Source organism: Pseudoflavonifractor sp. BSD2780061688st1 E11, from assembly GCF_005844125.1.
GTDB lineage: Bacteria > Bacillota > Clostridia > Lachnospirales > Lachnospiraceae > Sellimonas > Sellimonas catena.
On record NZ_SPHM01000010.1, the window covers coordinates 1 to 98,162 of the forward strand.

At 46.3% G+C, this 98,162-nt stretch carries 101 protein-coding genes, 1 pseudogene and 1 riboswitch; of the genes and pseudogenes, 11 read left to right on the forward strand and 91 right to left on the reverse strand.

The genetic code is table 11. The features are described from left to right. Positions 1-134: 134 nt before the first annotated feature. The 23 genes from FGQ85_RS06170 to FGQ85_RS06280 all read right to left on the reverse strand — a co-directional run bounded on the left by FGQ85_RS06170 (position 135) and on the right by FGQ85_RS06280 (position 20,900). Positions 135-953, reverse strand: coding sequence for a hypothetical protein (locus tag FGQ85_RS06170; RefSeq protein WP_138372962.1), 819 nt, complete (start codon positions 951-953; stop codon positions 135-137). Between the two features lie 58 nt (positions 954-1,011). Then, positions 1,012-1,272 carry a Txe/YoeB family addiction module toxin gene (locus FGQ85_RS06175; protein ID WP_087167857.1) on the reverse strand — a complete coding sequence of 87 codons (261 nt, stop codon included), beginning with the start codon at positions 1,270-1,272 and terminating at the stop codon, positions 1,012-1,014. Next, a complete protein-coding gene (locus tag FGQ85_RS06180) occupies positions 1,262-1,531 on the reverse strand; it encodes a type II toxin-antitoxin system prevent-host-death family antitoxin (protein WP_138372963.1) in 270 nt (89 codons plus the stop codon). Before FGQ85_RS06180 ends, FGQ85_RS06175 begins: the two co-directional genes overlap by 11 nt. Positions 1,532-1,692: 161 nt before the next feature. Further along, entirely contained in the window at positions 1,693-2,994 is a 1,302-nt protein-coding gene (locus FGQ85_RS06185) for a putative ABC transporter permease (protein WP_138372964.1), read from the reverse strand. Positions 2,995-3,015: 21 nt separating this feature from the next. Further along, positions 3,016-3,873, reverse strand: coding sequence for a dTDP-4-dehydrorhamnose reductase (rfbD, locus tag FGQ85_RS06190; protein WP_138372965.1), 858 nt, complete (start codon positions 3,871-3,873; stop codon positions 3,016-3,018). Between the two features lie 18 nt (positions 3,874-3,891). Beyond that, positions 3,892-4,389, reverse strand: a complete 498-nt coding sequence (gene coaD / locus FGQ85_RS06195) for a pantetheine-phosphate adenylyltransferase (protein WP_087167854.1) — start codon at positions 4,387-4,389, stop codon at positions 3,892-3,894. Between the two features lie 40 nt (positions 4,390-4,429). Then, entirely contained in the window at positions 4,430-4,768 is a 339-nt protein-coding gene (locus FGQ85_RS06200) for a hypothetical protein (protein WP_087252348.1), read from the reverse strand. A 70-nt stretch (positions 4,769-4,838) separates the two neighbouring features. Continuing rightward, positions 4,839-6,125, reverse strand: a complete 1,287-nt coding sequence (gene hisIE / locus FGQ85_RS06205; RefSeq protein WP_138372966.1) for a bifunctional phosphoribosyl-AMP cyclohydrolase/phosphoribosyl-ATP diphosphatase HisIE — start codon at positions 6,123-6,125, stop codon at positions 4,839-4,841. Between the two features lie 20 nt (positions 6,126-6,145). Next, the gene (gene hisB / locus FGQ85_RS06210) at positions 6,146-6,736 is read right to left on the reverse strand and encodes an imidazoleglycerol-phosphate dehydratase HisB (protein WP_087167851.1); all 591 of its coding nucleotides are present in this window, start codon (positions 6,734-6,736) and stop codon (positions 6,146-6,148) included. A 2-nt stretch (positions 6,737-6,738) separates the two neighbouring features. Next, the gene (hisD, locus tag FGQ85_RS06215) at positions 6,739-8,040 is read right to left on the reverse strand and encodes a histidinol dehydrogenase (RefSeq protein WP_087167850.1); all 1,302 of its coding nucleotides are present in this window, start codon (positions 8,038-8,040) and stop codon (positions 6,739-6,741) included. Positions 8,041-8,054: 14 nt separating this feature from the next. Beyond that, positions 8,055-8,693, reverse strand: a complete 639-nt coding sequence (gene hisG, locus FGQ85_RS06220; protein ID WP_087167849.1) for an ATP phosphoribosyltransferase — start codon at positions 8,691-8,693, stop codon at positions 8,055-8,057. Further along, positions 8,690-9,955, reverse strand: a complete 1,266-nt coding sequence (gene hisZ, locus FGQ85_RS06225) for an ATP phosphoribosyltransferase regulatory subunit (RefSeq protein WP_087167848.1) — start codon at positions 9,953-9,955, stop codon at positions 8,690-8,692. The genes hisG and hisZ overlap by 4 nt, the downstream gene beginning before the upstream one ends. A gap of 87 nt (positions 9,956-10,042) precedes the next feature. Beyond that, positions 10,043-10,576 carry a Holliday junction resolvase RecU gene (locus FGQ85_RS06230; RefSeq protein WP_087167847.1) on the reverse strand — a complete coding sequence of 178 codons (534 nt, stop codon included), beginning with the start codon at positions 10,574-10,576 and terminating at the stop codon, positions 10,043-10,045. A gap of 20 nt (positions 10,577-10,596) precedes the next feature. Next, positions 10,597-11,580 carry an RluA family pseudouridine synthase gene (locus tag FGQ85_RS06235; RefSeq protein ID WP_138372967.1) on the reverse strand — a complete coding sequence of 328 codons (984 nt, stop codon included), beginning with the start codon at positions 11,578-11,580 and terminating at the stop codon, positions 10,597-10,599. Between the two features lie 9 nt (positions 11,581-11,589). Continuing rightward, a complete protein-coding gene (locus tag FGQ85_RS06240) occupies positions 11,590-12,165 on the reverse strand; it encodes a hypothetical protein (RefSeq protein WP_138372968.1) in 576 nt (191 codons plus the stop codon). A 12-nt stretch (positions 12,166-12,177) separates the two neighbouring features. Then, positions 12,178-12,957, reverse strand: a complete 780-nt coding sequence (locus FGQ85_RS06245; RefSeq protein ID WP_087167844.1) for an SDR family NAD(P)-dependent oxidoreductase — start codon at positions 12,955-12,957, stop codon at positions 12,178-12,180. 18 nt (positions 12,958-12,975) lie between these two features. Further along, positions 12,976-14,880 (reverse strand): YgiQ family radical SAM protein, encoded by a 1,905-nt coding sequence (locus FGQ85_RS06250; RefSeq protein WP_118636294.1) that lies wholly within the window; start codon positions 14,878-14,880, stop codon positions 12,976-12,978. Continuing rightward, entirely contained in the window at positions 14,870-15,559 is a 690-nt protein-coding gene (locus FGQ85_RS06255) for an HAD family phosphatase (protein WP_243128493.1), read from the reverse strand. Before FGQ85_RS06255 ends, FGQ85_RS06250 begins: the two co-directional genes overlap by 11 nt. Before the next feature lie 14 nt (positions 15,560-15,573). After that, a complete protein-coding gene (locus tag FGQ85_RS06260) occupies positions 15,574-16,293 on the reverse strand; it encodes a pseudouridine synthase (protein WP_171027901.1) in 720 nt (239 codons plus the stop codon). Then, positions 16,290-17,696, reverse strand: a complete 1,407-nt coding sequence (locus FGQ85_RS06265; protein WP_087252342.1) for an RsmB/NOP family class I SAM-dependent RNA methyltransferase — start codon at positions 17,694-17,696, stop codon at positions 16,290-16,292. The genes FGQ85_RS06260 and FGQ85_RS06265 overlap by 4 nt, the downstream gene beginning before the upstream one ends. A 58-nt stretch (positions 17,697-17,754) precedes the next feature. Further along, on the reverse strand, positions 17,755-18,597 hold the full coding sequence (locus tag FGQ85_RS06270; protein WP_243128494.1) for a M23 family metallopeptidase: 843 nt from the start codon (positions 18,595-18,597) through the stop codon (positions 17,755-17,757). Positions 18,598-18,725: 128 nt separating this feature from the next. Further along, positions 18,726-19,259, reverse strand: coding sequence for a nitroreductase family protein (locus FGQ85_RS06275; RefSeq protein ID WP_087252341.1), 534 nt, complete (start codon positions 19,257-19,259; stop codon positions 18,726-18,728). A gap of 201 nt (positions 19,260-19,460) precedes the next feature. Beyond that, the gene (locus tag FGQ85_RS06280) at positions 19,461-20,900 is read right to left on the reverse strand and encodes an aminoacyl-histidine dipeptidase (RefSeq protein ID WP_087252340.1); all 1,440 of its coding nucleotides are present in this window, start codon (positions 20,898-20,900) and stop codon (positions 19,461-19,463) included. A gap of 115 nt (positions 20,901-21,015) precedes the next feature. Between FGQ85_RS06280 and FGQ85_RS06285 the strand changes: the two genes are divergently transcribed. Then, entirely contained in the window at positions 21,016-21,945 is a 930-nt protein-coding gene (locus tag FGQ85_RS06285; RefSeq protein WP_243128495.1) for a transporter, read from the forward strand. A gap of 6 nt (positions 21,946-21,951) precedes the next feature. Here the strand turns inward: FGQ85_RS06285 and FGQ85_RS06290 are convergent, their stop codons facing one another. Together FGQ85_RS06290 and rsmD are read right to left on the reverse strand one after the other, a co-directional pair. After that, on the reverse strand, positions 21,952-22,533 hold the full coding sequence (locus FGQ85_RS06290; RefSeq protein WP_087167840.1) for an ATPase: 582 nt from the start codon (positions 22,531-22,533) through the stop codon (positions 21,952-21,954). A 73-nt stretch (positions 22,534-22,606) separates the two neighbouring features. Continuing rightward, positions 22,607-23,158, reverse strand: a complete 552-nt coding sequence (gene rsmD / locus FGQ85_RS06295; RefSeq protein ID WP_118636297.1) for a 16S rRNA (guanine(966)-N(2))-methyltransferase RsmD — start codon at positions 23,156-23,158, stop codon at positions 22,607-22,609. A gap of 151 nt (positions 23,159-23,309) precedes the next feature. On the opposite strand from rsmD, the gene yfcE reads away from it, so the two are divergent. Further along, entirely contained in the window at positions 23,310-23,852 is a 543-nt protein-coding gene (gene yfcE / locus FGQ85_RS06300; RefSeq protein ID WP_087252338.1) for a phosphodiesterase, read from the forward strand. Positions 23,853-23,918: 66 nt separating this feature from the next. Here the strand turns inward: yfcE and FGQ85_RS06305 are convergent, their stop codons facing one another. From FGQ85_RS06305 to FGQ85_RS06375, 15 genes are all read right to left on the reverse strand, one after another. Further along, complete coding sequence (locus FGQ85_RS06305; RefSeq protein WP_087167837.1) at positions 23,919-24,812, reverse strand: mechanosensitive ion channel domain-containing protein; 894 nt, start codon at positions 24,810-24,812, stop codon at positions 23,919-23,921. Further along, entirely contained in the window at positions 24,794-25,687 is an 894-nt protein-coding gene (gene pgeF, locus FGQ85_RS06310; protein ID WP_118636298.1) for a peptidoglycan editing factor PgeF, read from the reverse strand. The genes FGQ85_RS06305 and pgeF overlap by 19 nt, the downstream gene beginning before the upstream one ends. Before the next feature lie 13 nt (positions 25,688-25,700). Continuing rightward, on the reverse strand, positions 25,701-26,051 hold the full coding sequence (locus tag FGQ85_RS06315; protein ID WP_087167835.1) for a YraN family protein: 351 nt from the start codon (positions 26,049-26,051) through the stop codon (positions 25,701-25,703). Positions 26,052-26,064: 13 nt separating this feature from the next. Next, positions 26,065-26,823 carry a ribonuclease HII gene (locus FGQ85_RS06320; RefSeq protein WP_138372969.1) on the reverse strand — a complete coding sequence of 253 codons (759 nt, stop codon included), beginning with the start codon at positions 26,821-26,823 and terminating at the stop codon, positions 26,065-26,067. Continuing rightward, entirely contained in the window at positions 26,816-27,385 is a 570-nt protein-coding gene (lepB, locus tag FGQ85_RS06325) for a signal peptidase I (protein WP_138372970.1), read from the reverse strand. Before lepB (FGQ85_RS06325) ends, FGQ85_RS06320 begins: the two co-directional genes overlap by 8 nt. A gap of 12 nt (positions 27,386-27,397) precedes the next feature. Next, complete coding sequence (ylqF, locus tag FGQ85_RS06330; RefSeq protein WP_087167832.1) at positions 27,398-28,249, reverse strand: ribosome biogenesis GTPase YlqF; 852 nt, start codon at positions 28,247-28,249, stop codon at positions 27,398-27,400. Positions 28,250-28,265: 16 nt separating this feature from the next. Beyond that, on the reverse strand, positions 28,266-28,838 hold the full coding sequence (lepB, locus tag FGQ85_RS06335; protein WP_087252400.1) for a signal peptidase I: 573 nt from the start codon (positions 28,836-28,838) through the stop codon (positions 28,266-28,268). A gap of 69 nt (positions 28,839-28,907) precedes the next feature. Then, positions 28,908-29,255 carry a 50S ribosomal protein L19 gene (gene rplS, locus FGQ85_RS06340; protein WP_087167831.1) on the reverse strand — a complete coding sequence of 116 codons (348 nt, stop codon included), beginning with the start codon at positions 29,253-29,255 and terminating at the stop codon, positions 28,908-28,910. 102 nt (positions 29,256-29,357) lie between these two features. Then, positions 29,358-30,116: a tRNA (guanosine(37)-N1)-methyltransferase TrmD gene (gene trmD, locus FGQ85_RS06345; protein ID WP_118636301.1), complete on the reverse strand. Its 759-nt coding sequence runs from the start codon at positions 30,114-30,116 to the stop codon at positions 29,358-29,360. Positions 30,117-30,132: 16 nt separating this feature from the next. Then, positions 30,133-30,642, reverse strand: coding sequence for a ribosome maturation factor RimM (gene rimM / locus FGQ85_RS06350; RefSeq protein WP_138372971.1), 510 nt, complete (start codon positions 30,640-30,642; stop codon positions 30,133-30,135). Positions 30,643-30,735: 93 nt separating this feature from the next. Then, positions 30,736-30,963, reverse strand: a complete 228-nt coding sequence (locus tag FGQ85_RS06355) for a KH domain-containing protein (protein WP_087167829.1) — start codon at positions 30,961-30,963, stop codon at positions 30,736-30,738. Between the two features lie 24 nt (positions 30,964-30,987). Next, positions 30,988-31,233, reverse strand: a complete 246-nt coding sequence (gene rpsP / locus FGQ85_RS06360) for a 30S ribosomal protein S16 (protein WP_087167828.1) — start codon at positions 31,231-31,233, stop codon at positions 30,988-30,990. A gap of 39 nt (positions 31,234-31,272) precedes the next feature. Next, the gene (ffh, locus tag FGQ85_RS06365; RefSeq protein WP_138372972.1) at positions 31,273-32,637 is read right to left on the reverse strand and encodes a signal recognition particle protein; all 1,365 of its coding nucleotides are present in this window, start codon (positions 32,635-32,637) and stop codon (positions 31,273-31,275) included. Position 32,638: 1 nt separating this feature from the next. Continuing rightward, entirely contained in the window at positions 32,639-32,983 is a 345-nt protein-coding gene (gene ylxM / locus FGQ85_RS06370; RefSeq protein ID WP_138372973.1) for a YlxM family DNA-binding protein, read from the reverse strand. Positions 32,984-33,058: 75 nt separating this feature from the next. Further along, the gene (locus FGQ85_RS06375) at positions 33,059-33,979 is read right to left on the reverse strand and encodes a S8 family peptidase (RefSeq protein WP_138372974.1); all 921 of its coding nucleotides are present in this window, start codon (positions 33,977-33,979) and stop codon (positions 33,059-33,061) included. Between the two features lie 153 nt (positions 33,980-34,132). Here FGQ85_RS06375 and FGQ85_RS06380 point away from each other — a divergent pair, with 153 nt between their 5' ends. Beyond that, entirely contained in the window at positions 34,133-34,363 is a 231-nt protein-coding gene (locus FGQ85_RS06380; protein WP_087252332.1) for a chorion class high-cysteine HCB protein 13, read from the forward strand. Between the two features lie 54 nt (positions 34,364-34,417). Here the strand turns inward: FGQ85_RS06380 and FGQ85_RS06385 are convergent, their stop codons facing one another. The 3 genes from FGQ85_RS06385 to FGQ85_RS18315 all read right to left on the reverse strand — a co-directional run bounded on the left by FGQ85_RS06385 (position 34,418) and on the right by FGQ85_RS18315 (position 36,752). Beyond that, positions 34,418-35,359 (reverse strand): GTP-binding protein, encoded by a 942-nt coding sequence (locus tag FGQ85_RS06385; protein ID WP_087252331.1) that lies wholly within the window; start codon positions 35,357-35,359, stop codon positions 34,418-34,420. 15 nt (positions 35,360-35,374) lie between these two features. Then, positions 35,375-36,442 carry a GTP-binding protein gene (locus tag FGQ85_RS06390; protein ID WP_087252330.1) on the reverse strand — a complete coding sequence of 356 codons (1,068 nt, stop codon included), beginning with the start codon at positions 36,440-36,442 and terminating at the stop codon, positions 35,375-35,377. A gap of 151 nt (positions 36,443-36,593) precedes the next feature. Further along, positions 36,594-36,752: a hypothetical protein gene (locus FGQ85_RS18315; RefSeq protein ID WP_171027902.1), complete on the reverse strand. Its 159-nt coding sequence runs from the start codon at positions 36,750-36,752 to the stop codon at positions 36,594-36,596. A gap of 106 nt (positions 36,753-36,858) precedes the next feature. Between FGQ85_RS18315 and FGQ85_RS06395 the strand changes: the two genes are divergently transcribed. Together FGQ85_RS06395 and FGQ85_RS06400 are read left to right on the forward strand one after the other, a co-directional pair. Next, complete coding sequence (locus FGQ85_RS06395; RefSeq protein WP_087167821.1) at positions 36,859-37,401, forward strand: hypothetical protein; 543 nt, start codon at positions 36,859-36,861, stop codon at positions 37,399-37,401. Next, complete coding sequence (locus FGQ85_RS06400) at positions 37,337-37,606, forward strand: hypothetical protein (protein ID WP_171027903.1); 270 nt, start codon at positions 37,337-37,339, stop codon at positions 37,604-37,606. The genes FGQ85_RS06395 and FGQ85_RS06400 overlap by 65 nt, the downstream gene beginning before the upstream one ends. 13 nt (positions 37,607-37,619) lie before the next feature. Here FGQ85_RS06400 and FGQ85_RS06405 read toward each other — a convergent pair whose 3' ends face one another. Next, positions 37,620-38,099, reverse strand: a complete 480-nt coding sequence (locus FGQ85_RS06405) for an acyl-CoA thioesterase (protein ID WP_138372975.1) — start codon at positions 38,097-38,099, stop codon at positions 37,620-37,622. 80 nt (positions 38,100-38,179) lie between these two features. Between FGQ85_RS06405 and truA the strand changes: the two genes are divergently transcribed. Beyond that, positions 38,180-38,923, forward strand: a complete 744-nt coding sequence (truA, locus tag FGQ85_RS06410; protein ID WP_138372976.1) for a tRNA pseudouridine(38-40) synthase TruA — start codon at positions 38,180-38,182, stop codon at positions 38,921-38,923. A 432-nt stretch (positions 38,924-39,355) separates the two neighbouring features. On the opposite strand, the gene FGQ85_RS06415 is transcribed toward truA, so the two are convergent. After that, positions 39,356-40,246, reverse strand: coding sequence for a patatin family protein (locus tag FGQ85_RS06415; RefSeq protein WP_330677387.1), 891 nt, complete (start codon positions 40,244-40,246; stop codon positions 39,356-39,358). A 139-nt stretch (positions 40,247-40,385) separates the two neighbouring features. Here FGQ85_RS06415 and FGQ85_RS06420 point away from each other — a divergent pair, with 139 nt between their 5' ends. Both FGQ85_RS06420 and FGQ85_RS06425 read left to right on the forward strand, forming a co-directional pair. After that, on the forward strand, positions 40,386-41,630 hold the full coding sequence (locus FGQ85_RS06420) for an aminopeptidase P family protein (RefSeq protein WP_087167817.1): 1,245 nt from the start codon (positions 40,386-40,388) through the stop codon (positions 41,628-41,630). Between the two features lie 133 nt (positions 41,631-41,763). Further along, positions 41,764-43,404 (forward strand): ATP-binding cassette domain-containing protein, encoded by a 1,641-nt coding sequence (locus tag FGQ85_RS06425; protein ID WP_138372977.1) that lies wholly within the window; start codon positions 41,764-41,766, stop codon positions 43,402-43,404. Positions 43,405-43,474: 70 nt separating this feature from the next. Here FGQ85_RS06425 and FGQ85_RS06430 read toward each other — a convergent pair whose 3' ends face one another. Next, complete coding sequence (locus FGQ85_RS06430) at positions 43,475-44,107, reverse strand: histidine phosphatase family protein (RefSeq protein ID WP_138372978.1); 633 nt, start codon at positions 44,105-44,107, stop codon at positions 43,475-43,477. A gap of 143 nt (positions 44,108-44,250) precedes the next feature. On the opposite strand from FGQ85_RS06430, the gene FGQ85_RS06435 reads away from it, so the two are divergent. After that, the gene (locus tag FGQ85_RS06435) at positions 44,251-44,730 is read left to right on the forward strand and encodes an S-ribosylhomocysteine lyase (RefSeq protein ID WP_087252324.1); all 480 of its coding nucleotides are present in this window, start codon (positions 44,251-44,253) and stop codon (positions 44,728-44,730) included. 34 nt (positions 44,731-44,764) lie between these two features. On the opposite strand, the gene FGQ85_RS06440 is transcribed toward FGQ85_RS06435, so the two are convergent. From FGQ85_RS06440 to FGQ85_RS06455, 4 genes are read right to left on the reverse strand one after another with little or no spacing between them, the layout of a single operon-like run. Next, complete coding sequence (locus FGQ85_RS06440) at positions 44,765-45,313, reverse strand: DUF5662 family protein (RefSeq protein ID WP_138372979.1); 549 nt, start codon at positions 45,311-45,313, stop codon at positions 44,765-44,767. 22 nt (positions 45,314-45,335) lie between these two features. After that, positions 45,336-46,010, reverse strand: coding sequence for a TraX family protein (locus FGQ85_RS06445; protein ID WP_138372980.1), 675 nt, complete (start codon positions 46,008-46,010; stop codon positions 45,336-45,338). Further along, positions 45,982-47,712 (reverse strand): alpha-amylase family glycosyl hydrolase, encoded by a 1,731-nt coding sequence (locus tag FGQ85_RS06450; protein ID WP_138372981.1) that lies wholly within the window; start codon positions 47,710-47,712, stop codon positions 45,982-45,984. Before FGQ85_RS06450 ends, FGQ85_RS06445 begins: the two co-directional genes overlap by 29 nt. 27 nt (positions 47,713-47,739) lie before the next feature. Further along, positions 47,740-48,738, reverse strand: coding sequence for a substrate-binding domain-containing protein (locus FGQ85_RS06455; RefSeq protein WP_138372982.1), 999 nt, complete (start codon positions 48,736-48,738; stop codon positions 47,740-47,742). 156 nt (positions 48,739-48,894) lie between these two features. Between FGQ85_RS06455 and FGQ85_RS06460 the strand changes: the two genes are divergently transcribed. After that, positions 48,895-49,191 carry a DUF1292 domain-containing protein gene (locus tag FGQ85_RS06460; RefSeq protein WP_087167809.1) on the forward strand — a complete coding sequence of 99 codons (297 nt, stop codon included), beginning with the start codon at positions 48,895-48,897 and terminating at the stop codon, positions 49,189-49,191. Here the strand turns inward: FGQ85_RS06460 and FGQ85_RS06465 are convergent. From FGQ85_RS06465 to FGQ85_RS06550, 18 genes are all read right to left on the reverse strand, one after another. Further along, positions 49,163-51,031: an ATP-dependent helicase gene (locus tag FGQ85_RS06465; protein ID WP_138372983.1), complete on the reverse strand. Its 1,869-nt coding sequence runs from the start codon at positions 51,029-51,031 to the stop codon at positions 49,163-49,165. The genes FGQ85_RS06460 and FGQ85_RS06465 overlap by 29 nt on opposite strands. A 3-nt stretch (positions 51,032-51,034) precedes the next feature. Then, on the reverse strand, positions 51,035-52,492 hold the full coding sequence (gltX, locus tag FGQ85_RS06470; RefSeq protein ID WP_087252318.1) for a glutamate--tRNA ligase: 1,458 nt from the start codon (positions 52,490-52,492) through the stop codon (positions 51,035-51,037). A gap of 20 nt (positions 52,493-52,512) precedes the next feature. Continuing rightward, positions 52,513-52,839 carry a DUF3784 domain-containing protein gene (locus FGQ85_RS06475; protein WP_158099210.1) on the reverse strand — a complete coding sequence of 109 codons (327 nt, stop codon included), beginning with the start codon at positions 52,837-52,839 and terminating at the stop codon, positions 52,513-52,515. Next, positions 52,833-53,324: a threonine/serine exporter family protein gene (locus FGQ85_RS06480; RefSeq protein WP_087252317.1), complete on the reverse strand. Its 492-nt coding sequence runs from the start codon at positions 53,322-53,324 to the stop codon at positions 52,833-52,835. The genes FGQ85_RS06475 and FGQ85_RS06480 overlap by 7 nt, the downstream gene beginning before the upstream one ends. After that, entirely contained in the window at positions 53,321-54,094 is a 774-nt protein-coding gene (locus tag FGQ85_RS06485; RefSeq protein ID WP_087252316.1) for a threonine/serine exporter family protein, read from the reverse strand. The genes FGQ85_RS06480 and FGQ85_RS06485 overlap by 4 nt, the downstream gene beginning before the upstream one ends. Before the next feature lie 139 nt (positions 54,095-54,233). Next, complete coding sequence (gene grdD, locus FGQ85_RS06490) at positions 54,234-55,388, reverse strand: glycine/sarcosine/betaine reductase complex component C subunit alpha (RefSeq protein ID WP_138372984.1); 1,155 nt, start codon at positions 55,386-55,388, stop codon at positions 54,234-54,236. Between the two features lie 13 nt (positions 55,389-55,401). Next, complete coding sequence (gene grdC / locus FGQ85_RS06495) at positions 55,402-56,934, reverse strand: glycine/sarcosine/betaine reductase complex component C subunit beta (RefSeq protein WP_087167802.1); 1,533 nt, start codon at positions 56,932-56,934, stop codon at positions 55,402-55,404. Between the two features lie 114 nt (positions 56,935-57,048). Then, entirely contained in the window at positions 57,049-57,522 is a 474-nt protein-coding gene (gene grdA, locus FGQ85_RS06500; RefSeq protein WP_082136429.1) for a glycine/sarcosine/betaine reductase complex selenoprotein A, read from the reverse strand. 108 nt (positions 57,523-57,630) lie between these two features. Then, positions 57,631-57,957, reverse strand: coding sequence for a thioredoxin family protein (locus tag FGQ85_RS06505; RefSeq protein ID WP_087167800.1), 327 nt, complete (start codon positions 57,955-57,957; stop codon positions 57,631-57,633). Positions 57,958-57,981: 24 nt separating this feature from the next. After that, entirely contained in the window at positions 57,982-58,926 is a 945-nt protein-coding gene (gene trxB, locus FGQ85_RS06510; RefSeq protein WP_087252314.1) for a thioredoxin-disulfide reductase, read from the reverse strand. Positions 58,927-59,038: 112 nt separating this feature from the next. Further along, entirely contained in the window at positions 59,039-60,346 is a 1,308-nt protein-coding gene (gene grdB / locus FGQ85_RS06515) for a glycine reductase complex selenoprotein B (protein WP_087167798.1), read from the reverse strand. Between the two features lie 18 nt (positions 60,347-60,364). Further along, entirely contained in the window at positions 60,365-61,645 is a 1,281-nt protein-coding gene (locus FGQ85_RS06520; RefSeq protein ID WP_087252313.1) for a glycine/sarcosine/betaine reductase component B subunit, read from the reverse strand. Positions 61,646-61,715: 70 nt separating this feature from the next. Beyond that, a complete protein-coding gene (locus tag FGQ85_RS06525) occupies positions 61,716-62,099 on the reverse strand; it encodes a GrdX family protein (protein WP_087167796.1) in 384 nt (127 codons plus the stop codon). A 112-nt stretch (positions 62,100-62,211) separates the two neighbouring features. Continuing rightward, positions 62,212-62,311: riboswitch (glycine riboswitch) on the reverse strand. A gap of 153 nt (positions 62,312-62,464) precedes the next feature. After that, on the reverse strand, positions 62,465-63,877 hold the full coding sequence (locus FGQ85_RS06530; protein ID WP_087252312.1) for a sodium:alanine symporter family protein: 1,413 nt from the start codon (positions 63,875-63,877) through the stop codon (positions 62,465-62,467). A gap of 268 nt (positions 63,878-64,145) precedes the next feature. Next, positions 64,146-65,576, reverse strand: a complete 1,431-nt coding sequence (gene purB, locus FGQ85_RS06535; protein WP_087252311.1) for an adenylosuccinate lyase — start codon at positions 65,574-65,576, stop codon at positions 64,146-64,148. A 92-nt stretch (positions 65,577-65,668) separates the two neighbouring features. After that, complete coding sequence (locus tag FGQ85_RS06540) at positions 65,669-66,433, reverse strand: hypothetical protein (RefSeq protein WP_087252310.1); 765 nt, start codon at positions 66,431-66,433, stop codon at positions 65,669-65,671. Then, a complete protein-coding gene (locus FGQ85_RS06545; protein ID WP_087252309.1) occupies positions 66,408-67,703 on the reverse strand; it encodes a DUF5716 family protein in 1,296 nt (431 codons plus the stop codon). The genes FGQ85_RS06540 and FGQ85_RS06545 overlap by 26 nt, the downstream gene beginning before the upstream one ends. Before the next feature lie 15 nt (positions 67,704-67,718). After that, positions 67,719-71,018, reverse strand: a complete 3,300-nt coding sequence (locus FGQ85_RS06550; protein ID WP_171027904.1) for a DUF5717 family protein — start codon at positions 71,016-71,018, stop codon at positions 67,719-67,721. Positions 71,019-71,162: 144 nt separating this feature from the next. Between FGQ85_RS06550 and FGQ85_RS06555 the strand changes: the two genes are divergently transcribed. Continuing rightward, a complete protein-coding gene (locus FGQ85_RS06555) occupies positions 71,163-72,266 on the forward strand; it encodes a threonine-phosphate decarboxylase (protein WP_138372985.1) in 1,104 nt (367 codons plus the stop codon). Between the two features lie 108 nt (positions 72,267-72,374). On the opposite strand, the gene FGQ85_RS06560 is transcribed toward FGQ85_RS06555, so the two are convergent. The 23 genes and pseudogenes from FGQ85_RS06560 to FGQ85_RS06670 all read right to left on the reverse strand — a co-directional run. Then, positions 72,375-72,728, reverse strand: a complete 354-nt coding sequence (locus tag FGQ85_RS06560) for a cupin domain-containing protein (RefSeq protein ID WP_243272985.1) — start codon at positions 72,726-72,728, stop codon at positions 72,375-72,377. Between the two features lie 84 nt (positions 72,729-72,812). Further along, on the reverse strand, positions 72,813-74,792 hold the full coding sequence (locus tag FGQ85_RS06565) for an FtsX-like permease family protein (RefSeq protein WP_138372986.1): 1,980 nt from the start codon (positions 74,790-74,792) through the stop codon (positions 72,813-72,815). Then, positions 74,785-75,552, reverse strand: a complete 768-nt coding sequence (locus FGQ85_RS06570; RefSeq protein WP_087167789.1) for an ABC transporter ATP-binding protein — start codon at positions 75,550-75,552, stop codon at positions 74,785-74,787. Before FGQ85_RS06570 ends, FGQ85_RS06565 begins: the two co-directional genes overlap by 8 nt. A gap of 133 nt (positions 75,553-75,685) precedes the next feature. Continuing rightward, positions 75,686-76,693, reverse strand: coding sequence for a sensor histidine kinase (locus tag FGQ85_RS06575; RefSeq protein WP_138372987.1), 1,008 nt, complete (start codon positions 76,691-76,693; stop codon positions 75,686-75,688). Positions 76,694-76,700: 7 nt separating this feature from the next. After that, on the reverse strand, positions 76,701-77,375 hold the full coding sequence (locus FGQ85_RS06580) for a response regulator transcription factor (protein WP_087167787.1): 675 nt from the start codon (positions 77,373-77,375) through the stop codon (positions 76,701-76,703). Between the two features lie 87 nt (positions 77,376-77,462). After that, positions 77,463-80,663 carry a carbamoyl-phosphate synthase large subunit gene (gene carB, locus FGQ85_RS06585; protein ID WP_118636322.1) on the reverse strand — a complete coding sequence of 1,067 codons (3,201 nt, stop codon included), beginning with the start codon at positions 80,661-80,663 and terminating at the stop codon, positions 77,463-77,465. After that, positions 80,663-81,733 carry a carbamoyl phosphate synthase small subunit gene (locus FGQ85_RS06590; protein ID WP_118636323.1) on the reverse strand — a complete coding sequence of 357 codons (1,071 nt, stop codon included), beginning with the start codon at positions 81,731-81,733 and terminating at the stop codon, positions 80,663-80,665. Before FGQ85_RS06590 ends, carB begins: the two co-directional genes overlap by 1 nt. Before the next feature lie 161 nt (positions 81,734-81,894). Beyond that, positions 81,895-83,106, reverse strand: coding sequence for a transglutaminase domain-containing protein (locus FGQ85_RS06595; RefSeq protein WP_158099209.1), 1,212 nt, complete (start codon positions 83,104-83,106; stop codon positions 81,895-81,897). Between the two features lie 74 nt (positions 83,107-83,180). Then, on the reverse strand, positions 83,181-84,443 hold the full coding sequence (locus FGQ85_RS06600; protein WP_087252398.1) for a peptidoglycan-binding protein: 1,263 nt from the start codon (positions 84,441-84,443) through the stop codon (positions 83,181-83,183). Positions 84,444-84,676: 233 nt separating this feature from the next. After that, positions 84,677-85,711: an RIP metalloprotease RseP gene (gene rseP / locus FGQ85_RS06605; RefSeq protein ID WP_138372988.1), complete on the reverse strand. Its 1,035-nt coding sequence runs from the start codon at positions 85,709-85,711 to the stop codon at positions 84,677-84,679. Positions 85,712-85,719: 8 nt separating this feature from the next. Next, positions 85,720-86,862 (reverse strand): 1-deoxy-D-xylulose-5-phosphate reductoisomerase, encoded by a 1,143-nt coding sequence (locus FGQ85_RS06610; protein ID WP_138372989.1) that lies wholly within the window; start codon positions 86,860-86,862, stop codon positions 85,720-85,722. 21 nt (positions 86,863-86,883) lie between these two features. After that, the gene (locus tag FGQ85_RS06615) at positions 86,884-87,723 is read right to left on the reverse strand and encodes a phosphatidate cytidylyltransferase (RefSeq protein WP_118636325.1); all 840 of its coding nucleotides are present in this window, start codon (positions 87,721-87,723) and stop codon (positions 86,884-86,886) included. Beyond that, complete coding sequence (locus tag FGQ85_RS06620) at positions 87,716-88,435, reverse strand: isoprenyl transferase (protein WP_118636326.1); 720 nt, start codon at positions 88,433-88,435, stop codon at positions 87,716-87,718. Before FGQ85_RS06620 ends, FGQ85_RS06615 begins: the two co-directional genes overlap by 8 nt. A 73-nt stretch (positions 88,436-88,508) precedes the next feature. Then, a complete protein-coding gene (frr, locus tag FGQ85_RS06625; protein ID WP_138372990.1) occupies positions 88,509-89,060 on the reverse strand; it encodes a ribosome recycling factor in 552 nt (183 codons plus the stop codon). 24 nt (positions 89,061-89,084) lie between these two features. After that, positions 89,085-89,780, reverse strand: a complete 696-nt coding sequence (pyrH, locus tag FGQ85_RS06630; protein ID WP_087167778.1) for a UMP kinase — start codon at positions 89,778-89,780, stop codon at positions 89,085-89,087. Between the two features lie 127 nt (positions 89,781-89,907). Continuing rightward, the gene (locus tag FGQ85_RS06635; RefSeq protein ID WP_242958927.1) at positions 89,908-91,071 is read right to left on the reverse strand and encodes a DHHW family protein; all 1,164 of its coding nucleotides are present in this window, start codon (positions 91,069-91,071) and stop codon (positions 89,908-89,910) included. Positions 91,072-91,086: 15 nt separating this feature from the next. After that, positions 91,087-92,478 carry an MBOAT family O-acyltransferase gene (locus tag FGQ85_RS06640; protein ID WP_138372991.1) on the reverse strand — a complete coding sequence of 464 codons (1,392 nt, stop codon included), beginning with the start codon at positions 92,476-92,478 and terminating at the stop codon, positions 91,087-91,089. Positions 92,479-92,496: 18 nt separating this feature from the next. Continuing rightward, the gene (locus tag FGQ85_RS06645; RefSeq protein ID WP_087167776.1) at positions 92,497-92,991 is read right to left on the reverse strand and encodes a DUF4358 domain-containing protein; all 495 of its coding nucleotides are present in this window, start codon (positions 92,989-92,991) and stop codon (positions 92,497-92,499) included. Between the two features lie 2 nt (positions 92,992-92,993). Further along, complete coding sequence (locus tag FGQ85_RS06650) at positions 92,994-93,794, reverse strand: GDSL-type esterase/lipase family protein (RefSeq protein WP_087167775.1); 801 nt, start codon at positions 93,792-93,794, stop codon at positions 92,994-92,996. Positions 93,795-93,855: 61 nt separating this feature from the next. Then, positions 93,856-94,941, reverse strand: coding sequence for a flagellin lysine-N-methylase (fliB, locus tag FGQ85_RS06655; RefSeq protein WP_087167774.1), 1,086 nt, complete (start codon positions 94,939-94,941; stop codon positions 93,856-93,858). Positions 94,942-95,107: 166 nt separating this feature from the next. Continuing rightward, complete coding sequence (pckA, locus tag FGQ85_RS06660; protein WP_138372992.1) at positions 95,108-96,712, reverse strand: phosphoenolpyruvate carboxykinase (ATP); 1,605 nt, start codon at positions 96,710-96,712, stop codon at positions 95,108-95,110. A gap of 256 nt (positions 96,713-96,968) precedes the next feature. Next, entirely contained in the window at positions 96,969-97,442 is a 474-nt protein-coding gene (locus FGQ85_RS06665; protein ID WP_138372993.1) for a low molecular weight protein-tyrosine-phosphatase, read from the reverse strand. Positions 97,443-97,771: 329 nt separating this feature from the next. Next, positions 97,772-98,162: pseudogene (locus FGQ85_RS06670) on the reverse strand (DUF4263 domain-containing protein); the annotation flags it as partial.

Here is a 98,162-nt window from a genome sequence, read left to right on the forward strand (position 1 = left end):
TAAAGCAGATAGCTTATTAAAGTGCGCCTAAAATATCCGGTTATCCACTTTTCATTCCAAAACTCCTTCCCTGTACGGATTTTCCTTGTTTTGCTTCAAGTTTACGAAGGAGTTTCGCAATTACCTATTACCAATTATTCATTTTGTTCTGTTGCTTCTTTTTCCTGCAGCAGTTCATCCTCTTCGTAGGCCTTATGATCCCGTGGATCCAGCAGATATTTCATGAACTCGCGGTCAGTATATTCCGTTTCCAGAAATTCGCTGAAGCATGGGTAAATCAGGTCGTGGAATCCTTTTTCGAAAAGGTAATCTTCCAGATTTCCTTTGTAATCAACGTCCTCTTCCCGCTTCTGACGCCACGTATCTGCTGTTTCAGACAATTCCTGTAATGTGATACCATGAGTAAACATCCACCACATCTGAAACTTTGCATATGCTTTCTTCCGAAAAACTTCCCGCTCGGACGGCTCCTCCTCACGTGTTTCGTAATGTTTTAAAATCTCCCGATTCCGTGCTGTATCCAGGTAATAACGCTCGAAGCCTTTTCCGAGATTGAGATCACGGATCATGACAACTCCGTCCATCTCCGCAAAGCGGACAGCATCTTCCAAAGACATGTCTGCATCAGCGGATGTATTAATGAATTTTGCTCCATACTGATCCGTATCTATTACGTAATGTGTCGGTCTCGCCCAGAAAGCTTCCATCAGTATCTGTACTTTCTCCGCGATGATTTCTGCTCTTCTGTCTGTATTTCCATATTTAGATCCGACTCTGTTGCGGACCCGAACATAGGCGTATCCGAGAAGTGCCTCCTTGTTTGGAGCCAGTGTCCCGATGATTTTTTTCAGTGCTCTGTTGGCACAGACTCTTTCCCCTTTCGTAATTTCGTCCTGAATCTGTAACAGTCCCTGTTTGACAAATTCATATGTATTTCTGGTAAATCTTTGCATGTTGCTTCCCCCTGTTTATCTAAATGTATTCCTTCTATAACGAAAATATGAAGTGAAATCAATCATCGTGAAAACGACAGGAAAGAATGTAGATATTGTCATCGTCCATGCAATATACCAGCCTGTCTTTATCATTGATCCGGCGGCTCCAGCAACCTTCCATCCTGCCTGTCAGGGGCTCAGGTTTACCGATTCCGGTAGTTCCGTTTTCACAGATATCCGCAATAAGCAGATTGATCTTTTTCAGTGTTTCCCGGTCGTTTTGCTTCTGAAAAAGATAGTCTTTCCATCCATTTTCCGTAAAATGCTTATTCTTCATCTTCTGCCATTCCGATCAGATTATGGATCTGTTCGTTTCCCCTTTTCAACTGTCCGGCCGATTCCAGCAGCCATCTGTAGTTGGATTCCTTCGCAGTCAGATGCATGTTTTCCAGCATATTATTGTACATTTCCTCGGAAATCATTACAACATTCCGGTTTTTCTTTCGGGTGATGATAAGTGTCTCGTAATCATCAGTCACTCTGTCCATACATTCTTTCAGATTGTTCCGCAATTCTGTGTAGTTTATTGCAAGCACACTTTTCACTGTCCTTTCAAGTACAAAATATTGTACTTGTATTATAGTATATGTACATCATGTCGTCAACACAGGAAAAGAATTCCTGAAATCAGTTTTCCAGAGTATAAAAAGGCCGAAGATCACTCTTCGGCCCCTGATTTTTTCGGTTGTATGCCGGCTCACCATGCGGATTTGGCATTCGGATAAATCTTCTCCATTCTGGCATCGTCAAATCTGGTATCAATCAGTTTTTCAACGGCATTGTCCGGTGTATCACCTTGTGCTCTCTGGTCGTATCTTACAAGAGCAGCGGCTGATACAACCATATTCGCTGCCATAAACAGGATAAGACACCATGTAACAATATATCCTGTGAGTTTTGGTATCTTTTCGATCCAGTCGGATATGCGTGGATACAGTACCTTGATCCATATTACTGCAGCGATTCCCCAGAAGAAACAGTAAAGCAGGTTAATTCGCCCGCCCAGATTAAAAGGAATGCCACTGTAATCCCAGAATACTTTTCCGAAAAACAATTCGGCGAAAACACTGCACAGGTACTCATAAGCGCCGCCCAGGAACGTGCCGACCATAAAAAGATACCGGTCCGGCTTCTCTCTGTCCTTATGTAAAAGAATTGTTGCCGCAACAATCGCCATTCCCCAGATGATACTGAACGGCCCCCATACAAGGCTGCTCCGGCTCATCCATACTCCTGCTGTAATCCGGCAGAAAATGGTCTCAACCAGATCCCCGAGGAGCGAACCGATAACGAACAGCCAGAACAGTTTGTAAAATCCGCATCCCTCGGCAAACCGTCCTTCTTTCTCAGCTTCTTCTCTTGCCACCTGGATCAGAGGATAAGCTTTTTCCATTCTTCGCTCTACATGGCCGACAATCAGCGCCGTGAATTTTCCCGTAACAACTGCCACTTTCCGGTTCCAGCGGACTGCGGCTTTTGTCGGCCTGCCAATGCGCAGCGCCGCCGCCGATGACACAGACATATCAACAATAATTCCGGCAAAGGCGATACCGACCAGTATATTCCCAAACGGCCCGGGGATAAGATGAAACAGCCTGGTGAAATCTTCATCTCCGAATTTGACTGCCAGTACACCAAGAACTCCCCAGAGAACGCTGTACTGCAGACAGATATATCCGTCAAAATTCCATTTTTTATCGGAATAGTCCCACCATTTGCGCTGATTCATCCGTTCCAGAATTTTACCGGCAAACCACTCGATCGTCGTAGCAATTATCATGCATCCGAGAAACAGGAAAAACGGCTGATTTTCCAGATCTTCCAGAGAAATAATCATGATCAATGCTGCTGTTCCGTATATAAAACAAAACGGTCCTGAAGAAAATCCCCGGTTTACAAATTTCTTTTTCCGTATGGTTCCGACAATTGTCTCTATGAACCATCCCAGAAAGGAATAGATCAGTACCAGCCATATAAGCTCCGAAAATGTATAATGCATAATTACTCCTGCTGTCTTATTTTATCTTTTGTATTCCTGCTCTATATATTCTTCCAGTGCATCAATCCATGTCGGCATCTTATGTATGCCGAGTACCGTAATCAGAAAATTGTCAAGTACTGTAAAAGTCGGTCTTGCAGAACAGTATTCAGCTTTTCTGGTCGGTACAGGGATTACCCTGACATCTTTTTCCGCAATCCTTACAATCTCTTTTGCGAATTCGTACCGGTTGCAGACACCGCTGCATGTCACATGGTAGGTCCCGTATTCTTCTGTATTGATCAGTATCAGCATAAATGCCGCCAGTGCATTGGCACTGGTCGGTGAACCGTACTGATCATCGGAGATATAGAGTTCTGTCTTTGTTTCAATTGCTTTTAAAATCTGATTGACAAAATTTGCATCACTTCCGCGCCCAAAGACCCAGTTGCTCCGGATAATGAAATGGTCATGCGCAAATTCCTTGACATAATTTTCTCCTGCAAGTTTGCTTCTTCCATAAACTGTCATCGGATCCGTCTCATCAAATTCATGGTACGGCACCTGACGGATCCCGTTAAACACGTCATCCGTTGACAGCAGGAGAATTCTGGCCTGAACTTTAGATGCTGCAATCGCAAGATTTCTTGCACCGATCGCATTAACTTTATAGGCGTATTCCGGCGATTCTTCACATGTCCCGACGTTTGTGACCGCAGCGCAGTCAAAAATCACATCCGGCCTTTTTTCCTTTGCAAAGTCGATAACCTGATTTAAATTTGTCACATCGACCTCTTCGATATCTGTGTTGATAATCTCAGCGTCCGGCTGATACTGCTTTGCCATATCATTAAGCGCGCATCCAAGCTGTCCGGCCGCTCCTGCAATCCATATTTTCATCTTCTTCACCTGATTTCTCTACTGTTGTGTATTTCCTGCTTCCGGATATTTCGCTTTTAATGCTCTGGAAACAACCTTAGGAACATATCTGTCTGTATCGGAGCCATAATATGCAAACTCTTTTACCAGTGTAGAACTTAAAAAGGCATATTCCAGACTTGTCGTAAAGAACATGGTATCAATCTCATTGTCCACACTGTGGTTGATCTGTGCCAACTGCATTTCATATTCAAAATCCGTAACGGCCCGAAGTCCACGGATAATCAGTCTTGCATGGTTCTGCTTTGCAAACTCAACGGTCAGCCCTTCAAATGCCTTTACTGTTACATTCGGGAAATCTTTTGTCACTTCCTGAAGAAGCTGCAGACGCTCCTCCATGGTAAAAAGCGGTGTCTTTTTCTGGTTGACAAGGACGCCGATAATGAGTTCATCTACGACTTTTGCCGCCCTTGTGATGATATCCAGATGTCCGAATGTAACCGGGTCAAAACTGCCTGGATATACTGCTTTAATCATCTGTATTCCTCATTTCATGAAAATTTCTTCAATAACTATACTACAAAATACCGGTCAGGTCAAACTGTTTCACGGATGGAAGGGAAAACGGCGCCTGTATCTGACGGAGAATCTCTGTCCTTTGTGGAACAGACGAAGGAAGCTTCTCATAATCCAGAGAAAGGAAGCCTGCAAACAGCAGAATACTGATGACAATCCGGACTCCTAATGTTCCGGTCTGACGCGTTTCCTGTTCCGGATAGATACTTCCGTAAGCCGCGCGGTATCTCGGGTGGACTGCCGGTGCATGAAGGGAGGACTCCGCCGGATTCTCCTCCCTTGCCCGCATCTGCTCCAGTGCCTCTTTTCTCTTTCTTTCCCGGCTGTCATTCAAAACCATACACCTCCGCATTGCCGTCTAAAAAAGACAGGATATATAATCATAATATACCCTGTCTTTCCAAAGTATGCTAGTGTCTGTCAGATAATTCCTGAATAATGTCGTTCCAGTCAAGTCCCCGCTCTACCATCAGCACCATGGCATGATAAAGGAAGTCGGAGAGCTCGTATTTCAACTCCTCTGTGTTCGGATTCTTGGCTGCAATAATGACCTCTGCCGCCTCTTCTCCCACCTTCTTCAGAATTTTATCAATTCCTTTATCAAAGAGATAATTGGTGTATGATCCTTCTTTTGGATTCTTCTTCCGGTCCAGGATCGTGCCATATACGGTTTCAAAAATCTGAAGCGGGTTGGTTTCATCATAATCCGTGCCTGCGATAGTCTGGAAAAAGCAAGTCGGATTTCCGGTATGGCAGGCTGCTCCGATCTGCTCCACTTTTGCAAGAAGCGTATCCTTGTCACAGTCGATGGTCAGGGATTTGACATACTGGAAATGTCCGGATGTCTCTCCTTTTGTCCAGAGACACTGTCTGCTCCGGCTGTAATATGTCATTTTTCCGGTTTTCACCGTCCGGTCAAATGCTTCTTCATTCATATAGGCAAGCATCAGCACTTCGCCTGTTCTGTAATTCTGCGCGATAACCGGAATCAGGCCATCGGAATTCAGCTTGAAATCCGAAAAATCAAGCACGCTCTCAAAAGAGGTCATCTGGATGCCGCACTCCTGACATTCGGTCTTAAAGAGATGAAAATCCATATCCATGCGGCTGACAAATTTTCCGGAAATGCCTCTTGCCCCCGGACTTTTCAGAATCCGGAAAATCTCAGATTCTTCCATCGTATCGGTCAGGACCACATATGGAATTTCTGTCAGTGTCATCACAGAGTTCAGATCCAGTCTGTGCATGAAAATGATCTCGCTGCTGTATTTTTCAATCAGATGCTGCTGTTTGAAAAGGGTATCGAAATCATTCAGAGAAACGGCTATCTTCTCTTTTCCGAATCTCTTGGACGCTTCCTCCAGCATTTTTACAGAGCTTGCTTTGGAGAAATTCAGAACGACCCGTTTCGCTCCGGTGTAAAGTATCTTTTTCACATCTTCCAGACGTTTGATATTTCCTCCTGCTACAACAGGGATCCCGGCTGATTTTGTGATTTTTTTCAGCAGGTCGATGGACTCCTCATGATCCTCATCCGAATCAGAAAGGTCGAATACAAGAAGCTCGTCTGCTCCCTTATCGCTGTAATGCTTTGCAAGAGCAACCGCGTCTTCCGAGAGAACATCCATATCATCGAACCATCTGACTGCTTTTCCCTGCCATAAAAACAAGCAGGGAACAATTCTTTTATAACTCATCTGTTTTCAGTTCCTTTCTTCTATAAGCTACCTTTTGTAGACCATACTTCCGTCATACCAGGCTCAAAGGAAACGGCCATGTGAAGAGCCTTTCCAAAACTTTTAAAAAGCGCCTCCGCCATATGATGATTGTTTCCTTCATCTACGATTTTCAGATGCAGATTCATCATGGCGCTGTAGGATACTGCATAGAAAAACTCCCGGATCATCTCCGTATCCATTTCTCCGATCTTTTCCACGGTAAACTCTGCCTGATATTTCAGAAACGGACGACCGGAAAGATCGATTGCCGCAAGGGAGAGTGTTTCATCCATTGGAAGGAGAAAGAATCCAAACCTCCGGATCCCTTTTTTATCGCCGACTGCTTCTGCGATCGCCCGTCCAAGAACAATCCCGGTATCCTCGATGGTGTGATGCGTATCTACGTTCAGATCGCCTTCTACCTGCACTTCCAGGTCAAAGAGTCCGTGCCTTGCAAACCCTTCCAGCATATGGTCAAAAAATCCGATTCCGGTCCGGATCTTTGTCTTTCCGGTCCCGTCCAGATTCAGGCGGACGGAAATATCCGTCTCTTTCGTCTTTCTGTGTTGTTCTGAAATTCGCTCCGGCATCGCTATTCCCCCTCTTTTTCAAACCGTACTTTGATCGAATTGGCATGAGCGGTCAGCTGCTCTGCCTGCGCAAAATATTCGATGTCCTCGTGAATTTTCTCAAGCGCATCTCTGGAGTAGGAAATAATGCTGGACTTCTTGATAAAATCGTCGACAGAAAGCGGAGAGAAAAACTTCGCTGTTCCATTTGTCGGCAGAATGTGGTTCGGTCCTGCAAAGTAGTCCCCAAGCGGTTCGCTTGCATACTCTCCAAGGAAGATAGCTCCTGCATTTCGGATCTTTGTCATCACATCGAACGGATTTTTCGTCAGAATTTCCAGATGTTCGCTTGCAATTTCATTGGCTGTCTCGATGGCTTCCTCCATCGTTTGGGCAACAAGGATATATCCGTAATTATCCAGTGATTTCTGTATAATCTCCGCACGGGAAAGTTCCTTTAAGAATCCATCCACTTCGTCGGATACCTTCTCTGCCAGTTCGGCGCTTGTTGTTACCAGAATCGCAGAAGCAAGTTCGTCGTGCTCTGCCTGGGAAAGAAGATCCGCCGCAACATATCTTGGATTTGCGGTTTCATCTGCGATAACCAGAATTTCCGAAGGTCCCGCTACCGAGTCAATGCTGACATATCCGTAAACTGCTTTTTTTGCAAGGGCAACATAGATATTACCCGGTCCTACAATCTTGTCCGTCTTCGGGATACTCTCTGTCCCGTAGGCAAGGGCAGCAATGGCCTGAGCCCCGCCGACTTTATAGATCGCGTCCACTCCTGCTTCTTTTGCCGCAACCAGCGTATGCGGACTGACTTTTCCGTCCCTTCCCGGAGGCGTCACCATGATGATCTCGTCCACTCCGGCAATCCTTGCAGGGATCACATTCATCAGTACGGAAGACGGATAGACCGCCTTTCCTCCCGGCACGTAAACGCCCACACGTTTCAGTGGGGTAACTTTCTGTCCGAGAAGCGTGCCGTCCGGCTTGCTGTCAAACCAGCTGTACTGCTTTTGCTTTTCGTGGTAGCTTCTGATATTTTCCAGCGCTTTTCTGATTACACCGATCAGCTTTTCGTCTGTTTTTTCATATGCCTCTGCAATCTCCTCTTCGGATACCCGAACCGTTTCTTTTGTAAGATGGGCGTGGTCAAACTGTTCGGTATAGGCAAAGAGCGCCTCATCACCTTTTTCTTTTACCTGCTTCAGAATCGCGGCAACCCGCTCTTCGTATTCTCCATAACTGTCCGGACTTCTCTTTAACAGATCCTGTAAAAGGTTCTGTTTTGTCTCTTCTGTCAATTTCTGGATTCTCATCTTCTATCCCGCCTTTACTTTAAAATTTCCCTCAGTCCGGTGATCAGTTCCCGGATTCTGTCATTTTCCATTCTCATGCTGACCGGATTGACGATCATTCTTGCGGAAAGCGGGCAGACTTCCTCCAGAACTTTCAGTCCGTTTTCTTTCAATGTCGTTCCAGTCTCAACGATATCTACAATTACTTCGGAAAGCCCGACGATCGGAGCAAGTTCAATGGAACCGTTCAGTTTGATGATCTCCACCGTCTGGTGCTTCTGGTCGAAGAAATAATTTTTTGCGATATTCGGATATTTTGTGGCTGCCCGGATAATCTCCCGGTGTCCCAGAAGCTCCTTTGCGCTTTCCGGTCCGCAGACACACATCCGGCAGGCGCCGAATTTCAGGTCGAGTACTTCGTGGACTTTCCGGTCCTCTTCCAGAATAATATCCTTTCCGACCACACCGATATCCGCGGCTCCGTACTCTACATAAGTCGGAACATCCGGCCCTTTTGCAAGGAAAAACCGGAGTTTCAGCTCTTCGTTTACAAAAATCAGTTTGCGCGAGGACTTGTCTTTCATTTCCTCACAGGTAATGCCAACCTGCTCCAGAAGCTCCAGCGTCTGTTTTGCAAGGCGCCCTTTACAGAGGGCAAAGGTCAAATATCTCATGACTGTTCCTCCTCCTTCTTCTGTCCGATTGTTTTTCGTTCCCCGGTTTTCAGGTTAATCATCTCGATCTCTCCGTTTTCCGGAAGATAGAGGAGATTCTCCGCCTGATTTTTCTTACCGTACTGGATGTAATAATCCAGGGATTCTTTGGCCTTTTTGCAGAACAGTTCCGTACTGTTCTGGCGTGCCCGGAATTCTTTCGCAAGGCTGATCGCCTGTCTGCGCTGGGAATCCGCATAGACAATGATAGCAGCATTCTCTTCGTAGGAAATCTGCACATGCTGTCTTGCAAGGGCATTCATCAGTTCATCGATAATAACGGCAAATCCGATGGAAGGCGCACGCTTTCCGAATTTTTCCATCAGATGATTGTACCGGCCTCCTTTGACAACCGCGTCTCCGGTGCCGAATGTATATGCTCTGAAAATCACGCCTGTATAATAGCCGTATGCACCGCTCATGCTCAGGTCAAATGTGATATATTTCTGTACGGTATATGCTTTCAGAATTTCATATGTATCTTTCAGACGTTTGATGGCGCGTTTTGCAAGCTCGTTCGGCGCAATCGCCATCGCCTTATCAAGAACTTCCGGTCCTCCTACCAGTTCCGGCAGATGGCCGAACAGCTCTTTCATCTCCGGTTTGACATTTGCCTCGTCCAGGAGCTCCGTCACACCGTAATAATTCCGGTTTGAGATCAGCTGCCGCAGGTGTTCCTCATATTCCGGCGGAAGTTTGGCTTCCTTCATGAGACTGTACAGGAATCCGACATTCCCTACGCTGATCTGGAAATTCTCAAGACCGGACTGTCTTAAACAGTCCACAACCATTGCCAGCATTTCCGCATCCACATCCTTGGAATCTACCCCGATATACTCGGCGCCAAGCTGTGTATTCTCCCGCAGGCGTCCCTGATAGCGGGAATGGTTGATAAACGTGTTTCCTATATAGCAAAGCCGAAGCGGCTTTTCTTCGATTTCATACAGAGCCGAAGCAGCTCTGGCAACAGAAGGCGTAATATCCGGCCGAAGCGCAAGGATATTTCCCTCCCGGTCAAAAAATTTATATAATTCCTTCACAGAAATCGTTCCGATCTCTTTTCGGAATACGTCAAAATATTCGAAGGTCGGCGTCTGTATATCATGATAGCCATAAAGATGCAGGACGTGATGCAGCTTATCCTGCAGTGCCAGCTTTTTCCGGCACTCTACTTTGTAAATGTCCCGTACCCCTTCCGGTGTGTGTAAAATTTTCTGTTTCATGTCTTATCCACTCTTTCTCTTTTTCTTTTTGTTCACTTTATCATGCTACCATGTTAAATTGAAATTGCAACGAATATTATAAAAATCTTATTCTCTTTTGTCAAGATCTTTCTGTATCTCATCCAGATAAGGAACCATGCACCCGCTTTTCAATGTGAAGAAAAATTCGGGATCCAGTTCTTCATACCGGATACTTTTTCTTCCGCCTTTCTCCATCCGTTCCCAGAACCGCTTCAGTTCCTGAAAACGCATGTAGTAAAGCTCTGTCCTTCCCGTGTAGAGGATCAGCAGAAAGGCGATCCCTCCCTGACGCTCAAATTCCTCCATAAATTCTACCTGATGCCGGTGTACATTCTGAAGCGGGAAGGTGTCCGCCGCGCACTCTTTGGCATCGAAGCAGACCGGAATCCCCTGCACGGCGCCGATATAATCGACGGTACTTCTCTGGTCGAAATACGCCAGGGTAATGTGCCGGTGTTCTTTGTCGATCCGGACCGGAGTGATCGGCGTTGGAATCTTCTGAATCAGAGCAAGGCCTTTGTTGCGGTATTGTTCATTTGTGTGATTGATATAGTCCTCCAGGGCAGAACCCCGCAGTCCTCTCGATGTCCATGTGGCCATGTTGCTGCTCCTTTTTCACTCTAAATATATACTTTTTGAATCATCTCAAACTGTTTCGGAAGCTCCGCCCGGACGATCAGGCCGGACAGCTTTTTCAGTTCTGCCGTTTCTTCCGGGAACTCCATCCGGTATGCATGAAGAAGCTGGTGTGTCAGTCCGAACTCCTTTTTCAGACGGTCGTTTTCTCTCCGGTTTCCGTATTTGTAATCTCCGATAATCGGATATCCGAGGGAAGCAAGGTGGGCCCGGATCTGATGGGTCCGTCCGGTAATCAGGTGCACCTCCAGAAGGGTGTGCTTCGCCCCTGTCTGAATTGGAACATATTCGGTCTCGATCGGGACGCTGCCCTCGGAAGGCTTGGAACTGATCGATACTTTGTTATGCTGCTCGTCCTTGGTCAGGAAACCGCAGGCCCGGACAGGCTCTCTCATCTGTCCGTACACGATGGTCCGATAATACTTCCGAACAGAACGGTCTTTCAACATCCCGCTCAACACCTGAAGGCCCCGCAGGCTTTTCCCGGCTGTCACAATGCCGCTTGTATTCCGGTCCAGGCGGTTACAGATGGACGGGCGGAAACGCCGAAGCTCTTCCGGTGTGATCTCCCCCTTTTCCAGCAGGTAGGCTGTCAGATACTCAACCAGAGAGATGTCGCCGGGCGATGCTTTCTGCGAGAGGAGTCCGCACGGCTTGTTGACAAACAGTACATCCTCATCTTCATAAAGTACCTGAAGCTTTCCGGCCAGTGCTTTTTGATCCCTGACAGCCGGCCCCTGGGACTTGCTTTCGGAAAATTTTTCGATCGTCTCATCGGAGAGAAACATCTGGATAAGGTCTCCCTCGGTAAGATGCTCGCTCCCCGTCATCTTTTTCTTATTCAGGGTGATGTTTTTTTTCCGCATCATTTTATAGATAAAGCTTTTTGGTGCCTTGGACAGGTATTTGGACAAAAACTTGTCCGCTCTTTGCCCGGCATCATTCTTTTCAATTCTGATTGTCTGCATTGGATTCTCCTATACCGCAGCCGTCAGGATCAGCCGGCGCATTTCACGCACCGCTCTGTCCGGCTGCCCTTCTGATTTCTGCTTTGTTTCTCCAAAACTTTCGGCCCGCTTCAGAAAGGAATCGTAGTCAGTAAAAATTTTGACTGTTACTTTGTCGTAATGATTCTCTTTCAGTATCCGGGCGAGATATGCCTCCACCTCTGCCGGAGGAACCTTGGTTCTGGAAACATACCCGCAGATCAGGTGTCTGGAAATCAGGAGCACATCTACAGGCATTACTTTCTCCGAGCTGGTAAGCACCATGTCATAAGCGGAAAGAATTCCGGCAGCCGCTGCTTCCACCTCCCTGACTTTCTCTTCCTCAAAAGACCGGTATGGCAGCAGCATAATCATTCCGACAGCGGATCTGGCGGCCGGAAGGCATCCCAGAATCGCCACGATGGTAAGCAGATTGTTTCTCGTGTGTGTTGTCAGATATCCGGTCAGAAAGACGGCAATGCTGATCCCAAAAAGAAGGATGGTGATCAGGATCCGCTTTTTCTTCTGGTCCTTGATATAACCTGGCATCCCTTTTGTAATTTTCATAAATGATCCCCTTTATTTCATCCATTTGTCCATGGCGTAAAAGATGACATTCTCCGGCATCAGTTTACCGGCGATCCTTGCCCCTTTCATCAATGTTCCATGAACAGAAACAGGCTTTTTCATTTTTGCATCCAGCAGTGCGGTCCGGACTACATCCTGCGCCGAAACCATCGTTGCCTGTTTGGCCTTGCTGTTATTGGTTCCAGACACCTCAAAGAATTCCGTATCCACAGGTCCCGGGCAGACCGCTGTCACAATGATTCCGTCTTTTTTCAGCTCTTCGGCGAGTCCTCTGGAGAAGCTGGTGACATACGCCTTTGTTGCCGCGTAAACTGTAAATCCAGGCTGCGGGCAAAAGCTTGCCCCGCTTGATATATTTAAAATCCTGCTTCCCTTTTTCATGTACGGGAGGATCATCAGCGTCATTTTCGTGAGCGCGCGGCAGTTGACGTCGATCATCCGAAGCTGGGCCTGCGGATCGTGCCCGGCAATCTCTTTTGCCTCTCCGATTTTTCCAAATCCGGCGGCATTTACAAGCATCCTGACATCCGGATTCTGATTCTCGAGGCGGTTTAAGATTTGCTTATAGATCAGATCTTTTTCCAGATCGCCTGCAAAAATCCGGACATAGATCCCGGTTTTCTCCTCCACGGTCTTTTTGACCTGTTCCAGCCTTTCCGCTCTTCTGGCCGTGATCCATATCTCATCAAGCTGCCTGTAAAATGCGGGGATCCGGGTTACAAACTCTCTCCCGATCCCGGAAGATGCTCCTGTCACAACTGCAATCCTCATATACATTCCTCCCTGCTGCTATTTTTTCTTTTTCTTATGTGTATTTCTGATGGTTTTCTTTTTCCTCGGTGCGGCAGCCTCCTTTGACTGCTGCCGTTTTTTTGCAAAATACCGGTCCTCTTTTGTCTGCCTCGGACGGATCAGACAATGCTTTCCGAACCCAATCAGATCTTCCCGCCCTACTTTTTTGAGAGCTTCCATGACCAGCTCATAGTTTTTCGGATTCCGGTACTGAATCAGCGCCCTCTGCATCGCCTTTTCATGCGGGGACTTCGGTACATAAACCGGCTTCATTGTCCTTGGATCGACTCCCGTGTAGTACATACAGGTGGAGATGGTGGACGGTGTCGGATAAAAGTCCTGCACCTGTTCCGGCATATAACCAAGATCCCGCAGATATTCCGCAAGAGCCACCGCCTCTTTTAAGGTGGAGCCCGGGTGAGACGACATCAGGTATGGCACCAGATACTGTTTCTTTCCAAGCTGTTCGTTGATCTTTTTATATTTTTCAGTAAATGCGCGGTACACGGAATTCTCCGGTTTTCCCATCATCTGAAGAACCGGGTCCGCAATATGTTCCGGCGCTACTTTGAGCTGCCCGCTTACGTGATATTCGCAAAGCTCCCGCATAAAGGTATCATCCGGATCTGCCATGACATAATCAAACCGGATACCGGAACGGATAAAGACCTTCTTGACCTTCGGTATTTCCCGGAGGCTTCGCAGGAGCTTCAGGTAGTCTTTATGATCCACATTCAGATTTTTGCATGGTTTCGGGAACAGGCACTGTCTGTGCTTACATGCTCCGTGAGTCAGCTGCTTGTCACAGGCCGGATGCCGGAAGTTGGCAGTCGGTCCGCCTACATCGTGAATATATCCTTTGAAATCCGGCTCCTCCGTCAGAAGTTTCGCCTCCTCAATAAGGGACTCATGACTTCTTGTCTGAATGATTCTGCCCTGATGGAATGTCAGTGCGCAGAAACTGCAGGCACCAAAACATCCCCGGTTGCTGATCAGACTGAATTTCACTTCTGAGATGGCCGGAATTCCTCCGTCCTTTTCGTACATCGGATGATAGGTCCGCATGTAAGGAAGCGCGTACACATCGTCCATCTCGGTCTGGGACAACGGCTTTGCAGGCGGATTCTGTACGACATAGACGTGCTCCGAATACGGCTCAATCAGCCGCTTTGCCGTAAACGGATCCGTATTACAGTACTGGGTATAGAAACTCTCGGCATAACGAAGCCTGTCTTTCTGAAGCTCGGAATAGGCCGGCAGCTCCACGGCGTCATATATCGCTTCCCGGTCTTTGACCTTGCAGACTGTCCCGTCAATATAAGTCAGGTCTTCCACCCGGATTCCGGCGTTCAATGCATCTGCGATTTCCACAATGGAGCGTTCTCCCATTCCGTAGGAAATCAGATCCGCTCCGGAATCCAGAAGCACGGAGCGTTTCAGCCGGTCAGACCAGTAATCGTAATGGGCCAGTCTTCTGAGACTTGCCTCGATTCCGCCGAGAATCACCGGCGTCTTTTTGTACGTCTGGCGGATCAGATTTCCGTAGACGACACAGGCGTAATCAGGACGTTTCCCCATGACGCCGCCCGGCGTATAGGCGTCCTGGCTTCTGCGCTTCTTGGAAACGCTGTAATGGTTGACCATGGAATCCATATTTCCGGCCGATACAAGAAATGCAAGTCTTGGCTCCCCGAAAACGGTAATGCTGTTCTTGTCCTTCCAGTCCGGCTGTGCAATGATCCCGACTCTGTATCCATGAGCCTCCAGAAGTCTTGTAATGATGGCGTGTCCAAAGGACGGATGGTCTACATAGGCGTCTCCGCTGATGTAGACAAAATCAACCTGATCCCATCCCCGCTCTTCCATCTCTCTTCGGGAGACCGGTAAAAACTTATTTTCCATCTGTGTTCCTCTCTTTGATGCGATCCATTACATCGTGAAAATCATGGATGTAATAGTCGGCAAGTTTTTTCTTTTCCTGATCCAGTGGACGGGAAAACTCATCGTAGACGGCGCACACCTGCATGCCCGCGCGTTTTCCTGCCAGAATCCCCATCGGTACGTCCTCGAACACAAGACAGTGCTCCGGCCGGACCTGCATGTCCTCAGCCACCTTGAGGTAAATATCCGGAGACGGCTTTCCAACGTTTACCTCCCCGGAAGTCCGCATGGCCGTAAAATAGGTATCGATCTGAAGCGCTTTCAGTGCTGCTTCAGCAAGAATCCTTCCGTTACTCGTCGCAATTCCGAACAGGATTCCGTTTTCCTTCCCATACCGTAGGAATTCCTCCACTCCCGGTTTCAACGTGACCTCCTCGGTATACCTCTGGTAGGCAAGGCGGGTCCATTCGCCCATGATTTCCTCCGTTGAAAGCGCCATGTCAAATGTATCCCGGAAATACTGTGCAGTCTCATGATAGGACTTTCCCTCAATGGCCCTGTGAAAATCATCCGGAAGCTCCAGATGATATTTTTTTACATAATATGCATCAATGTCCGGCCAGATCCACATGGAGTCAATCAGAGTCCCGTCCATGTCAAAGATCACTGCTTTCGTTTTTTCAGTCATATCTGTTCTCATTTAGCCTCCTTTGTTCAGGCCTGTTTTAACGCATCAATCTCTTCTTCTGTCAGCCGGCGCGATGCTCCTTTTGGGAGCGCCGGATCCAGATTCAGTGTCCCCATCCGGATTCGTTTCAGATAGACAACGTGCTTTCCAACCGCCTCAAACATCCGTTTGATCTGGTGATAGCGTCCTTCCTGTATTGTGATGGAAATTTCGGAACAATTCTGTTCCGGATCGGTCTTTAAAATTTCCAGCACTGCCGGAAGCGTCAGAGTATCGTCTCCGATATCCACTCCCTGTGCAAACGCGGCTGCGTCCTCTTCCGTGACAATACCGGAAATCACAGCCTCGTATGTCTTGTCCACATGCTTTTTCGGTGACAGGAGACGATGGGCCAGCTCTCCGTCGTTTGTCAGAAGCAGAAGCCCCTCTGTGTCCTTGTCAAGGCGTCCCACCGGGAAGAGATCGTTTCGTGCCGGATTCTCCAGCAGCTCCAGTACGGTCCGCTCTTTGGAATCCTCTGTCGCAGATACGACACCGGCCGGTTTGTGGAGCATATAATAAACATAAGGCTCATACCGGTACGAAATGCCAAGGCACCGGATCCTGGCGGTTTTTTCCTCTACTTTGACCTCCGGCTTTTTGATGATCTCTCCATCCACGCTGACCTGTCCTTTGCGGATCAGCTTTTTGACTTCCTGCCGGCTGCCTGCTCCCATCTCTGTTAAAATCCGATCTAACCGCATCATGATGACATCCATCTCCATCCTGGAAGATATTTGTTCTTCAACGTGCCCTGGGAAAGCTTTCCGAATCCAAGCGGATATCCGTCCACGCAGACGAGATACCATCCCTTTTCTTTCGGCCCGGTCAGATCATCGGTGAGAATCGTCTCACCTTTCAGATATTTGATCACACGCTCATCTGAAAGCGGAAAATCGAGAATATTCTCATATTCCTCTTTTTTCAGGTTCATGGCAAGCGCCTGACTTGGCTCAAATCTTCCTTTTTTCAGTTCTCCAATGAGAAGACCGCTTCGCAAAAAGCGGATGCCGGTAAGATCCGGAAGGCCTTCCGGCATATAGTAAACCCGGTCTTTACGGATATCAAACCGGCCGGCATCAAACGGACGGTGCACAAGCTGCAAAAAATTTCTCAGATCTTCCGGCAGTTTCTCGTAGGAAGCACTTCTTCCTTTCGCCGGGTGAATCCTGGATGTCTGTGTTTCGGAACCTTCCCCGTTCCCCTTTTTCAGAAGGGCAAGGTAATGTCCCTCGCCTTTCATGTGATGTGGGAAAATCCGGACGGTTTTACGAAACTCTTCCTGACGGATGGAAGCATATTCCGGGCGGCCTTCCCGGAATCCTTCATATGGGCGGATCTCCTGAAGTTCAAACTCCGGATACTGTTCCAGAAGCCGGGAGACGCTTCCCTCATTTTCCAGCGGGTCAAACGTACAGGTGGAATACAGAAGCATTCCGCCCGGCTTCAACATTGCTGCGGCCTGGGTCAGAATGCTTCTTTGAAGTTTTGAGAAAAACTCAGGGCCGTGTTCCTCCCATGCCTTCATCATCTTTTTATCTTTCCGGAACATTCCTTCGCCGGAGCACGGAGCATCGATCAGAATTTTATCAAAATATTCCGGGAAGTAGTCCATCAGCTTTCCCGGCTCCTCGCTCAGAACAAGCATATTTCCGATTCCGAACAGTTCGAGATTCTTTAAAAGTCCCTTGGCCCGGGAGTTGCTGATATCATTGGCGATCAGAACGCCCTCTCCCTGAAGCTTCGCTCCAAGTTCCGTCGCCTTTCCGCCGGGAGCGGCACAGACGTCCAGCACCCTCTCCCCCGGTGTAATATCCAGGCGGTTGGCCGGTGTCATGGCACTTGGCTCCTGCAGATAATAAAGACCTGCGTAATAATACGGGTGTCTGGCCGGGCTTTCTTTTTCTCCGTCATAATAAAATCCGTTTTCGATCCACGGAACCGGGGTAATGGAAAACGGACAGATCTTTTGGAATTCTTCCACGCTGATTTTGGAAGTATTGACACGGAGGCCATAGTAGCGCGGCTCCTCATAGCAGGCCGTATATGCATCAAATTCTTCACCCAGAAGGGTTTTCATTTTCTCTTCAAATGCTTTTGGTAACTCCATATTTTCTCCTTTCGCATACAGAGTCAGTATACCATACCTGCAGCAAATTCTCCATGCTTCAGTCACTTTTTCTACAGAAAAGTTTGGAGTCTTCCGCATATCGGAGAATCCAGTATGGATTGATACTGATTTCTTCGTCCGGCTCTTCCAGATAAATCCCAAGATGCAGGTGTACCGGGAATTTACCCGTTGTCCCCTCGTCTCCGTATCCGCTGTCACCCATATATCCGATCAGATCTCCTGCCTCTATCTCGTCCCCGATTTCCACATCCGCGTAAGAATCCAGATGAGCGTAATAGAAATAGCCTCCATGAGGTGCCGTGATCCCGATCCGCCATCCTCCTTTCGGAAGCCATCCTTTACTTGTGACCGTTCCATCCGTCATGCTGACAATCGGGAAAATCCCTCTTTTATTTTCGGATGCCATCAGATCCGTCCCCTCGTGTCCCCTCTTTCCTCCGTAAGTCCGCTCATACATCCAGGAATCTTCGTAGGTGACGGTAAGATCCGGCTCCTCTTTCCAGAACATAACCGGAAAATACCGGACATCCGCCCAGATCTTTTCGCAGGCTGCCATATAGGCGGAATAAGACGGGCTGGCCTGCCACTGTTTTTCGATCTTCTGAAAATTCTGCTTTGTCAGTGAAGGAAAAGAAATATCCGAGTGGAAGTTCTGTTCCAGAAGAAACAGTCCGGCCGCCCGTCCCGGTTCTTTGGAAGTTCTCATATACAAGACCATCTCCTCTGTCAGCTCATGACTGCGGAAAAACTCTTCCGAAACAACGCTTTTGCCAAGGGAAAAATAGGATGCGTCATTTTGAAGTTTGGGAATGGCAGCTCCTTCCAGAATCAGAAGAAGAACCAGTATCAGAAACTGCATATATCCTCTGCGTCTCTGCATATGTGCCAGCTTCCCCCTTTTTGACTAGTAGTATGAAATGTCCGGCCGGGATATGACAAGAAGTTTCCTGTTAAACAAAAACTGCCGGTTCATCAGGGAATCCGGCAGTTTTGTTTTCAGATTTGAATTTAATAAAATTTCGCGGTTTCATCGACGCTTTTTCTCTTCGGCATTTCCGGATCTACATCCGCATATCCGACTCCGATCACGCTGACAACGATCTCTTCTTCCGGAATCTCAAATACCTCTTTCAGTTTCCCGGCATCCCGGATTCCCATTACAAGGGTTCCCAGACCAAGTTCGGTCGCTTTCAGAAGCAGATTCATATTCTGCATGCCGCAGTCGTAGCATCCCCAGCCGTCTTCCAGTTCATTGGAGGCAGTACCATCCACATTGTATCCGGAACGGCCCTTAACGATGGTGGAAACGATCAGAACCGGGGCATCTTTTGTATTATTGCGGTTAAACTCCGGCAGCGCTTCTCTTACCTTTTTCAGTGCCTCTTCAGACTGTGCGACATAATATCTCGTAACCTGAGAATTCTTCCAGGACGGAGCAAGAATAGCCGCCTGGATCATCTGGCGGATTTTCTCAGGCTCCACCGGTTTTGCCTGATATTTCCGGATACTTCTTCTTGTTTCCAATGCATTCTGTAATTCCATAATATCCTCCTTTTCAGAATAAAGAGTTCCGCTTGCGGAACTCTCGCGCCGAGCGCGGTCGCTTTAGCGACTAATTTCTGCTTTGCGCGAGTGCGCATCCCGCGGAGCGTTTTTTGTTTAACAGGGAACGGAGTTTCCTGTTAAACAAAGAGTTCCGCGCCGGCAGCATTCCTGTCACCGGCGCGGCGTCCACATTCTGTTTTATTTCAGTTTTGCGAGAACCACTTTGATCATTTCCCATACACGCGCGGTTGACTCGATATCCAGACGCTCATTGACAGAGTGTACATCCGGGATATCCGGTCCGAAGGAAACACAGTCCAGTGTCGGCTTTTTCGCAGACAGAAGGCCACATTCCAGTCCGGCATGTACAGTAGAAATCACGGCATCCTTACCTGTGACTTCCTTGTATGCTTCCGCCATCAGAGGACGTATTTTTGATTCTTTCTGATACATCCATGCAGGATATTCTCCACTCTCTTCATGAGTGCCTCCAAGCATTTCAGCCCATGTCCGGAAAATGGATTTTAATTCCTGCATCTGGGAGTTCACGCTGCTTCTCAGATAGTACATCAGGGAGATGGCTGTCTCATCAGTTTTTACAATACCAAGATTCAGGGAAGTCTCTACCACACCTGGAAGATCTCTGCTGAGTCCCTGTACACCGTACGGTGTGCAGACCATTGCAAAAATCACTTTCTTTGTGACTTCTTTTGTGAGTGCCTGTACCGTCTCTTCCGTGACGGTAACCGGAACCTGAAGATCCGGTTCATCAGAGGAAAACTCTGCCTTTAATGTAGCTTCCATGTCAGATACAATCTCCTGAGCCTTCTTCGGATCTGCCACTGCAATTACTGCTTCTGCCGTACCGGCAATGACATTATCTTTGGAACCTCCACTTACGGATACAAGAGCAATCTCAGTACCCTGATCGAGATGATTCAGGATTCTTCCCATGATTTTATTTGCGTTTCCACGCTGCTCGTGGATCTGGGATCCGGAATGTCCTCCCCGGAGTCCTCTTACTTTGATTCTCATCACAGAACCGCTCTTTTCTTCCCTCTCTGCAGGAATCTTCAAAGTCTCAAGAACACCTCCTGCACAGCCTGCAAGAATAATGCCTTCCTCTTCTCCGTCGATGTTGAGGAAAATATTTCCCTTGATCTGTGACATGTCAAGGGCATTGGCTCCGCCCATTCCGATCTCTTCGTCTGTTGTCACAATAACTTCCAGCGGCGGATGCGGAATATCATCGCTGTCGAGAAGCGCAAATGCGTAGGCAATGGCAATTCCGTCGTCACCGCCAAGTGTTGTTCCTTTCGCTTTTACATATCCGTCTTCTACATAAAGCTCCAGAGGATCATTCTCAAAATCGTGATCTGAGCCCTCCACTTTCTCGCAGACCATATCCATATGTCCCTGCAGAATGACCGGCTCCGAATTTTCATATCCAGGTGTTCCCGGCTTTTTGATAATGACGTTCCCCGCGTCGTCCTGTATGTATTCCAGATTCCGTTTTTTTGCAAAGTCCACACACCAGTTGCTGATTTTCTCATCGTAAAATGTTCCTCGCGGAACAGAGGAAAGCTCCTCAAAAATCTGAAATACTTTTTTTGGTTCTAATTGTTCCAGTACTGCCATTGTTATCTCCCTTTCTCTCGTTTTTTACCAAATCTGAACTTATTATAGCATAGTGCTTCTAAAATCACCATATTTTTCATACAATTTATTGACTATTTTTACCAAAGGAACAATTTTGAAACGTTATTTTTTTGTCATTTTCACGATTTTCCTATTTGTCATCATGCTGTTGTTTCCGAGAGATGTATTTCAGGGGGCCAGGAACGGGCTGCTGCTCTGGTTTGAGACGGTACTTCCGACTCTGCTTCCTTTTCTGATTATTGTCAATATCATGCTGAGGACCAGTCTGATCCGGCACATTTCACGCCTTGTCTATCCGGTCCTCGGACCTTTATTTTCTGTCAGTCCGGGCGGCTGCTTTGCGGTGCTTACCGGATTTTTATGCGGTTATCCCATGGGTGCGAAGGTCACGGCGGATCTGGTGCGGGACCGGAGGATTTCATCCCGCGAGGGGGCATATCTGCTCTCTTTCTGCAATAATACCAGCCCTGGTTTTATGGCCGGGTTTGTAGTATGCCAGACGATCGGGGACCCTTCTCTTGTCTTTGGATCCATGATAATTTTTCTTCTTGTTCCCGTGGTACTGAGCTTCGCCTTTTGCAGGATCTATCTGAAAAAAGAAACCCATCCGGCACCGACAGTTTTTCACGGAGACAACGGACGTTTTTCCATGGATGTACTTGATCTGTCAATTATGGACAGCTTTGAAACGATAACCAAAATCGGGGGATATATTATTGTATTTTCCGTATTTCTGGAACTTGCGTGCAAGCTCCCCTTCGCCGGTACTCTTCCAGGCAGGCTGCTGCTTTCTTTTCTGGAGATCACAAATGGAGTGGTAATGCTGGAAACACTCCCTCTTCCCTTTTCGTTACGCTATGCCTGTATCATGGGACTTTGTGCCTTCGGAGGATTTTGTGCCGGTGCACAGACAAACGGCATGCTGAATGGAAGTGGTCTGAAAATCACTCCGTACATTGCAGAAAAACTGGCTGCCGGTGCGGCAGCCAGTCTCATGGCGTATCTCTATATTCAAATACTGTAGCAGCTATTATTCCTCATCCATAGCCTGAGCGAACTCTGCTTCTGTCTCATCCTGAATCCGGAGTTCCTCGCGGTCATTGCGTACCATGTCGTAAGATTCCTGAAGGGAATTGACAAGGCTGTCATACTTGGATGTATAATTATCCAGCGCATGTCCGATCATATTTTCTACTTTTGCCATCAGATCATCTGCATATCCCATGGCACCCATGCGGAGCTGGTTTGCATCCTCAGTCGCGCTGTCAATAATCTGCTGTGCCTGTTCCGTAGCAGCCGCTACGATCTCGTTTGCCTGTGCATATGCCTGCTGCATGATTTCATGATCACTTACAAGCTCGTCTGTCTTTGCTTTTGCTTCCTGAATCATCGTATCTGCCTTTGTCTGGGCATCTGCAAGGATTGCGTCTTTATTATCGATGATCTTCTGATAACGCTTGATCTCTTCCGGCGTCTTCATTCTGAGTTCTCTCAACAACTCGTCGATCTGATCTTTGTTCACAATAATCTTTGTCGTGGATAATGGCTGGAACTTACAATTATCTATGTATTCCTCAATTTCATCAATAATCTGCTCAATTCGGCTGCTCATAGTTACACTCTCCTTCTTACTTCGACAAATCCTGTCATTTACTTTGTTATTCTATCACGTTCCACGAAAGAACTCAACGTCTTTCGACAAAAATATGCCTGTTTGTTTTATATTTTTTTTCTTTTATAATCTCGTATCCCATCTCGTCAAGAAAGCTAAAATCCGTGTCCAGAGACGCCTCCAGAATGATCAGGGTATCCTCGCTGACAAGTGAAGAAGATCTCAGATAATCAAATACTTCAAACTCTGCTCCCGCATGATACGGCGGATCCATGAAAATGAAATCGAACGGCGCTTCTCCTTCCATTTTTCTCAGTGCGCTGATGACATCCGTTTTCATCAGGACCGCCCGATCCTCCAGTCTGGTATGTTTCAGATTGTCACGGATGCAGGCTGCCGCCTTTTGGTTTTTTTCTACAAAATACGCGGTCCGCGCGCCGCGGCTTAATGCTTCAATCCCGATGGCTCCGCTGCCGCTGAACAGATCAAGAAACCGGCAGTCGGCAAGTTCCGGGGAAATCATATTAAACAGTGTCTCCTTGATCCGGTCTGTTGTCGGCCTTGTGTCAAGCCCTTCTATCGTTTTTAGCTGCAATCGTTTTGCACTTCCTGCTATTACACGCATGTTTTTATTCCTTTCTTCCACCTGAAAAGGCAGTATGATTCTGCCACTTATTATATCGGATGGATCCTTTTTCTGTCAAATCACGATCGGGCAGAGCTTGAGTATTTTTTTAGACTGTGATACACTTTTGGAGAAAAGGAGGAATACTGCTATGAAATATTTTATTGCATCCGATATCCACGGATCTGCTTTTTACTGCAAGAAAATGCTGGAAGCATTTAAAAACGAATCCGCCGACCGTCTGGTTCTTCTTGGAGATATCCTCTATCACGGCCCGCGCAATGATCTTCCTGCGGAATATGATCCGAAGAAGGTGATTGAACTGCTCAATCCTCTTGCATCACGTGTTTTCTGTGTGCGTGGAAACTGTGACAGCGAAGTCGATCAGATGGTTCTCAACTTTCCTATTCTTGCAGACTACTGTCTGATTTCCGAAAAGGACCGGATGGTTTTTGTTACACATGGTCATCAGTATAATCTGCAGACACCACCGCTTCTTCAGGAAGGAGATATCCTGCTTCACGGACATACTCATGTGCCTGCATGTACAAAAACAGAGACCTTTACTTATCTGAATCCGGGATCTGTCTCTCTTCCAAAAGAGAACAGCCGGCATAGCTATATGATTCTTGAAAATGGTACCTTTCACTGGAAAACTCTGGAAGGAGAGGAATATCAGATCTATTCCATGTAAGAAAAACGGCAGAGGCATCCGTCATGATTTTCACGCGATGCTCTCTGCCGCCTTTTTATGATTCTGTCATTCTTTCATGACAATTTCCATCTTTTGTCCGGCAAAGCGGATTCCCGCTTCGTCAAGTGCAAGTTTCGTCTTTTCCATGATACTCGCCCGTATATCCCAGTATACATCGGATTTCAGCCATAGTCTTACGCAAAGTCTCACGTAACTTTCTGCCAGATCATCCACAAAAACCGTATGCTCTTTATCCTTGATTACTTCCGGCTCCTGCTCCATTACATGCCGGATAATCTTCTGAGCAGACTGCAGATCCTCATCGTATCCGATTCTGACATAAAAATCCAGCCGTCGAAGATCCATCGCTGTTACATTGGTCAGACTGTTGTTTGATAAACTTCCGTTTGGTATAACGATCGTCTTGTTGTCAACAGTGGAAAGCTTTGTATAGAAAATCTGAATCTCTTTAACAGTTCCTTCCAGATTATCCGTATGCTCAATAATATAGTCTCCTACTGTAAATGGTCTCAGAAGAAGAATCAGCACTCCTCCGGCGAAGTTTGACAAGCTTCCCTGTAACGCAAGACCGATTGCCACACCTCCGGAAGCAAGAAGCGCTGCTACCGAAGAAGTATCCACTCCAAAACGCACAACAATTGTTAAAATCAGTATTGCATACAGCCCCGTCTTAAGACAGGAATCCACAAACTGCTCTACCCCTTTGTCTGCATTGGACCGTTCGATGGAAGCGCGGACGAGTTTCCGTACCCAGTTGATCAAAACCCTTCCGATCGCAAAAAAGATCAGCGCAAAGATCACACCGATTCCGAATTCAATGACCTTTGGCAGATTTTCATTCAGGAAATTGACAGCAAAGTTTGTCTGTGTCTCAACTTCCTGCTGAATATTTTCGGTTACCCTCTCTGTTACATTTTCTGTCAGAAGTGTGTAATACATGGTGGTTGATTTCCCTCCTGTGTTTCTTTCAGGGCAAGAAAGGCGGCAAGACTCCCCCGTCTGCCGCCGGACGCCCTGTGTGAATATAATAGCTCCGGATTACAGTTCGTACAGATATTCGTCACCGCAATGTGTTCCGTCAAAATGCCGGCCTCGGCAAAGACCGCTTCATTTGCTTTCCAGAGGTTAAGCTGATATTTCCCGTCCGGTTTTTCGTAGAACAGTGTTTCCCAAAGCCTGGGAGAAAAAGACTCCCGGAACGCATCAATGACATCTCCGCTCACTTCATAGCATGACTGGCAGATGGACGGGCCGATACATGCCAGAGTATCCTCCGGGCGGCTTCCATAGACTTCCTGCATCTTCTTCACCGTTTCCAGGCCGATTTTTGCCACAGTCCCGCGCCACCCGGAATGGGACAGACCAATCACTTTCCTGACCGGATCCAGAAAAAACAGCGGAACACAGTCTGCATAAAATGTCACAAGGCAGAGTCCCGGCACATCGGTGACAAGGCCGTCAACATTATCGTAATCTACCGGACAGACAATTCCTTTTCCACGATCCTCCTCTGTGACAATACGGACATTGGACGTATGTGTCTGTCTGGAAAAGACCATGTCAGAAGTCCGGACGCCGATTGCAGCGCCGAACCGTTCAAAATTCTCCCGGACAGATGCATCTTCATCTCCCCTTGTGAAACTCAGGTTCATGCTCTCATAGATTCCGGTACTCACTCCGCCCATGCGGGTGGAGAATCCATGATGTACCAGACCGCTCTGCTCAAGAAGCGGAAACGACAGATACGGAACGTCTCCTGCTCCGGTGCGGCACACAATATCATTCTGATTGTTTGTTGTTTTCCATGTTTTCATAATCTGTTACCTGTTATTCCTGAAATTCAAATGCATGTTCAAAGTGCGTGATTTCCTCTCCAAGGACGGCAATCACATCAAAGCGGACCGGACTCTCCAAAAGCCCATGGGTTGTAAGATAGTAAAGTGCAGCCCTGCAGATCCGCCGCTGCTTTCTCTGGTCAACCGCTTCCTCCGGCCGTCCAAGGGACGTGCTGCTCCGGTATTTGACCTCTGCGAAAACGACACAGTCCCCTTCCTTCGCAATCAGATCAATCTCCCCGGCACGGCAGCGGAAATTCCGTTCCAGAATCTGAAAGCCTTTTCTCTCCAGAAAGGCTGCCGCAAGATGTTCCGCAGCATTTCCTTTGTCTTTCTGATTCATCCGGCATCCTCCGTTACACAAAGTGTGTGATAAATGTGCTTCTGTGAATCGGGGACGGTCCATATGTTTTCAGTGCCTCGATGTGGTCTTTGGATCCATACCCTTTATTGGACGCGAATCCATATTCCGGAAGTACCTTGTCGTATTCCACCATCAGCCGGTCTCTTGTCACTTTTGCAATAACACTGGCACAGGCGATGGAAATGCTTTTCGCATCTCCTTTGATGATCGGGACCTGTGGAATCAGGACATCCGGAATCGTGACCGCATCATTGAGCAGCAGATCCGGCCGGACCGTCAGCTTACTCACTGCTTCCCTCATTGCCTCATAAGTCGCCTGCAGAATATTGATTTCGTCAATTCTCTGCGGTCCCGCCATCCCGATTCCTACTGCAATCGCTTTTTCCATGATCTCGCCATAAAGCTCTTCCCGCTTTTTGGCCGAAAGTTTTTTTGAATCATTGATATAGAGAATTTGGCAGTCCTTTGGCAGGATCACTGCCGCCGCTACGACCGGGCCGGCAAGCGGTCCTCTCCCCACTTCGTCAATCCCGCAGATATAATCATAGGACTCATATTTCTTTTCGTACCGGCACATTTCCTCCAGACGTATCAGCTCCTGCTTTCTGGCCTCCTCCTGCTTCCGAAAAGAGTGAAGCAGTTTCTGAACGCCGGAACGGGAATCACCTTCGTATTCCGAATAAAGCGCATTCCAGCTCTCCACAGAGGTTCGCCCGAACTCTTCTTTTATTTCTTTGATTGTTTTACTCATGTACAACAAACCCCATTTCATCAAACGGATAAATCCGGATCCAGGCTCTTCCGATCAGATCCTCCCTTTTCAGTACTCCGACACTGGCGTCCCGGCTGTCCGAGCTGTGGTTCCGGTTATCGCCCAGGACAAAATATTCATCGTCGCCAAGCTGAATCGGCTCCGCGGCAATTCCGGCATCCTCCATCGACTCTGCCCCGTAGTCTTCTCCGAGCAGTTTCCCGTCAATATAGACTTCCCCGTCTTTCACCTGGACCGTCTCTCCCGGCAGGCCGATAATCCGTTTGATATAATATGTATTCTCTTCATATTTGTACGGAAAAACGATGATTTCATAACGTTTCGGATCACGGAAACGGTACGACAGCTTATCTACAATCAGGTTGTTTCCGTCATGAAGTGTCGGCTCCATGGACCGGCCGTCTACTACAGTGCGTACTCCGACAAATGTGATAATCAGCCAGGAAAGCAGCAGGACAATGCCAATATAGATGATCCAGTCCAGCACTTCCCTCGCAGCTGATTTCCTTTTCCCCTTTTCTTCTTTATCCTCTTGTTTCATCTTTGTCTCCCCTTATTCGTAATCCTCCGGAATTTCCAGCGTCAGCCTTCCAAGCTTTCCGCTTCGGAAATCATCCATAAATAATACAGCCGCTTTCTCTAAGTCAAGCTCTCCTCCCTTTGTCAGGCAGTGTTTCTTTTCTGCGATCAAACGCAGTGTTTCGTACGGATCCCGGCTTTCCTCTATCCCATAATGTTCTTCCGTCAGATTCGGGTATCTGCCCTGCAAACGCCGGATCAGCTCTGCAGCAAGCTCTTCTGTATTTAAAATCTCATCTTTGATTGATCCAATGAAAGCCAGCTTCATCCCGACTTCCTGATCCTCAAACTTCGGCCAGAGAATTCCAGGTGTGTCCAGAAGCTCCACCTGCTTATTCAGACGGATCCACTGTTTCCCCTTTGTCACACCCGGCTTGTTTCCGGTCTTGGTGCAGGCCTTTCCAGCCAGGGAATTGATAAAGGTCGACTTTCCTACATTCGGAATTCCGACTACCATGGCACGGACCGGTCTGTTCAAAATACCGCGTCTTCTGTCACGTTCGATTTTCTCCCTGCAGGCTTCCTGAATCACCCCGTTGATGGATTTGATCCCTGCTCCGCTTCTGGAATTCACCTTCACAACGGAAAAGCCCTTATCTTTGAAATACTTCTCCCATTTTTCGTTGCATCCTTCCGATGCCAGATCTGACTTGTTCAGAAGGATCAGTCTTGCTTTCTGTTTTCCAAGTTCATCGATGTCCGGGTTCCGGCTGCTGACCGGAACTCTCGCATCCACAAGTTCGATAATCAGGTCAATCAGTTTGATATTTTCCTGCATCATTCTTTTCGCTTTGGTCATATGACCCGGGTACCATTGAAAATGCATAGGTGCCTCCTTTTATCTATATAAATCCAAAATTTCCTTTTGTCGAAAGAACAAACCATGCTTTGCCTTCGATCTCGGAACGTTTTACATTCCCGATATCTGCCATTCTGCTGTCTTCACTGTTCCTGCGGTTATCGCCCAGAACAAAATACTCATCTCCGTCCAGAGTTATCTCCTCCGAAGCGGTTCCGGCATCCTCAATGGCAGTTGTTTCGTACTTTTCTTCCAGCTTCTCGCCGTCAATATAGATTTCCCCGTCCTTGATCTGAACAGTCTCTCCGGGAAGTCCGATAATCCGCTTGATATAGGATCGGGCGTTTTCATTGCCGTTTGGCTTGAATACAATAATATCGCCGCGTTTTGGCTTGCTTGCGTCATAAATCATTCGGTTTACCAGAACGATATCCCCGTCCAGCACTGCCGGACGCATGGAATCTCCTGAATTTTTTACCTGTCTTCCAAAATAAAACACAATGACAAGTGCCAGCAGGCATACAAGAATAATTTTAAATGCCCAGATTCCGACAGTACGGATCAGGTCATAATCAATCTGCTTTTTTTCTTTTCCAAACTGTATTCTTTTCTTCATGTAACATACCTGTTTATTTAACACAAAAGGGGCAATCATACATGAATGTACCTTGCCCCTTCCCATGTCCTATTTAACTAATTCTTTGACCTTTGCTCTCTTACCTACACGGCCTCTTAAGTAGTTAAGTTTTGCTCTTCTGACTTTACCTCTTCTTACTACCTCTACCCTTTCTACGTTTGGAGAGTGCAGCGGCCATGTCTTCTCAACGCCCACACCGTTGGAAAATTTTCTTACTGTGAAAGTTTCTCTTGTGCTTCCGCCCTGTTTCTTTAATACAGTTCCTTCAAACACCTGGATTCTTTCACGGTTTCCTTCTTTGATTTTACCGTAAACTTTTACAGTGTCTCCCACGTTAAACTGTGGTACGTTTTCTTTGAGCTGTTCTGCTTCAATCTTTCTGATGATTTCGTTCATTGTGTGACCTCCTTGATTCTTTTGACGTTCTTAATACTTGATATACCGTATCAGAGGACCATCTCTTTCTTCTCACAACAGTCCTAGTGTATCATATAGTCTTTAGGATTGCAAGCTGTTTTTTCTATATTCTTCGAGGAATTTCTGCTCTTTTTCCGTAAGTTCTGCTTTTTCAAGCAGATCCGGCCTGTTTTCAGCAGTCCGGATAATTGACTGTTCCCTTCTCCACTTTTCAATGTTCGCATGATGACCGGAAAGAAGTATCGGCGGCACCTGTTTTCCGTGCCACGTCTCCGGCCTGGAATACTGCGGGTATTCCAGAAGGTGATCCTGAAAACTCTCAAACTCTGCCGAAACATCATTGTGAAGGACTCCAGGTACCAGCCTTGATATTGCGTCTATCATGACCATAGCCGCGAGTTCTCCTCCTGTCAGGACATAGTCTCCGATGGAGACATAATCTGTCACAATCTCTTCCAGTACTCTCTCATCAATCCCTTCATAGTGGCCGCAAAGCAGGATCAATTCATCCTCTTTCGCGAATTCTTCCGCCATTTCCTGGTTAAAGGTCCTGCCCTGTGGAGACAGGTAGACAAGCCTCGGTCTTTTTCCTTCCTTTGATGCCTTTGTCTTCTGACAGACGGCCTCATAGCACTGAAAAACCGGCTCTGCCTGCATCAGCATTCCTGCTCCGCCTCCATATGGATAATCATCCACGCTCTGATGCTTGTTAAATGCGTAATCCCGGATATTGACCGCGTCAATGGATAACAGACCTTTTGCCTCGGCACGCCCGATGATACTGGTCTTCAATCCCTGTTCTACCATATCCGGAAACAATGTCATAATGTGAAAATTCATCTTTGTTTCCTTCCTGTTACTGGATCAGTCCCTTCATCAGATGAACCTTCATCTGCCTCTTTTCCGGATCCACATCCAAAATACATTCGCGGATGGCCGGAATCAGAACTTCTCCCTGCTTTTCTGTCTGAATGATGTAAACATCATTTGCGCCTGTTTCCATGACATCGCTCAGGCGTCCGAAACAGGAACCGTCCTCCGTCACTACATCCATGCCGATCAGGTCGGCAATGTAGTATTCGTTTTCATCAAGCGGCACGGCGTCTTCTCTTGCAACGAGAAGCGGGCGGCCTTTATAGCGCTCGATATCATTTATATTATCGATTCCTCTGAACTTCAGAATGACCATCTGTTTAAAATAACGGACATTCTCAATCTCCAGCGTCATCTGTTCTTTTCCTGTATCCAGTATGACTTCTTTCAGCTCCTGAAAGCGTGTCTTCTCATCCGTGGTAGGAAAGACCTTTACTTCACCTCTGATTCCGTGTGTGCTTGAAATCACTCCCACCTGCAGAAACTGTTCCATACGCTTCTCCTTCTCTATAAAAATGAAGAACAGTCCCGCACATGCCCGGCATGGCAGCCTGTTCTTGCTTTTGCAGTCCGCAGACATCACTGCTTAAGTGATATCTACGACTACCTTTTTGTCTTCTTTTGCGGCGGCAGCCTTTACAACAGAACGAATTGCTTTCGCAATACGGCCCTGTTTGCCGATCACCTTACCCATATCGCCTTCTGCCACATGAACTTCGATGACCGTAGTCCTGCCTTCCACCTTTTCCGTAACTACTACCTGATCCGGTTCATCAACCAGAGCTTTCGCAATTACTTCTACTAATTCTTTCATATGCAGGCACCTCCGACGTCTGGACTATTTTTCGATACCAGCTGCTTTAAAAATCTTGCTTACAACTTCTGTCGGCTGTGCTCCGTTGTTTAACCATTTCTTTGCTGCTTCTTCGTCTACCTTGAAAACGCTCGGATCTTTTGTCGGATCGTAAGTACCGATTTCCTCGATGAACTTACCGTCTCTTGGGGAACGGGAATCAGCTACGATGATTCTATAGAAAGGAGCTTTTTTCTGTCCCATTCTTCTTAATCTGATTTTTACTGCCATTTGTTTCACCTCCACTATACTGTTTCTCTTTTATTTATGTTAAAAAGGTAATTTGAATTTTCCCTTTTTACCACCTTTGCCGCCCATCATTCCAGGCATCTGCTTCATCATCTTTTTCATCTGTTCAAACTGCTTGCACAGCTTGTTCACTTCCGAGATGTCCACTCCGGCGCCTTTTGCAATCCGGTGCTTTCTGGAAGGTGTCAGGATGTCCGGATTTCTCCGCTCCTTGACTGTCATCGAGTAGATGATTGCCTCCATCCGCTCCATCTTCCTTTGTGCATCGTCGGAATCAATGTCAGGCATCTTGCCTTTCTTTCCCATCATGCCGCCGATTCCCGGAAGCATGCCGAGGATATTCCCAAGGCCTCCCATGTTTCTCATCTGCTTCATGGACTCCAGATAATCCTCAAAGTCAAACTGGGCCTTACGAAGTTTCTGGGACATCTCTTTTGCTTTGTCCTCGTCGATGTCAGCCTCCGCTTTTTCAATCAGGGTAAGGATATCACCCATGCCAAGGATTCTGGACGCCATCCGGTCCGGATAAAACTGTTCCAGATCGGAGAGCTTCTCGCCCATACCAACGTACAGGATCGGACATCCTGTCACGGCCTTGATGGAAAGTGCGGCACCGCCTCTTGTATCACCGTCAAGCTTTGTGACAATGACACCGTCTATTCCAATCTTATCGTTGAATTCCTTTGCAACATTGACCGCGTCCTGACCAGTCATGGCATCCACCACAAGGATCGTCTGGTGTACGGTCACTGCCTCTTTAATTTCCTGAAGTTCTTCCATCATGTCTTCATCAATATGAAGGCGTCCGGCTGTATCCAGGATTACAATGTTGTTTCCGTTCTTCGCCGCATGCTCCATGGCCGCTTTGGCGATATTTGCAGGTTTATGTTTCTCTCCCATGGAAAATACTTCTACACCCTGCTTCTCCCCGTTAATCTGAAGCTGCTGGATCGCCGCCGGACGGTAAACGTCACAGGCAACCAGAAGCGGTTTCTTGCCTTTGAGCTTGAATTTCCCTGCAAGCTTTGCGGTAGTGGTCGTCTTACCGGCTCCCTGTAACCCTGCCATCATGATGACGGTCGTTGCTTTCCCAGGTTCCAGCTTGATCTCCGTAGTCTCAGACCCCATCAAAGAGACAAGCTCTTCGTTTACGATCTTGATTACCATCTGTCCAGGATTCAGTCCATTCATAACATCCTGTCCGACCGCGCGTTCCTGCACGTTTTTGATAAAGCTCTTTACAACTTTGAAGTTTACATCGGCTTCCAGGAGAGCCATCTTGACTTCTCTGAGGGCCGCCTTTACATCCTCTTCTGTCAGCCGTCCCTTGCTTCGCAGATTCCGGAATACATTCTGAAGTTTCTCTGTTAAGCTGTCAAATGCCATTCTATAACTCCTCTATGATTTCATCTGAAATCTGCCGGATCTCGCGGATCAGAGTCTCTTTCTCCTTTTCCTGCCAGGTGTCCAGCAGACGGTCAATCTGATGTACCTTCTCTTTTACTGTAAGAAACTTCCGGATCAGGTGGAGCTTCTCCTCATACCCCTCCAGCGCCTTTTCGCACCGACGGATCGTATCGTGGACCCCCTGCCTGCTGATGCCTCTCTCTTCGGCAATCTCACCGAGGGAAAGATCCTCCAGCATAAACTGTTCATATATTTCTTTCTGGTTTGCTGTCAGCAGTTCGCCGTAAAAATCATACAGCAGAGCACGCATTACGATTTCATCCATGTTTCTCACCTGTGACATCATACTATAAATAAAATGCGGTGTCAAGAGGAAATGCTTGACACCATAAAAAATTTTTTACAGCTTTGGATTGAGCAGTTTTTCGATGTTTAACAGCCCTCTTCCCTGAATGTTTGCATCCTTTCCCATGTCATCCGCGCTCATCAGAAGACGAAGCTTGACTTCCACATTTTTCATATCCGGATATTTGCTCAAAAGAAGCGCCGCTGCCCCGGATACAATGGGAGCGGACATGGAGGTGCCGCTTTTTACCGAATACATCTTCTGATTCTTTTTCTGTCCGAATCCGTTGCAGGAACGGATATAGGATCCGGGGGCCACCAGATCCGGCTTGCAGACGCACTCGAATGTCGGTCCTCTGCCGGAGTAATTCGTCCCGACTTTTCCAAACCGGTCTTTTTGCTCTCCGTCATCGGACGCTCCGACTGTGATCACTTTTTTGCTGACACCGGGAATCGTTACGGTTCCACTCCTGGGGCCGAAATTTCCGGCCGCCGTAACAACTACAAGGCCCTCATCCCACATCCGGTCCACCCAGCGCAGAAGCTCCGCCTCTTCCTCGTCTCCACGGTGGGGAAGGGTTCCGATCGAAATGTTCACGATCCGGATCTCCCATTTTTCCCGGTTTTTCAGAATCGCCCGGATGCCTTCTATCAGATGCCGGATCTTTCCTTCCCCTTTCTGATCCAGCACCTTAACGGCTACAATCCGGGAAGCCGGAGCGATGCCTGCATACACTCCGGACGACATTTTCCCTGATCCTGCAATGATGCCTGCCACATGAGTGCCATGAGAATTATCGTCATACATCCGCCTTTTTCCATGCAGCATATCACCAAATGCGACAATCCGTCCCTCCAGGTCCGGGTGCGGTGAGATACCGGTATCCAGCACCGCCGTCGTGATCCCGTGCCCGTCGATATGACCAAAGAGTGTATCGTCACAAAAATAATGAACGTGTTCCTTAACCCGTCTCACGCAAAAAACTCCTTTTCTTTCATCCTATTCAAGAAAAAACCTCTGTGTGAGCGCCTTATATTTTCTCTTTGGAAATATTTTGAAATCAAGGAAACACTTACAAGCCCTGCTACATAGTATAACATTGTAAATAACAAATATGGAGGCAAAAATATGAGTGACTTAAGTGCAACAAACTGTGGATGCGGATGCGAATCTTCTTCTGGTTTCGGAGGTAATTCCTGCCTGTGGATCATCCTTCTTCTGTGCTGCTGCGGCGGATGCGGAGGAAACGGAAGAAGCGGTTTTGGCGGCGGATGTGACAACTGCCTGTGGATTATCCTTCTGCTCTGCTGCTGCGGCGGATTTGGCGGAAACGGATATAATGACAACGGCTGCTGCTAGTGCCTGCTGACAAAAAGGGGAGGCGGGGTAAAACATCCCGCCTCCTCTTTTCTTCTAATCAAATGTTACCACATCATTGGCCGGTTTCTTTGCCGGAAGAACCTCTTCCAGGTAAAGAACCGGTCCTTTTTCTTTGTACTGCTTCATATATTCATACCGGAACGAAACCGTTACAAATACCCAGTCTCTGTTCTGATAGGGAATCTCCTCTTTACATTTACAAAGATACCCAAGAAATGTAATATCCTCCTCGCAGCAGGTCATCACAAAACGGCCCGGCACAAAAAAACCGCCTCCCAGTTTCTTGTTTTTATATACCTGTGCAAGAAACCTGAGCTTTTTGTTTTTGTAATGCTCCGGGTGCTCCATGGCGTCCAGATACCAGATGCCGTAATCGATCTCATCAATCTCGATCACCGGCGCATTCAGATCAAACGGCAGATCCTCCTCTGTATTCTCAACCGGCTCTCCGTCCTCATTTTCAAAAACGATCTGTGCTCTCGGATTCATCACCTTGATGCTTCTGCGGATCCTGGCTTTATCCGTATCGTCCTCTGTCCGGTTGACAATAACCAGATCAGAATAAAGAAGCGGAGCCAGAAACATATTTCTCATATTCAAAAGATACATCTCTGCCGTGCCTGCATCCACAGTAGAGAGTACTGCTCCAATCTCCCATCCCGGCGGAAGCTTCATCTCCAGCATCCGGTTCAGATCCCATGTGCCGTTGAACTCGATCATGACATGATCCGGGCGGTAGTTCAGTTCCAGTCCCTCAAGAAAGAATTCATTAAGTTTTTCCTCCTCGTCTACCACGTATTTGATGATTCCGTTTTTCTTAAGCCACGCTTCGTCGTACTCCTCGTCCCCCTCTTCACAGACAATCAGAAGTGTCTGATTGTAGTCAAGAAAGTCCGGGCTGTGCAGCGCTTCATTAATTAAAGTTGTCTTCCCGCTTTCCAGAAATCCTGTAAAAAGTTCTACTACTGTTTCCATCTGGCACTCTCCTGTCTATACATGCAGTGTCTGCTGAATGTTATCAGTATGGATATCGGTTCCGATCACACAGATCTTTCCGGTATAATCCGCTTTGGTGTCACGGATCTCATATTCTCCCGGCACATAGTCAAACTCCATCCAGCTTCCGTCAGTTCCCTCGACGATTCCCTTTGCTCTTAAAATGGTACCGTATGTTTCTTCATCTGCAAGAGAATCCAGGAACTGTTCAATCTCGGAACGGTCGTATTTCTCTACGGTCTCTGTTCCCCAGCTTGTAAACACATCGTCTGCATGATGATGCCCTTCATGATCGTGGTGGTGATGTTCATGACAGCCGCAATCTTCATGATCATGGTGATGCTCATGTCCATGTCCTTCATGGTCATGATGATGTTCATGACAGCCGCAATCTTCGTGATCATGGTGGCAGCATCCGTCATGATCATGGTGAAGGCATGCTTCATTGAGAAGATCCGTCGGCTTGGAAGTCTGCTCTACCGCATTACGGATCACTTCCCCGTCAAGCTGATCCCATGGTGTTGTGATGATGGCAGCATCCGGGTTTTCTTCCCTGATCAGAGCGACAGCCTCTTTGAGTTTTGAGTCTGTCATGGACTGGGTCCTGCTCAGCACGATCGTTGCGGCATGTTCAATCTGATTGCTGTAAAATTCACCGAAGTTCTTCAGATAGATCTTTACTTTCTTTCCGTCTGCTACTGTGATACAGCTGTTCAGTTCGATTCCGCAGTGTTCCTCTACATTTCTGACCGCTCCTGCCACGTCAGACAGCTTGCCCACACCGGACGGCTCAATGATGATACGGTCCGGATGATACTGATCTACGACTTTTTTCAGCGCTTCGCTGAAATCTCCCACGAGGGTGCAACAGATGCAGCCTGAATTCATCTCGGTAATCTCGATCCCGGCATCTTTCAGAAATCCGCCGTCGATTCCGATTTCTCCGAATTCATTTTCTATCAGTACGATCTTTTCCCCCTGAAATACATCCGTCACCAGACGTTTGATAAAGGTGGTCTTTCCGGCTCCGAGGAAGCCGGAGATAATATCTACTTTTGTCATAATGCATCCTTCTTTCTTTTTTCATCGTCTTTTATCATAGCAGTTTTTTGTCTTTTTTAAAAGACTTCTGTTGTAAAAAAGAGCAGGACCGGCTGCTCCGGTCCTGAAAATTTCTGCAGTTGAAACAGACGTTATCCATTGCATCTCCGGTCTATTTCCTGTTCTGACGTCTTACTGCTTTTTCCTCATCTTCTTTATTAACGTGAACGGCGAGAGTCTCTTTATCGTATTCGGAACATTTTTGCTGCAGCATGCATTCTTCATCCAGTTCATAAACCGTATTCCCGTCCAGAATCAGTTTTCTTGGCATGTCTCATTCTCCTTTTCCTTTTTCTTCCAGTATATGATGCCCGCATATTTTCGGTTTTATTCACATATATATTTACAACGCCGGATCAGATAGGAGATGCAAACATATGAAGAACAAAACTCCATTTCCCATGACACCTTTCGATATGCTGGTAGTACCCGAACATCTTCATATTATGAAGCTGTTCCTCCCCTATCTGCCTTCCGGCACTCAGAAAATTCTGGCTGTTTGGATCAAATATATGGAGCTTCATAATACACTTGCTTATTTCCGGAACTTCCCTCATTTTGGCCTGGGGGAATGTCTCTCGCCAAAACAGGCGGGCGCAATGGAAATTTTCGAAGAGCTCCGCCCGTATATGAAGGAAGACGAGGCCGAACAGATCGATATGGCTCTTTCCGCCATGAGCATGATGGAAATGATGAATGCTGCCGGTCCCGCAGAAGAACATCCCGGCCCGGCAGATCTGCTCCGGTCTATGATGCCTTCCGGCACGGACGACATGTTCGATCTCTACAGTCAAATGTTTGAAAAAGGAGGCGAAGCTGAAGATGAATCCGAAGGACAGCCAGTGGGCGGAATGGATGAAGAATCCTGCGATCCGGAACCTGGATCCGCTGAAACAGGAACTGATACGGACAGCATTTGAAAGGACACAGGGAAAAACAGGCCGGAATCTGGCGCCTGTCATGATGTCTTTGATCACTCAGGCAAATCAAAAAGGAATCCGATTTTCCGAGGATGAAATGACTTTGATTCTCCAGTTTTTAAAGGAAGGGAAAAGCAAGGAAGAACAGGCCCGAATCGACCAGATGGTCGCCTTTGTCAATGCTGCATGGAAAAAGAGGAACTGAATACAGTTCCTCTTTAAAATCCTTCTTCTTTTCTCATCAGGCGGTTTTCTCTTCTTTTCAGAGCCCCTTCCCATTCGGCCTTTTCTGTCTCAGACTCGACTATCAGACGGGGAACTTCTTTTGGACGGTCATTTTCATCCAGCGCCACTACCGTAAAATAAGCACGGTTGATCGGCCGGCGCATGCCGGTCGGATCCTCCACATAGGTATCTACCCTGATTTCCATGGATGTGTGTCCTGTATAAGTCATTTTCGCCCGGATCACAACCATATCATTTTGATAAGCCCCGCGGATGAACCGGAGATTATCTACTGAAGCTGTTGTAATATTGCTCATGCAATGACGCTTTGCTACAATACCGGCTGCCTCGTCAATCCACTGCATCAAAACGCCCCCAAACAGACGGCCGGCTGAATTCAGATGGGTAGGCCGCACCAGATGGACCGTCTCCACAATGGAATCCTCGACTCTCTTTGGTATGATTTCACTCATAATTTTAACCTCTTTTTGACTTTCTTTTTTCCTTTTTTTATTATATCATGGTACTACAAAAGAAAAAAGGAGTAAAATCTATGCGAAATATCAGACTGACAATAGAATACGACGGCTCCAGATACCACGGCTGGCAGAGACTCGGAGCCGGTGAGGATACTTCCAGTACCATTTCCGGAAAACTTTCTGAAGTAATTTTCCGGATGACCGGTCAGAAATCAGAGCTTTTCTGTGCTTCCAGGACAGAGACCGGAGTCCACGCCTACGCACAGACGGTCAATTTCCATACAGGCTGCAGCCTCAGTGCCAGGGAAATCAGGCATTATCTTAACCGCTACCTCCCTTCCGACATTGCTGTTCTGGAAGTAGAGGATATGCCGGAGCGTTTCCACGCTTCCTTAAATGCAAAGAAACGCACCTATATCTACCGGATCTCCACTGCAGAAGTACCGGATGTATTCGAACGGAAGTATGTATATCATCTGTTTAAGAAACCGGATATTCAGAAGATGCGTGAAGCATCCGGACTTCTGGTTGGACGCCACGATTTTCAGCACTTCTCTTCCTCTAAAAAGAAAAAAGGCGGAGTCAAGGAAATCTTCTCCATTGACATATACGGAAGCGGGGATGAACTGGAATTCACTATCACTGCCAATGACTTCCTTCATAATATGGCACGGATCATCATCTCCACACTCCTGGATATCGGACAGGGAATGCGTCCGGTTGACGATATCGGACGGATCTTTGACGGCAAAGAAGCCGCATCTGATCCGATCGATCCAAAGGGCCTGTTCTTCCAGGAGGCAGAATATCCACAATAGTACAGACAAAAGGCCAGAAAGGACAGGGCACGACTGAACCTTTTCTTTCCGGCCTTTTTTAATACAACAGTTTGCTGCAGAAAGGGCATCTGTTTCGAAACAGCGGAAGCAGAAAAAGCCCCCTGCCACAGTTTTTGCAGGTACTGACTTCCCACAGAAACGGTGATATTATAAAACAATTCATAAACATTAATATCGTGGAGTCATATGCAAGATGCACGTCCATTTTGTTGAATATCGATGTAATCAGAACATCCACGACCGTGCAGCCTGAACAGATCCGCCAGGTATACAATCCCCATTTTCTGCGCTTTATCTGAAAAAGACAGATAAAAATCAAAGAACCGATATAAATGCTGTATCTTAAAATCACGTATAGATTTAAAAAATAAGACCAGCTGCCACTTCAGCTGATCTCATTTGCTTTTCGTTTTATTTATTTAAATATTCCAGCAGTCTTTCATACTCTTCTTTCATCTGCACATAGCCGTGCTCATAGAACGATGTAAGACGATCGTAATTCTTTTCCATTCTTCCTATCGTTTTTATCTTCGGACGGAGGACAAAAATTTCTCCTTTCCGTTCCAACTGCTCAATCTGCTCCATCTGCTTATTGTAAACATAAGGACGTCTCAGGATCGTCCGGACCAGATTCGGATATTTCTTATATGCAGCGCGATAGATTCTGGTTTCTCCAAGGGACGGTTTCTTCTTCCGATAGCCCTCGTTTCTTGTCAGAATGACAATAATCTTTTTCCTTCCCTTTTTTAAAGCTCTTTCGATCGGCACGGAATCTGCAAGTCCTCCATCCAAATACGGAACTCCGTCAATCCGGACAATCGGAGCTGCCAGCGGCATACTGCTGGAAGCCCGGCAGATTTTTAGAAGCCGTTCTTTTTCTTTTCTCTCATCGAGATACTCTGCTTTCCCGGTCTCGCAGTTTGTCACTACCTGATCACATTTCATCTCCGACTGGAAGTACGTGTCAAAGTCAAATGGAATCAGCTCTTTTGGATACCGGTCAAAAATGAGATCCATATCCATCATGCTTTTTTCCTTGACCATCTTGCGCAGGCCCAGATAAAAGTCATATTCTTTTTCCTTGTGTATCATGCACTTTTTCGTGCGTCCGATCTGCCTGGACACATAATCGATTGCGTTGCAGGCCCCTGCGGATACTCCGATCACGTCGGTTGTGTAAAAATCTTTTTCCATAAGAAAGTCAAGCACTCCGGAGGTAAATACTCCTCTTGTCGCGCCTCCTTCCAGAACAAGAACCGCAGGAATCAGTTTGTTATTCTGGCTATTCTGTCTTTCGTCCATTTTTCTCCTCCTGCTTTCAAATTTTGCCTTTGTCTTTTATAGTATCAGCTTCTTTTCATGAAGTAAACAATGAATTTGATCTTTTTCTTTCTTCCTGTGTTATACTGGTTTCAACGAATGAACAAGGAGGAACTTATTTATGATCAGCAAAGAATTTCATGCTTCCAGACGGGCGCTCTACGCTTCTGTTCTGAATGAGAATTCTGTCGGATTTGTCTTTTCCGGCACAGAAAAGGAATGGAAAGGGGATGAAATGTATCCTTTTACACCCTATGCCAATTTTTATTATCTGACAGGATTTTCCTATCCGGATGCTGTCCTGATGGTTGTCAAGAGAAACGGCGTTATCCGGGAGACATTGTTTATCGATCACCCGGATGAAAAGGCTGCCCGCTGGACCGGCGTCTCTTACACAAAGGAAAGCGTCAAGGAAGAAACCGGCATCGAACAGGTGGAGTATCTGGAGCGTTTTGAAAAATCTATTCCGCTGTTTGGCGAGCCGGGCCTGATTCATCAGGTTTATATCGACATTCCCGGATGGGAGCGTCCGTTTGTTAAAAATGAGGCCCGCAGCTTTGCCTGCCGCATCCATAACTTTGATCCTACTCTTCCGGTTTATAACACCTTTCAGGATCTGGCGCGGTTCCGCCAGGTAAAAACAAAGGAAGAAATCGCACTGCACCGCAAAGCCTGTGAGATTACGGAAATCGGCGTAAAAAACATGCTCTCCCATTTGAAACCGGACATGTATGAATACGAAAGCGAAGCGTACTTTGATTTTTCCCTGAAGTCCCACAATGCTGCGCACGCGTTTCCAACCATTGCTGCTTCCGGTCCGAATGCCTGTTGCATGCATTACAGTGACAACGACCGTCTGATGAAAGATGGAGACATGATTTTATATGACCTTGGTGCCAAATGGGGCGGATATGACGCGGATGTCAGTCGGACCTATCCGATAAACGGACATTTTACCGAGGAGCAGAAAACCCTTTACAACATCGTTTTAAAAGGGCTGGATGCTGCCATTGCTGCGACGAAACCGGGCCAGCCGAAAAACGAGCTGCAGGAATTAAGCAAACAGGTGATGGCGGAAGAACTGATCCGGATTGGCATGATCGAAAAGCCGGAAGAAATCATTCGCTACTATTTTCATGGATCCGGCCATTATATTGGTCTTTATACGCATGATGTAGGGGACGATAACGCCCTTCTGGAAGAGGACATGGTCTTCACCCTGGAACCGGGGCTCTACTTCGATGAGCTTGGGATCGGCATCCGAATTGAAGACACTCTTGTTGTGACAAAGGACGGCTGCGAAGTACTCAGCGGAGGAATCCCGAAAACAGTTGAGGAAATCGAAGCATTCATGCAGAAGTCATAAGCCGGCACAACTCGTTCATTTACCGGATTCTGCCGGGGAAATCCCTTGCCAAGTGGATATGGATTGTGATAAGATAGGCGATGGTTATTATGACGCAGACAATCTGAATTCACGTAAAGGAGAACGAAACGCTATGATCAGTACAAATAATGTCACACTTCGCGTTGGGAAAAAAGCGCTGTTTGAAGACGTAACGATCAAATTCACCGAAGGCAACTGTTATGGACTGATTGGCGCCAACGGGGCCGGAAAATCTACTTTTCTGAAGATTCTTTCCGGACAGCTGGAGCCGACGAACGGGGAAGTGATCATTACACCGGGAGAGCGTCTTTCTTTCCTTCAGCAGGATCATTTTAAATATGATGAATACATGGTTTTGGACACCGTAATTATGGGAAATGCGCGGTTATACGAAATCATGAAAGAAAAAGAGGCGCTCTATGCCAAAGAAGACTTTACCGATGAAGACGGCATGAAAGCAAGTGAGCTCGAAGGAGAATTTGCTACCATGAACGGATGGGAGGCAGAATCTGACGCAGCCAGTCTGTTAAATGGTCTTGGCATTGAAACGGATCTTCATTATCAGTATATGAAAAATCTGACCGGTGCACAGAAGGTGAAGGTTCTGCTTGCACAGGCACTGTTCGGAAATCCGGATATCCTTCTTCTGGACGAGCCGACCAACCATCTGGATCTGGATGCCATCGCATGGCTGGAGGAATTTTTGATCAGCTTTGAAAATACGGTCATTGTGGTGTCCCACGACCGTTATTTCCTGAATAAGGTCTGCACTCAGATCGCAGATATCGATTATGGAAAAATCCAGCTCTATGCAGGAAACTATGATTTCTGGTATGAGTCCAGCCAGCTTTTGATCCGGCAGATGAAAGAAGCAAACAAGAAGAAGGAAGAAAAGATCAAAGAGCTCAAAGAGTTTATCTCCCGTTTCAGCGCCAATGCTTCCAAATCCAAGCAGGCGACTTCCAGAAAGAAGGCTCTGGAAAAGATTCAGCTCGATGAAATCCGTCCTTCCAGCAGAAAATACCCGTACATCGACTTCCGTCCAAACCGTGAAATCGGTAATGAAGTTCTGACAGTGGAAAATCTGACCAAGACTATTGACGGAGTGAAAGTTCTGGATCATTTAAGCTTCACCATCAATCACGATGACAAAGTCGCTTTTGTCGGAAGTAACGAGCTTGCAAAGACAACCCTCTTCCGCATTCTCGCAGGAGAGCTTGAGCCGGATGAAGGTACCTACAAATGGGGGATCACAACTTCTCAGGCCTATTTCCCAAAGGACAGCGGAAAAGAATTTGACAGTAACTATACGATCACAGAATGGCTGACACAGTATTCTGAAGAGAAGGACGTGACTTATGTCCGTGGCTTCCTTGGCCGTATGCTCTTTGGAGGAGACGATGGAATGAAGCGTGTCAATGTTCTCTCAGGCGGGGAAAAGGTACGCTGCCTCCTTTCCAAGATGATGATTTCGGGAGCCAATGTTCTGATTTTTGATGAGCCGACCAACCATCTGGATATGGAATCCATCACTGCGCTTAACAATGGTATGATCAAATTCCCGGGAGTGATTCTTTTCTCTTCCCGCGACCATCAGATTGTACAGACAACAGCAAACCGGATTATGGAAATCATGCCGAACGGCCAGATGATTGACAAGATCACAACCTATGATGAATATCTGGAAAGCGATGAGATGGCCAGAAAACGCCAGACTTATACTACTACAGCTGAAGAAGAGGAAGATGACTAAAATACCAGACGTGTATCTTCCATAAAAAATCCCCGTCCTGCGGCCAGATACGCAAGACGGGGATTTTAAGTTACCATGGTTTGACTTCTTCTGTATAGTAGGTTTTTCCTTCTTCTACAATCCGGTATTCTTCCGGTGTCACGTCCACGATTGTCACCGCACAGTTCTTGTGAACTCCCGTTCCCCAGAAATCTTTGACATCTGCTCCCTTCATATGACATAAAAGAGCACAGAGTGCTGCGCCGTGGGTCGCAATCAAAATCGTCTGCCCTGCACGTGCAGGATCCTGACGAAGCTCCTCCAGAAAATCCCCCGTTCTTTTCAGGACATCCTCAAAGGATTCTCCTCCTTTTGGTGGACGGTACTTTTCCGGAGCATGGAAAAACTGGAAAAACTCCGGATCCGGAATTTCAGATGCCTCTTCTTTACAGATCAGCCCTTCGTAAATGCCAAATCCCATCTCCTCGATTCTCTTCTCATCGAGAATTGGAACATTACGGTCTCCGAGAACAAGCTCTGCCGTCCTTCTGGCACGCTTCAGAGGACTGGTATAAGCCACATCAAAAGGGACGGTGCTTAATGCCTCTCCTGTTTCTTCCGCCAGATGCTCTCCAAAGGCATTCAATGGAATATCCGACTTTCCCTGCAGTTTTTTCACTTTATTCCAGTCCGTCTCACCATGACGAATCAAATATAAACGCATAAGTAACCCTCCTGATTCTTTATCAAATCTCAGTGTCCTAACACTCTTTTCCTATTTTAACACAACCTGAGATTCATTTCAGTATTCCCTTGCCCTTTTTAACAAATCAGTCTATACTTACTAAGTGAAAGGAGAGGAACAACATGGAAAAAATTGCAAGTTTTACTATAAATCATCTGACCCTTCTTCCAGGTGTCTATGTGTCACGAAAGGATACTGTGGGGGATTCTGTTATTACGACATTCGATCTTCGAATGACCCGGCCGAACTATGAACCGGTAATGAATACCGCAGAGGTTCACACGATCGAGCATCTGGGGGCAACATTTCTGAGAAACCATGAGGGATTCGGGGTAAAAACCATTTATTTTGGACCTATGGGATGCCGTACCGGATTTTATCTGGTGCTTGCAGGCGACTATGAATCCCGGGACATTCTTCCGCTTTTAAATGATATGTTTGATTTTATTGCCGGATTTGAAGGAGAAGTTCCGGGAGCTTCCGCCAGGGACTGCGGGAACTATCTGGATATGAACCTTCCGATGGCCCGCTATCTTGCAGCAAAATATAAAAAAGAAGTGCTGGATCATATTACAGAGGAGCGTCTTGTTTATCCGGACTAATCTGAAAATTTCAAAGAGAGAGTACAGTCTGAGTCTACAGACTGTGCTCTCTCTTTCTTTTTTTGATTACCCGTTTCAGATAAGAAAAAGTCTTCTCCTCTCCCTCTTCCGCCAGCATACGCAAAAGCTTTTCCAGTACTTTCTTTGTATGTGGATGAAGAAACCGGGCTGAACAGCCCTTCTCATAATATTCCAGCGGACAGCGATCCGTATATGACTCTTTTTTATATGTTTTGGATGCCGCAATCCGGTCCAGAAACATCTCAAAAATGTACCTGTCCGGCATCCTCATGCCGCAGATCCCGTCTTCCGGACGAAGTCCATAATCCATCCAGTACTCATAATGATGCTTGTTGCGTCCCTTATGATGCAGCCAGGCAGTTGAGCAGCCTTTGTCCTCCCGTTCGGCATTATTCGGGCTTCTGTTGCCTTGAAAATAACGACAGCCGACAAGAAACTCGCACGGCGAATATTTCGACAAGTCATGCAACAGTCCCTGCCTGTACAGTCCCACCCGAAAACAATATTTCATCACCAGAAATTTATGTCGGTTGATTGTACAAAAATGTCCCCAGACGTTCATTGTGTTTCCTTTCTCTTTGTTGTTACTGTTCGATCCACCACCGGATTCCCGCCAGAAGCGCAAGATGCAGCGGATAAAACAGATAAAAGATTTTTTTCATATCCCTTCCTTTTTCTCCGCTGTAAAGATGGAGAGGAATCAAGGACAAAACCGCAAACATCTGTCTTCCTCCCATCAGTAAAACATTGACGGCTGCAAGAGATATATCGCGCTTTAGATTTTCATTGTAAAAGCAGTAACAGAATAAAATCATCAAAAGTCCCATGGAACTATAGTCTGTCGCAAAAAATTCTGCTGCCAGAAAAACCATAAGTACAGAAAAACACCTGAATACCATGTTTTCAAAATACAGCCAGAAATAAAGCATCAGAACTCCTAGCGCAAACGTAAAAAGAACATTCTGTCTTCCAGGATAAACAGGTGTTCCGAAAAAAGCAAGATCGTAAAATGGCTCCGAGACAACAGCGAAAGCAAACAGCCTGAGACCGTAACTGACGATGTTCCTCGTGTACATGAATCCGACTGCCGTCGTGAAAGCAAAGATCGGAAACGAAATCCTCCCGATCACATCCAGAATCCACAGGTCCGGAAAAAAGATCAGTCCGACGTGATCGATCAACATTGTAATCAGTCCGGTCCACTTCAACTGACACGCAGAAATCTCCGGCCTATTTTTTACAAGTATCTTCTGATTCATATGCCTCCCCTGTAAATACCGCTATGGATCTCGCCTCAATCACTGCCTTGCGCTCCTGACAGACTTCACCATTGCTTTCTAAAAATCCTTCCTGGACTGTTGTGGTAAAAATCTTCCTCCAGTGTTTTCCTTTTGGCAGAGACGGCAATGCAAATGTATGATCTTCCCAGTGCATATTGTAGGCAATATAAAGATCTTTCTCCCTCTTGGTCGCGCCACTGTAAAAGACTCCAAGTTGTCTGCTTGCAATCTCATTTGGAACCTGCCATGCATTCTCTCCGTGATAAGACACATCCGGCACTCCACAGTGGGTCAGATCGATTCCCTGACATTCTTCTGCCGGGTGAAGGATCCTGTGCTCTTTCCGGAAACGGATCAGCGCTTTGACATAATCTGTCAGCCACTGCTCTTTCTCCGCCTTTTTCCAGTTTACCCAAGCAGTATCATTGTCCTGACAATACACATTATTGTTTCCATTCTGAGAATTTGCGAACTCGTCTCCTGCCAGAATACACGGCGTCCCCTGAGCCATCAGAAGCAGGAAAAATGCATTGCGCATCTGCTGCTCTCTGAGTTTTACAACCGCTTTTTTTCGTGTCGGACCTTCTACCCCGCAGTTCCAGCTGTAATTGTAGTCCGGTCCATCATGATTATTCTCGCCATTTAATTCATTATGCTTTCCATCATAGGAGACAAGATCACAAAGCGTAAATCCAGTGTGATCCGTAATATAATGATACTGATGGTCATTTTGACAGAGATGCTTCAAATGCCAGATGACACTCTCGATCATACCTTCGTCTCCCTTCAGGAAACGCCGCATAACTGTTTGAAACTCGTCATTTTTCACAATCAGCTTCAGATTCTTCAGATAATCATCACTCTGAATCACTTCCAGCGGAACCGTATATGGATTTACGACAAAACCGTCTGCATGAAACTCCTGCCGGTAATATCTCAGGCATTCAATCATCTTTTGTTTCGGCATGGCATCGTAAAACGGCAGGTGAAGGATTACCTCAATCCCTGCCTGATGGCATGCCTTGACCATCTCTTTTAATTCCCGGACCGGATTGGAGCTGGCGTAACGGCTCTTCGGAGCAAAACAGTAGGCCTCGCCATATCCCCAGTAATTCCTTGCAAGTCTGATGTGATCTTTAAACTCATAGACCGGCATGCACTGAATCTGATTGATGCCAAGCTCTTTCAGATACGGAATTTTTTCAATAATGCCTCCAAAAGTTCCTCTGTTTTTTACTTTAGAGCCCTGACTTTTTGTATATCCGCGCACATGAAGGCTGTAGGCGATGATATCCTCATCCGGAAGATCCAGCGGGCGGTCATTGTCCCAGTCAAAATCCGGTGCACAGAGAAGCGCCCTCACATATTCGGTCTCCAGACCGTTTTCGTCCTGTCCGGTATACTTTCTGATCCCATGGGCATACGGGTCTACATAGGGCTCGTCATCAATAAAGTACAGATACTCATCTCCATCCTTAAGACCGCTCTGGATACCGGATGAACGGATATCTCCATAAAGAATATCTTCTTCCATGCTGATCTCCCGATATGGCTCTGTCTTTTTCCCCCGGTAGATACAAAGCCTGCAGTTCTTTCCTTTCGGAACCGCTACAGAAAAGGAAATCCCCTCCTCTGTCCATAATACTCCTGCCGGCACAGGTCGTTTTTCTCCATGTGTCATAACTTTTAATCCTTTCCGGCGGCAGTGCTACTGCCAGCCATCGACTCCGTACATTTCAACATTGCTTCTATCAATGTAAAGTACTTCCTCTAATGTCTCTTCTTCATATCTTTCCCCGTTCATAATCTGAAATGCCACTGTCACTGCAGATTTGCCAATATTGATCGGCGACTGTGCAGCAATTCCGACAACCAGACTGTCATCCTTAGCAAGTTCCTGCTTTAACTCCGGCGAACCGTCTACACTGTAGATCATCATGTCTGTTCTGCCTGCTTCCTCGATGGCGTCCAGCGCACCAAGAGCAATCTGGTCATTTCCGCACATGACCGCTGTAATATGCTCCTGCTCTTGCAGGATGGATGCCATTTGTTTCTTCGCCTCTTCACGTTCACCATATGTCTCGGCTCTCGCCACAACTTCAAAGCCTTCTCCGGCAATTGTCTCCTCAAATCCGTTAATCCTGTCAATAATTGAATTCTGTGTTATGCACTCCAGGATCACAACCTGTCCGCCATCCGGAGCAGCCTCGATCAGCTTTTCGCCGCAGATAACCCCCGCGCTCGTATTGTCAGAACCGATATAGGCATCGACATCCTCCCGGTTCTGTACCTGTGTATCGAGATTAATGATCTTAATATCTGATTCCTTTAACTCTGTTACTGCAGGCTGAATCTTCTCCCAGTCTACCGGACATAAAAAAATCGCTTCAATTCCGTCCGAAATCATCTCACGTATCTGCTGGATCTGTGTTGTGGAATCTCCCTTCGGATCTTTGGATATCAAAGTGCTGCCCGCCTCTTCAACGGCCTCCCTGATAGATGCCTCCAGCGTGTCATAATAGGGATTGTCCATGTTAATACAGGAAAAACCTAATTTATATGATTTGGTTTCAACTTCTTCTTCCTCCTCTGCCGGGACCGGATTGTCTTCCGGAGTACCGCCTGCCGGTTTGGCGCAGGCCACAAGTCCCAGACTGAAAACAAGCAATAGTGCAACAATACCTGCTGCCCATCTTTTGAACTTCATATTCTTTCCTCCCGATGTTGTACTAATCAGTTTTATTGTAACTTTTCCCCGTAGGGAATGTCAATAGTTTAAAATTTCATTCATTTTTTGTTTCCCCTTGCTTTTTATGAACGGGTCTGATACAGTAAATTTATCAACACAAAGGAGAGAAAGAGTATGGAAGATCAAAATTTAACTGTCACTCTTACGCTTGATAATGACGAGGAGCTGGAATGCGATGTGCTGACTATCTTTTCTGCCGGTACACATGAATATATTGCCCTGCTTCCTCTGGATGAAAATGGGGACGCAAATGAAAACGGGGATGTATTTCTTTACCGCTACGAAGAGATTGACGGCGAGCCGAATCTTTCCAACATCGAGGATGATGATGAGTATGAAGCGGCCGCTGATGCATTTGATGAGTGGCTTGATGAGCAGGAATTTAACGAGCTTCTTGACGAGGACGAGTAAATAGTTCCTGGACAAAACGGGATGGATAAACTTCCTTCCCGTTTTTTTCTTTGACATAACAGATGGAAAGTTCTTCCTTTGCGCGCGTCATGGCAACATAAAACAGCCTTCTCTCCTCTTCGATTTCCTCTTCCACAATGGCTTTCCTGTGGGGAATACTGCCTTCCTGCGCTTCAATGATATAAACACAGCGGTATTCCAGGCCTTTGGCTCCGTGCATCGTCAGCAAAGCTGTTTTCCCCTTTGTAAATTTTTCTTCCTTTTCCATCTGACGGATCCGGTCTGTATAAACCTGTGTGAATTCAATCCACTCTTTCATGGTATCCATCTTTTTCATGCTCTGGGCAAGTTCATCTACAATCTCGGTAAGCTCTGCCTCCTCAATCTGCATCTTCTGCGAATACTCTTTCAGATACTCCTGATATCCGGTCTTTTTCAGAAGAAACTGAAATGCCGCATATGGCGCCATCCTGGAAACTGCCTCCATATCTTCTTCGAAAGCATCAATTCTGTCCAGCATCCACTCTTTATCACAGTAAAATAATTTCAGATCCTCAAAATCTGTCCGCTCTTTCTCCAGAGCACTCCGGCTGATGTAACGGTTCGGGCGGTTGATTACCCGCAGAAAATCACTGCGGTTTCTTTCCCCCATGGCAATCCGAAAATATGCCTTCATATCTTCCGCAATAAAATGCTCAAAGAGATGGAATGCTTTTTCTTTCATAAAAAAAGGAATCCCCCGGTTCATAAAGGCGGACATTACCATAGAAGCGTCCTGTACGGTCCGGAAAATGACTGAGATCTCTTCCGGCGGCACTCCTTCTTCCAGTTTCTTTTTTACAGCGGCTGCGACATACTCAGCTTCCTGCTCCATGTCTTTTAATTCCTGTACATGAACCGGCTTTCCCCGGTCATGGACCGCTTCAAGATCTTTGGAAAAGCGGAACTTGTTTTTCCGGATCACTTTTCCGGAAGCCTGTACAATAAACGCGCTGCTCCGGTAGTTCACGGATAGCCGGACAAGCGATGCCTGAGGAAAATCCTCCATAAACTGTTTCATGATGCCCGGTGTGGCCCCGCGAAACCCGTAAATCGCCTGATCATCATCTCCTACCACAAAAAGGTTCGCCCTCTTCCCCGCAAGTAATTTGATAATCTCGTACTGTATTTTGCTGCTGTCCTGAAACTCATCGATCAAAATGTAAGGATATCGTTCCTGCCATTTCTTCAGGATCTGAGGCTGACGACAGAATAACTGATAACACAGCAGAAGCATATCATCAAAATCGATCCGGCCGGCCTCTTTTTTCCGCTTCTCGTAGGCATGGTAGATCTGCCGGTCTTCCGGATCATCCGTAATTCCGGAAAATCCCCCGTTATTTTTTACCTTCCCGATCATAAGAAGGACATCTTTGTCTTTCGGGCGTTTCCGGTTTTCTCTTTCCACATCCCTGACCGCTGCTTCTGCCATGGCCTTCTGTTCTTCTTCCGTCAAAATCTGATCCGGAGCAAGATGATAAATCTGACGGAGCATTCCATAATAAATGCCGTGGAATGTCCCGAAGGTCACCGGACAATGTTTCAGTCCCATCCTGGCAAGGAAACGCTCTTTCATTTCCTTTACCGCATACTTGGTGAAGGTAATAACAAGTATCTCCTCAGGCCGGATCCTGAAATGGCGGATCATCCATTCCAGACGTCCCGTAATCACAGCCGTCTTTCCGGAACCCGGTCCTGCAAGGACCATACATGGTCCTTCACGGTGGCAGACCGCCTCCCTCTGTGCCTCATTAAAATCGGAAAGCGGGGGTCTTTCTCCCCCGCTGTGCTTTTTTTCCATACTCTATTTCTCCAGTAATTCGATTGCTTTACGGATCCTGTCAAGAGATTCTTCCTTTCCGAGAACCTCCATAATCTCAGTTGCCCCGCCCGGTGTATTCTGTTTTCCGGAAACCGCTGTTCTAACCGGCCACATTACATAGCCGTTCTTGCATCCTTTCTCTGCAACATATCCTTTTAATGTTTCAAAAAGTGCATCGTTGGAATAATCATCCTGCTTTTCCAGAACCGGAAGAAGCTCTTTTAACACTTCAAGAGATGTCTCCTCATTTGTCTTCATCTTCTTGTGAATGTACATGGACGTGTCATACTCCGGAAGTTCCTCGAAGAAATCAATCTGCTCCATGATATCCGGGAAAATTTCAATTCTGGTTTTGACAAGAGCAGCGATTTTCTTCAGATCGTAGTCTTTTGTGATAACCTTCCTGATATAAGGCTCCGCCATATCATAGAAGGTATCGAAATCCATCATCTTCATATATTCGCTGTTCATCCATTTCAGCTTCTGTACGTCAAATACGGCCGGAGATTTGCTCATATGGTGGTAGTCAAATGCCTTTACAAGCTCTTCCAGACTGAAGATCTCCTGATTGTCCTGCGGGCACCATCCAAGAAGTGCAACATAGTTTACGACTGCCTCTGAGATAAAGCCCTGTTCGATCAGATCCTCATAGGAAGAATGACCGCAGCGTTTGCTCAGTTTTTTATGGTTCTCATCCGTAATCAAAGGACAGTGCACATAAACCGGCGGCTCCCATCCAAATGCCTCGTAAAGTCGGTTGTATTTTGGCGCGGAGGAAAGGTACTCGTTTCCTCTTACCACATGTGTGATATTCATCAGATGGTCATCGACCACGTTTGCAAAATTGTAGGTCGGGTATCCATCGGACTTGATCAGAATCATATCATCCAGCTCAGCATTGTTAACTGTGATATCCCCGTAAATCTCATCATGAAAGGTTGTCGTTCCTTCTGTCGGCATATTGATCCGGATAACATACGGTTTGCCTGCCGCAAGGTTCGCTTCGATCTCTTCTTTGCTCAAAGACAGACAGTGTTTATCATAAACACGAATCTCTGTCCCGCTTTCCGAGACAGTAGACTTCAGACTGTCCAGACGCTCCTTGTCACAGAAGCAATAATAGGCGTCTCCCTGCTCAATCAGCTGCTTTGCATATTTCAGGTAGAGACCGCTTTTATTTCTTTCACTCTGCACATACGGCCCATATCCGCCATCCTTGTCCGGTCCTTCATCGTGAATCAGGCCCGTCTTTTCAAGCGTCCGGTAAATAATTTCCAGAGCGCCGTCCATAAAACGCTCCTGGTCTGTATCTTCAATACGAAGCATGAAATCTCCGCCTTCGTGTTTTGCAATCAGGTAGGCATACAACGCCGTACGAAGATTGCCGACATGCATTCTCCCTGTCGGACTTGGTGCAAATCTGGTTCTTACTTTACTCATAGTTTTCTCTCCTGCTTTCCTTATTTGTCTTTTTTGTCCTTTCCGGTAATATTGATCATATCAATAATCGCAATGCTGACAACAAACAGCAGCATCATACCGTAAACAGCATATCCCTGAAGCTTTTCCGAGTCTGAAAAATATACGATGATGAAAAAAATAATCATGACAATATCGACGCCTGCCATAGGAATGCCAAGTTTACGTCCAACCTTCTTCGGATCAAGTGTTTTTTTCACTTTATCCGGAAGGGTACGGTAGCCCGGAACCATATTCAAAGCTTTTCCGTTGATCAGCGCGATGCTGATAATTGTCATAAATCCAATTACGATCAGACTTCCTACCATTTTTCCTCTTCCTTCCTTTCCTCTTTTTGTATATAGCGGAGGGAATCCTGCTTCCATTCTCCTTTTCGTACCACTTTAAACAGCGTATCCATCAAAAAGATTGCCAACGCTATGGCACCCGCAATCTCAAGTGTCTGAGTCAGGTAGAAACTCGCCATAGAACGGTCATTTTGAAGAACGTAATTCATAATCTGATAAATACCGTTTCCCGGAACAGTCGGCAGAATTCCGCCAATCAAAAATATCGTAACCGGGGCCTTTAATGCCCTTGCAAAAATATGGGAAATCAAACCGGCAGCCAGAGCGGACCAGAAAGACGATATCACCGCGTTCCATCCCGCCTCCATACAGATCATATAGATAAATCCTGCGGCTGCTCCGGAAATCCCTGCCCAGATCAAATATTTTTTCGGTGAATTAATCAGCATGGAAAAGGAAAATACCGCAATAAAAAACCCGATTGTCTTGATTCCGATTTCAATCATAAGTTTCCTCCCATGATTCCATTTCCAAATACCGCAAATGCAACTCCGACCCCGAGCGCGATCGCCGCCGCCTTTAGAAATGCTTCCAGAATTCTCGCGCATCCTGATATATAGTCACCCTGCAGTGTGTCACGCACAGCATTGGTAATTGCAACCCCCGGAACAAGCGGCATGATAGATCCGATTACGACAGTATCGAGATTAATTGCTCCTCCAAGAATAGATTTCACAATAACGGCCATCAGACCTACGCAAAAAGACGTTCCGATATCAAGAATCAAACCGTCAATTCCCGCCGTTTCTGCTCCCGCCATCACCCCTGAAAGAGCAAGGCCGACAATCACTGTTGCCAGCACATCATAGAGCGAACCGCCAAGTGAAATCGTAAATCCAACCGCCACCGCAAGCGGAATAAAAAAAGCAAGTGCACTTGGATATGGAACGGATTCTACTCTTTTCAGCTGGTCATAGGCTTCCTGAAGTTCAATTCCTCCGCCGCAGTATCGTCTGGAGATCTGGTTCACCTGCTCAATCACACTTAAGTTTGTTCCTCTTTTTTCAATCCCCTGAATCAGAGTAACAGGGGCAACATTTTCACCGCTGATGCATGCTGTGATTCCCGTCAGGACGACAAGAATCTCCACCACCTCCAGATGGGAAGTCTTTAAAATGTGGTGCATCGTGTCCTCAACCCGGTAGGTTTCTGCACCACTTTCCAGCATCATTTTTCCGGCAAGCATTGCTGTATCCATTAAGAGTTTGTAGTCCATTTAGATGTCCTTTTCCTGTTATCATAGTTCCATGAGACATCATACTATTTCTTCCGGGAAAAATCAAGCCACACAGGAAAACCAGCCCGAAAAAACTTTTCCGGGCTGGTTTTGTATAGGATTTATTATAGTATATCGGCTAGTTAATGTATCCTGCTTTTTTCAGCTCTTCTTCAGCTTTTGCAAGATTTGCCTCAGATACACGGATGATCGGGCCTGTACATCCCATTCCGCTTTCAGCGTAAACTTCGATCTTCCACAGTGCGCGCACTGCATCTTCAAGATCCATAACCTCAATTCCGGCAATCTGAGCTGTCACGATTTCCTTCGGCGGCTCTTTTACTTCCTCTTCTGCTGCAGCCGGTTTTGCAGCTGTCTTATATGCAGCAAGTACTTCTGTATATCCGCATTTCTTTACAGCATTGAACTCAGCTTTTGCAACATCAAATACCTTGTTACGTACAAGTTCTGCAGCGTAGCAGATTGCATTTGCGATTACCGGAGCACCGGAAGCACGGGAAACGATCATAACGAGTTCATCGTATCCTTCTCCGATTCCCGGTCCGTATCCATATCCTGTTGCCTCGAAGCTTCCGCCTGTGTTGAAAGAGGAAAGCATCTTTACAAGAATGTTTCCTGTCAGGGAATCTGTAACAAGGATATCCGGGGATGCCTGAAGGACGTCATTTCCTCTCATTACACATCCGCCGTCTGCACGTCCGGATTCAGCAAAAGCGATATCATATCCTTTGCTCTGAAGTTCCTTCAGTGCTTTTTCTGTCTGGCGTGCGCCGTCAACATTCAGAATGCCGACTGTCGGCTTTGCGATTCCGCAGGCCTTTGCAGCGATTATACCGTAAACAGCGTTTTTAATCATACCTTCAATACGGTCGGTACTGGAAGTTCCTGTCGTATTGGCGATAAACATTTCTTTTCCTTTAGCAGGTGTTACAACACGTCCGACAGTAGATACGCCGATCGGGAACGGGAAATGCATTGTTACAGCACCGTCGATCTCCTTGTTTTTCAGCATATCTTCCATCTTTTTATGACCTTCTTCATCGTCAGCCACTTTGATTGTTGTTACGCCTTCTGCTTCCAGAGTTCCGATGTAATATACATCTACGCCCTGCTTTGCTGCCATCACCGCTGCCTGCATGGAATTTTCTTCACCGTGTTCGCTGCCCATTCCTGTCAGAGCAATTTTCGGGCGTTTGCCGTACTGGCCGCTCTCCAGTCCCTGTGCCATTTCCATAAAGGTAGAGGCAATTACTTTTTCAATACTACTTGCCATTTTCTACACCTCACTATTCTGCCATCAGAGTTTCAGCGAATTCTTTCATAGCTTTTGCGATCAGGCCTTTTACTTCTTCTTCAGATACAGCAGATTCTGCGCTGTTTCCTTCATTTGCCTGGATTACAAAAGATACACCATCGAACAGGTTTGTCATACGTCCAAGGAAGAGACTTCCTTTTCCGATGATCATTGCTTTCTTGATCTTTCCTTCCAGAATATCTTCACGTGCAAATCCGATGTACGGAACACCTGACGGAATATGTCCCTGCGTCGGAGCCCATCCTGTCAGACCATGCTGTGCGATGAAGTCCGGAAGAGCTTTTCTGTCGATATCGCCGCGTTTTACAGCAAGCGCACCGATCATCTTGTAGTTTGCAAGCGGAACATCACCTGCTCCAGCCGGTTTTGTGATATCCGGATTCTGCATTTCCGGTGAGAATTTGTCAATATCTGTTACTTTCCAGCCTACTCTGTCAAGCGGATCTGTTACAAGACTTCCGATAACAGCCTGAGGTGCGGAACCGGTTCCTACTGTATGACGTCCAAGAACATCCAGATTGATTTCCGGGTTTACACCATCGTTTTCTGTAACGACAACCGCAAATCCTCCAAGGCAGTCTTCCAGGATCGGAAGGCCTTTTTTCACGTGGTCTTTACCGTTCATACCAAGTTTTGCAGTACATCCACCTGCTGTAACAACAACAGTTTTATATGCTCCGGATTTTACGAGAGCAGCTGCCTCAATCAGAGCATGGGATGGTCCTGCACAGAATCCACGGGAGTCAGATCCTGTTGCGGATACAAGTCCTGCTACTTCTGCAGCAGCTTTCGCGAAGTTACCGCCGCCTCTCTGGTTCATATCACCACATGCTTCCTCAGCACAGTCGATAACGTACTCAACGTCTTCTTTGTTGATTCCAGCATTGCGGATTGCATATAACAGAGCAAGTACGCTGGAGGCTTTGCTCATCAGGTTTTCATGCATTACATGAGCAGAAAGGTTTACATCGATATCGTGAGCTGTTCTTACACATCCAACAAGTTCATTGTTGTGGTACAGTCCTTCTGCATGCTCATTTTCGATATAGTGTTTGATTTCGTCCAGCTCATAACCTTCTTCAATCTTGGAGATGATATCCTCTGTGATGATCGGGTCAGCAGCCAGAGCATCTTTATGAGCGCTTACGAAGTTCTTGTCAAGTTTTACAACTTCGAACATATCGCAAGCCTGTACTAAAAGAAGGAACTCTTCTTCCGGCATGATTTCACCGAATTTTCCGTATCTTTCTGCTCCTTCTTTTGTTTTGTCATAGTAAGGGAATTCAACCTGGGAAAGTTCTTCCGGTGTAGCGTTTCCAATGTAAACCTGGTTTGGCCAGTAGTTTACACATTCTTCATAAGAGCGTAAATGACCTCTTAATTCTTTTAAATATTCTGATTCCGGATTGACAACTCTTTCTGTTGTCTGTGTTGTTCCGTTATATACTACCATTTCAGGAGTATGTGCCAATACATAGCTGGCTCCTTTAATTACACTGTTCATTGTTAGTGTCCACCTTTCTTTACGTTATAAAAAGGAATTATGTTGTAGAAAAAGCGGTGAGGTAAGTATTTACCCCACCGCTCCTGAATCCGAAATCCGGTATTTCAGATTTTCCTATAAATACTTACAGTATTCGTCACGGATTGCAGACATTTCGTCTACGATGTCGTCAACATCAAGAACCATTTCCATCATGCCGACCTGCTCATCGTATACCGCTTCATCAAACTCTTCTTTCAGTTCTGGTTCACAAACGTGATATGTCGTGAGTCCAAGCTGGACCCCTGTCAATGGACCTGCGAATGTCGGGTCACCAGCAGTAACTGTTTCAGCTGCAAGACCAGCAGCTTCACCTTCAGCAGCACCAAGTACTACTACCAGGTTTTCTGGTCCGAATTCATCTGCGAATTCTTTAACCCTCTTCTGATTCTCAAGATCCATTGCGCCTGCGCTCGTTCAGACGAAACATTCTGTTGAAGAAAAAACAATTTCTCCACCGGCTGTCTTTACGCATTCTGCGATAGCCGGTCCCGGAACACCATCACGGTCACCAATAATAATGACTTTTTTACCTTCTAAAATTGCCATGATGTTTTTCCTCCTTCCCTTCATTTTAATAATTGGTTGATAAATATTTATTCAGGGCACCGCTTTATGCCCTCGTAAAGCCCGAAAGGGCAATTACGCAAAAGAAATTTACGCCATAGCGTAGTATTTTTTAACCATCTCTTCTACTGCTTCCGGAGTAGCGTCATCTTTTACTAACTCTTCCACTTTTTCACCATCTTTATAGATAGCAATAACCGGAAGTCCAAGGATCTTCTGGCCGATTGCAAGACGGCGTGCTTTTGTTGTATTTAAAGATGTAAATTTGATTTTGTCGCCATATTTGTCAGCATATGCATGAACATGCGGCATTAAAGCCTGGCAAGGTACGCATCCATCTCCGAAGAAATCTACGAGAACGTATCCTTCTGCCTGCAGAACTTCTGGTTCAAATGTTTTCTTATCTACTTCTAACATTGTTAAACTCCTCCTTAATACTTCTTATTCGTTTTCGTTGATATATTTTTCAGCCTGTGTAGCAGCAATTGCTCCATCTGCAGCAGCTGTTACTACCTGACGAAGGCTCTTGATACGAACATCACCTGCCACAAATACGCCAGGAATGTTTGTATGCATGTTTTCATCGGATTTGATATATCCTCTTTCATCCATGTCGATCACGCCTTCGAAAATTTTGGAATTAGGGATTGTTCCGATAAATCCGAATACACCGAACATTCCGTCATCTTCGTCTGCTTCGATTGTAGTAAGTTCGCCAGTCTTAACGTTCTTAACTGTCATGGAAGAAAGAATACCGTCACCGTTTACTTCTTCTACAACGGTATCCCATAAGAAATGGAGTTTGTCATTCTTAAACGCCTTTTCCTGAATGGACTTCGCTGCACGAAGTTCATCACGTCTGTGGATGATTGTAACTTTTCTTGCGAATTTTGTAAGATACATCGCTTCTTCAACAGCAGAATCTCCGCCGCCTACTACGAAAACTTCAAAATCTTCAAAGAAGTTGGCATCACATGTTGCGCAGTAAGAAATACCTTTTCCCATAAATTCTTTTTCGTTTTTGCATCCAATCGGACGTGCAAAAGCGCCGGTTGCAATGATCACTGTTTTTCCAAGATATTCTGCCTTGGCACTCTTCAGCTTTTTCACATCGCCATCCAGTTCAACAGCATTGATTACGTCTGTCACACGCTCTGCGCCAAACTTCTCAGCCTGTTCTGTCATTCTTGCGATCAGAGAAGGGCCGCTTTCTCCCTCCACGATCTGTCCCGGATAGTTTTCAATTTCATCCGTGATAGCAATCTGTCCGCCGTCTTTTCCTTTTTCAATGATCAGAGTGGATAAGCGGCTTCTTCCGGCATAAAGGCCTGCTGCTAATCCGGCCGGTCCTGCTCCCAGGATGATTACGTCATAAATTTTGCTCATAACGTTTACTCCTTCTTTCCTATAATGTCTTTATCCTTACGTCCGGAAGGCTGCAGGCCTGTCCGGACGCTGAATTCCACATGACGCCAATCAAGAGGGCGTTTTCAGACTCTTATTTATCGAAAATCGTCTGATCTTCAACTTCTGTAGTAAGAGCATTTAATGCTTTTTCTACGATTTCTTTACGAAGTTTGTATTCTTCGTCTTTATCAAGTGCCGGGTTGCCAAGCGGATGAGGAATGGCAATAGCCGGAACGATTCTGTTTGCACCAACTGTCATGGAGATTGGTGTAACTGTGCAGACATGAACAACCGGAAGTCCGGCAGCTTCGATGCCTTTAACAAGCGTTGCACCGCAACGCGTACAGGTACCTCATGTAGAGGTGAGGATAACTGCGTCAACTCCGTCAGCTTTCATCTTCGGAGCGAACTCTTCAGCGAATGCTTTTGCAGAAGCAACGGCTGTTCCGTTACCAACTGTTGTATAGAATTTATCATACAGTTTTCCAATCTTACCTTCTTTTTCCATTTCACGGAGAACATCCACCGGAAGTACACGGTCCGGATCTTCGTTTGCGTATACCGGGTCGTATCCGCCATGTGCTGTCTCGAATGTTTCTTCTGTCAGATCATCTACGCCTGCAATGCTGTATTCACCGTATTTGGAAGCATTGGAGCTTTCAATATGATCCGGATTTCCCTTCGGTACAATACCACCGGATGTAACCAGTGCAATTGTTGCTTTGGAAAGATCTTTTACAGCCGGATTCGGAGCAACTCTGTCGAATGTCGGCATCGGATACTCTGTTTCAAACGGTTTGCCGGCGATCTTCTTAAGAAGCATTTCAACGGCACGTTTGGATCCGCGTTTTTCTTCGAAGAAGTTTACACGAACACCGTTCGGCATATAACCTTCCTGACAGGAAGCACCGATCTTCTCATGTTTTGCAAGTTTAAGAGCAAGCGGAGCCATGCTTCCGACTGCTTTTCTCATTCCTGCAGCAGAGTTCTTTGTAGCTACTGTGTAAACTTTGTTTTTGAACATATCAGCACCAGGGTTTTCTGTGTACATACCTGTCACTGCCGGAATACCAAGTTCTTCCTGTACAGCGTCACAGATTGTACCGCAGGCAACACCGTAACGTCCGGCATTGAATGCAGGACCTGCTACGAATACATCCGGGTTGTATTTTTTAACGATTTCAATAATTTCTGCTTTTGCTTTGTCAAGGTTTTCGTTGAAGTAAGAGTCACCGCAGATGATAGTAGCAACGATTTCTGCTTCTTCTCCGAATGCCTGTTTAAATGCCATACCTGGTCCGACAACTTCGCCCTCGCGAACTTCTACCGGGTAATCAGCTTTTTCTTCTCCACCAATATTAGCGAAGAACTGATTGATATAATGAACTACTTTTAACATCTTTTTCTTCCTCCTTCACTATCTGGCGCTTAAGTAACCAAATCCTGTTTCGTTTGTTGCACCTGTAATTGCCTGGATTTCAACTTCGATTGTTCCGTCTTCACGTAAGCTGTGTTCGTTACCGCCGGCAATAGTGTTGACATAATCCAGAGTTCCGATTACTTTGTCAAGTTTCGGAAGTACGACTACCTGGTTTGCGTTACCGCCTGTTACAACTGCATCTGCTGCAACGTCAGCGTCAGCAAGTGACTGGGATTTTCCATCGCGTCCAGCATATTCGTCTGTGATGATGACAGTCTTAACGCCTTCTGCTTCAATTTTCTTACAGTTCATGATAAGGTCTGTATCCGGGTTACCGAATCCTTCCTGAGATACGATAACTGCATCCAGATCAAGAAGACGGCAAAGTTTTGCTGTCCAGTCAGAAGAACGCTGTTTGTCAGCAAGGTATACGTTTTCGTTTGTCAGGATCTGGCATACGAAGTTGATTGTCTTGCCGTGTTCTTCAAAGAGGTCATGTACAACCGGGTTGTTTTCGTGTACGTATGTAGGGTTCTTGTCACATGCAGATACACAGTTACCGGAAACGATTGCACCGTCCATTACTTCTGTCGGGTTGATGATTGTGGAAAGTGTTTTCTTTGCGTCAACGCCGTATACATATGTATCATGCAGAAGTCCCTGGCTCTGAAGCATCTGTACATATGCTACTCTCGGAAGTCCCGGAAGTTTTTCCATTCCTTCTTTGATTCCATATGTTTCATATACTTTTGTTTCATCCGGTGTGAGTTCTCTTGCGAGTTCACCGAGATATACAGCAACACGGAAACCTGCGAAACGTACCGCTGCTTCATATTCATGCTGTTTGATTCCGTCAACCGGCTCACATACAACTACAAAGTTGTTCAGTTTGGAGAATGGTGTGTAGTCAGCTCCCGGGCCTGTCATATCGATGATACCTTCCTGGAATCCGACAATCTTACCTGCTGTTACGACAGCCATTCCCTTTAATGCGTATGTTTTTCCTTCGCCGACTGTGTCAACTTTGGAAATAACTCCCGGGAAAACTCCTCCGCGTCCTTCAACCTTTACACGAGGTTCGATAACGTCTTTTACCGGTGTGATTCTTACGCTTTCTCCCGGTCTTGCGATGTCAAATTTTACGCTTTTGATGTGCTCGTCCTCAAGGACAACTTCTTTTACAGCTTCTTCGGATACATAAAGAACACCGTCTTCAATTTTAGACTCAGTGCCAAACTGGATGTCCTTGATAAAAATGTGTCCAACTTCTAATCTCACTGTAATTCCCTCCTTCTAAATAATGAAATCTATGCCCCAAAGTACCCCAGTACTTTATAGCCTTTTTCTTTTACCAGGCATCTGCCGACGGAAGTGCACTGGATATTAATGTGTAATCAATCAGCCTGAAATCTTCATAAACCTGCGGTGCATATTTATCCGATTTGAACTGAAACTTGCTGACGGAGGCAATGGCCCGTTCGATAATTTCAATTCCCATCAGGTCTGTCTCGCCGCTCTTTCGGGAAACCATTACTGATTTGTAAGGTGTTTCATTCGGCTTAACACTTCCGGAAAGCGGATGCGTTAAGAGCTTGTACCCTTTACATACTTCTTCTTTTACTTTTTTCAAAACATCTTCATATGAGCAGTCATAAAACTCCACATCATGATCCTGCCCGAGCTTTTCACGAACGAGCGGGTTGTTTGTTATAATTCTATAATCCTTCTTCATGGCTCCACCTATTAAAAAAGGACGGCTGACTTCCGCCGAAGCAGAATACAAGGCCGCCCTTCTGTCTTATGTATGTCATCCTGATATATTTGTCATACACGATTCAGAATGTGGTCCTTTCCCTGATCCTTTTGCCTGAAAGTTTCACCTTTGGTCTGTAAGGTTTGCATCTTCGGCGGTTCATTTGCGAACTCTCTCGCAGGAAAAATCATCCCACTATTCAATTGTCATATGCGCAGAATATGTCTTTCACAATTCTGTTTAGAGTATACCACATCGATTTATAGATTTCCAGCTTTTTATTCGATTTGCACATAGTTTTTTTCTATAAACCATTTCTCTTGTTCATGTTGATACGCTCTTTGTTATTTTTTCTTCTTTCTCTGAAGCTCAGGATGCTTCGGCAGGAAGTTTTTAAAGTAATCGTCGTGGGTCTTCTTGATCATACCGCTCAATGCAAAGAGGGCGATAATGTTAGGAACAACCATCATACTGTTGAAGCAGTCTGCCATATTCCATACAAGGTCAACCTGTGCAAGAGAACCAAGTACTACGCATACACAAACGAGAACCGAATAAACCGGAACTGCTTTTGGTCCGAAGAGATACTTGATATTCGCTTCTCCGAAGAAGTACCATCCGATAATGGTAGAGGAAGCGAAGAAGAACATACAGATCGCAATAAAGATCTCTCCGCCTTTTCCATAAAGAGTCGAATACGCAAACTGGCTGAGTGCTGCTGCGGAATATCCGCCTTCAACCACTTCATAGGACTTCGGAAGCGCCTGAGTTGTTACAATAACGAGAGCTGTCATTGTAAGAACGATAAACGTATCAATGAATACACCTGTCATTGCCACAAATCCCTGCTCTACCGGATGATCTACCTTTGCAACCGCATGTGCATGAGGTGTGGAACCCATACCGGCTTCGTTGGAGAACAGTCCTCGTGCAACACCTTTTGTAATCGCCTTGGAAACTGTAGCACCGATCGCACCGCCTGTGATAGCATCAGGTGCAAATGCGCCTACAATAATCTGCTCAAATGCCAGAGGAATATTTCTCCAGTTATAGATAATAATAATCAGAGAACCGACAATGTAAAGTGCCGCCATAAGCGGAACCATAAGCTCGGTAACTTTTGCAATACGTTTCATTCCGCCTGTGAAAATGAACAATGCAATAACTGCTACAACTACACCTGTGATCCACTGCGGAATACCAAATGCCGTGTGGAAAGAAGATGCGATAGAGTTAGACTGAACTGCATTACCCATGAAACCAAGTGCGAAAATCAGAAGTACCGCAAAAATCGCTGCAAGTACTCTGCCGAATGTACCTTTGAATGCTGCGCGAATGTAGTAAACAGGTCCTCCTGTTATAATTCCGTCGCTGCCGACTTTCTTGTACTTCTGTGCCATAATTGCCTCGCAGTAGATCGTCGCCATGCCAAGGAATGCTGCCACCCACATCCAGAATACAGCACCTGGACCGCCGATCGCAATCGCTGTCGCAGCTCCTGCAATATTACCAGTTCCTACCTGAGCAGCAATCGCTGTCGCCAGCGCCTGGAAAGAACTCATTCCGTCTTTTCCCGCTTCTCCTTTTTTGGAAAACAATCCGCCGAATGTACGTCTCAGGCCTTCCGTGAAGCCACGGACCTGAATGAAACCGGTACGGATGGAAAACCAGATACCTCCTCCTACAAGTGCTACGATCAGGATATAGTTCGACAGATAGTCTTGAATAGTTAGTACGATGTTGTTCAATGTTTCCATAACAACCCCTCCTTTGCCCTATAGATGTTTTGAATATTTTTTCCTGATGTATCTATCATACCATTTTTAAGCTTAGTTTACAATAATTTAATGAATTTTATATATTTTTTGTTTATTTTATCCAGTTTTTATTTTATCTTTCTGCTTCAACGCAAAAAAAGAAGGCGGAATCCCACTGTTTCAGGGGGTTCCAGCCTCCTTAAAATATGCATCTTAATTATAGTTTCTTTACTTTTTATGCACATTGCCAAATTTTTGTCATTTTGTTCTATACATTTATTTCCGCTTTTATTCCAAGCTCATCTTTATGCTGATCCAGTACCGGACGTACCACATTCGCAAGGAACGCCTCCACCTGCTCTTTCGCGCGTCCTGTATAGCGGACCGGATCCATTGTCTTTTGAAGCTCTTCCAGCGTCAGGTTGAATGCAGGATCTGCCGCAATCAGTTCCAGAAGGTTATTGTCAAGACCTTTCTCTTTCACATTCTTTCCTGCTTCCATGGAAAGTTCGCGGATTCTCTCGTGCAGTTCCTGACGGTCCCCGCCTGCCTTTACCGCATCCATCATGATGTTTTCTGTTGCCATGAACGGAAGTTCTGACATCAGACGCTTCTCGATGACTTTCGGATAAACGACCAGTCCGTCTACCACATTCAGGCAGAGATCCAGAATACCGTCAATGGCAAGGAATCCTTCCGGAATGGAAAGACGCTTATTTGCCGAATCATCCAGTGTTCTCTCAAACCACTGGGTAGCCGAAGTAATGGCCGGGTTCAGCGCGTCGATCATCACGTATCTGGAAAGTGATGCGATTCTTTCACTTCTCATCGGGTTTCTCTTATATGCCATAGCCGAGGAGCCGATCTGATTTTTCTCAAACGGCTCTTCCACTTCCTTCAGATGCTGAAGAAGCCGGATATCGTTTGACATTTTATGTGCACTGGCAGCAATACCTGCAAGAATGTTCAGCACTCTTGTATCCACTTTTCTGGAATAAGTCTGTCCGGAAACCGGATAGCAGGCCGAGAAGCCCATTTTCTTCGCGATCATCGGATCAATTTTGTCGATCGTCTCCTGGTCTCCGTCAAAAAGTTCCAGAAAGCTTGCCTGTGTTCCGGTCGTTCCCTTGGAACCTAAAAGCTTTAATGTTCCGCTTACATACTCCAGATCTTCCAGATCCATCAAAAATTCCTGGAGCCAGAGCGTTGCCCTCTTGCCTACCGTCGTCGGCTGCGCCGGCTGAAAATGAGTAAACGCAAGGGTCGGCTGCGCTTTATACTGATCCGCGAAGCCGGCAAGCTCATTGATTACATTGACCAGTTTCTTTCTGACCAGTTTCAATGCCTCTGCCATCACGATAATATCTGTATTATCTCCAACATAACAGGAAGTCGCTCCGAGATGGATGATTCCCTTCGCCTTCGGACACTGCTGACCATAAGCGTAGACATGGGACATAACGTCATGACGCACAAGCTTTTCCCTTTCTCTTGCAACATCGTAATTGATGTCATCCGCATGTGCCTTAAGCTCTTCGATCTGCTCGTCCGTAATAGGAAGTCCCAGTTCCTTTTCCGTTTCCGCCAAAGCGATCCAAAGTTTTCTCCACGTTCTGAATTTCATATCCGGAGAAAAAATATACTGCATTTCTTTACTTGCATACCGTTCTGATAATGGACTCTGATATCTGTCGTTCACTTTTCCATGCTCCTTTTCTTAGTTTCGGCCTGTCGGCCTTTTTGCATTCCTACTATACTACAGAACAAAGAGAAACGCAATATAATACGTTTCTATAGATAGCGGCGGTACTGATGCTTCCATTTCTCCAGGATCTCCGGCGCCGCTTCTTCTTTCATCCCGCTCTCCTTTTCTTCAATCATCTGCTCTACCCGGTCCGCCGTCCGGGAATAAGACGGATTTTCCTCGAGAAGTTTCCGGTATTCATCCTCCTGCATATATCTGGAGCAGGCATAGATATAGGCCGTCAGCATTGTCTCATCCTGACAGATCTCATATGCCTGTCTGTACATGGACGCTGCCTGCTCATAGAGAAGTTCCCTTCCGTAAGCTGCTCCAAGACATCCGTACACCTTGCCGTAAAACCGTTCTCCCGCGGATTCATCTCTCTCATCCTGCAGAATGGACAGATAGACAAGAATCGCAGATTCATATTCACCGCTTTCCAGCAGATTGTCCGCCTTATATTTTCTGCGTTCAATCTCTTTCTGATCCTTCAGTCTGTCCAGTACATTCCGGATATGTTCCATCTCCGGTTCCGAGTAAATTCTGGCATGCTCCAGAATGCGGAGCACGAACTGTTCAATGGTCCCCTTTTTCTGGATCAGATCTAGAAGTTCTCCTGCCAGTTCCCGCATATCCAGTTCCGAATACAGCCACTCGCAGATTTTTTCATTCATGATCGTATAATCAATCAGATAGAGATTATTGCAGAGATAGTAGCACAGTTCTTCTATTGTATAGATCTTTCTGTGAATGCGTGTAATCTTGTACGGTTGTGATGCTTTTTTGTTATGACAAAGAATTAAACTGCCCATTGGTACCTCCCAGATGAATTATTTTTTCTACCTTGAAGTCCGTAGCCGGGAAAAAGTCTCCAAATCCTGCATCTCTGAAGCTCAGCCGGCAGGTACGCTCGTCATCAAATTCCGTGCGGACAATCAGCTTCATGGAATATTCCTTCCGTTTCGGCATTCCCGCAAAGGAAACAGTCTCTACGTTCCACTGGCCTGTTGCAAGGGATTCGATATGAATTTCAATATCCTCAGTGTTTTCAAGGAGCACCTCCCATTCACGGGTATCTTCATACCAGTGTGTTCCGAACTCGACAATCGGATACCAGATATCCACCCCATCGATCCTCATCTTCAGGCAAATCTGCTCCATCAGCTTTGTTTCATCCAGATACGTCGGTACATCAAGAGAATTGGACCGTTTTTTCAGTCCGCAGTAGCAGGCTCCTTTGCTGTAGAGATTATTGCCGATAAAAGCCCTGCGTCCATTGCAAAGCACTTTCTGCGAATTCGGATACCAGTTGTTTTCAAATCCTTCTCCCGTCAGGTAAACAGAAGAAACATGCTTTTTATCAAACACTCCCTGAATAAAGTGCCGGAACCGTTCGTCCGCATTTCTGGCCTTGTCGACATTGAGCACAGGATAAACCGCTTTCAGCTCTTCCATCTGGGCTTCTGCAACCTTTTCCACGCTGACGAAATTCTCTTTTTCTCTCCGGTAGTCCGTATTCAGCTGCTTCAACATATACGCCTCAATCTTTTCCCGGTCACAGTAAAAGAGAGCAGACTCATACTGCCAAAGCTCTTTCGGCTGATAAAGCATATAATAACAGAAGCTTTCACGATAATCCATTGCATAGACCCGCGCTTTATCTACTCCCGCCTGCGCCCCTGCTTCTCTCAAAAATGTACGGATCTCCTGATCAATCCAGGGTACTGTAAACGAAACAAAGGTCACTTCTTTCTTGCGGAATGTCTGCAGTGTCAATTCAATAAATTTTCCAAGGAGCCATCTTGCCTCATAGACAGTCCCCTCTTTTTCAATCTGCTCATTTCTCTGCGCTTTCCGATAAAGATCGGAAACCACCCACCCCTTGTCCATCATCGCTGCTCTCTGCGCTTCGCGCCCGAACATCCATGCTTCTTTATAATGTCCTACCATCAGCGGAATCTGGTAATTGTCAGCTGCCACTTCCAGTGTCTTGAGCTCATGCTTTTCTTCATCAAAGTAACTGATCTGACATCCGTTTTCATTCAGATCATATCCGATGATATATCCACCATTTTCCATCATGATCCCTCTCCTATTCTAGTATAACATAAATAATTCCTGTGACAGTTCCTTCTCACGGCTGTACTCATTCATGGCCTGTTTCAGGGCTTCTTTTGTAAGCTCCGACATATCATCAAGCCGTCCGTAAGTTCCGACAGCCGGTATTTCACCGTCAAGGCGGAGTACATGTTTTTCGGACACTGCCGTACTTCCATCCATCTTCAATTCCTTAAAGTAGTATTCGAGAATCTCATCGCTGTAAAGAATAAATGTCCTTACATGAATATCCTCATAAACAGCCGGCATAATTTCTTTCTGATACGGCTGTTCATCTTCCTGGTCTTTCGCTTTTCTGATCTTGTATTCAATTACAACCTGGCTTCCTTTTTTGGCCCGGTATTCAATAATGCTCTTATCATACAGCATCACCTCCTGCAGCCATGGCCTTGGATATTTCAGATAGAACTGAAAGACAGCCTGTTTTTCACAAAGTTCTCTTAAGAAACGTTTAAGCAGTTCCTCCGACGCGCTTTCCAGATCATGCTCTGAATAGTATTTTAAATATGCAATCCGGCAAATATCCGGAAGCTGCTCTCCAACAGACGCTTCCTTCTCCACAACTTTCCATACCGACTCTCCTGTCTGACGTTCCCGCATCAGATACTCCCGGGAGATATACGCAAGATACGCTCTGATCAGGCGGAAATACCCGTTTCCACTGTCATAGTAATCGCAGAAAATTTCCTCTTCTCCGAAAATATTTTCGGAAAAGACCATCTGTGTGATGATACGCTCTGCAATCTTGCCGGAAGGTACCCCCTCCTTTTTCGCCGCGCGCCACACCTGTTTCATATTCCTGGTAGCCCCACAGTAATACATGGAAAGATACGTCAGTGTCGTCCTGTCGAAATGGCCTCTCTGGAAGAGGACAAAGCATACTTCCAGAAGAGTCTCCTCCTCTTCATATCCGTCTTCCTGAATTTTCTTCGTACAAAGATCAAAAATCTCCTCGTCCGCAAACAGCTCCATTCCATGTTTCTCGATATTCTCAAAGGAAAGCTCCGGAACCGGCACGGATTCTTCTTCCTGATCCGGTTTCTTTTCAAATTTTCTGCACAGTTCGACAAAACGCATCTCATAAAAAAGTCTGGTCGTTTCATATGGAATCGAATCGGTATAATGCCGTCCGTCCATGGATTCCCAGATAATTCTGGAATCTTTATCGTAGAGGAAAATCATCGCGCTGCCATCAACAACGCCGACTCTCTGGTGGATTTCCCCGTCTTCCTCAATCACCATGACAGACTTCATAAACGGGAGCTTTGTCCTGACTTCGTAAGCATGACAGATATCGTTAAGCGCTTCCAGCCTGTCTTCCGTCATATTTTCTTCCGTGCAGAATTTCTTATAGATAATCCGAAGCGGCTCATTGATATGGCGCTTCAGAAGCTGTTCCCACGCAAACGCCTCCATCTTGTCACGGTAGTAGGCGTAAATCTCTCCTGTCTCATCCTGAAACTGTATGATATTGGCATAAAGAAACGCTGTCTTTTCATAAGTAAGCGTATTCCCGTGCATAAAGTAAAGGCATACCGCTTTTGGAAGTGGATCTTTGACTCGCTCCTCCTCGATGGTCATCATATAATATTCATAGAGCTGTACGATTTTCATCTCCTGTTCTACCGCAAGCTCATACCATTTGAAATACTCGGACCGGATCTGATTTCCTTTAATCAGAAGCGTACAGATGGAAGTCAGCACCATCGGGTCCGGATAATCTGTATACAGACGTTCCAGAAGTCTGAAAAGCTGTCTGTCAAATTTCTTCTGCTGCCCTGCCAGATTCGCTGTATAGAGGGCAAGCTCCCGTGTAAACAGGCCGTATCTGGATCCAAAACTCAGAACCCGAATTTCAAAATTTCCAAGTTTCTTCAGACAGACCGGATCTTCCCGGTAACATTTAAACGCCTGCAGGTACAGAAGTGTATGACCTGCTTTTTCTGCATAGAAATGCTTCTCCAGCGCGGCAAGCCTTCTTGTAATATTTCTGTATTCCGGATCAATATCAACAAGCATGCAAAGAGCGCTCCACATTTTCGGGTGCTTATTATATGCCTTCTTTATCTCATCGGTCACATGTTCTGTATGGTTTGCATTCTTTTTCAGAAGCGCCGTCAGATACAGATAATATGTTGTATTTTCCGGACGCTTCATCATGTCGAACCGTCCGTAATTATACTCTTCGATAATCCTGGCGGCCTCCTCGGTCTGACCGCTTTCCAGGTATGCATGTGCTTTTACAAGAGAACAAAATGCCGCATCCCGTCCAAGATTTTCCATTTGCCCGGCCAGCTGCACCGTATCCTCTGCCCAGCTTAACAGATCGCTCGTTCCGGTAATACAGGAAAAATATCCTTTTATAATCTGTGTCATATAAAAGGTCTGCTCATGCTTCGGAGTATGCACTCCTTCCCGTGTCACCTCGATCTCGTACGCAATCTGTTCGTACGGAGTTGTAAAAATAATCCGGCCGAAATTTCTTCCGGCATGAAGAACCTGCGGAGTAATCACATAATGGAATCCCAGCGTATTTCCGACAAAATCATCGGTTGTAAACTCCTTCTGCGTGATCTGGATAAAATTACCCTCCACAGAGGCACGGATCGGCATATAACCCCATGTATTTTTGGTAATGATTATATTCTCCCGCACCGCCTCATTCGGGCTTTCAAACTTCTTTTCGTACTCGGACAGAGAAAGGAAGAGGCATTCCTTCTGCTTGATTCCCACAAGGAACTCCTCCACTGCCTGCTCTCCAAGAGACCATTTCCGCATATTATTATAGAGCGCCACCACCCTTGGATTTTCATACCGCAGGATCTCATAAAAACTCATGGAACGGAACAGCCTGCGCGCTTCCAGGAAATCCTTCATCGCCAGGAGTTTAAAATCCTTCATATTCTGCACCTTTCCATGGGATGTCATAAGATAAGGGCGCTCAATCACTGCTGTAAAGGAAAGCTCATATTCACCTCCGTTACAAACCACGGTAAATGTTCCGTTTTCCACGTATCCGGGCTCCAGCCCTTCTGCATCGTAGGTGAATGAAATCACAACCGGATTCCCCTCAAATCCACTCTCTTTCAGATGTATCCGGAAAGAGGAGGAATAGACAAGTCCTCTTACCGGTGCTTCTTTTCTGTTTTCAATCGTAAAACTCCCCTGAAATGTTTCCCCTTCTCCAATCAAAAGCACCAGGTTGGTCTCTGAAAACCTTACATCCGGCTGCTCCTTACTAAAATCTCCATTTGAAAAGCGTTTAATCTTATTTTTCAAGCCTTCCACCTCTTGCATTGCATTTTTTATCAGATATACTATAATTGAAATTATAACATTATTCCCTGTCATATGGCAATGCCTGTGCAAAATTTATCAAAACTTGTCAAACTTGTAACTATAAATATTTGGAGGACATACACTATGAGCCAGTCAACCGCTTTTCATGGAAGCGATCTCGAGCAGGTCGCGCAATATTACCATCTGCCGCAGGAGGAAATTATCTGTTTTTCCGCAAATGTTAATCCTCTCGGTTTTCCCGCGAAAACAGCCGGACTTGTCTGTCAGAATTTTTCCCGCCTGATGACTCATTATCCGGACCGGGAGTATACAGGTCTGAAACAGGCAATCGGTAACTACTGTCATATTTCCCCGGACCATGTTCTTGTCGGCAATGGTTCTACCGAGCTGATTTCTCTGCTGATTCAGTCCTCCGGGAGAAAACGTGCCGTTCAGGTCGGTCCTTCCTACTCGGAGTACGAAAGGGAACTGAATCTTGCCGGAATCTCTTTTACAACATGGTTTCCGAAAAAGGAACACCTCTTTCAGCCTGACACGGATGATCTGCTTGACTTTCTGACGGCTCACAATGCAGACTTTCTGATTCTCTGCAATCCAAATAATCCGACTGCCCGCGCGCTTTCAACCGATGAAATTGCGGATCTTCTGGAAGGCTGCCTGAAATCAGATATCTTCGTGATGATCGATGAGACCTATGCGGAATTTGCTGACAGAGAAGTCTCTGCAATGTCTCTTGTCTCCAGATTTCCGAATCTGATGGTAATCCGGGGAATTTCCAAATTTTTCGCTGCTCCCGGACTCCGTCTCGGGTACGGTGCATCCGGAAACCGTGTTTTTCTTGATCATGTAAAGACGCACCAGAATCCGTGGAGTGTCAACAGTGTTGCAGCCTTTGCCGGAGAGCATCTGTTCTGCGAGGAAGAGTTTATCGTTAAAACAAAAGCCCTCATATCAGGCGAGCGTACCCGCATGATACAAGGACTTTCTGAAATTCCTGCTCTTCGTGTCTATCCGAGCGACAGCAACTTCCTGCTTGTCGAGATTCTGGATCCTTCCCTCACGGCATCCGGTCTTTTTGACTGCCTGATCCGCCAGAAGCTGATGATCCGGGACTGTTCCTCTTTCGAGGGACTCGGAACTCAGTTTTTCCGGTTCTGCCTGATGCTTCCGGAACAGAATACCGCACTGCTCCAGGCAGTCCAGGAATTTTTCGCAAAATCGCGATAAGTCCGGGAATTCTTCTCCCGAAAGATGGTTCTACAGAAAAAAACGCACTGCAGCGGAAAACGCTGCTGCAAAAGCAGCCCGCCGCATGCGGAAATCCTGTAGATTTTTTTATTTCTTTTTCAGGATGAGAGCGATAAATATGATATCCTCGTCTCCGTCATTTACAAGTCCGTGGCCCTCTCCGTCCGGGCAGAACGTCACATCACCCGCACAGATTTCGCGTTTTGTGCCGTTTTCATTGTAGATTCCCTTTCCTTTTAAAAGGTAATACGTTTCTGTTTCGCCATGATGCTCATGGTATCCAAGCTCGCATCCGGGCTTGATTGTCACCTCGCTGAACATGCCGCAGCCATCTCCAAGCTGTTCTCCTTTGATCAGTGCTTCTTTGAGAATGTATCCCGCACCGCCGGAAGCGTGCTCTGCCTTTTGAATTTCCCGTTCTTCCTTATGTGTAATCATCATCTTGCCCTCCTTTTGCTTCTTTTCCAAACTGGTTTTATCATAACACAAAGGCACTGTATTTTCAAACACAGTGCCCTTTCCCGGTTATCTGGTAACAATTTTATAGTATTCTCTTGCCGTCAGTTTAAAGACAAACGCATAAATCAACGCAAAGATAAGAACCGTTCCAATTGTACATGCAACAATCAGGTTTGTGTTCGTCAGATTAAATGACGAAAGAAGTCTTCGAATCAGCTGGAATGCCGCTGCCAGATGGAGAACCGAAAGTCCAAGCGGCAGGAAAAATACCATCCTGATCTGACTGTTGACGGTTTTTTTAACCTCCCGCCGGCTCATGCCGACTTTCTGCATGATCTGATACCGGTTCCGGTCCTCAAATCCTTCGGAAATCTGCTTATAGTAGATAATCAGTACGGTTGCCATCAGGAACAGACCGCCGAGGAAAATTCCAAGGAAGAAGAAGCTTCCGTAAAACATATGGAAATCTTCTTCATAGACGCCCCGGAGTTCCAGGTATCCTCCGATTCCGTAATCATTCTGAATCCTGCTTGTGATGGCCTCTGCTGCTGCCTCTTTTTTCTCTTCGCTTCCGGTCAGATCAAACCCATAGGAATATTCCATCGATACTTCTCCGGATTCCGGCAGGGATGAGATCAGATTGTTAATGACCGTCTGATCTTTGACGAACAGGATATAAGACTCCATTACAGGGAAGTTCTGCTTCTTTTCCATCGGAATTGCATCCGGCTCTTCTACAATGGTAAAATCCGTGTCTTCAATCCGGAAATGATCCTTTCCATAAGGCGTTTTGGAAGAAGTGTATATGACTGCTTCCTGATCCGAAAGCTCCAGATTTTCTCCCATCATCTCATTATAGTATGATACCGGAGCAATCTGTACCAGCACCCGGTTAGGGTAAAAGAGACTGCCGAACGCATAGAAGGAAAATCCATCTTTTTCTTTATCCGTCACCATGGCGACGTACTGACACCGATATCCATTTTCCTGCCGGATTCCCTGCCGGTTCAGTTCTTCTGCCACTATGGTATCCACAGTCCGGATCGTTTCCTCATTGCTCTGATCAATGGTCAGAATCAGCTCCTTTGGGAACCGGTTTTCCATAATGTTTTCCATTCCCAGATTCAGGCTGACTGTCGTAGAAAGCGTGACCAGCACCATTGTACTTAGAATACAGATATTGGCAAGTCCTACTGCATTCTGCTTCATCCGGTAAATCATGCCGGAGACAGAATGAAAATGTTTCGCCTTATAATAAAAAGATTTATTTTTTCTCAGAAGTTTTAAAAATGCGATACTTCCTGCAACAAACAGCGCGTATGTTCCGATAACGACAAGGAGCACCGCTACAAAGAAGACACTGATCGCTTCAATCGGATTTTCTACGATATTGGCCAGTATATAACCTGCCGCGATTGTCACGACTCCGAAAACGGTAAGCAAAATCTTGGTTTTTGGCTCTTTTTCACCTACATTTCCGCCTCTGAGAAGTTCAATCGGATTTGCTTTACGCACCTGAATCAGATTGGATACAAATGCTACAAAAAAAATTACCGCAAAAAGAATCAGGGTCGTGCTGATACTGCTGCCCGTCACTTCATACTGAAGGGATGTTTGATATCCGATAATCTTATAGAGCAGAAGAAACATCAGTCTTCCAAGGATAATTCCGCCAAGAATTCCCGCCAGGATACTGGCGCCTCCGACCATCAAGGATTCCCAGAACATCATAATGGCAATCTCTTTCTTTCCCATTCCGAGAACATTATAAAGGCCGATCTCTTTTCTCCTCTGCTTGATCAGGAAGCTGTTTGTGTAGAAAAGAAATACACACGCGAAGATTGCAACAATGACTGTACCAAATCCGAGAATGCTTCTCATGCTGCCTGCCCCCGGCATTTCTTTAATTCCGGAATTGTCCATGATGATCGACATATCGAAAAACAGCATGATCGTGATGATGCTGGTTACCAGAAACGGAAGATACGACCGTTTGTTTTTCTTCAGGTTGGTGAATGCAAGCCGGATGTAAATCGATTTAAACATGCCGCTCACCTCCTGTGGTCAGTACCGTCAAGGTGTCTGAAATCTTCTGGTACAGCTCTTCATTTTTCATATTGCCCCGGTAAATCTGATGGAAGACTTCGCCATCTTTGATGAAAAGGACTCTGCCGGCATGGCTTGCCGCTTTCACAGAGTGGGTTACCATAAGAATGGTCTGTCCCGTTTGATTAATCCTTGAAAACTGGTTCAGCAGATCGTCCGCAGCCCTGGAATCCAGCGCACCGGTCGGCTCATCTGCAAGAATCAACTGTGGTTTGGTAATCAATGCTCTGGCCACCGCCGTCCGCTGCTTCTGTCCTCCGGATACTTCATAGGGAAACTTGGAAAGAAGCTCATAAATTCCAAGACTCTTTGCGATCGGCTCCAGCCGCTTTTCCATCTCCGGATACTTCCTTCCTGCAAGCACAAGCGGAAGGAAGATATTATCACGGATGGAAAGAGTATCCAGAAGATTAAAATCCTGGAATACAAATCCCAGATTCTGTCTCCGGAATGTTGCGATCTCCCTCTCCGGCACTGTAGAAAGATCTCTCCCTTTCAGCTTGATGCGCCCGCCTGTCGGCTTATCCAGCGCTGCAAGAATATTCAAAAGTGTCGTCTTTCCGGAACCGGACTCTCCCATAATTGCGACGTACTCTCCTTCTTCCACGGAAAAGGTCACATTTTTCAGGGCTTCTACCTGATTCCCTCCAAAACGTGTTGTATATGTTTTCTTTAGATTCTGCACTTCAAGAATCGTCATCTGCTTCTCCACCTTTCTGAAATTCTGTTCTTTTCTATGCCTTTATTATAGTCAACCCCCGATGGTCTTTTCCATCGATTCGGCTTACAATCCATCCGCAAACCTTACGATTTTGAAAGGTAGAGAATCCCGCTTATTCCACATCCAGTTCCCGGCGCCCCAGGTCCAGTGTTACTTTCGTTCCTTTATCCGGTTGGGAGGAAATCTGAATCCCGTGGTTTAATTTGTCCATCACTTTCTTGCAGAGATAAAGGCCGATTCCGGTGGACTTTTTGTCCTTTCTGCCGTTATATCCGGTATAGCCCTTCTCCATGTTTCTCGGAAGATCCTCGCTGGAAATCCCGATTCCGGTATCTTCAATCACCAGATGGTCACTGTCCTTCATATAGATGGCAATCTTTCCTTTTTTCGTATACTTCAGCGCATTGGAAAGGATCTGCTCTACCACAAAGGAGAGCCATTTTTCATCTGTCAGCACCGTCTCCTTGATTTCACCCAGTTCCAGCGAGAGCTTTTGCAGGATAAACAGTCTGGAGTACTTCTTGACGGCCTGGCGCACCACTTTCCCAAGATCGCAGTTTGTCAGTACCATATCTTTGGATATGTCACCGATTCTCAGGTAGGACAACACCATCTCCACATACTGTTCCGTCTTAAAAAGCTCCATCTGCAGAGAATCATAGAGTTTCCGGTCAATCTTTTCTTCTTCACTCTCCCGGCCGGACTGCAGAAGAATCCGCATGGCGGCGATCGGAGTCTTAATCTGATGCGCCCACATGCCGTAGTAATCCATCATATCATTATATTTGAGTCCATCCTCGTACAGAACCTCTTCCTTTTCATGCGCCATCTTCTCAATCAGCTGCCGGTAAAGAGCATCCATCGCTCCAGGTGATGTATAAAATGTTCCGGAACAGGTATCCATCGTCTCGATCCGGCGCTTCAGTTCTTTCCACCGGCCTGCATATTTCGTCACATCCACCAGAAAACAGAGAAACGCTCCGGCCAGAGTAAACTCTGCTATATAAAAGACCTTTTCCATCGGAATATCATATAAATATCCGATCAGAAACAATGCCGCGTAAAAAAACAGAAAAACCGCCCAGGCCAGCATCCTGTCTTTCAAATATCCTTTCACCATGGTTCTCTCACTCCTTTATCATGTAACCGATTCCTTTTTTGGTCAGAATGATATCCGGCAGGCCGGCCTTATCCAGCTTTTTCCTCAGCCTTGTCATATTGACTGTCAGCGTATTGTCATCGATAAAGCTGTCGTCCTCCCAGAGTTTCGTGATAATGTCCTCCCGGGAGACAATTTTCCCCGCACGTTCCATCAGGCACTGTAAAATTTTATATTCATTTTTCGTAAGATCAATCCGCGCACCTTCATACAGAACCGAAGCGTCACTCATGTTCAGAATCAGGCCTTTATGCTCAATCACATTGATATTTCCCTGAAAAGAATAACTCCTCCGCAGCAGTGCCTGAACCTTTGCCGTCAGAACATTCAGGTCGAACGGCTTTTCTACAAAATCATCTCCGCCCATATTCATGGCCATGACGATATTCATATTGTCAGACGCCGATGACAGGAAGATGATCGGCACTTTGGAAAATTCCCGGATTCTCTGGCACCAGTGGAACCCGTTGAAAAACGGCAGCATGATGTCCAGAAGAATAAGGTGCGGCGAACAGGCCGCCGTCTCTTCCAGAATATTCTTGAAATCCTCCACATATTTCACCTCATATCCCCACCGGGTCAGATGGGATGCCAGGGTTTCTGCAATGGTCATATCATCTTCGATAATCAGAATTTTGTACATAACGCTTCCCTCCTGCTGTCAAATTACCAAGCGCTATGATCCGGATGAACCATAGCGCTTCTCTTTTATGTTCTGTCTTCAATTATACTACTGAACTTTTGCGATATCAATCAAAGTCAGTTCTTTGATATTGGTATTTTCAAGGCTTGTCACCAGTGCTCCTGCCGTATCCATCGCAGTCAGTACAGTCACACCTGTTTCGATGGCATTTCTGCGGATCGTAAATCCATCTCTTGCATGATCTGCTCCCTGCGGAGGAGTATCGATGACAAGGTCAATCTCATGTCCAAGAATCAGGTCCAGAAGGTTCGGGGATGCCTGCTCAATCTTGTTGACAGAAATTGCTTTTACCCCTGCTTCTTTGAGGGCTTCCGCCGTTCCGGCTGTCGCAAAGATCCGGTATCCGAGAGCCTCGAATCTGCGTCCGATCTCTACCGCTTCCGGCTTGTCCTCATCCCGCACGGTCATAATCATATTCTTATATTTTGGAAGTTTGATGCCAGCTCCAAGGAAGGCTTTGTATAACGCCTCGTTAAAGGTCTTCGCAATTCCAAGACATTCTCCGGTGGACTTCATTTCCGGTCCAAGGCTGATGTCTGCCCCGCGGATTTTCTCAAAAGAGAATACCGGCATCTTGATTGCGATGTATTCCGCCTCTTTCTGCAGTCCCGGAGTATATCCCATCTCACGGATCTTATGTCCGATAATGACTTTTGTTGCAAGCGGAACGATCGGGATGCCTGTCACCTTGCTGATATACGGAACGGTACGGCTGGATCTTGGATTCACCTCGATGACGTACACTTCTTCCCCGCAAACAATGAACTGAATGTTAATCATACCGATGACATTCAAAGCTCTGGCAAGTCTTCTTGTGTACTCTTCGATCTTCCGCTTTGTTACTGCGGAAATGCTCTGGGCCGGGTAAACGGAGATACTGTCTCCGGAGTGAATACCGGCTCTTTCGATATGCTCCATAATACCCGGAATCAGGATATCTTCTCCATCGCACACCGCGTCAACCTCGATCTCTTTTCCCATCAGGTACTTGTCTACCAGAATCGGATGCTCCTGTGCGATCCGGTTGATGATTCCGATAAACTCGTCGATATCATGGTCGTTGATGGCAATCTGCATGCCCTGGCCGCCAAGAACGTAGGACGGTCTTACAAGAACCGGATAACCCAGTTCGTTTGCAACCTTTTTCGCTTCCTCTGCTGTAAAGACCGTTCCACCTGTCGGGCGCGGAATCTTACATTTTGCAAGGATTTCGTCAAAGAGTTCTCTGTCTTCCGCTGCATCTACATTTTCTGCCGAAGTACCGAAGATCGGAACTCCCATCTTCATCAGTGCCTCGGTCAGCTTGATGGCTGTCTGTCCGCCGAACTGCACAACAGCGCCGTCCGGTTTCTCAATATCTACGATGCTTTCCACATCTTCCGGTGTCAACGGCTCGAAATAAAGCTTGTCTGCGATGTCAAAGTCAGTGCTGACTGTCTCCGGGTTATTATTGACGATGATTGTCTCATAGCCTTCTTTTTTGAATGCCCAGGTACAATGTACGGAGCAGAAATCGAATTCGATTCCCTGACCGATGCGGATCGGGCCGGAGCCAAGGACAAGAACTTTCTTCTTTCCACTTGTTTTTTCTACTTCATTTTCACTGCCGAATACAGAATAATAGTACGGTGTGCTTGCAGCGAACTCTGCCGCACAGGTATCTACCATCTTGTATGCCGCACGGATTCCGTTGTCCATGCGCATCTGATGGATCTCTCCCTCGGTCTTACCGGTCAGAGATGCAATGACATGATCCGGAAATTCGATCCGTTTTGCTTCTTTTAAGAGTTCCGGTGTCAGCGGTCCGTCTTTCAGAGCTTTCTCCATCTCTACAATGATGGCGAATTTATCAATAAACCATTTGTCAATTTTTGTAATGCTGTAAAGGACATCGTAGGAAACGCCTCTTCTCAGGGCCTCTGCAATCATCCAGATCCGTCTGTCATCTACAATATGAAGCTTTTCCATCAGTTCCTCATCAGACAGATCCGAGAAATCATAGGACATCAGGCTGTCTACATGCTGTTCCAGAGAACGGATTGCTTTCATCAGCGCGCCTTCGAAATTGTCACAGATACTCATGACTTCCCCGGTCGCTTTCATCTGTGTGGTCAGTGTTCTCTGGGCACTGATAAATTTATCAAACGGCAGACGCGGGATCTTGACAACACAGTAATCCAGCATCGGCTCAAAACTTGCATAAGTCTTTCCGGTAATGGCATTTTTGATTTCGTCCAGAGTATAGCCAAGTGCGATCTTTGCCGCCACTTTTGCAATCGGGTATCCTGTCGCCTTGGATGCAAGTGCAGAAGAGCGGCTCACACGCGGATTGACCTCAATAACACAGTATTCAAACGTATCCGGGTGAAGAGCATACTGCACATTACACCCTCCGGTAATGTTCAGCTCGCTGATAATATTCAAAGCAGAAGTTCTCAGCATCTGATACTCTTTATCCCCCAGCGTCTGAGACGGTGCCACAACAATACTGTCTCCGGTATGAACACCGACCGGGTCGATGTTTTCCATATTACATACGGTAATGCAATTTCCATTTCCATCCCGCATCACTTCATATTCAATCTCTTTCCATCCTGCGATGCAGCGCTCTACAAGTACCTGACCCACACGGGAAAGACGAAGTCCGTTTTCCAGGATCTCCACCATTTCCTCCCGGTCATGGGCAATACCACCGCCGCTTCCGCCAAGGGTATAAGCCGGACGCAGAACGACCGGATAACCGATCTCCTCTGCAAATGCCACGCCGTCCGGTACGTTTTCCACGACAAGGGATGCCGCCACCGGCTCTCCGATCTTTTCCATTGTGGCCTTGAATTCCAGACGGTCCTCCGCCTTTTTGATTGTTTCGGATGTCGTTCCGATCAGACGCACATTGTTTTCTTTTAAAAATCCTGCCTCATCCAGCTCCATGGCAAGATTCAGTCCGGCCTGGCCTCCCAGTGTCGGAAGAATACTGTCCGGCTTTTCTTTGCGGATCAGTTCTTCTACTACTTCTACCGTCAGAGGCTCGATGTAAACCCTGTCTGCAATATCCTTATCTGTCATGATGGTGGCCGGGTTTGAGTTAAGAAGTACAACTTCGATTCCCTCCTCTTTCAGGGAACGGCAGGCCTGTGTTCCTGCATAGTCAAACTCAGCTGCCTGGCCGATGACAATCGGCCCGGATCCGATTACTAATACTTTTTTAATATCCTGATTTCTTGGCATTATCTGTCCCCTCCCATCATTTCCATAAACCGGTCAAAAAGATATCCGGAGTCCTGCGGTCCAGGACATGCTTCCGGATGGAACTGTACGGTAAAGATCTTCTTTCCGGTGTATTCCATTCCTTCATTGGTTCCGTCATTGACATTGACAAACGCCGGCTTTGCGATTTCCTGACTCAAGGTTGTGTCATCAACGACATAACCATGATTCTGTGAGGAAATGTAAACACGGTTTGTGCTCAGATCTTTCACCGGATGGTTTCCGCCGCGGTGTCCATATTTCAGCTTGTGGGTATCTCCCCCATTTGCAAGTGCCATCAACTGATGCCCAAGGCAGATCGCGAAAATCGGCACATCACTTTCATAAAACTTTCTGACTTCTTCGATAATACCGGTACATGTCTTCGGGTCTCCAGGACCGTTGGAAAGCATGATCCCGTCCGGGTTTGCCGCCAGTACTTCCTCCGCCTTTGTATGAGCCGGATACACGGTAACCTCACAGCCCCTCTGATTCAGGGACCTGGCAATGTTGTTCTTTGCGCCGTAGTCCATCAGCGCAACCTTGTAGCCATCTCCCGGAAGCACATAAGGCTCTTTACATGTTACTTTGGAAACAACATCTCCAACCTCATATGCCGCAATCTTCGGAAGTACCTCTTCCAGATTATAGGCAGCATTGGTTGTAATCATACCGTTCATGGTTCCCTTTTCTCTCAGGATCTTCGTAAGAGCACGGGTATCAATGCCTGCGATGCCCGGAATATCCTGCTTTTCCAGAAATTCCTGTATCGTTCCTTCGCACCGGAAATTGCTCGGCATTCTGGAGAGTTCTCTCACAATATAGCCGTCCGGCCACGCTTTTTTCGACTCCATGTCAGGAGTAATTCCATAATTTCCAATTAACGGGTAAGTCATGACAACTGCCTGTCCGGCATAAGAAGGATCCGTAAGGACCTCAAGATAACCTGTCATAGAGGTGTTAAAGACAATTTCACTGATCATCTCTCTCTTCGAGCCGATGCTTGTTCCTTCAAAGACGGTTCCGTCTTCCAAAATCAGAAATGCTTTCATAGCTTCACCTTATCCCTTCGTAGTTTCTATATGTTTGTTTGCGCAAAAAGAAAGGCGCATGAGTGTCTTTTTCGATACTCGAGCGCCCTCCTTCTCAAATTGTAAAGATTTTACCATATCTCTTTTTGTTTTTCAACGCTTTTCCGGAATTTTCTTCCTTTTTATTCATACTGCCAGTAAACGGTGATCTTACACAGAACCGGATCGTCCTGATAGGAATACCGGGCACTTGAAAGGCCGTTCTGCTGTGCCAGAATCGATGCCGCATCCCGTATCAGCCCGTTCATAAGCCTGTCTCTGGACTCTTCGTAAGCTGACTGCCCTGAAAACTTGAAGACAGAAACCGGCTCTTTGGAAGAAATCTCCTCATTCAGCTGTTTTTGCATCCGGTCCTGGTCAAAACGCTGGTAATAGCATCCCTCTCTTACATAGTAATTATCGTTCACAGCAGTACAGGACGGAAATGTAACATCTGCATCCAGTTCGTGCGTCCGGAATAGTTCCTGTTCACTGCAGCAAAGATAATCGTACTGAATCTGCTGTTCTTCCGGAATCGACCCGCCGTCGGTTTGAAGGAAGACCGGATCGCCCCAGGTGGTGTCCACGTAATAATAGTTCCCGTCACACCGGACCAGATTCCATGCATGCGGCTGTCCTCTGGTTGTCCCTGTGACATATGTGCAGAATACTCCAAGCCGTTCCAGAAGATACTGGGTCTCCCGCGCATAACCGGCGCAAACAGACTCCTTATTGACAAGCGCGCTGTAGAGATTCTGACTGTCACTTGCATTTTCCACATAGTCAACCGAACGGATAACATATTCATAGACATACCGGATTCTGTCGTATTCCGGATCGCTCTGTGATACATCCGCCGCACCAAGAATGGCCTCTGCCTCCGCTTCAATCTGCGCCTGCATCTGTTCCTTCTGTTCCCCCTCGTAGGTATACTCCGGGCAAAACTCAGAATATCCTCCTCCCGGAATCTGATAAGCTGTCGTCTCCGCCGCACCGCTGCACCAAAAAATATCCGGGAAATCATTCAGAACAAATTCATAAATCTGGTTGACCCGCTTTGCATCTGTCATCTCCACGTTAATCGTTTCCGAATTATTCCGGACACCCTGAAGAACAGCCTGATACACCTGCTGTTCTTCTTCACTTAACGTACTGTAATAAAATTTCTCCGCTACTTCTTCGGCCGGAATTTCGACTTCCTGAAATACCGGCTGTTCTGCTGAAGAAGCAGTCCTCTCTTTAACCGTTGACACAGACCCGCGGAACAAACCGGCAAGTCCTGCCGCAACTGCCAGAATCAATATGACGCACAGAACAACGCATCCTTTTAAGAATCTGTTTTCTCTTTTTCTCATGCTTTTCTCCGTAATCATCCTTTACTGTCTATTATAGAGAAATTCCTGCCCGATACGCAACCCTATTTATTCTTTTATACAAGTTCCGCAATCCTGGAAACGCCCACATAGACCTCCGAAATTTTATACCAGGTCCGGTAATCTACTTTCCCCGTCTGCGGAAGCCCGAACACTTCCTGAAACTTACGGACTGACGCTTCCGTCCTTGGACCGTAAATTCCGTCCGCATCCACTTTCGGAATCGCCGGATAAGCTCCCGCAATCACATTCAGCTGTTCCTGCATCTGCAGAACTTTGCTGCCGGAAGACCCATTTTCCAATGTGTAACCCGGCCACGATGACGGAATCCCGGAAATCTCCTGGGCGGTATTGATATACATGTCACTTCCGTAAAAATAACGCAGGATCTGGATTGCACTGTATCCCTGATCCGCCAGATCTTTGGAACCCCACTGGGTCATCCATCCCGGACAGGTCACCTGTTTTCCGTCGCAATACTGAGTCAGGATCGGCTGGCGTACGTTCGGTCTGGAAAGATAGGACGCAAACAGATCATCCACAACTACGGAAATCGTGTCGTAAATATTCCGTTGCGGAATCCACTTATGGTCAAAGGCAGTGGAGGAGGAAATCGTAAATTCAAATCCCTGATTTCTGTACCATTCTGTGTAAACCCTGTTCAATGTAAAGGACATAATTGCAAGGACATTAGCCTTGATCGCTTCCTCCGGCCATGTCGCATATATTTCGCTGGACGCCACATTTTTAATATAATCCTTGTATCTGTCATAGTAATTCAATGCCGTAGAATCCCGCGGTGACCCATCATGTACAACAATGTACTCCGGCACTACAACGCGGCTCAAAACAATCTCTCCTGATTCGTCCATCGGCTTGATTTCGGCTTCCGGAATTTTGGGCGGATAATTTCCAAACAGCGTATGTGCCGGAATCACATAGACCTCCTGACCTTCCTCACGTTCCAGAGGAAGCATCCGGATATTCTGAAGCGCAGTTACCCCTGAGAGAATCTCTGTTCCCGCGATCTGAATCGGTTCAAATCCTGGCGCTGTTACTTCCAGTGTATATTCCGAGTAAGGCTGTTCCTCCTGACGCTCATCCAGACTGTACTCTACCGGAGGGGCCGGCAACTCCAGCGTCTCCGTTTGTCCGGAAGAATCTGTGGAGACAGTCTCAATCGTCTGATCCGGCACCCCGGTATAGGTGATCCGGATACTTGCGTCCTCCACCGGGAAGGATGTAGCCTCCGATGTGATCTGTATTTTCAGCTTCCCTTTATCAATATTGTTTTCCTGCATTCCGTAAATTTCGTTCATGCCCACCTCAAAGCATTTCTTCTCTTCAAGATATGAAGGCACTTCCGAAAACATGCCTTGAAGAGAACAAAGAGTTCCGCCCGCAGAACTCTCGCGCCGAGCGCGGTCTCTGCAGCGACAAATTTCTGCTTCGTGCGAGTGTGCATCCCGCGGAGCGTTTTTATTTAACAGGGAACGAGGTTTCCTGTTAAACAGGAAAAGGCACCGCACATCCGTGCGGCACCTTCTGTAATTCAGAGAAAAATTCTCTGTATATCATTGAACATTACAAAAACCATCAACAAAAGCAGGCAAACCATTCCGACCATATGAACATAGCCTTCTTTCTCCGGCGGCACCCGTTTCCCGCGGATCACTTCTATGATCAGGAATACAAGCCGCCCACCGTCCAGTGCCGGAATCGGAAGCAGGTTCATGACACCCAGGTTGGCAGAAAGCAGAATCATAAGATTCAGCATGTTAAGAAATACAAGCGATGCTCCGCCGCTTCTGCTCTGATTGTAGGTATCCTGCACCACATCGACAATTCCTACCGGACCGGACATGCTGTCCATTCCGATCTGTCCCGTAACGAGCATCTTCAGGCTTTCGATTGTGGATGTGATCCAGTATTCAACCACGTAGAAACTGTATTTTATCGTTTCAAAAAAGCCGGTCTTTACATATCCGCCACCAGAATACCCATACCGGTACATTCCGCTTTCTTCATCCCACTGCGGCGTTAAATGAACCGTTGTCTCCACGCCGTCCCGCTCATAAGTCAGATCAATCTCCTCATTTTGGTGAAACTGATTATAAGTCGTTGCATCCCGAAACAGATGGATACTGCGTCCGTTGATTTCTTTGATAACATCCCCGGCCTGCAGTCCTGCCTCAGCCGCCGGATAATTCTCTTCCACCGAAGCTACAATCGGTTTGTCCACGCCGATCCACGCTGTAATAATGATGGCTCCGATCAGAGCCAGAATAAAATTGAATCCTGCCCCTGCTACGATGACACTGATCCGTCTCCACGGGGATTTCTGGTTGAAATTCCCGACGCTCTCCCCGTCCTCAGTTTCGTCCTCGCCCATGGCACAGAATCCGCCAAGCGGCAGAATCCGGATGGAATACTGCGTTTCTTTTCTCTGAAATCCTACGATTTTCGGCCCCATTCCGATAGAAAACTCCTGCACCTCAATCCCGTTGAGTTTGGCAAGAAGAAAATGTCCAAACTCATGGATAAAAATGATAAATCCAAAAATGATAATTGCAAGAATAATTCCCAAACTGTCTGCTACCTCCTGCTGCGAATTCTTTCATATGTTTCCTGTTCAGTCATAAGAATCTGTTCTAAGGAAGGATTCTCAATCTTCTTATGAGCCTTCATACAGTCCTCTATAATCTCCACGATTTCCAGATATGTGATCTGTCTGTCTAAGAACATGCTGACAGCCAGCTCGTTGGCTGCATTCAGCACGGTCGGCATGCTGCCTCCCTCTCTTCCTGCCTCATAGGCAAGTGCCAGCCCGTAAAAAGTATCCAGATCCGGCTTTTCAAAGTCCAGATGGGAAAGGCTCCAGAAATCCAGGCGGTCGCCCGGAAGATATCTTCGTTCCGGATAATATAGCGCGTACTGGATCGGAAGCTTCATGTCCGGTGTTCCAAGCTGTGCAATCACAGAGCCATCCTCGTACTCCACCATGGAATGGATCACCGACTGCGGCTGGACCACAACCTGAATCTCATCTACGGATACATCAAACAGCCATTTGGCTTCGATTACTTCCAGGCCTTTATTGATCATGGTGGAAGAGTCAATCGTGATCTTTCTTCCCATGGACCAGTTCGGATGCTTCAGCGCATCTTCCACCTTGACATTCAGCAGATCTTCCTGCTTTTTCCCGCGGAATGGTCCGCCGGACGCCGTCAAAAGAATCTTCTGTATTTTATTTCCGGCATTTCCCTGCAGGGATTGAAAAATCGCGCTGTGCTCACTGTCCACCGGAAGGATACGGATTGCCTTTTCCCTGGCAAGCGGAATAATCAGATGTCCCGCTGTAACAAGGGTCTCCTTATTTGCAAGTGCAATATCTTTTCCAGCTTCAATGGCGGCAATCGTCGGCCGGATACCAATCATCCCTACAACCGCCGTCACAACAATCTCCGCTTCAGGAATACAGGCCGCCTCAATCAGGCCATCCATTCCTGTGACAATTTTTACAGTTTTATCCTTAAGGCGCTCTTTTAAGTCCGCCGCACGTTCTTTTTGATAGACACAGACAACTTTCGGATGAAACTCACGAACCTGCTTTTCCAAAAGCTCTGTATTGGATCCTGCCGCCAGAGAGACGACCTCAATGTCCCCGTTCTCTCGCACCACGTCAAGCGTCTGGGTGCCGATCGAACCGGTGGATCCTAATATGGCAATTTTTTTCATGTTTCTTCTCCTGACTACTTATTAAATAAAAAAGATACTCAGATAATAAATGATCGGTGCCGTAAAGATCACGCTGTCGAACCGGTCCAGAATTCCTCCGTGTCCCGGAATCAGTTTCCCGTAATCTTTGATATTATGATTTCTTTTGATTGCAGATGCGGCCAGATCACCTACCATGGAAATCAGTCCGCCCGCTCCGCAGATCAAAGCATACAGTGCCGGCGACGCATCCGCGTCTGCGAAATGGCTCACCGCCGCAGCATAAAGCGCGCCCAGAAGCGCCGCTCCCACTACTCCGCCGACCGCTCCTTCCACCGATTTTTTGGGACTGAGCTTTGGAGACATTTTGTGCTTTCCAATCAGCATTCCGACACAGTAAGCACAGGTATCGCATCCCCAGGAGCAAAGAAATACGAGCCATACCAGATACGCTCCCTCCTCCGGTATCATTCTTGCCCGGTAAACATATGACAGCATCACCGCCACGTAAAAAACGCCAAAAAAGATGAGCATCATCTCTTCCGACACATACTTTGGATACGAAAATACATATACTGCCATCAGAACAATCAAAAATACAATAACAAGCAGGGCAAGCCCCTGTCCGTCAATATACTGCAGGATCCTGTTTTCTCCCGGGCCTTTGACCTCAAGCCGGATCAGCAGATAATATGCCGCTGCTGCTGCATAGCCGACAATTCCAGGAAGAGAGGCCTGCAGCCGGCTTACTTTATACAGTTCGCTCATTCCGATCAGACTGATTAGAAGAAGCAGCACAAACAGGATATCATTTCCTGGAATAATCGTGGCAAGCGCAATAGCCACGAGCAGTATCCCGCTTAACAGTCTTGTCTTAAACATCTGCTTCTTCCTCCTTCACTTTCCCGTATCTCCGGTCTCTATTATTATATTGCAAAATTGCTTTTTCTAATTCCTCTTTCGTAAAATCAGGCCAGAGAACATCGGTAAAATAAAATTCTGTGTAGGCCATCTGCCATAGAAGATAGTTCGAAAGGCGCAATTCCCCGCTTGTACGGATCAAAAGATCCGGGTCCGGAATTCCGTATGTATCCAGATAAGACTCAAATAGCGGTCCATCGATCTGCTCAGGCAGCACTTTCCCCTCTTTCACATCTTCTGCCATCTTCCGCATGGCACGCAGCATTTCGTCACGGCTTCCATAATTGATTGCAATCTGGAAATTCAATCCGTCATTTTTATCCGACGCCTTCTCAAGCTCTTCGATTCTGTTGCGGATGTCATCATCCAGTCCGCTTTTATCTCCAATCACCCGTACCCGCATCCGGTTTTTCTCCGCAGTCTTCAGACAGGTTTTCATATAATTGCGCAGAAGCTTCATCAATGCATTGACTTCATCCGCAGGACGGTTCCAGTTCTCTGTGGAAAAGGCGTAAACCGTCAGGTATTTGATTCCCATTTTGTAGGCGGCCTCACAGATTCTTTCTACATTTTTACTTCCCTGTGCATGGCCGTAGTTACGAGGCATATTTTTCTTCTTCGCCCATCTTCCGTTTCCATCCAGAATGATAGCGACATGCTGAGGTATCTTCATAACACTTCCTCCTTGATAAATATAGAGCAAGGAGGCCATTCCCTCCTTGCTCCGCTTTTCCCGCCGGTTTTCCTTATACGGTCATGACTTCTTTTGTCTTTGCCTCTACTGCCTTATCGACTTCTTTGATATATTTATCCGTCACTTTCTGAAGTTCATCTTCCATATCTTTGATTGCGTCTTCTGAAACTTCTGTGCCTTTTAACTTCTTGAAGGCATCATTTCCGTCTCTTCTGATATTTCTGATGGCAACCTTTGCCTGTTCACCTTTTTTCTTCACGTCCTTGGCAAGCTCTTTACGACGGTCTTCCGTCAGTTCCGGGAACACAAGACGGATTAACTGTCCATCGTTTGTCGGATTGATTCCGATATCAGATGTCTGGATCGCTTTTGTGATCTCCTTTAACATGCTTTTCTCCCACGGCTGAATCTGAATCATCCGGGCTTCCGGAACAGAAACATTTGCCACCTGCTGGATCGGAGTCGGTACTCCATAATAATCCACCGTAAGTCTGTCCAGAATATGCGGGTTTGCTCTTCCGGCACGGATTGCCGCAAGATCGCTGTCCAGACTCTTCATTGTTTTCTGCATTTTTTCTTCGTATACCTTTAATTGTTCATGCATAGATAGTTCCTCCTGTGATCTTTCTTAAACAGTCACTTTCGTTCCTGTAAAGTTCCCGCTCATGGTATTGACAATGCTGTTCTCCTCGCTCAGCCCGAATACCAGCATCGGCATTTTGTGCTCCAGGCACATGATGGATGCAGTCAGATCGACCGCCATCAGCTTCTTATCGATAATTTCCTGAATGGAAATCTCATCGTACTTCTTCGCTTCCGGATTGACTTTCGGATCGCTGTCGTAGATTCCGTCGATCGCTTTTGCAAGCAGCATCGCATCTGCCTCAATCTCGATCGCTCTTAATACCGCACCGGTATCTGTGGAGAAATACGGATGTCCGGTTCCTCCCGCAAAGAAAATGACCTTTCCCTTATTGAGTGCCTCTACCGCCGCATCTTTTGAGAAAAGGGTTGTAAAAGCGCCGCATACGAATGGTGTGAATACTTCTGTATCCATGCCTGCGAAACGGAAAATATCGGAAACATAGATACAGTTCATTACTGTGGCAAGCATACCGATCTGGTCCGCTTTGACACGGTCAATCGTTTCACTCGTACGGCCTCTCCAGAAGTTCCCTCCTCCAGTTACAATAGCTACCTGAATTCCCTGATCGACAAGCTCTTTGACCTGATGAGCTACTCCAAGGCAGGTTGCCTCGTCGAATCCTGTCTTTTTATCACCTGCAAGAGCTTCTCCGCTCAGTTTTAGCAATACTCTTTTCATGGTTATGAACTCCTTCTCTCCGGCCTCTCGGGGCCGGCTCGTATTCTATCCTTATTATATATAGATCGCCACCCGGTGTCAATTTGCATTTTTCCAGCCGGGTCAAACTATCCGGAAATTCCGCTTCCTACTCTTCCGTCAGCGCGGCAAAAGAAGTATCCGCAAAAAACGTATCCGCACTGTAGAGATACAGCACTTCATTGATGGATTCTGTCTCCATCAGTTCCGATAAGTCCCCATAATAGTATCTCGGATCGACAACGACAATCTCCCGGTAATACGGTGCAAGAAACGGCAGGAAACAATTCGCATAGGAATCTTTCAGAACTAAAAGCCGCTTATTCTCCGTAGTCGGTGTCTTGATCTTTAACAGCCCGTGATTGCCGCCGAAAAAGACCTCATACGCATTTCTCTGATCCAGCTTATCGGTGTTGTAGAAGCTTCCGGTTTTTTTCTGATCATCTGTATACTCGACAATCGAAGACACCTGCTCCTGTGTCGTATTTTCATTCTTTTTGGGAATGAAGACGTCGATTTCCTCTTTCACACCGGTCCGGCATCCGCTTTTTGCGGAAAGCGTACCCTGAAACTGATCTGTCACAGGCATTTTCTCATATGTTACAGCTGAAGTGTCAAGCCCTGCCACCTCCGCAAACTGCTGGAAAGCAAGATAAGCCGCAGAAGTTGTCCAGTGATGGTCCGTCTTATAAAACAGCTGCTGATTCGTGTTCTTACGGAAGGTGTCCCTCAGATCGATTGTCGTCAGCCCCTTTCCGGTCAGCGTCTGATAAGCCTGATCAATACTGGAATCCTGATCCGCTGTCAAAGCCAGCGCCGGTAGCTTGTCCTCCAGAATCTCCGATGCTGTCGGTACAATCATTGCGTAATGCGTGATATCTTTATACTTCTCTTTCCAGGCCGCCATAGCCCCCAGCGTATTATTTACCGTAGTCTGGTCCGGCTTTTCAAACTTTTCGATCAGATAACCATCTTTCCCGATGTAGACTCCGTTTTCCTCTACTTTGCCAAGGAGGCGGTCAAACCCGGTCTTTAACTGGATCCAGGAATCCCGGAACACAAACTGATCGTTAAAATACTCCTGATACTGCTTTGCATAATTTCCGCTGCCGACCGCCTCTGCAGTCAGTTCCGGCTTCTGCGCAAGCTCCCTGTTCTCCGTCTCCGAGACTTTCTTCGTTCCGGAAAACAGATTCACAATGGAAAGGACCAGAATCAGGATCGCAAACATAAATCCCACGAAATACGATGCCGGTAATTTCTCTTTTTCCAAATCTGACACCTCCCCTTAAAACTGCATATAGAGAAACGGCTGATAAGAATTAAATACCAGTCCGCCGATACTGAGTAAAAACATGACAAGATACACAAGCACTGTGACAATCGTATAGCGCTCAATAAACCGCTCGGAAAGCTTCTTCAGAACCGGTCTTGCGGCCAGTACGCACAGTGCGAACAGAAGAATTCCTGTTTTTAAGTAATATCCGGCTGTCACATCGATCAATGAAGATGCTCCAAATCCAAGGAGGGAGGCAAACATTCCTGCCGCCGCATCCCAGGATGTGTTCATGAAAATCAGCCACCCAAACATGACAAGCAGCATCGTATAAGTATTGGCTGCCCATCCCGGAAGCCTGGAGACCAGATTCTTCCACACATATTTTTCACCAATCAGAATCACGGCATAATAAAGCCCCCACACCGGAAAGTTCCAGGTTGCCCCGTGCCAGATTCCGGTCAGACACCAGACAATCACAATGTTCCTCAGATGGCAGAGAACGGAGACACGGTTTCCGCCAAGCGGAATGTACACATAATCCCGGAACCATCCGCTCAGTGACATGTGCCATCTTCTCCAGAATTCTGTCACGCTCTTTGCGATATATGGATAATCAAAGTTTTCCTTAAATTCAAATCCAAGCATATTTCCGACTCCTATGGCCATGTCAGAATAGCCCGAGAAGTCAAAGAAAATCTGCATCGTGTAGGCAAACAGATAAATCCACGCCGTCACCATGGACATAGATGATCCGGAGTCCTGAATCTGGGTAATCATCATGGATAACTGATCTGCCAGAAGGACTTTTTTCGCAAGACCGAGGATGAAGCGTCTCGCACCCTCTCCAAGCCTTGACATATATACGTTGTGGGCATAGAGATCGTCTTTGATATCTGCATAGCGGACAATCGGTCCGGCAGACATGCAGGCAAACAATGACGCATATGCCATAAATGTAATCGGATCCCGTTCCGGTTCACATTTCTTTTTATACACATCAATCACATAGGAAAGATTTTTAAATGTATAAAAGGACAGACCGATCGGCAGCGTCAGTGCTGATGTAGAGAAGCCGGTTCCGAGCAATTCATTGACTGCGCCGCTTAAAAATCCGTAATATTTAAAAAATCCAAGAATAAATACATCCATCACAATGACAAAAACAAGGGATGGAACCGCACTGCGGCTGCGTTTCTGTTTTCTGCCGATATCGATCGCCAGCATATAATGCATCACCGCACTGAACAGCATTAATACAACATAAACCGGCTCGCCCCATGCGTAGAAAAAAATACTGGCCAGGGCAAGCACGAGATTTTTCCATTTTCCCGGCACCACATAAAACAGAATCAGGACAACCGGAAGAAATGCAAATATAAAATTCAGACTGTTTAAAAGCATGTCATTTCCCTCCACCGACTATTTTATCGCGCTTTCAAAAGCAGATTTCCAGTCATCCGCCTGATCGCCCGCCATGTAAATTACATAGATTCCCTCCGACTGCGCATACGCCTTTTTCAGCTGCGCAGTCTGGGTGACTCCGTATCCCTCGAAGCTCTCGATCTGGCTGTCCAGACGATTGTTTACTGCTTCCTCAAACCGTCCGGCGTCCTGAGCATTCTTTGTCTTCAGTACAAGAAGCTCATCCACTGCCATCGGCGACTCCGCCTTATAGTAGAAGTATCCCTCACAGTCCTTGCTTTCTATTCCATAATATCTGCGCAGATCCTTATCTTTCATCTCTTCGATCCCGTCAAGAAGCTTTTCACTTTCAAACTCTTTCCTGATTCCTTCCACAGAGACATCCTTTGCATACCCCTGCATGCAGAGCATTCCCAGATACACCGCCAGAAATGCCGCAAAGCATACTTTGACAATGATCCCGCTCAAATCCTTTCTCCTTTTCTTTTTCATGATCAAAGTCCCGCCTTTTCTACAATATAAGATAACCACTGTTCGTAGTATTCCTTTTTCATGTGGATTCCGTCCTGCTCATACAGGCCGCTGTCTGCCTCCACAATGAAACTGCTGTCGATGTACAGGTATCCCTCATCATCGCACATCTTCTCGATGGCCTCATTGTACTGAGGACGTTTCTCACGTCCGGCTTTCTCCTTGACTTTCTCCTCCGTCATCGGAAGAATGGAATTTACACAGATCATCGTGTCCGGAAGCGCATCTTTTATCTTCTGAATCTCAGACTGGTACTTTTCGATGAACCCGTCAATATCGGAATTATACATCTGAAGATCATTGCATCCAAACTCCATGATGACTGTGGACGGCTTCATGGAAATCACTTTCTGAACCAGCTCATCGATCTCATTGACTGAGGCACCCCTCTTATAGATGACAGATCCCTCGTCCAGAAGTCCGTACACATCCAGCGCCTCCGAAAAAGAATCCCCTACTACAACGACGCCGCTGAATGCTTTCTTGATCGTCGCATTATCAAGCTCTACGACTCCATATTCATTCCGCTTGGACGTGTCAATCTCTGTCTTTTCATTGGCTCCTTCCAGATTCTCCCACTGCTTTTCCGTCTCGGATATATCCGCCTGCTCCATCTGTTCCAGCTGCTTACGGTTTTTCTCATACTGATTCGGGCGGCTCTCTTTTATCTGAACACAGACGACAATCCCGACCACAACAGCGATAACGCAACAAACTGCGATCAGGATTCTTCGTCTTAGAATTTTTTCTCTTGCACTTTTCATGAATTTATCCCCTTAGTACTATCATTTAGCTATTATTACTATTATAAGTTGTTTCTCCCTCTTACGCAACATACGGATCCGGTCCCTTCTGGAAATAAGTCTCCAGAACTGCCAGATTCTGATCCGAATGTTCAATCTCTCTGGCATACCGCCAGGCTGTCTCCCATATCTCTTCCTTTTTCATGCTTTTTCCCTGCCGGATCCATCTCGCCATACTGAGTTCATGAATCATGACAGTACTGTAAACAGCAAGACAGATCTTGGTATCGATACTGTCATCATAGACCGCCCCGCAAAAATAGGTGTAGATAAAAAACATCATCAGATTTTCACTGTACTGCTCCCATTTTCCCGGTCCAAATTTCTCACGGATCTTCTCGTAGGCCTCCTGTCCATTCTCATACAGGATTTCAAAAGCCTCGTGAATCTCCTTTTTCCAGTCTTCGCAGAGAAACTCCATTTCAAAAAGTTCTCTCAGGAAAGCGGACTTTGCTTCAAATCCGAGAGGCTCTCCCCCGCACGCTTCCTGCCGGATCTGCTCCAGCTCCTCCTCGATTCCGAAAAGTCCTCCCTCTTCCAGCGCTTTCTGGCAGACCTTTCCTGCCGTCAGGCAACGCTTCATCCGGACCTCTGCCGCCTCTTCGCGGTTTTGTATCATCCTGAACAGGATTTCCCTTATCTCATTTAAACTGGAATATAATAAGAAATCAAAAGATTCGTCCGGCTCCGGCTCGCTCTCCCCGGTCTCCTCCGTCAGAAAGGTAAGCGGCTCCTCGCACTCAAGAATCATCCTCGCCGCCTCGGGACAGGAAAGGGACAATGACCACTCTCTGACATCCTCATACTCCTCCACATGTCTCGGATACATCCTGCAGGTACTGCAAAGATACTCCTCGCCAAGCTCCTCGTATAGATCACAGAGATTCTTCTCATTCAGACAGCTGCATCTCCCGTCAAACTGCAGGAATGCTCCCTCTTCCCAGTCAATGGATGTCATAAGCCGGTTTCCGAAACCACCTTCTACCCGGCTGTATTTCAAAAGAGACTCCTCATCGATCATGATCTGCCATCCGGCACAACAGGTGTCCGGGCAGCGATCTGCAATACATTGAAATTGATCATAGAAATGCGGCTTTACATACAGCATACGTTTCCCCTCTTCGTGACTTACTTCGCCATCTTCTTATCTTAACGGATTTTACCTGTAATGTAAAGAACTCAGAAACAAATTCTCTCAGAAAATATGAATCTGAAAAAGGGGTGAAAAGAACCGGGTGCGACAACTGTCACACCCGGCAGATTTCTTTGCCTTCTTATACCTGCGGTCCTGCAGAAACAAGTGCTTTTCCTGCTTCGTTTCCTTCGTATTTCTGGAAGTTCTTGATGAATCTCTGAGCAAGATCCTTTGCTTTTGTCTCCCACTCGGAAACATCAGCGTATGTATCACGAGGGTCCAGAATATTTGTGTCTACACCCGGAAGTTCTGTCGGTACTTCAATATTGAAGTACGGGATCTTCTTTGTCGGTGCTTTTAAAATATCACCGCTTAAGATCGCATCGATGATACCGCGGGTATCTTTGATGGAGATACGCTTTCCTGTTCCATTCCATCCCGTATTAACAAGGTAAGCTTTTGCTCCGCTCTGTTCCATTCTCTTTACGAGCTCTTCCGCATATTTTGTCGGATGCAGCTCCAGGAATGCCTGTCCAAAGCATGCGGAGAATGTAGGTGTCGGCTCTGTGATACCACGTTCTGTACCTGCAAGCTTTGCAGTAAATCCTGACAGGAAGTAGTACTGTGTCTGTTCCGGTGTCAGAATGGAAACCGGAGGAAGTACTCCAAACGCGTCTGCGGAAAGGAAGATAACTTCCTTTGCAGCCGGTGCTGCGGAAACCGGACGCACGATCTTTTCAATGTGGTCGATCGGGTAAGATACACGTGTATTTTCTGTTACGCTCTTATCCGCAAAATCGATCTTTCCGTCTGCATCCAGAGTTACGTTCTCAAGAAGAGCGTTTCTCTTGATTGCATTGTAGATATCCGGCTCAGATTCTTTATCCAGATTAATGACCTTCGCATAGCATCCACCTTCGAAGTTGAAGATACCATTGTCATCCCATCCGTGCTCATCATCACCGATCAAAAGACGTTTCGGATCTGTGGAAAGTGTCGTCTTACCTGTTCCGGAAAGTCCGAAGAAGATAGCTGTGTTCTCTCCGTTCATATCCGTATTTGCAGAACAGTGCATGGAAGCGATGCCTTTTAACGGAAGGTAGTAGTTCATCATGGAGAACATACCTTTCTTCATTTCTCCGCCGTACCATGTATTTACGATAACCTGTTCACGGCTTGTGATATTGAACATAACTGCTGTTTCAGAATTCAGTCCAAGCTCTTTATAATTTTCTACTTTTGCCTTGGACGCATTATATACGATGAAGTCAGGCTCGAAATTTTCAAGCTCCTCTTTCGTAGGCTGGATGAACATATTTGTAACAAAGTGTGCCTGCCATGCTACTTCCATGATAAAACGGATTGCCATCCGTGTATCTTTGTTTGCGCCGCAGAATGCATCTACAACGTAAAGCTTCTTGCCGGAAAGTTCGTCAAGCGCAATCTTCTTTACTGTTTCCCATGCTTCCTGTGTAGCAGGATGGTTGTCATTTTTGTATTCATCAGAGGTCCACCATACTGTATCTTTGGAATTCTCATCAACTACGATGAACTTGTCTTTTGGAGAACGCCCTGTGTATTCACCAGTCATGACATTGACAGCACCCAGTTCACTTACCTGTCCCTTTTCAAAACCTTCCAGACCCGGTTTGGTTTCTTCTTCGAATAATAATTCATAAGAAGGGTTATGTACAATTTCCGTCGTGCCTGTGATGCCGTATTTGCTTAAATTCATTTCTGCCATCTCACATCAAACCTCTTTTCTTTCATTATTTTACAGAAAGTAAAGCCTCTTTACTCCCTTTTACCATTATACATGATAAGTCAATGAAATCAACCAAAAAGTTTTCTTATTTAACGCAGGAAAGCGCATTTTTATCGATCTGCACAGAAATTCAGACAATTTCGATTTATTATTTAGTCATTTTTTTAACAAAGTATCGCTGCTTCCTGTACGCTTTTTTTGTATGCCTTTTCCTGTCCAACACACTGTCGATTTTCTATCTGATTCTTCCGCTCTCCATGATCTGAGCAAGGAGCGCTTCGCACCCTTCCCTCACATCCCGGTAGGTCGCATCAAAATTACCCGTGTACCATGGGTCGGCAATGTCCTCCCCTGCCCGGCCGGTAAAATCCAGAAGCCGGCATACCTTGCCCTCCGGATCGCCATTTCCGATGATCCGGTTGATATTGCGGATATTCCACGAATCCATGCCGATCAGATAGTCAAACTCCTCATACTCCTCCCGTCTCATCTGGCGGGCCCGGTGGCCTCCACATGGGATACCGACCTCGCGAAGCTTCCTCTGGGTGCCGGGATGAACCGGATTACCGATCTCCTCTCTGCTGGTGGCAGCGGAATCAATGTAAAACTGGTCCGAAAGCCCCGCCTCGGATACCAGGTATTTCATAACGTATTCAGACATTGTGCTACGACAAATATTGCCGTGGCAAATGAAAAGTATTTTTATCATGTTTAAAGTCCTCCTAATTTGCTAAGATTTGCCCTGTTTTGCCGTGATTTGCCTGGTATGTAGTTGCCGCTGAGATTGTTAAAGCAATCACAGAATCAGCAAAATGCGGCATATTAAAGCTGTCAAAGATAGCAAAACATAGTAAGAATGCAGGTTCATTACTCACTGGGATTTTTGCATAAAATAAATTGCATACAATGTAAATATCTTAACATCCTACAAATCAAAACCCATTTCCTAATCTCAGTATATTATCAACGAGTCTGTCATAGGTAATAATATGAACCCCTCTTTCATACTGTATTTGCCCCCACATTTGATTTGAAATATCATCCATCCTTTTTAATACGTAATCCCCAAGTTGGAATATTTCTGCCAATATCAGACAGCCCACAACTTTGCAAAAAGTACGGCCGATTATTATCCATCCATCGTTTCCAATCATTAATCTGTGTCATTCCTTTTCGTACTGCCTCTGTTTCCATATTGGAGTTCTGCAGCCTAAAATCAACATTCACATTTTCAAATTCTACTAAAACAATATGATGACCTATTGAATTCCGTCCAAGCAGCATATAATCTGCCTTGTATTCTGCTCCAAGTGGCTGTTCTACACTAATATAGGCTTCGTAATGACCAAAGTTGAGTATTCCGTGACTTCGGAGCCACTCAATCCGTTGCATAGAGCCACCCATTCCGAATGTCGGAGCCACCCATATG

Bases quoted from the DNA above. Each gene is read 5' to 3' on its own strand.
- FGQ85_RS06170 (WP_138372962.1), bottom strand. From the start codon at position 953: ATGCAAAGATTTACCAGAAATACATATGAATTTGTCAAACAGGGACTG.
- FGQ85_RS06175 (WP_087167857.1), bottom strand. From the start codon at position 1,272: ATGAAGAATAAGCATTTTACGGAAAATGGATGGAAAGACTATCTTTTT.
- FGQ85_RS06185 (WP_138372964.1), bottom strand. From the start codon at position 2,994: ATGCATTATACATTTTCGGAGCTTATATGGCTGGTACTGATCTATTCC.
- rfbD (WP_138372965.1), bottom strand. From the start codon at position 3,873: ATGAAAATATGGATTGCAGGAGCGGCCGGACAGCTTGGATGCGCGCTT.
- coaD (WP_087167854.1), bottom strand. From the start codon at position 4,389: ATGATTAAAGCAGTATATCCAGGCAGTTTTGACCCGGTTACATTCGGA.
- FGQ85_RS06200 (WP_087252348.1), bottom strand. From the start codon at position 4,768: ATGGTTTTGAATGACAGCCGGGAAAGAAAGAGAAAAGAGGCACTGGAG.
- hisIE (WP_138372966.1), bottom strand. From the start codon at position 6,125: ATGAGTTATAAAAGAATTGTTCCCTGCTTGTTTTTATGGCAGGGAAAA.
- hisB (WP_087167851.1), bottom strand. From the start codon at position 6,736: ATGCCGGAGCGAATTTCAGAACAACACAGAAAGACGAAAGAGACGGAT.
- hisD (WP_087167850.1), bottom strand. From the start codon at position 8,040: ATGAGAATCCAGAAATTGACAGAAGAGACAAAACAGAACCTTTTACAG.
- hisG (WP_087167849.1), bottom strand. From the start codon at position 8,693: ATGAGATATTTGACCTTTGCCCTCTGTAAAGGGCGCCTTGCAAAACAG.
- hisZ (WP_087167848.1), bottom strand. From the start codon at position 9,955: ATGAAACAGAAAATTTTACACACACCGGAAGGGGTACGGGACATTTAC.
- FGQ85_RS06230 (WP_087167847.1), bottom strand. From the start codon at position 10,576: ATGGCCACATGGACATCGAGAGGACTGCGGGGTTCTGCCCTGGAGGAC.
- FGQ85_RS06235 (WP_138372967.1), bottom strand. From the start codon at position 11,580: ATGCAGACAATCAGAATTGAAAAGAATGATGCCGGGCAAAGAGCGGAC.
- FGQ85_RS06240 (WP_138372968.1), bottom strand. From the start codon at position 12,165: ATGAAAATTACAAAAGGGATGCCAGGTTATATCAAGGACCAGAAGAAA.
- FGQ85_RS06245 (WP_087167844.1), bottom strand. From the start codon at position 12,957: ATGAGGATTGCAGTTGTGACAGGAGCATCTTCCGGGATCGGGAGAGAG.
- FGQ85_RS06250 (WP_118636294.1), bottom strand. From the start codon at position 14,880: ATGGAAAATAAGTTTTTACCGGTCTCCCGAAGAGAGATGGAAGAGCGG.
- FGQ85_RS06255 (WP_243128493.1), bottom strand. From the start codon at position 15,559: ATGAGAACAGATATGACTGAAAAAACGAAAGCAGTGATCTTTGACATG.
- FGQ85_RS06260 (WP_171027901.1), bottom strand. From the start codon at position 16,293: ATGATGCGGTTAGATCGGATTTTAACAGAGATGGGAGCAGGCAGCCGG.
- FGQ85_RS06265 (WP_087252342.1), bottom strand. From the start codon at position 17,696: ATGGAGTTACCAAAAGCATTTGAAGAGAAAATGAAAACCCTTCTGGGT.
- FGQ85_RS06270 (WP_243128494.1), bottom strand. From the start codon at position 18,597: ATGCAGAGACGCAGAGGATATATGCAGTTTCTGATACTGGTTCTTCTT.
- FGQ85_RS06275 (WP_087252341.1), bottom strand. From the start codon at position 19,259: ATGGAATTACAGAATGCATTGGAAACAAGAAGAAGTATCCGGAAATAT.
- FGQ85_RS06280 (WP_087252340.1), bottom strand. From the start codon at position 20,900: ATGGCAGTACTGGAACAATTAGAACCAAAAAAAGTATTTCAGATTTTT.
- FGQ85_RS06290 (WP_087167840.1), bottom strand. From the start codon at position 22,533: ATGAGCAGCCGAATTGAGCAGATTATTGATGAAATTGAGGAATACATA.
- rsmD (WP_118636297.1), bottom strand. From the start codon at position 23,158: ATGCGTGTAATAGCAGGAAGTGCAAAACGATTGCAGCTAAAAACGATA.
- yfcE (WP_087252338.1), top strand. From the start codon at position 23,310: ATGAAATATTTTATTGCATCCGATATCCACGGATCTGCTTTTTACTGC.
- FGQ85_RS06305 (WP_087167837.1), bottom strand. From the start codon at position 24,812: ATGTATTACACACTTCTGACAGAAAATGTAACAGAGAGGGTAACCGAA.
- pgeF (WP_118636298.1), bottom strand. From the start codon at position 25,687: ATGAAAACATGGAAAACAACAAACAATCAGAATGATATTGTGTGCCGC.
- FGQ85_RS06315 (WP_087167835.1), bottom strand. From the start codon at position 26,051: ATGAATCAGAAAGACAAAGGAAATGCTGCGGAACATCTTGCGGCAGCC.
- FGQ85_RS06320 (WP_138372969.1), bottom strand. From the start codon at position 26,823: ATGAGTAAAACAATCAAAGAAATAAAAGAAGAGTTCGGGCGAACCTCT.
- lepB (WP_138372970.1), bottom strand. From the start codon at position 27,385: ATGAAACAAGAGGATAAAGAAGAAAAGGGGAAAAGGAAATCAGCTGCG.
- ylqF (WP_087167832.1), bottom strand. From the start codon at position 28,249: ATGCATTTTCAATGGTACCCGGGTCATATGACCAAAGCGAAAAGAATG.
- lepB (WP_087252400.1), bottom strand. From the start codon at position 28,838: ATGAAGAAAAGAATACAGTTTGGAAAAGAAAAAAAGCAGATTGATTAT.
- rplS (WP_087167831.1), bottom strand. From the start codon at position 29,255: ATGAACGAAATCATCAGAAAGATTGAAGCAGAACAGCTCAAAGAAAAC.
- trmD (WP_118636301.1), bottom strand. From the start codon at position 30,116: ATGAATTTTCACATTATGACATTGTTTCCGGATATGGTAGAACAGGGA.
- rimM (WP_138372971.1), bottom strand. From the start codon at position 30,642: ATGGAACAGTTTCTGCAGGTGGGAGTGATTTCAAGCACACACGGAATC.
- FGQ85_RS06355 (WP_087167829.1), bottom strand. From the start codon at position 30,963: ATGAAAGAATTAGTAGAAGTAATTGCGAAAGCTCTGGTTGATGAACCG.
- rpsP (WP_087167828.1), bottom strand. From the start codon at position 31,233: ATGGCAGTAAAAATCAGATTAAGAAGAATGGGACAGAAAAAAGCTCCT.
- ffh (WP_138372972.1), bottom strand. From the start codon at position 32,637: ATGGCATTTGACAGCTTAACAGAGAAACTTCAGAATGTATTCCGGAAT.
- ylxM (WP_138372973.1), bottom strand. From the start codon at position 32,983: ATGGATGAAATCGTAATGCGTGCTCTGCTGTATGATTTTTACGGCGAA.
- FGQ85_RS06380 (WP_087252332.1), top strand. From the start codon at position 34,133: ATGAGTGACTTAAGTGCAACAAACTGTGGATGCGGATGCGAATCTTCT.
- FGQ85_RS06385 (WP_087252331.1), bottom strand. From the start codon at position 35,359: ATGGAAACAGTAGTAGAACTTTTTACAGGATTTCTGGAAAGCGGGAAG.
- FGQ85_RS06390 (WP_087252330.1), bottom strand. From the start codon at position 36,442: ATGACAAAAGTAGATATTATCTCCGGCTTCCTCGGAGCCGGAAAGACC.
- FGQ85_RS18315 (WP_171027902.1), bottom strand. From the start codon at position 36,752: ATGCCAAGAAAACTGATTCTGGACGGGAATACGGTTTATGAACTGGAT.
- FGQ85_RS06395 (WP_087167821.1), top strand. From the start codon at position 36,859: ATGAAGAACAAAACTCCATTTCCCATGACACCTTTCGATATGCTGGTA.
- FGQ85_RS06400 (WP_171027903.1), top strand. From the start codon at position 37,337: ATGAAGAATCCTGCGATCCGGAACCTGGATCCGCTGAAACAGGAACTG.
- FGQ85_RS06405 (WP_138372975.1), bottom strand. From the start codon at position 38,099: ATGAGTGAAATCATACCAAAGAGAGTCGAGGATTCCATTGTGGAGACG.
- truA (WP_138372976.1), top strand. From the start codon at position 38,180: ATGCGAAATATCAGACTGACAATAGAATACGACGGCTCCAGATACCAC.
- FGQ85_RS06415 (WP_330677387.1), bottom strand. From the start codon at position 40,246: ATGGACGAAAGACAGAATAGCCAGAATAACAAACTGATTCCTGCGGTT.
- FGQ85_RS06420 (WP_087167817.1), top strand. From the start codon at position 40,386: ATGATCAGCAAAGAATTTCATGCTTCCAGACGGGCGCTCTACGCTTCT.
- FGQ85_RS06425 (WP_138372977.1), top strand. From the start codon at position 41,764: ATGATCAGTACAAATAATGTCACACTTCGCGTTGGGAAAAAAGCGCTG.
- FGQ85_RS06430 (WP_138372978.1), bottom strand. From the start codon at position 44,107: ATGCGTTTATATTTGATTCGTCATGGTGAGACGGACTGGAATAAAGTG.
- FGQ85_RS06435 (WP_087252324.1), top strand. From the start codon at position 44,251: ATGGAAAAAATTGCAAGTTTTACTATAAATCATCTGACCCTTCTTCCA.
- FGQ85_RS06440 (WP_138372979.1), bottom strand. From the start codon at position 45,313: ATGAACGTCTGGGGACATTTTTGTACAATCAACCGACATAAATTTCTG.
- FGQ85_RS06445 (WP_138372980.1), bottom strand. From the start codon at position 46,010: ATGAATCAGAAGATACTTGTAAAAAATAGGCCGGAGATTTCTGCGTGT.
- FGQ85_RS06450 (WP_138372981.1), bottom strand. From the start codon at position 47,712: ATGACACATGGAGAAAAACGACCTGTGCCGGCAGGAGTATTATGGACA.
- FGQ85_RS06455 (WP_138372982.1), bottom strand. From the start codon at position 48,738: ATGAAGTTCAAAAGATGGGCAGCAGGTATTGTTGCACTATTGCTTGTT.
- FGQ85_RS06460 (WP_087167809.1), top strand. From the start codon at position 48,895: ATGGAAGATCAAAATTTAACTGTCACTCTTACGCTTGATAATGACGAG.
- FGQ85_RS06465 (WP_138372983.1), bottom strand. From the start codon at position 51,031: ATGGAAAAAAAGCACAGCGGGGGAGAAAGACCCCCGCTTTCCGATTTT.
- gltX (WP_087252318.1), bottom strand. From the start codon at position 52,492: ATGAGTAAAGTAAGAACCAGATTTGCACCAAGTCCGACAGGGAGAATG.
- FGQ85_RS06475 (WP_158099210.1), bottom strand. From the start codon at position 52,839: ATGGTAGGAAGTCTGATCGTAATTGGATTTATGACAATTATCAGCATC.
- FGQ85_RS06480 (WP_087252317.1), bottom strand. From the start codon at position 53,324: ATGATTGAAATCGGAATCAAGACAATCGGGTTTTTTATTGCGGTATTT.
- FGQ85_RS06485 (WP_087252316.1), bottom strand. From the start codon at position 54,094: ATGGACTACAAACTCTTAATGGATACAGCAATGCTTGCCGGAAAAATG.
- grdD (WP_138372984.1), bottom strand. From the start codon at position 55,388: ATGGCAAGTAGTATTGAAAAAGTAATTGCCTCTACCTTTATGGAAATG.
- grdC (WP_087167802.1), bottom strand. From the start codon at position 56,934: ATGAACAGTGTAATTAAAGGAGCCAGCTATGTATTGGCACATACTCCT.
- FGQ85_RS06505 (WP_087167800.1), bottom strand. From the start codon at position 57,957: ATGTTAGAAGTAGATAAGAAAACATTTGAACCAGAAGTTCTGCAGGCA.
- trxB (WP_087252314.1), bottom strand. From the start codon at position 58,926: ATGAGCAAAATTTATGACGTAATCATCCTGGGAGCAGGACCGGCCGGA.
- FGQ85_RS06525 (WP_087167796.1), bottom strand. From the start codon at position 62,099: ATGAAGAAGGATTATAGAATTATAACAAACAACCCGCTCGTTCGTGAA.
- FGQ85_RS06530 (WP_087252312.1), bottom strand. From the start codon at position 63,877: ATGGAAACATTGAACAACATCGTACTAACTATTCAAGACTATCTGTCG.
- FGQ85_RS06540 (WP_087252310.1), bottom strand. From the start codon at position 66,433: ATGGGCAGTTTAATTCTTTGTCATAACAAAAAAGCATCACAACCGTAC.
- FGQ85_RS06545 (WP_087252309.1), bottom strand. From the start codon at position 67,703: ATGATGGAAAATGGTGGATATATCATCGGATATGATCTGAATGAAAAC.
- FGQ85_RS06555 (WP_138372985.1), top strand. From the start codon at position 71,163: ATGAGCCAGTCAACCGCTTTTCATGGAAGCGATCTCGAGCAGGTCGCG.
- FGQ85_RS06560 (WP_243272985.1), bottom strand. From the start codon at position 72,728: ATGATGATTACACATAAGGAAGAACGGGAAATTCAAAAGGCAGAGCAC.
- FGQ85_RS06565 (WP_138372986.1), bottom strand. From the start codon at position 74,792: ATGTTTAAATCGATTTACATCCGGCTTGCATTCACCAACCTGAAGAAA.
- FGQ85_RS06570 (WP_087167789.1), bottom strand. From the start codon at position 75,552: ATGACGATTCTTGAAGTGCAGAATCTAAAGAAAACATATACAACACGT.
- FGQ85_RS06575 (WP_138372987.1), bottom strand. From the start codon at position 76,693: ATGGTGAAAGGATATTTGAAAGACAGGATGCTGGCCTGGGCGGTTTTT.
- FGQ85_RS06580 (WP_087167787.1), bottom strand. From the start codon at position 77,375: ATGTACAAAATTCTGATTATCGAAGATGATATGACCATTGCAGAAACC.
- carB (WP_118636322.1), bottom strand. From the start codon at position 80,663: ATGCCAAGAAATCAGGATATTAAAAAAGTATTAGTAATCGGATCCGGG.
- FGQ85_RS06590 (WP_118636323.1), bottom strand. From the start codon at position 81,733: ATGAAAGCATTTCTGATTTTGGAAGACGGAACCGTCTTTGAAGGAACA.
- FGQ85_RS06595 (WP_158099209.1), bottom strand. From the start codon at position 83,106: ATGAGAAAAAGAGAAAACAGATTCTTAAAAGGATGCGTTGTTCTGTGC.
- FGQ85_RS06600 (WP_087252398.1), bottom strand. From the start codon at position 84,443: ATGAACGAAATTTACGGAATGCAGGAAAACAATATTGATAAAGGGAAG.
- FGQ85_RS06610 (WP_138372989.1), bottom strand. From the start codon at position 86,862: ATGAAAAAAATTGCCATATTAGGATCCACCGGTTCGATCGGCACCCAG.
- FGQ85_RS06615 (WP_118636325.1), bottom strand. From the start codon at position 87,723: ATGTTTAAGACAAGACTGTTAAGCGGGATACTGCTCGTGGCTATTGCG.
- FGQ85_RS06620 (WP_118636326.1), bottom strand. From the start codon at position 88,435: ATGAAGATACCTCAGCATGTCGCTATCATTCTGGATGGAAACGGAAGA.
- frr (WP_138372990.1), bottom strand. From the start codon at position 89,060: ATGCATGAACAATTAAAGGTATACGAAGAAAAAATGCAGAAAACAATG.
- pyrH (WP_087167778.1), bottom strand. From the start codon at position 89,780: ATGAAAAGAGTATTGCTAAAACTGAGCGGAGAAGCTCTTGCAGGTGAT.
- FGQ85_RS06640 (WP_138372991.1), bottom strand. From the start codon at position 92,478: ATGCTTTTAAACAGTCTGAATTTTATATTTGCATTTCTTCCGGTTGTC.
- FGQ85_RS06645 (WP_087167776.1), bottom strand. From the start codon at position 92,991: ATGAAAAAGAAAAGGAGAAAGGATTTGAGCGGGATCATTGTCAAAGTA.
- FGQ85_RS06650 (WP_087167775.1), bottom strand. From the start codon at position 93,794: ATGAAAAGTGCAAGAGAAAAAATTCTAAGACGAAGAATCCTGATCGCA.
- fliB (WP_087167774.1), bottom strand. From the start codon at position 94,941: ATGCTGTATGTAAAGCCGCATTTCTATGATCAATTTCAATGTATTGCA.
- pckA (WP_138372992.1), bottom strand. From the start codon at position 96,712: ATGGCAGAAATGAATTTAAGCAAATACGGCATCACAGGCACGACGGAA.
- FGQ85_RS06665 (WP_138372993.1), bottom strand. From the start codon at position 97,442: ATGATAAAAATACTTTTCATTTGCCACGGCAATATTTGTCGTAGCACA.